The organism is Bacteroides sp. D2 (assembly GCF_025147085.1).
Lineage (GTDB): Bacteria > Bacteroidota > Bacteroidia > Bacteroidales > Bacteroidaceae > Bacteroides.
The window spans coordinates 6,747,295-6,862,637 of sequence record NZ_CP102261.1; the positions used below are offsets into that span (position 1 = coordinate 6,747,295).

Genomic DNA, 115,343 nt, shown 5'->3' on the forward strand with positions numbered 1-115,343 from the left:
GCCGTCCATCTTGACTACCACAGGCTTTTCAAAGCGAACGTGACGGAGATAGTTCGTTTCCTGCACTGCCGGTTGCGCATTGAGGAAATCCTGATTATATACTCCATCATTCATAAAGGCGTTGATCGTGAAATACCCTACCCCGAAAGAAGTCAGATTCTGGAAAAAGTGTGTCCCCTGACTGGGATCTACCCGGTAATTAGTCAGACCGGCTTCCACAATCACACGGGCAGCCGAAATATGAGGCCACTTCACCGGAATACCAAGCCATGTATCACTGCTTCCCCAACGTCCCGGACCAACCAATACATAGTTCTTTCCTTCGTTCAGGAACTGTTGATTGATCTTCTCTATCTCCCAGGCAATCGTCTGATTATTGGAAGCACTATAATTGTCGGTTTTTACATAAACCACATCATATACCTCATTCATAATGCCGTGTCCCAACGAATTATACGAACGGAGAATCACATCTTCATCAGGAATCTCGTTCAAATCCTCGTCCAGCATTTCTTTACTGTCTACGATAGGACGGATCTGCAACAGATAGAAAGTTCCGGATTTATCATGTTCGCGACTTAACGTTGCTGCAAATTCAATTTCAACCGGACGGCGCATCTCCTGTTCACCATATTTCAATACTAACTGCAAAATACGAGCTAACGGGAAAACATCATGTTGCAGGATATTAGCAAAAGTAATCACCTTACGTCCTCCCGGATATAAACCATCACGAATGATCTGATCGTACGGATCGTAGGTAGAAGCAATATAACGCAAAGCACCGTCACTTTCTGCCTCTTTAACATGAAGTTTCAGCAAATTAAAACCATCGTCGATAGAAAAATCATGCCCGGCATTTTTCAAATCCAATGCATAGAAACGGGTTTGAGTCTCCTTGAGAGCAATTTCCATTTCGCTGGTCTGTAACACCTGATTAGGATGATAAGGAGAAAAACGAAGGGTCATGCCACCGTCAACAATATATTTTCCTAATCCCAAAGCCAGATTCACCGTTCCCTCTTCTGCCTTTTCATTCCCCAACGGATAATAATTGAGCGAGCGTGCCACACCGGACATGGAAGGATAATAACGGTCACCATACTGATTGCCAACTACTTCCTGCAAGATAACAGCCATTTTCTCCTGATCGATTACATTCGACGTAGCTTGCATATACGCTTTGCTGTCACGGAAATAAACCGAAGCATACACCCCTTTGATGGCATCGGAAAGCATCCGCAACATTTCATAGCGGTCGTCCAGATAAGGAATCATGTAGGTGTTGTAAATTCCTGCAAACGGCTGATAATGTGAGTCTTCCAACAAGGAAGAAGACCGAATGGCAATCGGAGACTTCACTACATCGAAGAAAGTGAAAAAGTCCTCTACCAACCGGTCCGGCAATTTAGCCTTCAGGAAGTATTTCAAAATCGTATCATCATCCGCATCCGACAACGCAATCTGATACAGATTGTTGGTGTCCATGAACTCATCAAAGACATCCGTGCAAAGCACCACTGTTTTCGGAATAGCAATACGTGCATTTTCAAACTCGTCAAACTCCGGATGACGCTTCACCATATTATCAATAAATGCCAGTCCACGTCCTTTTCCTCCGAGAGAGCCGTCCCCGATACGGGCAAAGTTAGAATAACGGTCGAAGCGGTCGCGCTTAAAGACCGCCACGACTCCCTGATTCTTCATCTTACGATACTTCACAATCGCCTCAAAGATGATTTTACGGTGAGCATCGACATCCTGAAGACTATTCCAGGTTATCGGTTTCAAAAATTCAGCCACCGGGAACATGGCACGCGAATAAAACCAACGCGACACGTGATTCCGGCTGATATGATATAAGAAGGACTCCGCAGGTACGGCAAAAAGAATGTTTTGCAGCTCCTTCAAATTCCGGACGCGGGCAATCTCCTCCCCGGTATCCGGATTGCGGAAAATAAAATCACCAAAACCAAAATTATCGGAGACGATACGGCGCAAATCAACGTCCATCTTCTTGGAGTTCTTGTCGATAAAGCTAGCACCATACTTGGCTGCATAAGACGAATTTTCAGATTCGGAAGACTGGATAATCAAAGGAACAAACGGATCATTCTTACGTATCTCCGCACACAGCTTGATACCTGCCAGACCGTCTTTCTCTCCCCGTTCCACTTTCGGGAAACGGACGTCAGTGATTACCCCCAATATATTATTCTGATACTTATGATAGATCTCCATCGCCTCCTGATACGTACGTGCCAACACTATTTTAGGACGTCCGCGCATACGAAGCGTACGCTGGTGTGCATTCAAGGCTTCGGTAGAGAATTCCTGACTCTGCTTCAACACGAACTTATACAGATTCGGCAAAATGGAAGAATAGAAACGAATGCCATCTTCCACCAAAAGAATCAGCTGTACACCGACCTCCTGTACATCGTGTTCCAGATTCATCTTGTCCTCTATCAACTTAATGATAGACACCAACAGGTCGGTATTACCCAACCAGCAGAACACATATTCGAACGCACTTAAATCTTCATTGATAATCCGTTTGGTAATACCATGGCTAAAAGGAGTCAGTATGACGATAGGAATATGCTCGTATTTCTCTTTGATGTGACGGCCGATATCGAAACTGTCATTATCCCCCGTGCTCGGCATACAAATCACCAGGTCGAACGACATATTTTCCAACTGTGACAGTGCTTCCTCCTCCGTAGATACCTGCGAGAAACGAGGTGGATAGCGCAGAGACAAAGAAGTGTATTCATTGAAAATCTTCTCATCAATGCGCCCGTCATCTTCCAACATGAAAGCATCGTAAGGATTAGCGATTAATAACACGTTAAAAATCCGCCTTGTCATCAAGTTAGCGAATTGTGTATCTTTGAAGTAAAGCTGGTTTAATTTATATTTACTAAGCATAAAGTCATTCTCCTTTCTTATTTCAAATCGTCTATCTGCAGAATCACATTTTGCAAAGTTAATTCTTTAAATCTCATTTTCCACCATCTTCTTTATAAAGTTTACTTGTTTATCTCTTATTATTTTGTAGATTTGTAACTTTAAGTTTATTCAAAAAGACTTTTTATTCACATGAAAAAAGTAACTTTATTAATGAGTGGAATCATGGTGATGTCATGCGCTCCCCAACAGAAAAAGCTAGTCTACCCCGAGACGGCAAAGGTAGACACCGTAGACGTGTACTTCGGTACACAAGTTCCCGACCCTTACAGATGGCTGGAAAATGACACCAGTGCAGCTACTACTGCCTGGGTAGAAGCACAAAACAAAGTAACGAATGAGTATCTAAGTCAGATTCCATTCCGGGAAAACTTGTTGAAACGATTGACCACACTGGCCGATTACGAGAAAATCAGTGCGCCAATCAAGAAACATGGCAAATATTACTTCAGTAAAAATGACGGCCTGCAAAACCAGAGTGTATTCTATGTACAGGATTCACTGGACGGCGAGCCTCGCGTTTTCCTCGACCCGAACAAGCTCTCGGACGATGGCACAGTGGCACTGACCGGTCTTTACTTCTCAAACGATGGCAAATATACCGCTTACAGTATCTCACGCAGCGGATCGGATTGGTCTGAAATATTTGTCATGGACACTGAAAGTGGCAAGTTATTGGAAGACCACATCGAATGGGCCAAATTTACCGGTGCCGCCTGGCAAGGAGACGGATTCTACTACAGCGCCTACGATGCTCCCGCCAAAGGAAAAGAATTCTCCAACGTAAACGAAAAGCACAAAATCTATTATCACAAAATAGGTGAACCGCAATCGAAAGATAAACTGATTTATCAGAATCCGGCTTATCCGAAACGTTTCTATACAGCCAGCACCAGCGAAGACGAACGTATTCTCTTCCTCACAGAATCCGGTGCCGGAAGAGGCAACAACTTATTTATAAGGGACCTGAAAAATCCGAATTCTCCTTTTATCCAACTGACTACCGACCTCGACTACCAATACTACCCGATTGAAGTGATCGGCGACCAGATTTATATTTATACTAACTATGGTGCACCGAAAAACCGGATCATGGTAGCCGACATCAACCGTCCGAAACTGGAAGACTGGAAAGAACTCGTTCCCGAATCGGAAGCCGTTCTTTCAAATGCAGAAGTGATCGGTGGCAAACTGTTCCTTACTTACGACAAAGATGCTTCGAACCATGCATACGTTTACGGCCTCGACGGCAAGCAGATTCAGGAAATCCAACTGCCTTCACTCGGTTCGGTAGGCTTTAGCGGCAACAAAGACGATAAAGAATGTTTCTTCGGATTCACTTCATTCACCATTCCGGGTGCCACTTATAAATATGATATGGACCAGAACACCTACGAACTATACCGTGCACCGAAAGTACAGTTCAACTCGGATGATTTTGTGACGGAACAAGTATTCTTTGCCAGCAAAGACGGTGTAAAAGTTCCGATGTTCCTTACCTATAAGAAAGATCTGAAGAAAGACGGCAAAAATCCTGTATTCCTCTACGGATACGGTGGTTTCGGCATCAGCCTCAACCCGGGTTTCAGTGCAATGCGCATCCCATTCCTCGAAAATGGCGGTATCTACGCACAAGTCAACCTGCGTGGTGGCAGCGAATACGGTGAAGACTGGCACGTAGCCGGAACTAAGATGCAGAAGCAGAATGTATTCGACGACTTCATCTCTGCTGCCGAATATCTTATCAACGAAAAATATACGAATAAAGATAAAATCGCCATTGTAGGTGGCTCCAATGGCGGTCTGCTGGTAGGTGCCTGCATGACACAGCGTCCGGACCTGTTCCGTGTAGCAATTCCGCAGGTAGGCGTGATGGATATGCTTCGCTATCATAAATTTACTATCGGTTGGAACTGGGCAAGCGATTACGGAACAAGCGAAGACAGCAAGGAAATGTTTGAATACCTCAAAGGCTATTCTCCATTGCACAACCTGAAACCGGGCACAAAATATCCGGCAACACTGGTAACCACTGCCGACCATGACGACCGTGTGGTTCCCGCCCATTCATTCAAGTTTGCCGCTACGCTGCAAGCAGACAACGACGGTACAAACCCGACACTGATCCGCATCGACAGCAAAGCAGGTCACGGTGCAGGCAAACCGATGGCAAAAGTACTTGAAGAACAAGCAGACATCTACGGTTTCATCATGTACAATTTGGACATGAAGCCGGATTTTAAGAAGTAAAAAGTACAAAGTATTAAATTCAGGTATCAAGTATTAAGTATTAGCACTGAATACTTGATACCTAATGCTTTTTCTACTATCATTTTATCATTATTTAATCAAAATAATGGCATAAAATCAATCACATCTGAAAAATCTTCCTATATTTGCAGTGAGTTAGTTGACATTTTATCAGAATTAACCTTTTAAAATATAGTATCATGAACATCCAGAAAATCATGTCCTCTTTGGAGGCTAAGCATCCCGGTGAATCTGAATATCTTCAGGCAGTGAAGGAAGTTCTTCTTTCTATCGAAGATATATACAATCAACATCCTGAATTTGAAAAAGCTAAAATCATAGAAAGATTGGTAGAACCTGACCGTATCTTCACTTTCCGTGTGACATGGGTGGACGATAGAGGCGAGGTACAGACCAATCTCGGCTATCGTGTACAATTCAATAATGCGATAGGCCCATATAAAGGTGGTATCCGTTTCCATGCATCCGTTAATCTTTCCATTTTGAAGTTCCTCGGCTTCGAACAAACATTCAAGAATGCACTGACTACCCTGCCTATGGGTGGCGGTAAAGGCGGTTCCGATTTCTCTCCACGCGGCAAGAGTGATGCTGAAATCATGCGTTTCTGCCAGGCATTTATGCTGGAATTGTGGCGTCATCTCGGACCGGACATGGATGTGCCTGCCGGTGACATCGGTGTAGGAGGACGTGAAGTGGGCTATATGTTCGGCATGTACAAAAAACTGACTCGTGAATTTACCGGTACATTCACCGGCAAAGGATTGGAATTCGGCGGTTCATTGATTCGTCCGGAAGCTACTGGTTTCGGAGGACTGTATTTTGTCAACCAGATGCTTCAGGCAAAAGGGATTGATATAAAAGGTAAGACAGTGGCAATCTCCGGTTTCGGCAACGTTGCCTGGGGAGCAGCTACTAAAGCTACCGAACTGGGTGCAAAAGTGATTACGATTTCCGGTCCGGACGGATATATCTACGATCCGGATGGTATCAGTGGTGAAAAAATTGACTATATGCTCGAACTTCGTTCTTCGGGTAACGATATTGTGGCTCCTTATGTCGAACAGTATCCGAACGCAACCTTCGTAGAAGGAAAACGCCCGTGGGAAGTGAAAGCAGACATCGCACTTCCTTGCGCCACCCAGAACGAATTAAATGGAGAAGATGCTCAAAATCTCATAAAAAATGACGTACTTTGCGTCGGAGAAATTTCCAACATGGGATGTACCCCTGAAGCTATCGATCTTTTCATTGAACATGAGACGATGTATGCTCCGGGTAAAGCGGTCAACGCAGGTGGTGTAGCCACTTCCGGTCTGGAAATGTCTCAAAACGCAATGCACCTTAGCTGGAGTGCTGCCGAAGTGGACGAAAAACTCCACGCAATCATGCACGGCATCCATGCACAATGCGTGAAGTACGGCACGGAACCCGACGGATACATTAATTATGTGAAGGGTGCCAACATTGCCGGATTTATGAAAGTAGCTCACGCAATGATGGGACAAGGCGTTGTTTAAATTGAAAATTGAGAATTAAAAATTAAAAAATAAAAGAGTTTGGTAGTGGACTATGTTAGTCAACAAGACATTTATTTTTCAATTCTCAATTTTTAATTCTCAATTTATTTAAGGACTTTGTTTAGTTGTATTTGTATTTGTGGTTTGCGCTGCTCGTCTCCTGTGACAGGACGCGGGTAGCGCTATTTTTTTGAGATTAACATTATTTTCGCTGGAATTAATTATCTTTGTAGCATGATAGGTTAAATAATAGTTTGTGAATTTGTTATATGCGATAAACAACTCACAACTAATAATTTACCATTATTGGTTTTGTAATTAATAATCAAGTAATAAATAAAAAATGCTACAACCCGAATTGAAATTTCGCCGTGACAAGATTCGCAGTCTGATGGTGTCGCAGGGCATTGATGCCGCACTTATCACGTGTAATGCAAATTTAATTTACACGTATGGCTGTGTAGTCAGTGGCTATCTTTACCTCCCCCTTCATTCGCCTGCACTATTATTTTTTAAACGTCCTAATAACATCACAGGAGAGCACTCATTCTCTATCCGCAAACCGGAACAAATTGTTGATCTGCTGAAAGAACAAGGATTACCGATGCCAACCAAACTGATGTTAGAAGGTGACGAACTTCCTTATACGGAATATTGTCGTCTGGCCAGTCTCTTCCCGGAAACGGAAGTGGTAAATGGTACCCCGTTGATTCGCCAGGCACGCAGCGTGAAAACACCTGTAGAAATTGAAATGTTCCGCCGCTCCGGCATTGCTCATGCAAAGGCTTATGAGCAGATTCCTGGTGTTTATCGTCCCGGTATGACGGACATTGAATTTTCCATCGAAATAGAACGCCTGATGCGCCTGCAAGGTTGCCTCGGAATTTTCCGGGTATTCGGACGCAGTATGGAAATATTCATGGGTAGCGTACTGACCGGAGATAATGCCGGTTACCCCTCTCCTTATGATTTTGCCTTAGGCGGTCAGGGACTTGATCCTGCCTTGCCGGGAGGAGCAAATAAAACTCCGTTAAAAGAGGGACAAAGCGTTATGGTGGACTTAGGTGGCAACTTCAACGGCTACATGAACGATATGAGCCGTGTATTCTCTATCGGCAAACTGCCCGAAGAAGCTTACACCGCCCATCAGGTTTGTCTGGATATCCAGGAAAAAATTGCTTCCATTGCCAGACCGGGTATTGCCTGTGAAGTGCTTTACGACACAGCAGTCGAAGTGGTCAAAACAGCCGGATTTGCCGACAAATTTATGGGAACAGGACAACAAGCCAAATTTATCGGTCACGGCATCGGGCTTGAAATTAACGAAGCTCCGGTACTGGCTCCCCGCATAAAACAACAATTAGAACCGGGTATGGTCTTTGCCCTCGAACCGAAAATCGTTATTCCGGGTGTAGGTCCCGTAGGTATCGAGAACTCTTGGGTAGTGACCAACGAAGGAATAGAAAAACTGACGAACTGCAATGAGGAAATCATTGAATTAAGTTAAGCAGACGATGAAAAAGATGTGTCCGGCAAAGAACAGGCACATCTTTTTCTACTAATAATAACACACTTAACCCCCAAAACCAATGAAACAACCTTTCATTCTAACCCTTGTATCCTCTGTTGCCTGTGCTGCAACAGCCGCCAACAAAGCACCGGAAAACACCACACCGACAAAGTCAAAAACACCCAACGTTGTATTTATCTACGCCGACGATCTCGGCTACGGCGATCTGGAATGTTACGGAGCTAAAAACGTACAGACACCCAACGTCAACCAACTGGCAAAATCGGGAATCCTTTTCACCAATGCTCATGCAACAGCCGCCACCAGCACCCCTTCCCGCTACTCCATGCTAACCGGAGAATACGCATGGCGCAAAGAAGGAACGGATGTAGCGGCAGGAAATGCCGGAATGATTATCCGCCCCGAACAATACACCATGGCAGATATGTTCAAAAGTGTCGGTTACACCACTGCCGCAGTAGGCAAATGGCATCTGGGACTCGGAGATCAAACCGCCACTCAAGACTGGAATGCTCCGTTACCGTGCGCACTGGGCGATTTAGGTTTCGACTATCATTACATTATGGCAGCCACAGCCGACCGTGTACCCTGTGTGTACATCGAAAACGGGAAAGTAGCCAACTATGATCCGAGTGCTCCCATCGAAGTCAGTTATCAAAAGAACTTCGAGGGTGAACCAACCGGAAAAAGTAATCCTGAATTACTTTATAACCTCAAGCCAAGTCACGGTCACGACATGTCGATCGTTAATGGAATTTCACGCATCGGTTTTATGAAAGGCGGTGGAAAGGCACTCTGGAAAGACGAAAACATTGCTGATTCACTTACCACACACGCCATTCAATTCATCGAGGAAAACCAAAACAAACCTTTCTTTCTCTACTTTGCCACCAATGACGTACATGTGCCCCGCTTTCCTCACGACCGTTTCAGAGGAAAAAATCCGATGGGATTAAGAGGCGACGCTATCGTACAGTTCGATTATTGTGTCGGTGAAATCCTGAATACACTCGAAAAACTGGGATTAAGAGAAAATACACTCATTATTCTTTCAAGTGACAACGGCCCGGTAGTAGACGACGGATACGATGACAAAGCAGAAGAACTACTCAACGGTCATAGTCCTGCGGGACCGCTACGGGGCAACAAATATAGTGCCTTTGAAGGAGGAACCCGTATTCCTGCCATCGTCAGCTGGCCTGCAGGAGTAAAAAAAGGAATGACTTCAGACTTATTGGTTTCACAAGTGGACTGGCTCGCCTCTCTCGCTTCCCTGACCGGAGCTACGATGCCTAAGAATACCGCACCGGATAGTTACAACTATCTGGGAAGTTGGCTGGGTAAAGAAAAGACAGACCGCCCGTGGGTAATAGAGCAGGCTTCTAATCACACGCTTTCTGTCCGCACCAAAGACTGGAAATACATCGAACCGAATGACGGACCGAAAATGATTCAATGGGGACCGAAGATAGAAACCGGAAACTCTAAAGAACCCCAGCTTTATAAGATGAAAGAAGTGAAAGAGGTAACCAACTATGCAAAGAATATGCCGGAGAAAGTGGCAGAACTGCAAAGTATCCTTCAAAGCGTACGCGAAGGAAAGGACTTAATCGGGAAATAATTCCAGATATGAAACACTGAAACGCTTTTATTTTAATGACAACAATATCATGAATTATCAATCAATCCCGTTGATAGGCAGTGCCCTGCTCCTATCTACCCTATCTGCCAACGGACAGAAAAAAAATACCCAGCCCAATATCCTCTTCATCCTTTGTGACGATATGGGATATGGAGACTTAGGATGCTACGGTCAACCATTTATCCGTACCCCTCATATAGACGCCATGGCCGGTGAAGGAATGCGTTTTACGCAAGCATACGCAGGAAGTCCCGTCAGCGCCCCTTCCAGAGCTTCATTCATGACAGGACAACATTCAGGCCATTGTGAAGTACGAGGTAACAAGGAGTACTGGAAAAATGCACCGATCGTGGAATATGGACAGAATAAAGAATACTCAATAGTGGGGCAACACCCTTATGATCCCGACACGTAATCCTGCCGGAGATAATGAAAGATAACGGCTATACCACAGGTATGTTCGGTAAATGGGCCGGAGGTTACGAAGGTTCCTGTTCCACTCCCGACAAACGGGGGATAGACGAATACTACGGTTATATCTGTCAGTTTCAGGCTCATCTTTATTATCCCAATTTCCTGAACCGTTATAGTAAAGCGTTGGGTGACACCGGAGTGGTACGTGTAGTGATGGATGAAAACATCCAATATCCGATGTATGGTCCCGACTACCTGAAACGTCCGCAATATTCGGCCGACATGATTCACCAGAAAGCATTGGAGTGGCTGGATCAGCAAGACGGCAAACAACCGTTTTTCGGCGTATTGACTTACACCTTACCTCATGCGGAACTCGTTCAGCCGGAAGATTCTATCCTGAATGAATACAAAGCTAAATTCAACCCGGATAAAGAATTTAAGGGAAGCGAAGGCTCACGATACAACGCCATCACGCATACACACGCCCAATTTGCCGGAATGATTACCCGCCTGGACTATTACGTGGGCGAAGTTTTGAAAAAACTGAAAGAAAAAGGACTGGACGAAAACACATTGGTTATTTTCTCCAGTGACAACGGCCCTCACGAGGAAGGCGGAGCTGATCCTACTTTCTTCGGCAGAGACGGAAAACTACGCGGACTGAAACGTCAATGCCACGAAGGAGGAATACGTATTCCATTTATCGCCCGTTGGCCGGGACACATACCTGCAGGCGAAGTAAACGATCACATCTGTGCATTTTATGATTTAATGCCGACGTTCTGCGAAGTTATTGGTATCAAAGACTACGAAAAGAAATACCGCAATAAGGAAAAAGAAGTCGATTATTTCGATGGGATTTCTTTCGCTCCTACACTGCTGGGTAAAAATAAGCAAAAGAAACATGACTTTCTGTATTGGGAGTTTGATGAAACAGACCAGATTGCCGTACGCATGGATGATTGGAAAATGGTAGTGAAAAAAGGAACACCGTTCCTCTATAATCTAAAAACAGATATTCATGAGGATCATGACATAACACTCCAACATCCAGATATCGTGGAAAAGATGAAGGCTATCATCTTTGAACAACACACTCCGAATCCTCATTTTTCGGTGACGTTGCCCAAACGGTAAACACACAGATAAAGAAATAATGAGTAATCAGCAGTTGGAAAGCAAGTTATCATTCATTCCTATACGGTTTTCACCACAGAGGATACGGAGGGTACAGAGGTGAATCTTGTTCATGCCGGTACTGAAATGAACTAATTTCGAGCTTGTGCAGATTTATTTTTGATACCTAATGGGGGTATGGCTAATGATACATGAATTTATTCGTCTGACAGCTGTTTCTTTTTCGTCTGACAATTGTCAGACGAAAGAACAACAATTGTCAGACGAATAAATCTATGTATGATGAATATTAAATCATCGCATATTACCAATTAAATCTTAGAAGAACTAAGATTAGTTCATTCCTGCCTTGTTTTACTCCAATTCAACTACTGATTCGCATAAATCAGTGTCTGAATACTATAGGATTACGATGCCTGATTTTATATCTGTTCCGTCCTTCTATCAGCGAATAGGCGTCATTCCCATCTTCTTTGCCCGTTCCAGCATGAAAGCATGAGCCGCCTCATATTCATTCGGAATCACTCCATCCAAGATTGCATCTTTGATAGCACTCTTCAAGACTCCGACCTCACGACAAGGTTCCAAGCCGAAAATCTCCATAATTTCTTCTCCGCTCACAGGTGGCTGGAAATTACGGACACGGTCTTTCTCTTCCAAATCCTTCAGTTTCTGTCGAACCAACTGGAAGTTATTCAGGAAACGCTGTTTACGTTCCATATTCTTGGAAGTAATATCCGCTTCACAAAGCATCATCAAGTCGTCAATGTCATCACCCGCTTCGAAGAGCAGACGGCGTACAGCCGAGTCTGTCACCACATCATCTGCGATAACGATCGGGCGCATGTGCAGGCTGACCAGCTTTTGTACATACTTCATCTTCTCATTCATCGGCAACTTCATCTTGCGGAAGATATGCGGAATCATCTTTTCACCGATAAAGTTATGATTATGGAACGTCCATCCCGCTTTAGGCTCCCAACGTTTCGTGGCAGGTTTGGCAATGTCGTGCAACAAAGCAGCCCAACGCAGCCAAAGGTTATCAGTCTTCTTGCTGATATTATCCAGCACTTCCAACGTATGATAAAAATTATCCTTATGGGAACGTCCGTTCCGTGTTTCCACACCCTGCAAGGCGGCAAATTCCGGAAAAATCAACGACAGCAAACCGCTACGCTCCAAATCAATAAATCCTTTTGAGGGGATTGGAGAAAGAATAATCTTATTCAATTCGTCCGCAATACGTTCACGGGATATAATTTCAATCCGTTCCTTATTCCGGCAAAGCGATTCGAAAGTATCATCGTCAATGTAAAAACCCAATTGCGTAGCAAAACGGATGCAACGCATCATGCGCAAGGGATCATCGCTGAAAGTAATATCCGGGTCGAGGGGAGTGCGGATTGTCTTTTCCTTCATATCCTCCAAACCTCCAAACGGATCTACCAATTCACCAAAACGTGCTTTATTGAGACATACGGCCAGAGCATTGATCGTGAAATCGCGACGATTCTGATCGTCTTCCAGCGTGCCGTCTTCAACAATAGGTTTACGCGAATCCCGTTGATAAGATTCTTTACGTGCACCAACAAACTCTACTTCCGTGCCTCTATATTTTACTTGTGCTGTTCCGAAATTCTTGAAAACAGAAACATGAGCACCACGTCCCAACTGTTTTCCAAGGGCTTCCGCCATTGCAATTCCACTTCCTACAACTACTACATCTATATCTTTAGAGGGACGTTGCAGAAAAATATCACGAACATAACCACCTACCACATAACACTCCATACCGAGTGTATCAGCCGTTTCGGCTATCTGTCCGAAGATGGGTTCGCTAAAATGCTGCTTCAATTCCTCTTGAGTCAACTCTATCATTCTTTTTAGTTATAAGTTTTGAGGGGACAAAATTACAAAAATAAGGGATATATTTGTATTTTTGCCGCTAATAAAACCAGTAAATAGAATTTGTGATGAAAAAACTGATTATCCTCTTTTGTGGTACGCTGGCATTAGCTGCCTGCGGAAATGGCCTTGAGAAAAAAGCCAATGAAAAACTGATGGTTGCCAAGGCTGCCTACGAACGTGGCGACTATGAAGAAGCTAAGTTACAAATTGACAGTATCAAGATTCTCTATCCCAAAGCGTTCGAAGCACGTAAGGCGGGACAGGCACTGATGCTCGATGTTGAAACAAAAGCACAACAAAAAACGCTTGCTTACCTGGATAGCGCCTTTCAGGCAAAGACAGAAGAATTCAATGCCATCAAGGACAAATTCAAACTAGAAAAAGATGCCGAATATCAACAAGTCGGCAACTACCTCTGGCCTACACAGACCATTGAAAAAAATATGCACCGTTCGTACCTCCGCTTCCAAGTGAACGAGCAAGGTATAATGAGTATGACTTCCATCTACTGTGGTGCCGGCAATATTCACCATACAAAAGTGAAAGTGATTGCTCCTGACGGCAGTTTTGCAGAAACTCCAAGCTCCAAAGACAGCTACGAGACAACGGATATGAACGAGAAAATAGAAAAAGCTGACTACAAACTAGGGGAAGACGGAAATGTGATCGAATTCCTGAATCTCAATAAAGACAAAAATATCCGTGTGGAATATATAGGCGACCGCACTTATAAAACGACAATGAGTCCAACCGACCGCCAGGCCGCAGCAGGTGTTTACGAATTAGCACAAATCCTCTCGGCCATGGAACAGATTAAAAAAGAACAAGAGGAAGCCAACCTGAAAATCGGATTCATCAATAAGAAGAAAGAACGGAAAGCACAGGAAGAAATTACCGATTAGTAAAAGGAAAGCCATCCACCAGAAAAAGCCATTGGTTAATAATAAAATAGACGGGAATAGTTGTTATTTTTCATAAACGACAACTATTCCCGTCAAATGCATAATGAGACTCTTAATCCTCTGCGTGAGAGAAAAGGCGTTTCCTGGTAGGGAGAAAAGGCGTAGTCTGCCATCATCAAACGGCGTAGCCTGATAACCAAAAACGGCGTGGTCTACACGCCTTTATTTTATCCTTCTATTCAACTGATTATTAGCCTTTTCCTGCTTTGATTTTCCGACCCGTTTTCCGGTCGTCTTCTTTTTACCGACTGCAGACTTTGTCTTTCCGGCAAAAGGATTGTTACTTTTTTTGATTGGCATAGACAGCACTTATATAAACAGTACTTATTTCTTATAATTCTTATTCTCCTTCGTAATACTCACCCAAAAACCAGCGAGCCACAAAATCCCAGTTTTCCTGCAATAACTCCTTTCCGTTCTCAAACGGGAACTGTGCTTCCGGCAACAAATCGTGTTCCATTCCATATTTCAGCAGATCGAACGGACACAAACCTTCTTCACAAAACAGCTCGTATGCTTCCTCTTCAGCCAGTTCGGCATTGTAGAGCGGATTACGTTTGTCTGCAAAATATTCGGCTACATCAGGACCGATCAACAACCCTTTCGGATTGGCAAAAACCACAAAGTTACCGAACTCCTTTAAGTCAGGCAACAAAGAATCCTCTTCATCTTCCCACTTCAACGATTGCACAAAGAAATATTTCAGCGCTTCGTAAGAGTCAAAGTATAAAAGCGGTTCACCTTTGCTCGCTTCAAGGAAACGTTCTACGTTCGTAGGCATCTTTTCTCCCGGCAAAGCTACCGGCAGAGGCATCCGCTTCTTTTGCATCAGCTCCGTTTCCATCAGCCAGTCCGTTGCCAGATAATCGCTGATAGGAGCCAATTCGAACGCAGCATCCAAACGGTTGTAAAGCGTATCCGCAAACTCCAGCAAATCCGCATCCATCGGGTTCTCTACTCCATCAAAATCATCGCCAACCGGAGAATTGATGGCCCACAAAAGGAAAACAATATCTTCACGGTTAATTTCGTCCGGCAAATATTCCTCCGTCAGTGCGTAAAAAGGCAAATAACGTCCGTAGCTTTTCCGGTGCCAATGAATAAACTGACGCCAATTTCCTCCGTCTGCTACGCAATCTTCCAAATACAAGGCACACGTCAAAGCCACTCGCTTCTGGTCTTCCTCCCACTCTCTCCCACCGTATATAAAAGAATCTGCCACCAACGGCAATAGCTGGTTAGCGAAATCCAGATACCATTCATCCGTATCCACTGCTTTTGCACGACCATGAGCGTCCAGCCATGCTTTCATATATATCTTCTGTTGCTTCATACTACAAACGTTTCAAAGCCAGTTTGATAACCTTTTCTACCGGAGCATCCGGCTCCTCCTTCAAGATAGCCAACACCACCTTCTGTGAAGGTGCAGCAGCAAAGCCTAGCATCGTCAATGCAGACACCGCCTCTTCCTGCACTTCCGCATTGGCAGGTTGCAACAACAAACCTGCGGAAGCCCCTCCGGCAGCAGACATACCCATTGTTTTTATCTTATCTTTCAGGTCGACAATCACGCGTTGCGCAGTCTTCAGCCCGATGCCTTTCACCGTTTTCAACATGTTCGCATTTTCGGTACTGATTACGTTCACCAGTTCGGCAGGCGAGAGAGCCGAAAGAATCATACGAGCCGTGTTCCCCCCGATTCCGGAAACGGAAATCAATAATAGGAAAATCTCCCGTTCCTGTTTCTCGGCAAATCCGTAGAGCACATACGCATCTTCACGAATCGCCTCGTAAATATATAGCTTACAACTTTTCTTTCCCTGAATAGCCGAATAGGTATTCAAAGATATATTGGCGGCATATCCCACCCCGTTACAGTCGATCACCGCGGTTGCCGGACTTAGTTCGGCAAGTTCGCCTCTAATATATTCTATCATAACAGGGACAAAGATAAAACTTTCTCACCACAGATTACACTGATTTTCACAGATTATTCTTTTGTACATTAGATATGAAGAATATGAAAAAAATAAAAATATTAAAGCAGATGAACCAAAGTTAGTAGTAATTTGTTTACTTTTGCAAGCAAAAGAAAGAAATTTGTTCATTAAAACCAAGAAAAGAATGAAAAAAGTAAGAGCTGCCATCGTTGGTTATGGCAACATTGGACATTATGTACTTGAAGCGCTTCAGGCGACACCTGATTTCGAAATAGCCGGAGTCGTTCGTCGTGCAGGAGCAGAGAACAAACCGGAAGAGTTAGCAAACTACGCAGTAGTGAAGGACATAAAAGAGCTGGGAGAAGTAGACGTAGCTATTCTTTGCACGCCGACCCGCAGCGTAGAAAAATATGCAAAAGAATATCTGGCGATGGGTATTAACACGGTAGACAGTTTCGATATCCACACCGGTATCGTAGACCTGCGCCGTACCTTGAATGCTACCGCCAAAGAACATAAAGCCGTATCGATCATCTCTGCCGGATGGGATCCGGGAAGCGATTCCATCGTACGCACCATGCTGGAAGCAATTGCTCCGAAAGGCATCACCTACACCAACTTCGGTCCCGGTATGAGCATGGGACACACAGTAGCCGTAAAAGCGATTGACGGAGTGAAAGCTGCCCTTTCCATGACCATTCCGACCGGCACGGGAATCCACCGCCGCATGGTATACATCGAACTGAAAGACGGATATAAATTCGAAGAAGTAGCCGCTGCCATCAAAGCAGATCCTTACTTCGTGAACGATGAAACACACGTAAAACTCGTTCCGAGTGTAGACGCCCTGCTGGACATGGGTCATGGTGTAAATCTGACTCGCAAAGGTGTATCCGGCAAAACACAGAACCAGTTGTTCGAATTTAATATGCGTATCAACAACCCCGCACTGACCGCACAAGTACTGGTATGCGTGGCACGCGCTTCCATGAAGCAACAACCGGGATGCTACACGATGGTAGAAGTTCCCGTTATCGACCTTCTCCCCGGCGACCGCGAGGAATGGATCGGACATTTGGTATAATATATTTTATATATAAAACAAAATTAAAATAGAGAAAGGTGATACACCTTTCTCTATTTTTTTTATCTTTGTGAACATACTACAAAAACACAATTATGAGAAAACTATTTATTCTCTGCGCATTTCTGTTACAATTTCTGTCGCCTGTCCACTCGCAACAAGCCACAACAGCCACCATAGAGCCCAATCTAAAGTACGGAAAACCTTCCAAAGAAGAACTATCTCTCACCTCCTATGCCCCCGACACCACCGCCACGGCTATTTATCTTTTCCATCAGGGACAAAGTGACTTCGTCTACCACGACGGTTTTCAACTGACTACCGAGCATTGGGTACGCATCAAAATCCTGAAACCGCAAGGAGTGTCATACGCCGACGTGTCCGTTCCCTACTACTCTCCCACCGATAGGGACGAAGGGCAGGAAAGAGCCAGCGACATAGAAGGCTGCTCCTACAATATGGAAAACGGGAAATGTATAAAAACGTCCATGAAGCGGGAATCCATCTCTTTCGAGCGGATCAACAACCTGTATAAAATGCTAAAATTCTCTCTGCCCGCTGTCAAAGAAGGCACTGTCATCGAATATCACTACAAACTCTACTCCGACTATTTTTCACACATCGACAACTGGATGATGCAGGAAGAACTCCCGATGCTCTACAACCAGTATAAGATCACCATCCCGCATGTGTTTATCTATAACATCGAATTGCGGGGAAAGGACTACATACAAGTGAAACAAAGAGACTCCTCCATCCATGCCACGGAACGTGAGGGAGGCAGTGTAGGCGGAGTCAGCAAAGACTTCACCGTTTCGGCACAGGAAACCACCTTTACCTCACGCAACCTTCCGGCTATCCGTCAGGACGAACCCTACTGCTGGTGCCCGGAAGACTACAAGGTGCAAGTAAGTTTCGACCTGCAAGGTACGCAATTTACCCCCAACGAATACAAGCCATACAGCCAGAAATGGGAAGATGTAGACAATCAACTGTTGAAACCGGAAAATACACAGTTCGGCAAATACCTTTCCTTCACCAACCCATTCCGCCCGGAAACGAAACAGGCATACAACAGCGAAATGAGTTTCGAAGAGAAAATTATCTGCGCCTTTCAGATACTCAAAAAGAAAATGGCATGGAACGGACGCTATCAGCTCTACAGCAAGGAACTCGAAAAGGTGATTCCCAAAGGAAACGGCAGCAACGCCGACCTGAATTTCATCCTTATCAGCATTCTGAAAGACTTCGGGCTGGAAGCCTATCCGGTAGTTTTGAGCCGACGTTCGTCGGGCATGCTGCCTTACAACTTCCCTTCCCTGCAAAAACTGAATACGTTCATTGTCGCCATCTACGACATAAACAAACAGAAATACGTCTTTTTAGACGGCTCCATGGACGTGCCCGCTCTCAATATACTTCCACTCGAACTGTCTGTAAACAAAGCGCGTATCCTCTCCCCGAAAGTGAAAGAAGAAAAGAAATGGGTGAACGTAATGGCTCTTGCCGACAACAAAAGTTTTATGAAGATTGAGGCCCGCATGGAAGGAAACCAAGTGAAAGGACATCGCAGCACCATTCTCTACGGACAGGAAGCCGTAGAATATCAGGCAAACGAGAAGCACAAACAAGACAGTATCGTTTCGACCCCCGAAAGCAATGCCAGCCAGAAAAACAAACTCACCGTCACCAACCTGAAAGTGAAAAAGCAGGAAAATGACTGGGCACTGATAGAAGAAGAATTCGACTTCGTCCTGCAAACCGACCAGACGGACAGCCACCTCTATATTAACCCGATGCTCTTTCCGCAACTAAAAAGCAATCCTTTTATCCAGACGGAACGAGTGCTTCCCATTGAATTTCCTTATCCGTACAAGTTTACAATGCTGACTACACTGACTCTCCCCGAAGGATACGAAGTGGAAGAAACGCCCCAGCCACAAGTCATCCGGACACAAGGAGACGGCTTGCAGTGCAAATATATGATTCAGAGACAGAGAAATACAATCTCACTTAATTATATTTTCTACTTGAAAGAACCTATATTCCTCACCGAACAATACAAACAACTGCAGGAACCATGGACCAAAGTGATCGAGAAAAACAACGCACTCATCGTGCTCAAGAAACTATAGAATCATCACAACTTAAAAACTCCAAAATCATGATGAAAACACTGTTAACCTTCGTTTTCTTACTACTGGGGTGGCAAAGCTCTGCCCAGCAAACAGACACAAACACCATCACCCCCAGCCTAAAATACGGCAAACCATCGGAGGAAGAGCTGAACATGACTGCGTATGCCCCGGACACAGCCGCCACAGCCGTAGTGCTCTATTCAAAGAATACCGCCCGCTACGACCTGATTAACAACGAATTCCGGCTTGTGTACACATACGAAACAAAAATCAAGATACTCAAATCCGAAGGTACGTCTTATGCCGACATCAACATTCCATTTTACTCCAACGCGAACAGTGGAATCATGAAGGAGAATGTCGGTCAGATTGACGCCTCGGCCTACAATATGGAAAATGGGAAAATAGTGCGTACCAAAATGAAACGTGACCTGATTTTCAATGAGCGACTCAACAAAACTTATGAACAGGTCAAATTTTCGATACCTGCCGTCCGCGAAGGAACCGTATTCGAATACAAATATCAGATCAATTCCGACTTTTATTACAGCATCAACCATTGGGAAGCTCAAAGAGATATCCCCGTACTCCTGGCACAATACGACATCACGATTCCGGAATATTTCGAATTCAACCTCGACATGAGAGGATCACATACCTTAAATCCGAAAGATCAGTCGGAAAGCATATCTTTCCACCTGCAATATCAGAATGGGCAGATCGAAAAAATCGATTGTACGGGACGCCATCTAAGTTTCACCGGCAAACAATTACCCGCTCTCCGCCCGGACAGCTACGTATGGTGTGCAGACGATTACAGGAGCGGCGTCAACTTCGAACTGCGGGGGATCAGCTTCCCCGGAGCACTCTACAAATCATTTACGCACACCTGGACGGAAATTGACAAAATGCTGATGGAGGACGAAGATTTCGGTTCGCCACTCAAAATGCGCAACCCGTACCGGGACGAAATGGCGACACTGGCTCTCGACAAGCTCTCCGACCGACAGGACAAGATTGCGGCCATCTACACGTTCCTCAAAAGCAAAATTTCGTGGAACGGGCAATACGCCCTCTACGGCAGCGAAGTGAAAAAGGCTGTCAAAAACGGCACAGGAAGCAATGCGGATATCAACTTTGCGTTAATGAGTATGTTGCGTGACGCTCAAATTCCCTGTTATCCGGTAGTCATGAGTCGTAAAAACCTGGGAATCCTTCCCCTTAGCCATCCTTCTATCCAGAAGCTCAATACCTTTATTGTCGGCATAGCCGACACCGACAGCACTTTTGTGTTCCTCGACGGTTCCGTGACCAACGGATTCATGAATATCCTGCCACCGGTATTGATGGTAAACCGCGCACGCCTCATCAATGGCATAGGCCAAGACAACTGGATAGACTTGAGCAAGCTCGGGAAAAACCAGATACGTTCATCCGTCAAAGCTCAAATTCATCCTGACGGAAAGATCACCGGCAACCGCCAATCGGGCTACGTCGGACAATACGCCTCCGGTTTCCGCAGCCGTTACCATGCAGCCAAAGACAGCACGGAGTTTATCAACAAACTGGAAACGGAAGAAAACATCAAGATAACCAAGTTCACTACGGAAGGAGTGAACATCTTCTCACCCAAAGTGACGGAAAGTTTCGAGTTTGAGAAACAGGCAACCGTAAACGATCATCTGATTTACGTCAACCCATTGATTTTCATGCATGTCAGCAAGTGTCCGTTTATCCAGGTAGAACGACGACTGCCACTGGAAATGCCTTACACCGAACAGCTCATGCTGGTGGTCAACCTGACACTTCCCGAAGGATATGCCGTAGACGAACTGCCACAGTCGATGAATCTGCAAACGGAAGACAGGCAAGGATTCTGCCGATACAACATCCAGCAAAAAAATAACACAATCACCGTCACTTACTCATTCGCTTTCAACAAACTACTTCATCTCATCGACGAATACAAAGGAGTGAAAGCGTTCTGGGAAATGATTGCCGAGAAAAACAACGAGATTTTAGTACTCAAGAAAATATAAACTTTACCTATTTATAAAATGATTCGTTCCAGCCACCCCATCCTGAAACAAAGGATATGCCGGGCATTCGGTCTGTCCTGTGCCATTCTTTACCTAAGTCTGCACATACAGCCGGCATGTGCACAGGATATTCTCAAGGATGCCAATTCCATCATCGTGGAAGCACGCACAGAGGTTCTCTGCAAATCCATGACTCAATCCATAGAAAAAGAAAGCCTGACAATCAGCGTCCTCAACCGTAAAGGATTGGAGGCAGCCCGTTTCTTCTGCGGATGTGACATGTTCCGTTCTTTGCAGAAATTCTCCGGAGAAATCCTTAATGCCACCGGACAAAGTGTACGTAAGATAAAGAAATCCGAACTACAGAAAAGTGAATACAGCTCTTCGCTTACCACGGACGATTATTTTTATTATTACGAATGTAATTATCCTTCTTTCCCTTTCACAGTGAAATACGAATGGGAAATGAAATGCAACAACGGACTGATCGGTTATCTCCCTTTTGTCCCGCAGGCAGAATTTAACCAGGGAGTGGAGAAAGCGACTTACCGGATCGAGCTGCCCGCAGGACAAGGATGCAGATACCGCGAACTGAACACGCAGGGAAAAGGAATCGAAGTGAAGGAGTCCACCGGAGCCGACGGGCAGCAAGTGATCGAAGCCACCGCTTCCAAGCTCTCTCCCATCATCAAAGAACCTTTCGGTCCGGATTTCGCCAAGCTATTTCCACGTGTCTACTTTGCTCCCTCCGCTTTCAAGTACGACAAGTCGGAAGGCGATATGAGCAGCTGGCAAAAGTACGGAGAATGGCAATACCAACTGCTCGACGGACGCGACCTGCTCACCGAACCTTTCCGCGCCAAGCTGCACGAACTGACAGCCAGCTGCACTACCGACCGGGACAAGGTGAAAGCAATCTACGATTATCTGGCCAAAACCACCCGTTACGTGAGCATCCAACTAGGCATCGGAGGTTTACAGCCCATTGCCGCCGCCGATGTTTGTCGCACGGGATTCGGCGACTGTAAAGGATTGTCCAATTACACCCGCGCCATGCTGAAAGAGTTGGGAATTGCTTCCACTTATACAGTCATCAGCACCACCAACGAGCGTTTGCTACCAGACTTCTCCAGTGCCAACCAGATGAATCACGTCATCCTGCAAGTTCCGCTTCCCCAAGATACGCTCTGGCTGGAATGTACAAATCCATCGCTTCCCTTCGGCTATGTCCACCAAGACATTGCGGGACACGATGCCTTACTCATCGAACCGACCGGCGGCCAGATGTATCGCCTGCCCACCTATCCCGACTCGCTGCACACACAGCACATCGTTGCCAACATCACCCTCTCCCCCACAGCCGAGGCACGGATAGAGGTGAACGAAATCTCCCGGATTTTCCAATATGAGAATGAAGCAGGCATCGTCTATCTGGAGCCCAACAAACAAAAAGACCGCATCCGTTCAAGCATCAACTTATCCCAAGCCGATATTCAGAACCTGCAAATCAGCGAGTGCAAGGAGGCCAATCCGTCTATCACCTTCGACTACACTGCCACCAGCAATCAATACGGGCATAAAACGGGCAACCGTCTGTTTATCCCCACCAATGTGTTCCGAAAAGAATTCAGTGTTCCTCCTGTGACGAAGCGCACCTATCCCATTTACATCAACTACGGATACACAGATGCCGACAGCATCCGCATCCAACTGCCGGAAGGATATGTAATCGAAGGACTTCCGAAACCGCTTGACGTGAAAAGCAAGTTCGGCAGTTTCCATTCCGGTATTCAGGTGAAAGATAAGGAAATCTACATCACTCACCGATTGTTTATGTGCAAAGGGGTTTACAGTCCGGATGAATATGCGGCATTCATTGATTTCCGCAAGCAAGTGGCAGGACAATATGGAGGAAAAATCATTTTAAAAAAAGAATAAGGAGGGAAACGCTTTACGGAAAATAAAGTATCTTTGCGACTCAACATTTTTTGTGACTTAACCATTCAAAAAAAGGAACATTGAAGAACAAACGATACAATAATATAGAAGAATGGGCAAATACCCTTAGTCACGGAGCAGGTATCCTGCTTGGAATCGTGGCCGGATATTTCCTATTGGAAAAGGCTTCCGAGAATATGGAACCGCAGTGGGCAGTTGCTTGTGTATCCGTCTATCTGGCGGGGATGCTTTCCTCTTATATCAGTTCTACGTGGTATCACGGCAGCCGTCCGGGAAAACTGAAAGAGTTGCTCCGCAAATTCGATCATGGAGCTATCTACCTGCACATCGCGGGCACCTACACTCCTTTCACGCTACTTGTCCTGCGGCATGCCGGAGGATGGGGATGGGGAATCTTCGCTTTCGTCTGGCTGTCGGCTATTGCCGGTTTCATTCTTAGCTTCAAAAAGCTGAAAGAACACAGCAACCTCGAAACGGCCTGTTATGTGGGTATGGGTGCGTGCATATTAGTGGCCATGAAACCTTTGCTGGATCATCTGGGAGAACTGGGAGCCACTACTGCTTTCTGGTGGCTGATCGGCGGTGGAGTCTCATACATCGTGGGAGCTGTCTTTTATTCATTGCGCAAACCGTATATGCATGCCACTTTCCATTTGTTTTGCCTGGGAGGCAGCATCGGACATATCATTGCAATCTGGCTGATTCTGTAAGGAATGGTAGGGACAAAAAAAAGGCTATCTATCCCAGACAGCCAATCTTTGTTAACCTTAAATCTAATACTATGAAAAACACAGTACAAAGATACGGACTTTTCGGTCATCTCCAAATTTTCAGGCCAAAGCAGCCCAACTTATAACACGGTTTAATAAAAAGCAGAGGTTCGTTAACGTTTAACGCAACAAAGTTAAAAATTAACGAATCGTTTATTAACTATTTAAACAATCAGATCACCTGAATTTGAAACGAACAAACAAACAGATTCACAAATTCGTTATATAGAAAAGAGGAACTTAAAACGAAAACGATTTAGAACGCAAATTTATGGATTGGAAAAATCACCTGATAAAACACCTGCAATGGTCGGACTCCATCATCAACCGGGAGGCAAAAGAACACGTAGCCCGTGAAATTGCCGCCACGGCAAAAGACGGAGATGTGATAGGAGCCGGCTCCGGCTCTACAGTCTACCTGACTCTGTTCGAACTCTCACGACGAATTCGTGAAGAGCACTTGCATATCGAAGTGATTCCCGCCTCACAAGAAATCTCGATGACCTGCATACAGCTAGGCATCCCCCAAACTACCCTCTGGAACCAACGGCCCGACTGGACATTCGACGGAGCAGACGAAGTAGATCCGCAACAGAACTTGATTAAGGGACGTGGCGGAGCGATGTTCAAAGAGAAACTACTGATTAGAAGCAGCCGCAAAACGTTCATCATCATCGACCCCAGCAAGCGTGTAAATCAGTTGGGAAGCAAATTTCCCATCCCTGTAGAGGTCTTTCCGGACTCACTGACTTATGTAGAGCATGAGTTGCAGCGACTGGGTGCCTCGGAGATTGTTCTTCGTCCCGCTCGTGGCAAAGACGGACCTATCTTTACAGAAAACGGCAACTTTATCCTCGACACCCGTTTCAACGACATCGATTCTTCGCTCGAAGAACGACTGAAGGCAATCACTGGTGTTATAGAGAGCGGACTTTTCATAGGTTATGACATCAAAGTGATCGTGGCGGAATAAAATAACACAAGCTGAAAATCCCATTTTGTAGAGACGTAAATTTGATTTGTTCTAATGCAAATTAAATAGTATGGCTTTACCTTTATTTTAGTTAGTAGAACTAGGTTATCTGACACCCGGGTGTCAGACAACTTATACTTGCAGTCTTTTGCATTCTTCTTTACTATCACTCATAATTTCAATCACTATTAGATTGTAACATTTAACTCATACCTCCAAAACACGAATATTAAAAACGCCTAGATAAAGAAAAACACCGGGAAATTTATTAAAAATTTGGGTAGAATATTAATCCCTTCTCAAAAATCAATGAGAAGCAAAGACTACTAAATTGATAAGAATTGATAAAGGAAGTTTCAATAAAAGAAACCGGAAGAATAGGTTAATTTTTAAAATCCGAAACAAAAACATTGAAAAACAACAAGATAGGAGAAAAAAAGCAGAAGGAAAGGAGGAAAGAAAAATCAATAAGTCTTAGCAGAACTTGGTACATTCGTGATTGTAAACTTACCGTCAATATCAGTGATAGTACCAAGGGTAGTGCCATTCACCAATATTGAAGCACCTACGACAGGTTGCCCATCTTCTTCAGAGGTAACCAAACCGGTAACTCTGGATGTTTGCGCTGTCACTAGACCTATACCTATAAAAAGGAAGGTCATTAAGAACATCAATTTTCTTTTCATAAATTCTCTCTTAAATTTAACCTATAAACAGATTTTTTGTCTCTAACAGGTTGCAAAGATAACACTAATTATGACAAACCGAAAAAAGTGTTACGTATTTAACTAAAAAGTATCGTTTTGAAAGCAAGAAGTATTCAAAAACTGATAGGTTAAAATAACACCTTTCCAATTTAGCATATTTTAAAAGATAATTTCTATCATAAAGATAGCACCAAAATCAGGCTTTTCAAGGAAAAGTGAACATTATTGCCTCCAAAACGGTATCTTTTTATCATTTTGCACCTTCAAAAGGGTTAAAGAACTATTAACAATGATAAAGGCAGAAACTTCTACATACCAAGTTCTGCTAAAACTTTGCGCGTTTCTTATGTAGGAATGATTTCGCAGGACGTTTCCATCAAACCGGGAGTGATAAAAGTTGTTTTGAAAAGCGACGCGAAAGCACTGGATGAGGTTGTGGTGACAGCCATGGGTATCTCACGCGAGAAAAAAGCACTGGGTTACGCCGTTCAGGACGTAAAATCGGATCAACTGACGCAAGCTGCCAACTCTAATCTGGCGGGAGCGTTGCAAGGTAAGGTGTCCGGTTTGGACGTGAAGCCTTCAAGTGGTATGCCGGGAGCTTCTTCACAGATCACTATCCGTGGTGCACGTTCTTTCTCGGGTGACAACACTCCGCTTTACGTTATTGACGGAATGCCGGTGACCAGTACGCCGGATGTTAGCACAGACATTCAGAACAATGGTAGTGTGAGCGGAGCGGACTTCGCCAACCGTGCGGTAGATATCGACCCTAATGATATTGAAAGTATCAACATTTTGAAAGGACAGGCTGCTTCTGCACTTTATGGTATCCGTGCTTCCAATGGTGTGATTATCATCACAACCAAGAGTGGTAAAGGACTGGAAAAAGGCAAACCGCAGGTTAGCTTCTCTTCTAATGTCAGCTTCGATGTAGTCGGTCGTCTGCCGGAGTTCCAGAAAACATACGCACAAGGTTCGGGTGGGGTATTCAGTGCCACTTCGGGAACTTCTTGGGGACCTAAGATTTCGGAACTTCCCAACGATGCAACGTATGGAGGTAACACGGATAACGAATACACGCAGAAGTTCGGTAAGCAACAGGGAAAATATTATGTTCCCCAGCGTGCAGCAGCCGGTCTTGACCCGTGGGCTACTCCACAGGCATATGACAATGCAAAAGACTTCTTCGACACAGGAATCACCTGGAGCAATTCATTGAATGTAGCGCAGATGCTCGACAAAAGCTCCTACTCTATCTCATTGGGAAATACACATCAGGACGGTATTATCTCAAGCACTGGTATGGACAGATATAATGTAAAGGTTAGTGCTGACACGAAACTGACTAACAACTGGAGTTCCGGATTTACAGCTAACTATATCACTACTTCTATCGACAAGGCAGTGACTTCCGGTAACGGTCTGTTGAGAACGGTTTACGCAGCTCCTCCCAGCTATGATCTGGCCGGTATTCCAAGTCACGTAGACGGTAACCCGTACACACAGAATTCTTTCCGTGGTAGCTTTGACAACGCTTACTGGGCGATGGAAAACAACAAATTTACGGAAGATACCAACCGCTTCTTCGGAAATGTGTATGCAAGCTATCAGACTGATTTCGGCACAACGAACCACAAGTTGAACGCGAAATACATGGTTGGTGTGGATGCTTACACCACTCACTATGTAGACAGCTACGGATATGGTAGCAACACCGGTGGCGGTCGCGGACAGATCGAGAACTACGGCTGGACAAATGCTACATACAACTCATTGCTGACCATCAACTACGACTGGCATATCAATGAAGACTGGGGACTGAACGCGGTAGTGGGTAACGAAATTATCCAAAGCAACAGAAAGAAGTATTATGAATATGGTACGAACTACAACTTCCCGGGATGGAACCACATCAACAACGCCACTACTCAACAGACAGAGGAAGAGACATGGAAAAACCGTACGGTGGGATTCTTCGGTAACGTATCGGCTTCTTACAGAAATATGCTTTATCTGACCCTCACCGGACGTCAGGACTATGTATCCAATATGCCACGTAACAACCGCTCTTTCTTCTATCCTTCTATTTCGGCTGGTTTTATCCTGACGGAATTAGATGCATTGAAAAACAATATAGTTAATCACGCCAAATTGAGAGTATCGTATGCGGAAGTAGGACAAGCAGGTGATTTCCTTGAAAACTACTACTCTACTCCTACGTATGGAGGTGGATTCTATACGTTAACTCCAATCATGTACCCGATGAAAGGTACTACCGCCTATACTCCGTACTACACGATTTTCGACCCGAAACTGAAACCGCAGAATACACGTTCGTATGAAGTGGGCGCTGACGTGAACTTCCTCGATAACTTAATCACATTCAGTTATACGTACTCACGCCAGAACGTTAAAGACCAGATTTTTGAAGTGCCTTTGGCTTCTTCTACCGGTGCTAGCAAACTGCTCACCAACGGTGGTAAGATTCATACCAACACGCATGAATTCACTCTTGGCTTCAATCCAATCCGGACGAAGAATATCAACTGGGATTTTGCATTCAACTGGACGAAGATCGACAACTACGTAGATGAACTGGCACCGGGTGTGGAGAATATCTCTCTGGGAGGATACGTTACTCCGCAGGTACGCGCTTCAGCAGGTGAGAAATTCCCTGTCATCTACGGTGTAGGCTTCAAGAGAGATGCGAATGGTAATCGTCTGGTAGACGAAAACGGTTTACCTATCGCTGGTGAAGCACAGGTTATCGGTAAGGTTTCTCCGGACTTCCTGATGGGCTTCAACACCACATTACGCTTATGGAAGTGTACAATCAGCGCAGTGCTCGATTGGAAACAGGGTGGTCAGATGTATAGTAGGACAACCGGACTGGCAGACTACTATGGTGTCAGCAAGAGAACGGAAAACCGTGATGGTACTATCATCTTTGACGGCTACAAAACTGATGGAACTAAAAACGATATCGCCATCACAGGTGCAAACGCACAACAGGTATATTACAGCCGTTTGAACGACATCGACGAATCTTCTGTATATGACAACTCTTTCATCAAACTGCGTGAAGTGGCTGTCAACTACAAAATTCTTCAAAAACGTTCGATTGAACTTTCTGTAAACGCATTTGCCAGAAACATTCTGATCTGGGCACAATTGCCTGACCTCGATCCGGAAGCCAGTCAGGGTAACAACAACATGGCAGGAGCATTTGAAGATTATTCAATGCCGCAAACAGCTAGTTTCGGCTTTGGTTTCAACATTAAATTTTAATCTGCAAGACAATGAAAAAATATAAATCAATAGGAAAATTGCTGGCAGTTTCTTTCTTGACTGCTACCATTGCTTCTGCTTGTACGGAAGACGCAATGGATAAAATCAATGAAAACCCTAACAATCCGTTGGATGCGCCCGCTAAGTTCTTAATTACGGACTTAGGCGTAAGTACTGCATTCAGCACTGTAGGAGGGGATTTCTCGCTCTATTCTTCTGTTTACATAGAACATGAAACGGGTATATCCAACCAGCTTTACCGCGCGGAAGTACGCAGCGGAGAGCCCACAACGGCTACTACCTACAACAATGCATGGATCAACGTGTACTCAAATATCAAGAATGCTAAAATCGTTATCAAGAAATGCGAAGAAGATCCTTCGGAAAAAGGAAACGTAGTGACGGAAGCGATTGCTAAAATCCTGCTCGCCTACAATGGAGCTGTGGCAGCCGATGTGTTTGGAAACACACCGTATAGCCAGACAGGTATCCTCAATCCGGACGGTACACCGATGTATATGCAACCTAAAATGGATACACAGGAAAGTATCTATCAGGAAGTAATGCAGAACCTGGATGATGCCATCACTCTACTGAATAACGGTACTGCCAAAGATACAGGCTTATCCGGTGCAGTCGGTTCTAAAGACTTGATCTATGGTTCAAACACCAGTACACAGGCAAGTATGTGGCTTAAAACGGCCTATGCGTTAAAAGCACGTTATACAATGCGTCTGCTCAATAAAAGTGCCAACAAGACTACAGATCTTCAGAATATTCTTACTTATGTGAGCAAATCATTTGCCAACGCAAGTGAAGAATGTAAGTTGGCCGTTTACGATGCTGATTCGCAATTGAATCCGCTTTGGTCCTTCAGCTACAGCCGCAACAGTTTAGCAGCTAGTGCAAGTCTGATTGAAAAGTTCGTTGAGCGCAATGACCCCAGAGCACCGCAAGCGTTCCTGGAACCTGATCCTACCGGATATATCACTTATGGATACGGAGCTACGCAAGCTACGGACATCGCAGGCATCAAAGCGGCTCCTAACGGAACTCCGCAAGAGTTGCAGAATAATTATGGTATGTCGATGATATCATGGGCTATGTCGGCTCCTACTCTTTTAATCAGCTATCACGAAGTGAAATTCCTTGAAGCAGAAGCATTGTGCCGTTTGGGAGGCAGACTGGGCGAAGCTAAGACTGCTTTGAAAGATGCAGTCACTGCCGGATTCGAGAATCTGGGAAATTCAATTATAGATGCTGCAGACACTTGGATATATGATGGTGACAGCGATTTGGGTGCAGATGTGGCAGAAGCCTATTTCACGGATGAAGTGGAACGGTTATTCGATGCCAACCCTCTGCAAGAGACAATGATACAGAAGTATCTTGCTTTCTTCGGCGCATCCGGCGAATCACTGGAAGCCTATAATGACTACCGCCGTCTGAAAGGTGCAGGAGAAAACTTCATTGTACTGAAAAACCCGCAGAACAGCAGTAAATTCCCATTGCGCTTCGGTTATGGAGCAGACGATGTATTGGCAAATCCTGAAGTGAAAGCTGCTTTCGGTGATGGACAGTACGTATATAGCGAGGCCGTATGGTGGGCTGGCGGAAACAAATAATGAACTTAAAATCTCTCAAAGGAGAGACTTTACATAGAGTCGTTTCTGTACTCTAACAAATTAACAGAGACGAACAAAAATAGGCCAACCGTGAGGTTCGCCTATTTTATTTTATCCAAATGCATTAGATGAAGTTAGAGTAATACCATTTTTCTACCCAATCATACTTCTTTTCCATGCTTTTACGTTTTTAACGCTTAAGCACTTTTTTAATAGACTAAAAAAATCTCGTAAGAATCAATCTTACCACTGCAAATCGGGTAAATATTTACTCAACGTAGTGCGGAGAATACCCAAGGTGATAGGTTTCACTAATACTTCAGTTGCTCCTGCATTCATTGCATTTTCCTTATCCGAGCTAAAAGCATAAGCCGTCTGCATGATAATAGGAATTTCTGTGTTAGATTCACGAATTATCTTCGTTGCTTCCAATCCGTTCATCACCGGCATCTTAATATCCATTAGCATTGCTTTGGCTCTTTGCTGGTGTTGCTGAAACAACTCCACCATTTCCTGGCCATTTTTAGCCCACTCGATATCACACTTTTTGCCTATGATAGCCTTGATTAATTTAAAGTTGCTGTCATCGTCTTCAGCTACCAAAATTAAAGGTCTGAATTCATTCATTTGTTCGCTTTCCATATCGCTTATATATTGTTTTTTTTATCTGTTTTTTTAGAGCTATCTTCCTTTTCAGCCCGCAAGGTATAAAAAATATTCATATATTTCGCTATCTTTGCGCCTCAATTTAAAAGAATAGTATGATTTCTGTTGACGGACTAGCCGTAGAGTTTGGCGGCACTGCTTTATTTAGTGATATTTCTTTCGTAATTAATGAAAAAGACCGCATCGCTCTGATGGGCAAAAACGGGGCTGGAAAAAGTACGCTGCTGAAGATTTTGGCAGGCGCACGGCAACCGACACGTGGAAAAGTTTCCGCACCCAAAGATTGCGTAGTAGCATACCTGCCTCAACATCTGATGACGGAAGACGGAAGAACAGTGTTTGGCGAAACGGCACAGGCTTTTTCACATCTTCATGAGATGGAAGCGCAGATCGAAAAGTTGAACAAGGAGCTTGAAACACGGACGGACTACGAGAGCGACAGTTACATGGCGCTGATCGAGGAAGTGTCCAGCTTGAGCGAGAAGTTTTATTCAATCGATGCTACTAATTATGAAGAGGATGTGGAAAAGGCATTGCTTGGATTAGGATTCACCCGAGGAGATTTCCAACGCCAGACGAGTGATTTCAGCGGTGGATGGCGAATGCGTATCGAACTCGCCAAATTGCTGTTGCAGAAACCGGATGTGCTCTTGCTCGATGAGCCGACGAATCATCTGGATATCGAATCTATTCAATGGCTGGAGGATTTTCTTATTAATAATGGGAAAGCGGTCATTGTAATTAGTCACGACCGTAAATTCGTGGATAATATTACAACACGCACCATCGAAGTAACGATGGGACGTATCTATGATTACAAGGTAAATTACTCGCAATATTTGCAGCTGCGCAAGGACCGCCGCGAACAGCAACAGAAGGCTTATGACGAGCAGCAGAAGTTTATTGCTGAAACGAAGGAGTTTATCGAACGGTTCAAGGGGACTTATTCAAAGACGTTGCAGGTGCAGAGCCGTGTCAAAATGCTGGAGAAGCTGGAATTACTCGAAGTGGACGAGGAGGATACTTCTGCATTGCGACTGAAATTCCCGCCTTCACCCCGTTCGGGCAGTTACCCGGTCATCATGGAGGGTGTTGGAAAGACATACGGAGACAAAGTGGTATTCCGCAATGCTAATCTGACGATTGAGCGTGGTGATAAGGTAGCTTTCGTTGGTAAGAACGGTGAGGGTAAGTCTACGCTCGTGAAGTGTATCATGAAGGAGATTGAGCATGACGGTACATTGACTCTCGGACATAATGTGCAAATTGGATATTTCGCTCAAAATCAGGCTTCGCTGATGGATGAAAACCTGACGGTTTTCCAAACGATTGACGATGTAGCCAAAGGGGATATCCGGAACAAGATTCGTGATTTGCTGGGGGCGTTTATGTTTGGCGGTCCCGAGGAATCGATGAAAAAGGTCAAAGTGCTTTCGGGTGGAGAGCGTACCCGTCTGGCTATGATTAAATTATTGCTGGAACCTGTCAACCTCCTGATTTTAGATGAGCCGACGAATCATCTGGACATGAAAACGAAAGATATTCTGAAACAGGCATTGCTGGATTTTGATGGTACGCTGATCGTCGTTTCACACGACCGTGACTTCCTCGACGGGCTGGTTACCAAGGTGTATGAGTTCGGTAATCAAAAGGTGACGGAACATCTTTGCGGTATCTATGAGTTCCTCGAAAAGAAGAAAATGGATTCGTTGCAAGAACTGGAAAAGAAATAATAAATAATAAAAAGAGGGTATCGGCTACAGGCGAAATAAAAGTATTTGTATATTTGCACTTTGAAGCTCTGAAAAGCGGATAACCTCTAAAAGAAAGGATGAAAGGGAAGAAACGAATTATAGTAACTCTGCTGTTTTTTATCAACATTATTATGTTGGTGGCAGCGGTTATTCCCCATCATCATCACCCCAACGGAATGATTTGCATGAAGCAGGACTTGCCTGTAGAACAGCAATGTCCCACGCATCATCATCACCCGGGAAACGACTCATGTTGCAGCAGCGAATGTATGACTCGTTTCTACTCTCCCACTCCATCCATACATACGGATAGCGGACCGGATTACGTATTCATCGCTACCTTATTCACGGATGTAATCATCGAACATTTATTACGACCGCAAGAGAAACGGATTAAAAACTATTGCGTTTACCGAGACTCTCTGCATGGTACGGACACTCATCGTACCACTTCTCTTCGTGCCCCTCCCTACTCTGTTTTTGCGTAAAAGCGTAAATGCAAATCAGTTGCATCTACGCTACCTTATCTTTGTAGCGTAAAAAGAAAACAGTAAAATTTAGTAGGAAAATATCATTATGAAAAAACTTATTTTCGTGGGAATCCTGGGCTTATTCGTGCTGGGATCCTGTAATAATAGTACCGTCACACACACACACGATGAACACGATCATGCCGCGGAAGGACATAATCACGAGGCAGAAGGACCCGATCATTCCCATGAAAGCGAATGTAGCGGAGAACACAATCATGAAGCAGCCGATGAACACAACGAAGCTGCCGAAGCCCACAGTGATGAAATCATTCTTCCGAAAGCGAAAGCTGAAGCAGCCGGTGTAAAGGTGAGCGTTATTGAACCTGCACCTTTCCAGCAAGTGATTAAAACCAGCGGACAGGTGCTGGCTGCTCAAGGGGATGAATCGGTTGCCGTAGCTACAGTAGCCGGCGTGGTATCTTTCCGTGGAAAAGTAACGGAAGGAATGAGCGTCGGCAGCGGCACTCCGCTAGTCACTATTTCTTCAAAGAATATCGCCGATGGTGATCCGGTGCAACGTGCCCGCATTGCCTACGAGGTATCCAAGAAGGAATACGAACGTATGAAGGAGCTTGTTAAAAACAAGATCGTATCCGACAAGGATTTTGCACAAGCGGAGCAAAGTTACGAAAACGCCCGTCTTAGTTACGAAGCTCTTTCCAAGAATCATTCGGCTATCGGCCAAAGCATTACGGCTCCTATTGCCGGATATGTGAAAAGTATTCTCGTGAAAGAAGGTGACTATGTGACAATCGGACAACCGCTGGTAAGCGTGACGCAGAACCGTCGTCTTTTCCTCCGTGCCGAAGTGTCGGAAAAGTATTACCCGTATCTCCGCACCATCAGTTCCGCCAATTTCCAGACTCCTTATAATAATCAGGTGTACGAGTTGAAAGCATTGAACGGTAAACTTCTCTCTTTCGGAAAAGCTGCCGGAGACAATTCTTTTTATGTGCCTGTCACTTTTGAGTTCGACAACAAAGGGGAAGTGATTCCCGGCTCATTTGTGGAGGTATTCCTGCTTTCTTCAGCAATGGAAAACGTGATTTCTCTTCCGCGCACCGCGCTGACAGAGGAACAAGGCATATTCTTCATATATCTGCAACTGGACGAAGAGGGTTATAAAAAACAGGAAGTAACGATAGGAGCCGACAACGGCAAAAGCGTTCAAATCCTGACTGGTGTAAAGGCTGGCGACCGTGTAGTGACCGAGGGTGCTTATCAGGTTCGACTGGCAAGCGCAAGCAATGCAATCCCGGCACACAGCCACGAACACTAAAGAGACTAGGCGTCGCAACCGTTTTTTTGTGCGGCGCATCTATCAAGTTATTTATAACTCTCAATTAATGAAATATCATGCTTAATAAAATTATACATTACTCCCTACACAACCGGTTGGTTGTAGTTTGCGCGGCCATCCTCCTGCTTATTGCGGGAACGTACACCGCCATGCATACGGAAGTAGACGTATTCCCCGACCTAAATGCACCTACGGTAGTAATCATGACCGAGGCGAACGGTATGGCTGCGGAAGAAGTTGAACAGCTCGTTACTTTTCCTGTTGAAACTGCCGTAAACGGAGCTACGGGTGTGCGTCGTGTCCGCTCTTCCTCTACTAACGGATTTTCCGTTGTTTGGGTAGAATTTGATTGGGGAACGGATATTTATCTCGCTCGTCAGATTGTTAGTGAGAAATTAGCGGTGGTCAGCGAATCGCTGCCGGTCAATGTCGGCAAACCGACTCTTGGACCACAGTCTTCTATCTTAGGCGAAATGCTCATCGTCGGTCTGACTGCCGACTCCACTTCCATGCTCGATCTTCGCACGATTGCGGACTGGACCATCCGTCCACGCCTGCTGTCTACCGGAGGAGTGGCACAAGTGGCTGTGCTCGGAGGAGATATCAAAGAATATCAGATTCAGCTAGATCCCGAACGGATGCGTCATTACGGCATCTCGATGGGAGAAGTGATGGCTGTAACACAGGATATGAACCTAAATGCCAATGGAGGTGTGCTCTATGAATTCGGAAATGAATATATTGTACGTGGTGTACTCTCCACTTCGAAAACAGAGCAACTTGGCAAAGCGGTAGTAAAGACAGTGAATAACTTCCCTGTCACGCTGGAAGATATTGCAAACGTAACCATCGGCCCGAAGGCTCCGAAACTGGGTACTGCTTCAGAACGCGGCAAATCTGCCGTCCTGATGACTGTTACCAAGCAACCGGCTACCAGCACACTGGAACTGACGGACAAACTGGAAGCATCTCTGAAAGACCTCCAGAAAAATCTGCCGCCGGACGTAAAAGTTTCAACGGACATATTCCGTCAAAGCCGCTTCATCGAAAGCTCCATCGGCAATGTGAAGAAATCACTCTTTGAAGGAGGTATTTTCGTTGTCATCGTGCTTTTCCTGTTCCTGGCAAATGTACGTACTACGCTGATCTCATTGGTGACACTGCCTCTTTCCCTGCTCGTTTCGATCCTGACTTTACACTACATGGGGCTGACAATCAACACCATGAGTCTTGGAGGTATGGCGATAGCTATCGGCTCATTGGTAGACGACGCCATTGTCGATGTGGAAAACGTATATAAACGACTGCGGGAGAACCGCCTGAAAGTGGAAGCAGAAAGACTAAGTACGCTCGAAGTGGTATTCAATGCGTCGAAAGAGGTGCGCATGCCTATCCTTAATTCAACGTTGATTATCGTAGTCAGCTTTGTTCCGTTATTTTTCTTGAGCGGCATGGAAGGCAGAATGTTGGTTCCACTAGGTGTTGCTTTTATCGTGGCCCTGTTTGCGTCTACGATAGTTGCCCTGACACTGACTCCGGTGCTCTGCTCTTATCTATTAGGAAGCAATAAGACGAACAAGAAACTGAAAGAAGCTCCTGTTGCCCGCTGGATGAAAGGGATTTATGAAAAAGCACTGACTTGGGTACTGGCACATAAACGTGTGACTCTCGGAAGTACAATCGGACTTTTTGTAGTTGCCCTCGGAGTGTTTTTCACACTTGGACGCAGCTTCCTTCCTTCGTTCAATGAAGGATCGTTCACTATCAATATCAGTTCTCTGCCAGGTATTTCGCTGGAAGAAAGCAACAAAATGGGACATCGTGCCGAAGAGTTATTGATGACAATTCCCGAAATACAAACGGTAGCCCGGAAAACGGGACGTGCCGAATTGGATGAACATGCGTTAGGAGTCAATGTTTCTGAAATAGAAGCTCCGTTCGAATTGAAAGATCGCTCGCGTAGTGAACTGGTAGCTGATGTACGTGAAAAATTAGGTACGATCACCGGAGCAAACATAGAAATCGGACAACCGATCAGCCACCGTATCGACGCAATGCTGTCGGGTACGAAAGCGAATATCGCTATCAAGTTATTCGGTGACGATCTAAATAAGATGTTTTCACTCGGCAATCAAATCAAAGGAGCGATCAGTGACATTCCCGGTGTTGCCGACCTGAACGTGGAACAACAGATTGAACGTCCGCAGCTGAAAATACAGCCTAAACGGGAAATGCTGGCTAAGTTCGGTATTACCCTGCCGGAATTTTCGGAATATGTGAATGTAGCTTTGGCTGGAAAAGTGATCTCACAAGTGTATGAACAGGGCAAGAGTTTTGACCTGATCGTAAAAGTGAAGGATGATGCCCGAGATGAAATAGAGAAAATCCGTAACCTGATGGTAGACACGAACGACGGCCGCAAAGTTCCTTTGAGCTATGTAGCGGAAGTGGTATCGGCCATGGGTCCGAATACGATCAACCGCGAGAATGTGAAACGTAAAATTGTCATTTCCGCCAATGTGGCCGATCGTGATTTGCGCAGTGTTGTGAATGATATTCAGAAACGTATCGACACATCGGTACAATTACCCGAAGGTTATCATATCGAGTATGGTGGACAGTTTGAAAGCGAGCAGGCTGCCAGCCGGACATTAGCGTTGACTTCATTTATCAGTATCGTGGTTATCTTCCTGTTGCTGTACAATGAGTTCCGCAGTGTGAAAGAATCCGGGGTTATTTTGCTGAATCTTCCGCTGGCATTGATCGGTGGTGTCTTTGCCTTGGTGATTACAACAGGGGAAGTCAGCATTCCGGCTATCATCGGTTTCATTTCCTTATTCGGTATTGCGACCCGTAACGGTATGTTGCTCATCAGCCACTACAATCATTTGCAAAAGGAAGAAGGTTTGAATGTATATGATAGTGTGATTCAAGGTTCTCTCGACCGTCTGAATCCGATTTTAATGACGGCATTATCTTCTGCACTGGCACTGATTCCATTGGCACTTGCCGGTGATTTGCCCGGTAACGAAATCCAGAGTCCGATGGCAAAAGTGATTCTAGGAGGATTATTAACGTCTACTTTTTTGAACGGTTTTATCGTTCCGATTGTTTATCTGATGATGCATCGGAAAGAGGCCCAGAAAAGCCTGTAGAGAGGGATATTTTTCCTCGGTGAGAAAACCATCGTTCCCCAGTGAGGAAACAAGTGTTTCTCGGTGAGGAACGGGTCGTTCCCCGGTGTCAAACAAATAGATGCCTTATCATAAAGTATCTATCAACAATAGCTTGTAATAAATAAAGAAATTAGAAATGAAACAAATCATGACCATAAGCGCTGCACTTCTTTTCTTAACCATAGGTGAAGTGCAAGCCCAAAACGGAATTGAACAGGTATTGAAGAATATCGAAACGAACAATAAGGAGTTGCAGGCAAACGAGCAACTGATTACCTCGCAGAAGCTGGAAGCCAAAATGGATAATAACTTGCCTGATCCTACTCTCTCTTACGCGCATCTATGGGGAGCAAAAGATAAAAGCGAAACAATCGGTGAGCTGGTTGTTTCACAAAGCTTTGATTTCCCTAGTTTATACGCCACACGTAACAAGTTAAACCGTCTGAAAGCCGGAACTCTTGACAGTCAGTCGGATGTTTTTCGTCAGGAGAATCTGTTACAGGCAAAAGAACTTTGCCTGGACATTATCATGCTTCGTCAGCAAAAGCATATTTTGGAGGAACGTCTCCGCAATGCGGAAGAACTTGCTAAAATGTACGCCAAACGTCTCCAAACAGGGGATGCAAATGCTCTCGAGACCAATAAAATCAACTTGGAACTGTTGAATGTCAAAACGGAAGCGTCTCTGAACGAAACGGCACTTCGCAATAAGCAGCAGGAACTGAATACGCTGAATGGTAATATTCCGGTGGTTTTCGAAGAAAATCAATATCCGGCTATACCGTTCCCAAGCGATTACCAAATGTTGAAATCGGAAGTCATGGCTACAGACCGTACCTTAATGGCACTAGGCAACGAGAGCCTCGTTGCCCGTAAACAGATTGCTGTCAATAAATCCCAGTGGCTGCCGAAGCTGGAACTCGGCTACCGTCGGAATACAGAGACGGGTGTGCCTTTCAACGGTGTAGTGGTGGGCTTTTCCTTCCCGCTTTTCGAAAATCGGAATAAGGTGAAAATTGCTAAAGCGCAGGCACTCAACATCGACTTGCAAAAGGATAATGCTACACTGCAAGTGGAATCTGAATTGGCACAACTTTACCGGGAAGCGAAAACGCTGCATGCTTCAATGGAAGAATATAGCAAGACTTTCCAGTCTCAACAAGATTTGGCATTGCTGAAACAAGCTTTGACAGGTGGACAAATTAGTATGATCGAGTACTTCGTTGAAGTATCGGTGATCTATCAAAGTCATCAAAATTATCTGCAATTGGAAAATCAGTACCAAAAGGCAATGGCACGGATTTACAAAAGCAAGCTATAAATAGTACATAAAACCCTTTAGGTATGGGTTACGCTGAACATACTAATTTCTATTTTTAAGTTATATAAGTATGTTTATATAATAAATTAGGCACGGATTACACAGAATTCACGGTCTTTAGTATTGTCATAACTATAAAGCAACAGTGTTAATCCGTGTAATTCGTGCCTAAATATACCTCCTCTCTTTTTCTTCAAATTCCGACTGGATATTTCAAAACAATACATTACATTTGCAACGAACATAAAATCTGAATTATGAGACCTAAACATTTCTATTTATTCATGTTATGCTGCATCCTTACGCTACTAAGTGGCTGTAAAGATGATGACGACAATCCACTGCGTTTTTACAACAGTGAATACGAAGTACCTATGGGTGGCAGACGTTACCTCGGCCTGGAAAGCGGAAATGGTGACTACTCACTTGCAGTGAAAGACACACGCATCGCAAGTGCCGGAACTGAAACTGGCTGGAGCGGAGTACCTGCCGGACGTATGATTTATGTAACCGGTATCCTCACCGGAACGACTTATCTGACAGTAACGGACAATACCACACAAGAAACCTGTACTTTACCAATCAAAGTGGTCGATAATTACGAAAATATAAAGTTGCTCCGCAGCTACTTGTCTAACTTACCCAACGGAGATGCGAATCTTCTACCCGGTATTTCCGACATTTTTCTGATTAACAACCACGCACGGGATGCTTATTTTTTCAAACAGGGAGAACAGACCGCCTTTTCATCCGGACTTGAATTAATAACCCAAGGAAGTTACAAACTGGAAAAAGAAGAAGGAGACGATGAGAAAGTGACACTAACCCTCACTTTTTCGGAAGATATGGCAACACCTGTTTCCAATCATAAATTCATTATATGGGGAAACTCATACTTATTTCACCGGTTGGATAAAAGCCTAAATCTGAACTGGAACACTCCGCCCATTGGAGAAACGCGGACATCACCTGCACCTCCTCCTTCCTACACGCTGGAAGAAATAGCTGAAGGCACAGAAATCGGAAAAGGCAGACAGCTTAGCTTTAGTCTTTCCCAACAGGAAATGCCTGCGGGAATACTGCCTTAATCAGTAACGTCTTCTGACAAGATGCGTATATTTTCTGGTAAGTATCCACTACGGATGCGCCATTCTTGCGGATAAAGATTATTGGCACGATTACCGATATTCTTCACAAATCCGAGAGGGATATGCCGATAAGTGAGCAAAACATACCCACGAGGGGCTGTTGCCGGTAAGGTAATGGCCTCTTTTCGTAAATAAGTGATAGCCTGTTCATAACTTATTTCTTCCATAGCGAATGCTTCCCGACACAAAAGGGAGGTACACATTGCCAATGCATGGTTAGGGATCAAATCCTTTCCTTTCACCTCGCCTATCTCAATCCCTGCCGACACGATTTTCAGGCTTTGCTTCATCATCGTCAATTCATTAGTGTAGTACTGCGAAAAAGCCCGGATATTTGTTCCTTCCGCCAATAAAAGATACTTGTCCGAATTTTCATCATTCAACCAGCTTTTAGCCATATTCAGATGTTCTTTCGATACAGGAGAAGATGCTGCTGTTCCTTTCTTATCCTTCTTCTTGAAAACTTTCTCTTTCGCGAAAGAAGATACCGGGATCTCTTCTTCCGTCTCCGGCTTACGAAAAGCCACCAGAAAAAAGCCTTCACCTTTCGTCTTATGAGGGAAAAAATGATAAACGGGAATAGAAGATTTAGAATGATCCCCTTTATCTGACAAAAGATCTCCTGTTATATTCCAATTCTCCTGCACCTGCACAGTTAATGGTTCGCCCCCATACTCTTGTTGAATCCAACGTGCATTCTCTTCATCCTCTTTTGTATTAAATGTACACGTACTATATATAAGAATACCTCCGGGCTTCAACGCATCCCAGATATCTGCAATAATCCGTCGCTGGCGCTGCCAACAGATTTCCACATTCTCGGGGCTCCACTCTTCCACAGCTACCGGGTCTTTACGGAACATACCTTCACCGGAACAGGGAACATCTGTAAGAATCACATCAAAGAAAGAGAGTAAAGCCGAAAAATCTGCCGGATCATTATTGGTCACTACCACATCCGGATGTCCCCACTTCGTCAGGTTTTCAGCAAGAATCTGCGAACGATTCCGGATTACCTCATTGGCTACCAACAGGCTCCCTTCGGGAAGTACACTACGGGCATGAGTCGATTTTCCACCGGGAGCCGCACAAAGATCCAACATCTTCACCGGTCCCGTGATATATTGCCGGAGTACCTGCTCCACAAACATGGAAGAAGCTTCCTGAACATAATAACAGCCTGCATGGAATAAGGGATCGAACGTGAAAGTGAGACGCTCCTCCAAATAGAATCCTTCGGAAGACCAAGGTACTTTATCCGATAAAGAATGATTGATTTTCAATTGATTCAACCGGATGCTAACCGGTGGTTCCTGTTGGAGGGCAACAGCCAGTTTGTCGTATTCTTCATCGCCCAATAGAGCGCGGGTGTAGTCTATAAAAGAAGCAGGTAATTCCATCTTTCGTTTATTAATTTCCGCAAATATCAAAAATATTTCGTCTCTTTGCAACTTTCTATGATATTAACTACGTCTAACAGATAAAGAAATAAATTAAAAAACTATTGATATGAAAAATTTTCTATTAGCATTGATGGTTGTACTGACCACTTGCACACTGGCTGTTGCCCAGACCACCGTTGTTCGTGATTCCATCGGGAAAGTAAAAGTAACTGTGACCAAAGACAATAAAGCAAATACGAACAATACTGCTGTCACAGTGATTGGTGTAGACACAGCAGATGCTGATTCTGCAGACGTAAATGCAAACTCAAGTAATGTTAGCACCACTCATGGCAAAGCCAGCTTCACATTCGATTCGGATGACAGCGATTTCCCCTTCCACAATGTTAGTGCCGGCGGAGGTATTCTGGTAGCAATCATTGCAATCATTGCTGTATTCGGATTTCCGGTATTCATTCTATTTGTAATCTTCTTCTTCCGTTATAAAAACCGGAAAGCACGTTATCGCCTTGCCGAACAGGCACTTGCTGCCGGCCAACCGCTTCCGGCAGAGTTTATCCGTGAAAACAAAACAGTCGATTCGCGTTCACAAGGCATCAAGAACACCTTTACTGGTATCGGTCTTTTTATCTTCCTCTGGGCAATCACCGGTGAATTTGGAATTGGAGCTATCGGCTTACTCGTTACATTCATGGGCATCGGACAATGGATTATCGGTAGTAAACAACAGACTCAAGACGCAAATGCTACCAGGATATATACAGGCAATAAGGATGAAAAAAAGAACCCGAATAACGTTAAAACCGATAGTTTTGAAATCATCCCTTCCGAATCCGAAGAGAAAGACAATGGAGTAAACGAAGAAAAGAACGACGAGAATAAATGAGCCAACTCAATGATATATCGTTAGTCGCACAGGTCGTGGTGTTCAAAAACACCAGGGCCTTCGACCAGTTGGTGAAGGAGTATCAGGCGCCCATCCGGCGATTCTTCCTGAACCTGACTTGCGGCGACAGCGAATTGAGTGACGACCTTGCGCAAGATACATTTATCAAAGCGTATACGAACATTGCCTCTTTCCAGAACTTGTCAAGTTTCTCTACGTGGCTATATCGTATTGCTTATAATGTTTTTTATGATTATATTCGCAGCCGGAAAGAGACAGCCGACTTGGATACAAGAGAAATAGACGCCATCAACAGCACCGAACAGGAGAATATCGGGCAAAAAATGGATGTCTACCAGTCACTCAAAATGCTTAAAGAAGTGGAAAGGACCTGCATCACGTTGTTCTACATGGAGGACATTAGTATCGACAAAATTGCAGGGATTGTAGGAGTACCGTCAGGGACAGTGAAAAGCCATCTGTCACGCGGGAAAGAAAAATTAGCAACGTATTTAAAACAAAACGGTTATGACAGAAATAGACAATGATAAGCTCTTGCGCGATTTCTTCGCAGAAAACAAGCAGGAAATAGCAGATAACGGATTCAGTCGCCGTGTCATGCACCACTTACCCGATCGTAGTAATCGCCTGGCTCGTATCTGGAGCGCTTTCGTGATGACTGTGGCGGCCGCACTTTTTGTATGGTTAGGCGGATTGGAAGCAGCTTGGGGAACCATAAGAGAAGTATTTATCGGTATGATTAATCATGGCACTTCCAGCCTTGATCCGAAGTCAATTATTATCGCAGCTGTTGTACTATTATTCATGGCTACACGAAAGGTTGCTTCGATGGCATAATTAGCTCCTGGAAAGAAGTTATTTCGTTAAAGAATGATAAATTTGCCCTTGTTAGCAAAGGAGCCCAAACTTAGATATCGTATCTTTGTTCTTCTGTAAACTAAAAGAGTGAGAAGAGTTTTGAAATTACGTATATTTATTTTATTTCTGTTCCTGCCTATATTGAGTGTTCAGGCAGGTATCATCGACAGTCTGATGATACATCCCAGGGACTCAATCGGATTAACCAGCGATTCCCTTGTGCTACGCTATTTACAAGAATCGGGAATCCCTATATCTGATAATAATAAGGTAAAACTGCTAAAAAGCGGACGGGAGAAGTTTATCGATTTGTTTGAAGCCATCCGGGAAGCTAAACACCACGTCCATCTGGAATATTTCAACTTCCGAAATGACTCCATCGCCAATGCTTTATTTGCCCTGCTGGCCGAAAAAGTGAAAGAAGGGGTCAAAGTACGAGCTATGTTCGATGCATTCGGAAACTGGTCGAACAACAAACCACTTAAAAAGAAACATCTCAAGAAAATACGTGAACAAGGAATCGAGATTGTCAAGTTCGATCCGTTCACTTTCCCTTATATCAATCACGCCGCCCATCGCGATCACCGGAAAATAGCTGTCATCGATGGAAAAGTGGCTTATACCGGTGGTATGAATATCGCCGACTACTACATTAACGGACTACCCAAAATCGGAACCTGGCGTGATATGCACACACGCATTGAAGGGGATGCCGTCAATGATCTGCAGGAGATATTCCTAACGATCTGGAACAAGGAAACCAAGCAGAATGTAGGTGGAGCCGCTTATTTCCCCCAACATGAGGAACAAACGGACAGTACGAATATTGTGGTAGCAATCGTAGACCGTACCCCGAAAAAGAATAGCCGTATGTTAAGCCACGCTTATGCCATGAGCATCTATTCGGCCCAAAAGGATGTTCATATCGTCAATCCTTATTTTGTACCGACTTCTTCTATCAAAAAGGCGTTGAACCGGACAATCGACCGAGGCGTAAATGTTACAATCATGGTTTCTTCTGCCTCCGATATCCCGTTTACTCCGGATGCCGCACTTTATAAGTTGCACAAACTGATGAAAAGAGGAGCTACTGTCTATATGTATAACGGTGGATTTCATCACTCTAAAATAATGATGGTGGATGATTTGTTCTGTACAGTTGGCACTGCCAACCTGAACAGCCGCAGCTTGCGCTATGATTACGAAACAAATGCCTTTATCTTTGATACCAAAATAACGGGTGAATTAAATACAATGTTCCGGAACGATATCGAGCATTGCACTCAACTAACGCCTGAATTCTGGAAAAAGCGCTCCCCGTGGAAGAAGTTCGTCGGTTGGTTTGCTAATTTATTCACTCCATTTTTGTAATTTTGTGCGGAGAATCATTTTCACCACAACTTATTCATTATGAAACAATACCTGGATTTACTCAATCGTGTACTAACCGAAGGTACAGAAAAAAGTGACCGTACCGGAACCGGAACCATCAGCGTTTTCGGTCATCAAATGCGTTTTAATCTTGATGACGGTTTCCCGTGCCTGACAACCAAGAAACTACATCTGAAATCAATCATATACGAATTGCTTTGGTTTCTGCAAGGTGATACTAATGTGAAATATCTTCAGGAACATGGAGTGCGTATCTGGAACGAATGGGCGGATGAGAACGGCGACTTAGGACATGTTTATGGTTATCAATGGCGTTCATGGCCTGACTATAACGGTGGATTTATCGACCAGATCAGTGAAGTGGTGGAAACAATCAAACATAATCCGGATTCACGCCGTATCATTGTAAGCGCCTGGAACGTAGCAGATTTGAATAATATGAATTTGCCTCCCTGCCATGCTTTCTTTCAGTTTTATGTAGCAGACGGACGGTTGAGCCTGCAACTGTATCAACGCAGTGCTGATATTTTTCTGGGTGTTCCTTTTAATATTGCATCATACGCATTATTGCTGCAAATGATGGCACAAGTGACGGGACTGAAAGCCGGAGATTTTGTTCATACCTTCGGTGATGCACATATCTACCTGAACCACTTGGAACAAGTGAAGCTCCAATTATCACGTGAACCTCGTCCATTGCCACAAATGAAGATCAATCCGGATGTGAAAAGTATCTTCGACTTCAAATTTGAGGACTTTGAATTAGTGAACTATGACCCGCATCCGCATATTGCGGGAGCAGTAGCCGTGTAACTTTATGAGTAAAATATCTATCATTGCTGCCGTAGACCGCCGTATGGCTATCGGCTTCGAGAACAAACTTCTTTTCTGGTTACCCAATGATTTGAAACGTTTCAAAGCATTAACTACCGGAAACACCATACTGATGGGACGCAAAACTTTCGAGTCACTACCGAAAGGCGCATTACCCAATCGCAGAAACATCGTTTTATCTTCCAACCCGGCTACAGAATGTCCCGGTGCGGAAGTTTTCCCTTCACTCGAAGCAGCTTTGCAAAGTTGTAAAGAGGAGGAACACATTTATATTATAGGAGGAGCAAGTATTTATCAGCAGGCCCTTTCTTTCGCTGACGAACTTTGCCTGACAGAAATAGATGATATGGCTCCCGAAGCCGACGCCTATTTTCCGGAAGTATCGCCAGAGATGTGGCAAGAAAAAAGCAGAGAAGCTCATCCTGCGGATGAGAAACATCTCTGCTCCTATGCTTTTGTTGATTACGTGAGAAAATAACGATTAATCTTCATCTTCTATGTCGACCATGATTGGCATCTGCCGCTTAATGGCTTCATGGAAGGAGATTAATGTCTCGGTACGCGCCAAACCCAATGGTTGCAACTTATCGTGAATAATACTCAATAAGTGATGGTTATTCTTTGCGTAAATTTTGATAAACATATCGTATTTTCCGGTAGTGAAATGACATTCCACCACTTCGGGGATAGCTTCTAAAGCTTTTGTTACCGAATCAAAGGATTCGGGATCTTTCAGATATATACCAATATAAGCGCAAGTCTCATATCCGATTTTCTCGGGGTCGATGACATATTCCGAACCTTTTAATATACCTAAATTAGTAAGCTTCTGAATACGCTGATGGATTGCAGCGCCGGAAACATTACATGCTCGTGCTACTTCCAAAAAAGGAATACGCGCATTCCCTGCAATCAGTTTCAGAATTTGCTCATCTAAAGCATCTAATTGATGATGTCCCATTTTTGAATCAAATTGTTTTTATCAATGAATCTTTTATGCAAAGTTAGCGATTTTTCGACAACAAATACTATAATCTATTACTTTTATTTGCAGAAAGCGGATAAGTCAACAATAGTTCGTACCTTTGCGAAAAACATAAATATACCATTAATATGAAACATATTTGCTGTATTATTCTGTGTTTCTGTACTTCTATAGGAAGTTATGCACAGAATTTTGCTGATTATTTTCAGAACAAAACATTGCGAGTGGATTATATCTTTACCGGGGATGCTACACAACAGGCTATTTATCTGGATGAGCTATCACAACTTCCTACCTGGGCAGGACGTCAACATCATCTTTCGGAACTTCCATTGGAAGGCAACGGACAAATTATAGTGAAAGACCTTGCCAGCAAACAGTGTATCTACAAAACGTCATTCTCTTCTTTGTTTCAAGAGTGGCTGTCCACAGACGAAGCTAAAGAAACAGCCAAAGGATTTGAGAATACTTTCCTTCTTCCTTATCCTAAACAGCCTGTGGAGGTAGAAGTCACTTTATATTCTCCGCGAAAGAAAATAATGGCTACCTACAAACATATCGTGCGTCCGGATGATATATTGGTTCATAAACGGGGAGGATCACATGTCACTCCGCATCGGTATATACTTCAAAGTGGTAATGAAAAAGACTGCATAGATGTTGCCATCCTTGCAGAAGGATACACAGAAAAAGAAATGGATATTTTCTACCAGGATGCCCAACGTACCTGCGAAAGTTTGTTTTCGTATGAGCCGTTCCGCTCCATGAAGGGTAAATTTAATATTGTTGCCGTAGCCAGTCCTTCTACGGACAGTGGTGTCAGTGTTCCCCGCGAAAATCAGTGGAAACAAACGGCGGTTCACTCCCATTTCGATACTTTTTACTCGGACCGTTATCTGACTACCAGCCGGGTAAAGTCTATCCATAATGCATTGGCAGGCATCCCCTACGAACATATCATTATCCTGGCTAACACGGATGTATATGGTGGTGGTGGAATATACAATTCGTATACGCTGACCACGGCCCATCACCCGATGTTCAAGCCGGTAGTCGTGCACGAATTCGGACACAGTTTCGGTGGACTGGCTGACGAATATTTCTATGATGATGATGTGATGACAGATACTTATCCGCTGGATGTCGAACCATGGGAACAGAATATTTCAACACGTGTGAACTTCGCTTCCAAATGGAAAGATATGCTTCCGTCAGGTACCCCGATCCCGACCCCTATTGCTGAAAAAAAGAAATATCCCGTAGGAGTATATGAAGGAGGTGGCTACTCTGCCAAAGGCATTTATCGTCCGGCTTATGACTGTCGCATGAAAACAAACGAATATCCGGAGTTTTGTCCGGTTTGTCAACGTGCCATCCGTCGAATGATTGAATTTTATGTTCCTTAATGGAATACAATTATATTATTGTCAAACTTAAAACCCAAACCTCATGATTAGACTTCAACCAATTAGTACGTCGGATCTGCAACATTACAAATTCATGGAAGAGCTTCTAATTGATTCGTTTCCACCGGAAGAGTACCGTCAGTTGGAACAACTGCGCGAGTACACTGATCGCACGGGCAACTTTCATAATAACATCATCTTTGATGATGACCTGCCAGTCGGCTTCATTACCTATTGGGATTTTGACAGTTTCTACTATGTAGAACACTTTGCAACCAATCCCGCCCTGCGAAATGGAGGCTATGGAAAACGCACGCTGGAATACTTGTGCAATTATTTGAAACGCCCGATCGTATTGGAAGTAGAACGTCCGGTAGAAGAAATGGCAAAACGACGTATCAGCTTTTATCAACGTCAAGGCTTTACGCTGTGGGAAAAAGACTATAGCCAACCTCCTTACAAGCCCGGAGATGATTTTCTGCCCATGTATTTAATGGTACACGGAGAATTGGATTGTGAAAAGGATTTTGAAACAATCAAGAATAAAATTCATACGGAAGTATACGGAGTAAAAAATAACTAAAAAAAGAATCCCGATAGTTGTTGAACTATCGGGATTTTTTATATCTCACTACACAGTGCTGTTATTAAGTCCAGCCATTACTGTATCTGAAACGATAACGAATATCAAAGACTTTTCCACTCATCTGATAATATCTCTCCAACTCTTCTTTCTTAGGATCTCCTAAAATCTCCCCTAAATTTGCAGTTTTTAAGGAGAGAACAAAGAATTTCCCGTTGGCCAATCCGACTCCCAGTTGGTTACCTTGTGAGGTTTCCGCATTCAAAGCTGTTACATCTTCATCAAATGTTTTCAACAGTATCAGAGCATCTTTATCTATCGTTGTCCGATCGACATAATAAAGATCATGTCCTTTACCTACCAATAAATAGGTTCTATTATTAATATAAGGTGCTGTATAAATAACAGCTCCCTCCAATTGGCTGCCAAAGTTTATTGGCTTGTTCACTGATGGGATAGCTGTTACTTGATTACTTGTTGAAGCCTTATTCACAGAATATTCCTGATATAAATACTCACTTCCTCTCTTCAAAATCAAGGTCATAACATATGTACCATCCGTCAGCCCTGTAGTCTTCGGCCGGGCATAACCTAGATACACAACCTCATAATCTAACAAATCGTCCAACTTCGGTGCATCATAAAAACCATTCTTATCATAGTCTTCTTGCTTTACTGTAAATTGAAGCACTTTACCTGCAGACTGCTTGTCATAATCCATTAGAGCCAAAATACGTTGGTGCTGTCCCTTTTCACCTTCTACAAACGCCATATTCAAAGCACGCATTTCCGGTATAATCAGAAATCTATCCACTTTTACCTCTTTATTTTCGAAAGTCAATGGTGTTGACAGGAATTTGCCTGTATGAAAAGCTTTCTCCGATAACTTTTTACGCGTGTATGCTTTTCCATTCTGATCTACTACGACAGTCAACCACTTTAATTCCGCAATCTGTTTTACTGTCAGATTACTTGTAAAACTAGGTTCCAGAAAAGCATCCGGCAGAACAAGGTCTTTAGTAAAAGCAGCACCTTCCAAATCCACACACTTATCAGCTTTCGGATTCACAATCCAGACAGAAGAAGGATTGCTGCCTGAACCTCCCGAGCGGAAGTGTTCCAGCAACCCCACTGTTTCTTTAGGCAGAGTTTCTCTATTTTGTTCTTGATAAACTTTTAGATGCTCCTCATAAATCTGCGCGTCAGTACCCGTTGCAGTCATAAAGTTCAGATAAGAGGCTTGTTCATCTTTCGATAACACCAACCAACCATATAAGTTGTATTTCTGTGTAAAGTCCATCGCTGTACGACCGATGTATGTAAGACCGGTCCTCGGGTTAGTTACACGCAACTGACATTCCACCTGGCTTGCTATTTTCTCTACGGTAAACTCCAATACCCGTTTGTCAGAGATAAACTCACCATTCAATGTCCAGTTATATTCTAATTCTGATTCTGCAATTTCGCGTGTAGCAAAAGTAAGAGTCGGTTCCAATTTGGCTACATTTCCTACAACATAGGTATATTTAGCCCCTCCTAAATCAACTGTTATCTCATTTACATCCTCATAATCATAGTTTCCTTTGTCGCTATAGCAGCTTCCCAAAACCATTATCAGAGACAATAACAGCAGAACATAAATATTCTTTCTCATATTCAAATTCATTTTACTCATTAATAAACCGGAATATCAATATCTAATCCGTTTTCTTCAATATATTCCTTGAAGTCTAATGCATATTTTCTAATCAAGGTTTCATCTACACCTGTCAGGTCGTTGACTCCCGTACATTTGATAAACTCATCAAGTTTATAAGCATCATACGCACCCAAGTAACTTTCAACAGTACTATCCCACCACAAAGGTTTGCTAGCTATATCATTAAAGTTTATTGTGATACTTCGCTGGCCAACAAAGCCCGGCTGGAAGTTCTCATTTTCCTTAATGCCAAACACTAAGGTTACTTCTTTATCCTTCAATATATCATTCGGATTCTTTAAAGTCACTGTTATCTGATCCGTAGCAGTTCCCTGATGAAAAACCGGATGAAGATTCAATTCATACATATCCGGAGTAGCAGTTGTCTTTTCCGTATCAATATATAATTCAAAAGTTTTATCCTCTGTCAACAAGTCTCCCATCAGATTCACCTCAAATTCCAATGAATGAGTGGTAAGTCCGGGATAGTAAGAAAAAGAAAAGCTCTGTGATGCGGTTTCTTTCTGTGTAAAATAGACATACGATCCCAAATCGTATCTGCCTATCTGGTCTTTCTCACATGCAGTCAGCACCAAGACCATTGCAGTCAAAAATAAATATATCTTTTTCATCTTCTATTTATCTATAAAATTAGTAAACCATCTCATTATCCGGCAATGGGAATATAAAATTGGTCTTTGAGTTAGGAAGTATATTGTATCTCTTATAAAAATAGTACAACTGACCTTCACCAAGAAATTCTTTACGGGCATCTTTCAGAACCGCTATCTTATATTCCGCCAAAGTAGAAATATAAGAGAAAATTCCGGCTGTGCATCCACGCGCCTGTGCTACCGTTTCCAGTTCTGCTGTTCCGGCTACCGGATCTGTTTCTGCTAAATATTCACCACGTATATAGTGCATTTCGCTCAAACGGATGACAGGAATAATACGTTTATCAAGATCTGTGTAAGATGCATCATCCATATATTTCTTAGAGATCACACAATACCAGTCATAGTCGCTATGAATTTCCATCATACCACCAGTCTCATTCCAGCGTCTGTCATTAGCATTTTCATCGAGAATCTCTGTATAATCGTCATAGTCAATAGAAACCATTCCACCATCTTCATCCCTATTATCCCATGCTTTGAAGAGTTCTACTTCCTTTGAATTTGAAAGAGCAAAAATTAAATCGTCCTTCATTTTAGGATTCGTATTAAAGCTGGCATTGGCAGTAAAGGTGAACATCTTTTCTCCATTATCATCTGTGTAATTTATCACTTCCGATGCTGCATCATAAGCTTTCTTCGACTCTCCTGCATAAGAGAATACGCGAGCCTGCAAAGCAGTGATAGCAATATAACTCATACGAAAACCACGACTGGCATAAAACATGTCAGTTACCAAATCACCGCCTTCAAAGCGATAAGCTTTGGTCATCAACAACTTATAACCTTCCTGGTTGTCATAGGTCTGCACTAAATCACGTGCCTCTTCCAAATCTTTTTCTATTTTAGCCAGTACTTCTTTCACTGTCAGGTAGGGCTCTGACACAGAAGGGAAAGTCGCATAATAAGGAACATATTTCTTTCCATCATCTGCTGCGACACTGGGAGCAAACAAACGAAGAACCTCAAAGTGTAACATCGCTCTTAACGCCAATGCTTCTCCGTGAATCAGATCCTGTTCGAGCGTTTTACCCTGAAAAATAGCAGGATCGGCAGCTTCGATGTTTTTAATCAACTCATTACAGTTGGCTATCGCATTGTAAGCGGTAGACCAGATGCTCTGAATAACCGGTTCCAGTGTTTTATCCGTATACTTATACTGGCAGGCCTGCCAATACTTGGAGTCCGTGCTTCCCAAATTAGATTTGGTATATTGCTGTCCCAATACGTCAGCCATTCCCCATGTCAGTTCTTCTCCCCAAAGATTCTGGCTGGACATCTGCTTGTAAATACCATTCAAAGCAATGCGGTAGCCACTTCCAGAGTTAAACAGATCTTCTCCATCAACCTGATTATTAGGACTTACATCCAACCAATCGGAACAGGAACAAAACGTCAATGACGTACATAAAACTAATATAATATTCTTAATTTTCATATACTTCCTTTTATTTAATAATTGTCACGACCCACTTAGAAACTTGCATTCACTGTAAAATTGACACTTCGAGAGTAAGGATAACTCAAGCCGCGTTCTTGTTTCACTGTGCAGAAACGGGCAAGGTCATTAGCACCTATTTCCAGACGAAGCATACTCAATCCCAATTTCTTGATTTGTTCTGCACCGAAAGTATAACCTAATGTGATTGAATTCAATGACAACAAGTTGTAGTCTTCAATGAAACGAGTCGATGATTTAGTTATCTCAATACTGTTCTTGCCATTATATAATGCTTTAAAACGAGCATTGTCTCCCGGCTCTTTCCAACGGTCGGAAAGGACACGTTTATCTACGTTAGAGTTGTAGATATCAGCATTTTCAACCTTGGATACCAATGTTGAATTATATCGTTGACCGCCATATTCGTACATGAATGTAGTGTACAAGCTGAATTTCTTCCAAGAGAAGTTAAAACCAAATGTTCCCTGAATATCCGGCTCGGTATCACCACAACTAATCATATCAGCTGAATCCCACTTAGTAGTCAATGTTCCGTCGCGCTTCTCAAAAATTTCTTTTCCTGTAGCCGGATCAATACCATGAGATTTCACAGCGGAGATAGCCGTAGTAGAAACACCTTCTTCGTATTTACGGAAAGGTTTCGCTGCATCAGCATCGTAGTTACCGAGTTCTGCATATTTCTGATCGACCAGATCGTTATAAGCTTTCAGACTATTAGAAATCTTCACTAATTTATTCTCATTATGGCCCAAGTTGGCAAATAATGAAAGTTGCATATCACGTCTACGAATGATATTACTGCGTACATTAAATTCATATCCACGGTTCTGCATCTCTCCGACATTGTCTTTATAGGAAGTGAAACCGGTAGAACTGGGAATAGTCACATCATTCACCAAGTCTACAGTGCGTTTGTTATAGTAAGCAAACGAAATATAGAACAAGCGTTTTAACAGACCCAACTCAAATCCAAAATCTGTCTGGTAAGTAGTTTCCCAACCCAGATTCACATTACCCATCGCTATCATATTGGCACCCATTCCGGTTTCATACCATTCATCACCATTAATCTCATAAACAGTTTTTGCCGCAAAAGGCTCAAAGTTTACTTTACCGGAAGAACCATAAGTTCCACGAATTTTAAATTCATCAATGAAGCTCAACTTCTTTATAAACTCATAGTTATGCAAAGCAAGTCCCAGACCAAACGACCAGAACAAGGCTGTTTTATTATCTGAACCAAATTCAGAAGAGCCATCGCTACGAACCGAAGCATCAAGCAAATAAATGTTCTGATAGCTATAGTTTAAAGTAGCCAACGCACCGAACAGCCGTGATTTGGTATCGCTCCAATCCGGTTTTTCGTAGATCTTTTGTGCATAGTTAGGAGAATCGAAGTCGCCGGAGGGGAAACCCATATAACGTGCCGAAGTACTTGTGCCACTCGAAGAGGTGGCATTAATACCTACCGACAGATTGATATTGTGTTCCTTAATAGTCCGGTTATACGCAAGAAAAGCATTCATATCCCAAGACAAGGAATTACCACTACTGGTAGTCAATTCACCGGATATTTTATTCGTACTGCTCAATGCATCTGTATTCTTTGCAGACAACGGATCTAGGAAACGACGAGATTCTGAATAACTTTTAGTTAATGCAAACTGTCCTTTAATTTGCCAGTGATCATTAATATACCAGTTGGCAGACAAGTTATCAATGAATTCATCCGCATTAGAACGATCATAACTTTTCAATGTAGCCTCATACAAAGGATTGGCCAGATTGTCCATACCCAAATTGTGCCATTCGGTTGTTTTTGTCACATAATCACCATCATCATCACGGAAAGTATCATACGGCAGTTTAGTTGTATAATCCGAGAAACTTCCATAAGGTGATTCTTTAGAACGTGTTGACGAATAAGAAACATAGTTACGCACCTGCAAACGACCGATACGGTAATCTAAAGCCAAACCTCCACCTGTACGGTCACGGTAAGAGCCTCTCATCACACCATCAGATTTGTTATAACTCAAATCCACAGAGAAACGCAGGTTTTCCGTACCTCCGGTCAAAGACAAACTATGCTTATGATTGAATACAGAATGAACCGGTTGTGAAATCCAGTCCGTATCGACACCTCGTTTCACATTTTGCAATTTACCGTAGTATTCTCTGTCGAGCGTATATTGCTCACCGGCATCCTTACCAATATAGAAACCGGCTAACCGTTCTGTTTCCAGTTTTTCAGAAGCATTCATCAGATTATAATCAGATAAGTCCGGCATTTGCAAAGTTCCGGTCATGCTATAATCGATCTGCAACTTACCCGGTTTGGGAGGAACGGTAGTGATAACGACGATACCGTTTGCTGCACGTGAACCATACATGGCTGTTGCAGCCGCATCTTTTAAAATAGTGATATTCTCGATACGGTTAGGGTCAAGGTCATACAATTTAGTAGCTGAAACTTCAAAACCATCCATGATGAACAACGGGAGGTTCGGATTATTCTGCAAGTTGGATTTAGAAACAGTTTCCGAATCCAACTCTTTGATGCCTATACCTGAACGACCACGGATATAAAGTTCCGGAATAGCATTCGGGTCTGATCCCCACTGGCTATTTTCCTGAATACGGAAAGATGGATCGAATGCCTGCAAAGCAGAGAATACATTCGTCTTAGAAACTTTCAACAAATCTTCTTTCTTGATCTGTACACTGTTACCTGTAAAACTCTTCTTATTAATGTTAGAGTAACCGGTAATTACCACCTCATCAGTCATCACAGCATCTTCCTTCAGCTTAATAACACGCGCCTTATCTTTAGACGCATCGTCTCCCAAACTGATTTCCTCTGTCACCATTCCTATATAGGAAACAATAATCACCGGATGCTTACGAACGGGATAAAAAAGTTTAAACTCTCCGTTAACATCCGTAGTAGTACCAAAATCGGTACCCTTCAAGCGAATAGTCACTCCAATCAGTTGGAGTCCTTCCTGATCGACCACTTTTCCAAAAACCGCGCGGTACCCTGATGGTACTTCACTGTTTTCAACCTTTGTTTTTTGTACTTGCTGCTTGTTATCTTTCTGTTGAGCTACCACCGTAACCACCGACAAAAGATATAACAAGGAAAAAAGAAATACTTTTTTCATAATTCGTGTTGTATATTCTATTTATGCAAAATAATATATGTGATTTATTTAAATTTTAGGAGTATCTTTCCAGGAACGCGTCATCAAGAACAACAGATATTTATAGTGGGCACGCGTCTGTTCATCCCCAGTCATTTGTTGTTTCTTGACTAACTCCGCCAATTTCTGATAAGTGCCATACCATAAATGATTCTGATTATCCGTTGCTATATTATACATGACAGCACGAGAGCCGTAACCCTGCTCCTCTATTGCGCTTTCAGCATCTCCATCTTCCTCTTCGTCCAAAGCTCCTACTTTGTCTGTGTTGTCATCCGACAAATAGTATTGTCCGAACCATCTCTTCTGACCATTTATATCTACACTGTTGCGCACATTCGATAAGAATTCAGCCTGCATAATACGTTCAGGTTCCGTCAACGAACGTCCCTCCATTGTCGGACGCCATACTAATTCATATAAATCGTCGATATATTCTTTCGGGCTATAAGAAGACGGATCACGATAGTACGTCAACGAAACACGCTTAGTCTGATATAAGTCTGTAATCACATTCTTTTCCTTTACTACATAATTCTTCAGAATCTTACGGGCCTGTGAACCGGAGAATGAAAGTTTCTTGATGACGTCTTCATCATCAATCCATTCCAAATCCTTCAGTTGAGTAAACAGAAAATCTAAAGAAGCTCTTTGCAAATCCTTGGGTACTGCGGTAAGAGTTGCGTTAGCGTCACCAACAAAGTGCTCATTCAAATAGAATGAACCGATATTGCGATATACATTAAACAAGTATCCTCTCAATTGCTGTACGATAAACGGAAATACCATATTACGATAATCATAGTTCTTATCTTCCGCATCCATCCATTCATGCATATGAGCTACAATGTAACGCAAATTATTAATACCGTATGTACTGGCTTTAATCGCATCGTTTCCTAAATCAAAAGAAAGAGCCGATGGGTCGAATGTAGTCAGCAAATACTGTTTGGTTCCAAAACGATACATCGGATCACCGCTTTTCTCACTAATCCACTGGCGTACCACCTTATTCTCTTCCTGTGCAGTTTGTGCTTCTAAAATAGGTTTGTAGGCTACTTTAATAGCATAGTAGTCATACACTCCCAATTTAGGAGAAAGCATCACTCCTTTATCACCCGGTTGAGCCACATAGTTGAAACCTACTTCATCCATCACAGAGGCAGTTATTCCATATTTCTGCGTATAAGAAGCCGACCGTAAAGAATCTGTCGGTATAGCAAAAGAACCTGCCATATTCTCTATCAATCCTAAAGCAAAACCCACTTCCCGGCGAACGGCACAACGAAGCGTTTCACTCATCAAATCATCCGGCAAACGAAGATGACGTGCATCCGGATCCACTTGAGAAGTCTGTACAAAACGCTGAATATTATTCCACTTCAGCAAATCATGATAAAGGTATAGGGAAGCATTCATGATTTCCCCCGTACGAGGATCAGCAAACGATGCATCTTTCATAGTCGTTACCACTCCGGTAGGAACATAACGAATCGTACTGTACTTTAAATTGTCAGGATCAAAATCCGGATCATCTTTCGGGAAATCCTTCACCTGAATAGCATCTTTGAAACCGATAGCCTCAAAAGCCTTATTCCAGTCATTTACTCCTGCTTTTACAGCTGCTCTCCAACTTACCGGGAAGTTAGGATCCATATAAAAAACAATCGGCTTTTTCGGTTCTGTCAGTTCACCACGTTTGTACTTATCAACGTCCGAAACCTCCAGATTCCAACGCTTCATCCGGTGTTCCATTCTGGAGCCATCAACCTCCGTACCCATATTTTCCATTTCCACAGTACCTATTCCAATTCGGGGGTCGGCTAAGCGCGGACGCATCTGCGGTTTTTCAGGCAGCAACAATAAGGTACGGTTTACTGTCATGCTGACAGGTTCATCCACACTGGCAAGTTGTCCGCCTACGCTCAGATTCATTAAGTAAGTCAATTTAGAAAGAATAGAAACATTGTCTCCAAAAGCCTTCACTCCTGTCAGGTAAGATAAATCATCCCTGAATTTTACAGCTTGTCTACCCGAACCATATTCCATGGTACGTTTACCGCTCGAAAAAGGATTCATATCTTCCGTGTGAGATACAAAATAGGAAGTCATATCTACCACCACGGCCGAAGAGTCTTTATTAAAGGCAGCAATAGTGAAAGCATCCACAATGGTTGACAATGAATTCTTCTTCAGTCCTTCCTGCATATTCTGATTTGCCGAACTGGAGAATATCATGTTCTGTCCCGTTCTGCTGACTTCCTTCATATACAGCGTACTATCTACCACTGAAAATTTGATATGACGGGGAGTATACGACATCGTTCCTGCCGGTCCATTTCCCATATCAGAGGTTTCTACTACTTTAGAACCTAAAAGAAATTCTCGTCCCATGAGTGAAACGGGGAACTCTACGAGCAGCTTTTTCTTGTCTACAAAGTGTAAAGTGAGCAGACCTTTAGAAGTTTCTACCTTCTTGTCTTTAAACAGCTTTTCGTACTTGCTGAGTTTTTTCTCTTTCTTTTCCGTTTTGTCTTTTTTCTTTTTCCAGAAAATCGTATTTGCGTCTGCAGCAGGCAACGTAAATACCGCAGCCAGACAAATTATCAAAAATCGTCTCATATCGTGTTTTCTTATTATTTTACCAATTACGTATATCTTCTATCTTCTCAAGCAACTGCCCATAGTGCATCCTTGTTTCATAAGAACCGGAATTCAAACGCGATTCCATTAACTTCTGAACACGGATCAACAGCCCATGATACAAATGCAGCTGATTATCATTAGATAAATTGGTGATATATCCCAAAGGTCCGAATCCTCCAACTGTATTTACTTCGGGCTGAGTAGACTGTAACAGCGTTTCAACCTTCTTCTTCTTTTCACGACCTGTAGTTTCCATGTGATTAGGCAACTGCAACTTTCTCAAAATAGCGGCAACCACTTCATATTGAAGTAACATTTCTGCACGGTTCAATGATTTTCCTTTCAAGGTCGATGCCCATATACCATTATAAACGTCATTCAGATATTCTTCAGGAGAATAGCTGTTCTTATCTTTGTAATAAGCTAATGACACTCGTTTGGTAGACACCAAAACACTTGCAAAATCCTTCATCATCTTTTGATAAACCGGAGTCTGCACCGGCATGTTACGAAGTATGGAAGAGTCATCCAACCAAGTCATATTGCACAACTCGTTCATTACAAAACGAGCTGCTTCACGCTGCTGTATTTTAGATACAACAGATAGAGCCTGATTACGGTCGCCCACTATATGCTCGGACAGATAGAATCCTCCTACATTTTGAAAAGCATACATCAAATATTGGTTATACTGATTAACTATCTCCGGATAAATATGAATGCGGAAACGATAATCCGAATCCTGTTGTTCCACCCATTGTTCGATGTTTCCCAAGATATATTTCAGATTACTGATTCCATATTTTCCCGCTTTAACAGCATCGTTACTCAAATCACCTCCCAATGCGCTCGGATCATATTCTGCCTCCTGATATTGAGCTTTGCCGTAACGATAAACCGGATCTCCCGACTTCATGGTTACCCATCTCATTATCTTTTCACGGATTTCTTCGGGTGTCTTTGTATCCGGAATGAGCATATATCCCATCTGGATCGCATATAAGTCATAAGCTCCCAACTTATTCTGAACGAACTGAACCTTATCATCCTGTGGTTGAGCAATATAATTGTAAGGAAGTTCATCCATCACTGAAGAAGCAATACCGTTTTGTTCGGTAAATGCAGCTGATCTCAATGATTCTACAGAAAATGCAGCTGAAGCCGAAGCGTTATCAGCCAAACCTAAACAATGACCTACTTCACGAGCTACATAAAGCCGGATACTCTCTAATAAAATCTCTTCCGACAACTGTAAACCACGCATACGTTTATCAGCTTGAGCTGTTTGGATAAAACGTTGATTAGCTATCGTCTTTGCTATATCATGTCCAACAAAAATAGTTCCATTAATAATTTCTCCACTGCGAGGATCCACCCAAACTTTGCTTTGAGTCTTTGAGAGATTTACAGGCACATAACGGATGCAAGAATACTTCAAATTTCCGGCATAGAATGTTGTATCATTTGCAGGAAAATCCGCAGTTTGTACAGCCTCCTTAAATCCAGCCATCTTGAACGCTTCATTCCACCAGTTGACACCTTCTTTTATTGCTTTTTTCCAAGCCTCCGGAAAATCGTTGTCGATATAGAACACCACCGGTTTCCGTGGAGCAACCAAATCTCCCCGACGATATGCTTCCTCGTCAGCTGGCAGTAGATTCCATTTATGTTGCAAATATGAAAAGGCCGTACCGTCTTTCTCTGTTGATATCTTCTGCTTTTTGGTAAATGTATACCCTAACCGGGGATCGCCCAATCGCCAGGCCATTGTCTCTTCCGGCAATAAAAGCATTGAATAAACAGCCTTCACCCGCACATTTCCTCCTCTGACTTCCTTTTTATTGGCAAGCAGAGATTGATAAAAGCTCATATCCAGATTGATCTCCAGATTATCATCAAAGACATAAAAGTTTCTGATGGAAGAAAGATTCTTTTTCAACACCGCTTTCAACTCCAATTGGCCATATTTCTCATCCTCCAAAGAGGAGCTATTCTGGTCAAACAGAGGAAGACGTTTATTGTCAGCAAGAAAGAACTTAGTCACCTCGAACACCACTGCTGTGCTATCCATATTATAAGCCGCAATCTTGAATGACTCCATGTCCGGCGTTATATTACTTTTCGCTACTGCCTTACTGATATCAGACTGATTACTATATACATCCATCCGGGAAACGGGAGTTACATTCTGCATATACACCTGATCCTCTTGTATGGCAAAACGGATATGCAACGGAGTAGTCATAGTCTGTCCGACAAGACCACTGGTATTATCACTAGTTGCCGAGATCGAAGAACCCATCAAAAAATCACGTCCTAGCAAACTTTTAGGAAATTCAAAATAAAGTTTATCATCAATCTTATGGATCGTTATAAGCCCTTTCTTCGTCACCACTCTTTTGTTCTTAAACAAACGTGGGTATTGAGTATTCCTCTTTTTAGAAGCAGTCTGAACCGTATCCGATTTTGCTTCCGTTTGCACTTTCTCCTTTTTCTTGGCAAAAACATCAGAAGTTCCGGTAGCTAACATAAAAGCCCCGGTCAATAACACTATAAATAACTTCATCACTCAACAATTTTTATTTTGCCTTTTCAAAGTCATTAATGATAGACAATAAATATTCATAGTGAGAGCGGGTTGCATAGGAACCTGAATTCTTACGCTTTTCCACTATATTCTTTATACGCGTCAATAAATCAAAATACAGATGATTCTGATTATTATTGGAAGTATTAAGCACATAATAGATATAGTCAAAGCCTGCATATTCATTTATCTTTTTCATTGCGTTAGCAGTCTGGTAATAATGTCCTGCATCTACACAACAATCTGCATCTCCCTGCTCTGTCAAATGTTTATATACTTCAAACAGCTGAAACAGAGGCAAATCCGTATTAGCCGGCAACTGTAAAGCACCTGTCTGGGCAGCTTGTTTCAAATCCGCGAACAAGACTTCATCAATCTCGTCTTTCTTTGTCAGCGGGTCAGCATTACGAATAATACCCATCAATACTTCTGTCTGCAAAATACGTTCGGATTCGGTTGGTTCCACATTTTTAATAGTCGATTCCCATAAAATGGTATAAATATCATCCAAATACTCCTGTGGAGAATATGCGGAAGAATCACGGTAAGCAGCCAATGAAACACGTTTTGTATTCAGAATTTTCTTACTCATCGATTTCAGGATGGAACGGGACATTGAACCGTCAAAAGTCAGATTCTTTACTACATCAGGATTATCTATCCAGTCAATGTTCTTTAATTCATTCAAAACAAACTGAACAGCACGCTTCTGCATATCGTGAGGAATCACTTCTGATGTATTATACGGATCGCCGACATAATGTTCATTGATAAAGAAACCACCCACATTTGCCCAGGCATTATTCAGATAACGCACATACTGCGAAACCAATGCGTCATAAAGATGATCTCGATAGGTAAAATCGGGATCCTTATCATTCAGCCATGTATTGAAATTGCCTAATATATATTTCAGGTTCTTGATGCCATAAGCACCTGCCTTCATAGCATCATTACTGATATCTTCCGATAAAGAAGTTGGGTCAAAAACACCATAACCTAACTGTTGTTTCCCATATCTATATTCCAAATCCCCTATTTTACTCTTAATAATACTTTCTAAATAAGGAACCTCTTCTTCAGTAGTTTTTGCTTCCGGAAATACTGTATATCCCCACTTAATGGCATAATAATCATAAGTACCTAATACCGGAGGAGTAAGACATACATCTTTATCTTCGGGTTGTGCAATATAATTAAAACGGGCATAGTCCATAATAGATGGAGTAGTGCCATGCTCTTTCATAAACACAGGATCACGATACGATTCTGTTGCATAAGCAAAAGAAGATCCCATATTGTGCATCAATCCCAAACAGTGACCTACCTCATGAGATATGATATAGCGTAAACTCTCGTCCAATACATCCTGAGGAAGTTTGGGAGTCCGCACTCTTGGATCAACTTGTGCCGTTTGCACAAATCGCATATCATTCACCAACTGAATAACATCATGATATACAAATACAGAAGCATTAATAATCTGACTGTTTCTGGGATCAATCCATGATGGTCCCATCGCATTCGCGATTCCGATCGGAGCATAATTAATGCAGTTATACTTAATATTAGCCGGATCAAATTCAGGATCATCTTTCGGGAAGTCTTTCACCTGCATTACATTCTTAAAGCCAATACGTTCAAAAGCTTTATTCCATACCAACACCCCTTCATGAATACCCTTTTTCCATTCTTCAGGGAAAGCATCGTCAACATAAAAAAGAATAGGTTGCGTAGGTTCAACAAGCTCTCCTCGCTTGTAAGCTTCTACATCTTTAGGATATACATTCCACTTATTAGCATAAGTATTCATTTTCACTCCGTCATAATCATCAGCAATCTCTTCCTTATTTGAAGTAAAATAACCAATGCGCGGATCAGCCATACGCGGCATCATTTCGGGAGTCTCCGGCAGCAAAACAAATGACCGGTTTACTTTTACCGTAACAGGTTCCTGATAGGCAATTGCAACAATGCCCATATAAAGTAAATCCTGCAAATAGCTTAAACTGGATGTTACCGATATGTTATCATCAAATGATTTTATCTGATCGACATAAGAGAGCTCTTTTTTGAAAGTTGCCCGGCGCACACAAGCACCAAACATTGTCTTCTTACCATAAGGGTCAAAAATAGCCATGCGCTTATTATCGCTCACCAGAAAATCCGTCATGTCGAATACTACAGCTGTACTATCTGCATTATACGCCATCACTTTGAATCCTTCCATTACAGGCTCTCCGATTCCTTTCTTCATTGCCTGTTTTATGGACTCATCCTTACTCGTAGAAAAGATCGGGCGACGTGCAAAGTTACTCACTTCGCGCATCTCCATCACACTATCGCGTAATGCGAACTTAATGTGCAGGGGCTTTTTAATTTTTTGCCCAACCAATGCATTTCCATTGTCACTAATCTCTGAAACTGTCGATCCTAGAAGCATCTCGCGATTCTGAAGGGTAAGAGGGAACTCAAATAAGATTTTTCCTTCAATCTTATGAAGAGTTATCACTCCTTTTTTCACTTCATCTTTCTTCCCTTTAAAAATTTTCTCGTAGGGAGACTCTTTCTTCGTAGTTTTCGTGTTTTTTTTCTTCTTTGCGTAAATCGGTTCTACCGTCACTAACATTGCGCACGCTAGTACCAGCAAAAGAAACGCCTTCTTTGCAACTAACTTATTCACAATCAAAATTATTTTAATTATATTATAAATAATAAAAACAGCTGCAAAATTATATATAATTCTTATTGAAAGTGAATTTTATCATACCAAATTACAATTATTTTATTCTTTTTTATCTTAAAGGCTTCTATTTAAGAACATATAAAGTGGCTATATTCCAATACAGTGCAACATTTGCATATAAAAAGAAAGGGTATCCAAACAGATTGGACACCCTTTCTTTTTATATATTAAATTAACTAATTACTTCTCACCACGTTTCGTAGCCGAATAGTTAATCTTCAAAGCATAAGATTTTCTAAGAGCATTTTTTACGTCAGTAATAATACCCATCTTTGTCTTTTGATCTACTTTCAGAGACACAGTCATTTTAGCTGCATCACCTTCATTCATACTTGCACGTTCCTGGAAAATGAAGTCTTGTACTTCACCAACTTCAGCATAGCTGTCGTTGAGCTGAATACGACTTTCAGTACCCATTTTCGCGCGATATTCTTGTGTAGGTTCCCCTACATAGATGAATGTTACCAGCGATTTCTTCTCCAGTTTTTCGAGTTCAGTACCTTGCGGAAGTGTAAACTGCACCTTTAATGTTACCTCACGCATCGTTGTTACAATCATAAAGAAGAACAACAAAGTAAAGATAAGGTCAGGCAACGAAGAAGTATTCAATGCCGGCATTTCACGTTTACCAGTCTTATTAAATTTTCCCATTACTTACTTCTTTTTATCTCCGTACTTTTTAGGTTCTGCCTCAGAAATTCTCTGCGGATAAATTTCACGAATCGCCTTTTGTTGATCGTCATTCAATTCCGCATATGTCTTTTGCCATTTTTCCTGAGCCAACTCGTCTCTCAATTCATTGTATGCAGCCACCAATTCGTTCTGCACACTGATATATGCCTGATAAGAAGATCCACGGTCATTCTGCAAAGAAATTACGTGCTTGTCATTAACCAGATATGTGCCGAAGAATTCTACATTCTTCTGTGTTTTTTCAGGCATGTGTTCTGCATTAGCAACATTAGCAATAAATTCTTTAGCTCTTTCTCTTAGCTCATCAACACCGATATAATCATTTCCGCACATCAAGGCATCATCCTTATTCAGGTATACCTGTAAGACGTTACGTTCTTTGATCTTATCTGTGTTCTGTTGGTCTTGATCTTCGGGTGGTGGAGGCAAAAGTCTTGCCAAACCACGGTCCGTATCCATTGATGTTGTAATCAAGAAGAAGATCAGCAACAAGAAAGCAATATCCGCCGTAGAACTTGAGTTAATATCAGGAACTTTTCTTTTTCCTCTTGCCATTGTAATTACTTATTTAATTGAGTATTCTCAATTGGTTATGATAATTTTTTCTTTATACCACTCACGATGATTGCAACAACTGTCACAAACAACAAGATGTAAATAGCATAAAGGAACATATCAGTTACTTTTAGCCAGAAAGGAACGTTGTCTGTACCATCATAGCCCTGGATCTGCATCGGTGTTCCATCACCCATAGCCCAAGCTACAATTAAAACAACAACTAAAAGAACCAAACCAAGTAAAGACTTGATAGCGCTTGCCGGATTATCTTTCAAAGCTGCACCAAATTGGAATACAGCAGCAATAACTGTGGCTGCAATGGCTATACCAAACAAAACGTACATCAGATAGAGTAAGGCGTCTGTTTGAGCCGGTTGCCACATCTCGGGATCTACCCCCGGAATCAAGGCATCGCCAGTGGCATCTCCCCCTAAGAAGAACACGCCCATAACGATTAGAATGATGGCAAACATCGCATACAGTACGTAATACGATATTCTATATGTTAACTTACTCATTTCAGATTATTTTTTGTATTTCAAGTTATATTTGATTACCATATCAAGCAAAGAGATAGAAGAATCTTCCATTTCACTTGTAAGAGCCTCAATTTTAGAAAGTACGTAGTTATAGAATACCTGAAGGATCAATGCTACGATCAAACCGAAGATAGTTGTAATCAAGGCAACTTTCATACCACCTGCAACAACCGTCGGAGAGATATCACCTACCTGCTGGATTTTATCAAATGCCTGCACCATACCGATTACAGTACCCAAGAATCCGAGTGACGGAGCCATTGCGATAAACAGTGTGATCCAAGAACATCCTTTTTCAAGGTAACCTGCCTGTACACCACCATAAGATACAACAGACTTCTCAACTACGTCAATACCTTGATCGATTCTCATCAAACCTTGGTAGTAGATAGAAGCAACCGGGCCTCTGGTGTTACGAGCAATGTCTTTAGCAGCTTCAACATCACCTTTTTCCAAAGCAGCTTCGATGGATGCCATGAATTTTTTTGTGTTGATTTCAGCCAAACTCAAATAAATGATACGTTCAATACAGAAAGCCAAACCGATCACCAAAGCGATAGCTACCAAACTCATGAAAGATGCAGTACCTTCGATGAATTTAACTTTGATTTCCTTGTGAATACCACCCTCTTCTGCAGCAGGAGCAGCAGCTGTAGTAGCTTCAGCGGCAGGAGCAGCTTGTTGTTCAGTTTGTTCTGCTGCAGGAGCGTCTTGAGCCTGAGCAAGTTGAATTGAGCCAAAAGTGAAGGCCCCAATCACAGCAACAATTGCAAATAACTTTTTCATTGTGTGTCTAATTTTTAAGATTAATTAATTGATTATTATTGTATTTACTTCTCATCTCTCTTTCATTTCTGCGGAGAGACGGGGATTCGAACCCCGGATACGCTTTTGGCGTATACACGCTTTCCAGGCGTGCCTCTTCAACCACTCGAGCATCTCTCCCTCTGAGTTTTCAGCATTTTCAGCTACAAATGTATTCTTTTTTTTCTTTTCAAGAAGCATTCTCCCTCTTTTATCTCGAATAAATACGGCAAATTAATATAATTTAAAACCTTTCGAACCTTATTTGCGGATTCCGAACACTTTTAGCGCATTCACAGAAGTGACCTGTGCCACGTACTCCAGATCCCTCTGATAAATACCAGCCACCTTCATGAGTGTGTCTCTCACATTAGCACTTTCATTCCTCTTTCCCCGGTTCGGCACGGGAGCCAAATAGGGAGAATCGGTTTCGAGCACAATGCGCTCTAAAGGAACAGTCGTCAATGCCTCCGGCAAAGTCGATTTCTTGAAAGTTACAACTCCATTGATACCTAACATAAATCCTTCAAATTCCAACAATTTCGCCGCTTCTTCCGATGTCCCGGTAAAACTATGAAAAATGCCGGTCAATGGGGTATTTTTATAGGGTTCCATTACCTTATATATATATTCAAATGCTTCTCTTGAATGGATTACAATGGGAAGACCATATTCCAGCGCCCACTCTATTTGCTTTTCAAAAACCAAGATTTGCTCTTTCAGAAAAGTCTTATCCCAATAAAGATCAAGACCTATTTCTCCGATAGCCACAAACTCACGGGAAGTCGACAAGTATTTGTGAACAATCGCTAATTCCTGTTCATACGATTCATTGACAGAAGTGGGGTGCAATCCGATCATCGGATAGCAAAATCCCGGATAATCCCTACAAACCGACAACATAGCATCAATGGTCGTGCTGTCTATATTGGGCATAAATATATAGGAAACTCCTGCTTTCCTGGCACGTTCCATCACCAGAGGCAAATCTTCGGTAAATTCTTCAACAAAAAGATGAGAATGAGTATCGATCAACATGATATTTCTTTTTCTTCTTTTATTTTTTCGCTGGAGCGATAATAATATATCAGCCCATAATCACGACATTTTTCTAATCGGGTATCATTGGGAGTGACATCCTGGTATTTGGCTTCTACCTGATTCCAGATATCCAAAATCAATTCATCCGCACGGTCACGCATGGACGCCAGTTCATCAAGACTACGATTGGTTAATGCCTGATAGTTCTTCTGCCGTTCATAGCTATCCAGGAAAATATCATAATGCACTTTCACACGTGCAATAGTCGGATTATAAATAGGTATGCCACCTTGAGTGGTCCTTAGTTGTTCGCCTTCGATTATTTTCTTCCCCCACTCTACCAGTGAGGCTTCACTCAACAGGTCTGGTACGGTATTGGAAGCAGGCAAGCCATATAACTCTTTATGTGTTACCTTGATTTCATCACGAAGCACTGCCAAATTGAGCACCTGAATAAAATGAGAGATATAGAGCCGGGCAGTCTTCACATTCATCTGATGTTTACGGCTGGCACGCGACTGATTATCGTAGCACTGTGTATAATAAATTTGCGCTGCCTCAAACCGATGCAAGAAGTTGCGCGCCTCAAATAATGTCTTCAATGTAATAGCCAAGTCACGCACATTATACATCTCTCCCTTTTCGACAGCCGCTTTCAGCGCCCGAACTCTTGCTTGATCTGTATTTGGTAGTCGTCTATAAGGCATATCTCCGATACTTAACTACATTTCACGATACATTAATAATTTCACCAGATTCTTCAGTTCTTTTTTTCTGTCTTCCGCAACAGCTACCGCCGCCAGACTTTCCATAGCGAACGTATAATATTCACGCATTTTGCTTTCACAGATATTGCGGATATTCAACTGATTATAGATTTCAGTTACCGCTTCGATTTTTTCAGTTGGTTGAAAAGCTTCTGCATTCAACCAACGATTCAATTCAGCATGCTGCTTTTCATCTGCACGGTTCAGTGCTTTGATAAGCATATATGTTTTTTTATTGCAGAGGATGTCTCCACCTATCTTCTTCCCGAACACTTCCGGATCACCATATACATCCAACAAATCATCCTGCAACTGGAATGCTACTCCGATATGCATTCCAAAATTATATAGATTCTCTGCATCTTCAGCAGTCGCTCCTGCCAGAATTGCACCTATTTTAAGACTACCCGCAAGCAACACAGCTGTTTTCAAACGAATCATTTCAATGTATTCGTCTTCTGTGACGTCACAGCGAGATTCAAATTCCATATCCAGTTGCTGTCCTTCACAGATTTCGAGTGTAGTCAGACTGAATAAATCCATCACTTCTTTCAGGTGTTCCGGTGGACAACCCGTCATATACCGAAATGCCAGAATCAGCATAGCATCTCCCGAAAGTACAGCAGTATTATCATTCCAGACCTTGTGCACGGTAGGTTTCCCTCTGCGCACATCCGAACGATCCATCAAATCATCATGCAACAAGGTGTGATTGTGATAAACTTCAATTGCAGTGGCAGGATCGTATATAGACGCAACATCCTCCCGATACAAGTTATATCCCATCAACATTAATACAGGACGTATCCGCTTCCCACCCAGAGAAAGGATATATTCAATCGGTTCATAAAGCCCTTTCGGCGTCCGGGTAAACTGGATTTCAGAGATATGATTATTTATCTTATCGAGTAATTGAGAAGCTGTAAACATGATGAATAAAAAAATTAATGAATAAAAAGAGGCTGCCGAAAGCAGCCTCCCAATTTATAGTGTTACAAATTACTGCAATCTAAACATCACAGGAACCGTAAATTTAACACGTACCGGTTTTCCGCGCTGCATACCTGGTTTCCACTTCGGCATGGTATTAATCACACGGAGGGCTTCCTTATCCAGATACGGGTCGACGCTACGTACAACCTTCGCATCTACGATACTACCGTCTCTGTTAACAACGAACTGTACGATAACACGTCCTTGAGTTCCGTTTTCCTGTGCAATAGTCGGATATTTAATATTTTTTGCCAGATACTGCATCAAAGCTGCTTGTCCGCCCGGGAAGTCCGGCATGTTTTCTACAACCTCGAAAATCGTCTGTTCTTCCGGCTCCTCTTCAACAACCTGTACAGGCACGTATTTTACTTCTACGCGAGCTTGATTATCTTCATTGATAATAGTTGTTGTTTCCTCAATCTGAGCTTTATCATCTACAATCTCCAGCAACTCGGCTACTTTCGGAGCTTCGGGTGGTGGCGGAGCTTGTTGTTCAGGGGTTTCGGTAATAGGAATGATTTCCTCTTCAAACACGACATCAGCTACTGCTTGGCTTGTATCTATCTTCACGTCACGCTGGGTCCATTCGAACGCCACGAACATGAAAGCTAGAACTACCACGTAACCAATGAGCAGCCATGTTGACTTCTTGCCTTCCAGGTCTGCCTTGGGTGATTTTTTAACTTCCATAAATTTATTAATATAATGATTAAAAAAAAATGTCTTCCATGTGTCTCTGGGCAAATATAGTACATTTTCATAGATTCATTCCCCTCTTCACCTCTTTTTATCTGGCTTTTTAACTTTTTTAATTCTTTCGTACTTGTCTTGCTCCTTTTAACGGCAAAGCTATGGTTGATTTTCAAATTTACCGTATCTTTGGCGGACAAATCAGATGAACTGAATATGAAAAAGATAACAATTGCAATCGATGGCTTTTCCTCTTGTGGAAAAAGCACAATGGCCAAAGATCTTGCCCGCGAAGTGGGTTACATTTACATTGACAGCGGAGCCATGTATCGTGCGGTCACTTTATATAGTATAGAGAACGGGATTTTCAACGGAGACGTGATCGATACGGAGAAACTGAAAAAAGAAATCAAGAACATTCGTATATCTTTCCAGCTGAATAAGGAAACCGGACGTCCCGACACGTATCTGAACGGCGTGAATGTGGAGAATAAAATCCGTTCAATGGAGGTTTCTTCCAAAGTGAGCCCTATCAGTACACTTGACTTCGTACGTGAAGAAATGGTGGCGCAGCAACAGGCAATGGGAAAGGAAAAGGGCATTGTCATGGATGGCCGGGATATAGGAACTACCGTTTTCCCGGATGCGGAACTGAAAATATTTGTAACCGCTACTCCCGAAATCCGTGCTCAACGTCGTTATGACGAGCTGAAAGCAAAAGGACAGGAAGCCAGCTTCGACGAAATTCTGGAAAACGTGAAACAACGGGATTATATCGACCAGAATCGGGAAGTAAGTCCACTTCGCAAAGCTGAAGATGCTTTGCTTCTGGATAACACCCACTTATCGATTGAAGAGCAAAAGAAATGGCTTTTCGGACAATTTAATAAGGTAAGTAAATAGTTTGCTTTATGATCAAGGTAGAGATAGACGAAGGTTCCGGCTTCTGCTTTGGTGTGGTGACAGCCATTCATAAGGCAGAAGAGGAGTTGGCAAAGGGAGAAACTCTCTATTGTCTCGGAGATATTGTACACAATAGCCGGGAAGTGGAAAGACTTAAAACGATGGGATTAATCACGATCAACCGGGAAGAATTCAAGCAACTGAAGAATGCCAAAGTATTGCTTCGCGCACACGGAGAGCCACCGGAAACTTACATGATTGCCCGTGAAAATAATATAGAAATTATCGATGCGACCTGTCCGGTAGTATTACGTTTGCAAAAACGCATCAGACAAGGGTATCTGGCAGACAGTGACAAAGAAAAACAAATTGTCATATACGGCAAAAGCGGTCATGCTGAAGTGCTGGGATTGGTGGGTCAAACAGATGGAAAAGCAATTGTCATCGAAAAGGCAGAAGAAGCCAAAAAGTTGGATTTAAACAAAAGCATCCGTCTTTTCTCACAGACTACCAAGTCACTGGACGAGTTTCAGGAAATCGTGGAATACTTCAAGCAACATATTTCACCGGAGGCGACTTTCGAATATTACGATACTATCTGTCGTCAGGTTGCCAACCGGATGCCTAAGCTCCGGGAATTTGCGGCTACACACGATTTGATATTTTTCGTCAGCGGCAAAAAGAGTTCAAACGGAAAAATGCTATTCGAAGAATGTTTGAAGGTGAATACCAATTCACATTTGATAGATAACGAGAAAGAAATAGATCCTTCTCTCCTTCAAAACGTAAATTCAATTGGCGTATGTGGTGCAACTTCTACTCCTAAATGGTTGATGGAGAAGATTTACAATCACATTCGAACGCTCATCAAAGAATAACAGCTTTATTCTGACAAAGAATAATAGCAAAGCAACATAAGGAAACGGCAAAGTAACATGAACGAATAAAAGGAAAGCGGAAAAAGGTCATTTGAACATTTTTAATGTTTTCTTCTTACGAAAAAAAACTTCATAACCACTGCTTTCAACTTTTTGTTGTACATTTGCCGCGTCAAACTAATTAATGAGAGATTGTTATATGGGAACAGTTAAGTGTATCGGAATTTTGACCTCCGGAGGTGATGCTCCGGGAATGAACGCTGCTATACGTGCAGTGACACGTGCAGCAATCTACAATGGATTGCAAGTTAAAGGTATATACAGAGGATATAAAGGTCTGGTTACAGGTGAAATCAAAGAATTCAAGAGTCAGAATGTGAGTAATATCATCCAGTTGGGTGGTACTATCCTGAAAACAGCACGTTGTAAGGAGTTCACGACTCCGGAAGGTCGTCAGTTGGCTTATGACAACATGAAAAAAGAAGGCATCGATGCTTTGGTTATCATTGGTGGAGATGGCTCACTGACAGGTGCGCGTATCTTTGCACAGGAATTTGATGTTCCATGTATCGGACTGCCGGGAACTATTGACAACGACCTTTATGGTACAGATACGACCATCGGATATGATACTGCATTGAATACCATATTGGATGCCGTAGATAAGATTCGCGACACAGCCACTTCACATGAACGTTTGTTCTTCGTTGAAGTTATGGGACGTGATGCCGGTTTCCTTGCGTTGAACGGAGCTATCGCTTCGGGTGCGGAAGCTGCCATTATTCCGGAATTCAGTACGGAAGTCGACCAACTGGAAGAGTTTATCAAAAACGGATTCCGCAAATCAAAAAACAGTAGCATTGTATTGGTAGCCGAAAGCGAACTGACAGGAGGAGCCATGCATTATGCCGAACGTGTGAAAAACGAATATCCGCAATATGATGTACGTGTGACGATTTTAGGTCACCTGCAACGTGGTGGTAGCCCTACCGCTCACGACCGTATCCTGGCAAGCCGCCTTGGTGCTGCTGCTATCGATGCTATTATGGAAGATCAACGTAATGTTATGATCGGAATCGAACACGACGAAATCGTCTACGTACCATTCAGCAAGGCTATTAAGAATGACAAACCTATCAAGAGAGATCTTGTTACTGTATTGAAAGAGCTTTCGATCTAATTTTTTTATTCTAAAGAGTTTATTTTTACTGATATACGACGATAAAGAGCTGTGAATGATGGAGTAACCCATTTATTCATGGCTCTTTTATTTATATAATATGATAGAGATGAACGACAACTACAACACCAAGTGCGTTCATATATATGAATCCCATCCTCCAGTGCTACTTACCTTTCGTGACAAATATCCATTAAACTACCGTTATACAACTGCAATACTTCCATCATACAGTAACTATTGTTCGATTAGGATGCCGATATAGCTAATTCACCACGGCCGTGGTAGCTTCTTCCCACAGCCGTGAAGAGTTCCTACCACGGCCGTGGGAAGATCTTGTCACGGCCGTGGGAAATTAATGATACCGATACTTTACAGGGAAAACGCATTATAAATCATGTAAAATAAGTTCCCATAAGAATTCATTATCCCACCCTGCTATTAATCTTTTTCTATTGATTGGTATCTCTCTTTTGTTGTTTCTTAATGTAGCCAATGCAATTTTCGCCAGTACGGAGAAGTTTAATGCTGATATATTTCTTCTTCTGGTATTATCTTCATGGAAATTGACATCTAGCTGCCAATGTAGATTATTCTCAATTTCCCAGTGTTCTCTACTATTTTTAAGTATCTTCTGCGCATCAGGTTCCAAGGAAGATATAAAACATCTTTTTTCCACTGTAGTGCCTTTGTTTGTATTTCTGGTATTCTCTATATATCCGAAAGACTGTATATTTTTCCACTTCTTTCTAATATCTGCTCCCAGAAAACCAGGATCGTTGCAGCAATAGCAGATTCTCGACTCATTCCTGCCATGTCCTTCTTCATGCGTCTCATATTTGTCAAATCGTACTGTTGTACCTTTTGATACAATACTTTCTGTTACTGACAGTACTATTTCCTTTAATTTCGGTTGATTATCTTTCACTATAAAAATGTAGTCACCTTCTCCCTTTATGACTTTCTCTGCAATTGTACGCTGGCATCCTAAAGCGTCAATTGTAATAATACAATCTTTTATACACAACATATCTAATAATTCAGGAATGACAACTATCTCATTTTCCTTTTCTTGTGTACATAACTGTCCAAGGGAGATTCCCAGTTCTGTTGCAAATGCACTGATGACATGCAATTTGTACTTTCCCGTATTCGAATCAGGAAGCACTCCTTGTTTACGATGACGCTTGTCCTGTTCGGATTCATAGGCTCCTCGTATGGTTTTACCATCAATGGCTATATGCCCCGAATAACATTTGAGAATGCTTTGGACCCATTGCCTATAAGATTCTTCAAATTTTAAAGGATCTAATGCCGAGAAAAAGCGATTAAATGTATCATGGGAAGGGATACCATTAAAATTGGAAAGCTTGGCTGCAAAAAAAGATTCTTTACTTTTACCAAAGTCTTCTATTGAATTCCAAGTATCAGCGCCACATATAACAGCAGAAATTGCAATAAGAACAATGGTACTGGCCTGATGTTTTTTACAACGGTCTATCCGGTTATCTATCAATATTAATGAATCAGCAAATTCATGTAGGTTGCTGATCTCAATCTTTCTTTTAGTTTCTTGCTTCATTTTAATTGTGATTTATAATCACGTAAATGTACTCAAATAATATTGTAAATGAAAGATAAATATCTTATTAATAAGATGAAAAGACAATATTGGTGTAAGATAAATGTATAAAAGATTAAGGAAAGAGTATAATGCGTTTTCCCTGCGATACTTTAATAGAACAATACCGGTATCCCAACGTAACTATACCAGTTTCTTTTCCTATCCCCCCCACTTTATCAGCCTGCAAACAAGCTACCTGATAAGGAGTCAGCGCTGACAATAAAAGTATATATGTTTTATTGTCAGCCTATTATCAACATCTATTGTCAGGCTATATAGAAGTGATATTCAACCACTTGAGTGTTACTCTGACAGATTGACGATAAAAAGAGTACAAATCACAATGTATTCTAAACAAAATCGTATGATTTTGCTCAAAATCGGAATAGAAATAAAGATGCCATTATTGACAATGGCCTACCATTATACAGCCTTTATTTCTTCGTACCTATTAATTGCCTGATGAATTTCCTTATCCATAAATAATAGCCGGTCAGTGGTAATGCAGCCCCAATCAAAGCAGCAATAAAAGCAAGTATACGGGTAAACATCCCTCCCCAATTGCCGACATGTACTGAATAAATCCAACCGCGAATTTTTCCCGACTTGTCTTGATGTTGATAAAGAGTTGTTTCTGTAAATTCACCAGTATCCGTATTAAAAGAATAACGATCAGACGCACGCTGATTTCCGAAACGGTTCAAAGATACACTTGCCGTACCGGAAGAAACACTGATTTGCTTATATTCCGGATTTTGATACCTTAGTTTATCATACACTTCCTGCCAGTAAGCGAATGGCGAAGCCACAGAATACCGATTACTGTGATCGTTTTCCGGATATTCCTTACTGTCAAACCGCCTTCGTGGATATTCTCCAGCCTCCTGATTTCCGGCATGCTCTCTATCTTTTTTATGATTTCCAAATTGTTCTTTACCATTATGTGGCCTCTCTCCATGTTCTCCATTGTCTTTCCGACCTTTCGGACGCCCAGTTCTTTCACCATTTTGTGTATCATTGCCTTCTCTCTTCTTTTCTTGATGTGCCAGTCTGACATCTCCCTTTTGGAGATTACCCTTCTGTTCATGTCCTTGGGAGGTATGCTCTTGCATTTCTACCCCGAAGACTTTATAAAAAGCTGTCCGATACCACGGAAAGGACCATGTCAATCCCGTCAATGCCATAGCTAACAGAAAAATCAGGGCGTACATTCCTCCCGCCACGTGCAAGTCATACCAAAATCTTTTCCAACCTTTTGTTACTGTTATTTTTAGACTGTTTTTCAAAGACTTACGTGTACGAGGCCACCAAATAACGATTCCCGAGATCAATACAAAAACCAATAACAGTGTACTGACACCTACAATCATCTTGCCCCAAAATATTCCATCATTTCCCGGTTTCATACTATCCAACAGCCAGCGGTGCATCCGGAACATAAACGTAAAAAAACTACTGCGCTCACTTTTTCCTTTTACTTCACCCGTGTACTGGTCTACATATAAAGATGCGCGGCGTGGTTTGGAAAGATTGACCTGATAAGTACGCCCGGGATCAGAAGAAATGCTAACACCGGTCACAGATACACTGTCCGGCAATGTCGCTGCCACTTTTTCAAGTAACTTATCGATAGGAATAGGTTCCTCTTTTACTGTTTCTACATAGTAAAGTGCAGGACGGGACAACTCATTTACCTCATTCTCGAATACCAGCATAGCACCGGAGAAACAGATAAGAGTAATTATCAGTCCGAAAGGGACGGAAAGCCACAAATGTATTTGTCTGAAAATTTTCTTCATTGTATTTGGAGTGGTAAAAAGCCAGTCCCTCTAAAAAAGAAGAGAGAGAACCGGCCTTTATCTATTTTTATACTGTTTTATAAACTTGTTTCAGCAGCAGCACCCAGAATCAAATATTGATCTCTAGTTCCGAATGCCGTAAAACGCGGCATGGTAAATTCTGCCGAACGCTTGCCCAATGTACCGTCACTCTTCAGTTCGAAAGAATATGAAACTCCGGCATCACCTTGACGGTATCCCAAACCGTATGCATATTTTTGATTAGGGAAGAGCCAATGAGTTGCAGCATCCGTTTCTGTACTACCACCTTCCACTTTAATAGTTAATACAGCATCCGGATCATTTATTTCCGCTTCTGTTGCCGGAACCAAATAAGAGGCTTCCGAACTCGCAGCAGCAATTACATATTTCTCCAACGTCCCATTATTCATTTTACAAATAGCGGTAATACCTCCGTCAGCCTGAACAGTCGCCCCCTTAGTAGCCTTAGCAGCCGTAGCATCAATAATATAAATGGCGGGTTGTTGAACTGTAGATGAACCCGAAGCAGATTTCTGGAATACGACCGGAATATAGGCTTTACCATTTTCAACATAAACAAATCTTCCCATATCCGCCAATTCTTCAGCAGCCGGGAAATCGGTCACCTTAGTTAAAGTTCCGCTTTGAGAATCAAAAATTGCCATCATTTTTGCATCACTCGTAGAATCGTATTTTCCTTCTGTAGCGTACATTCTCAACAAAAATTTAGTACCTGTGATATGCCATACCTGGAAGAAAGAGAGTTTCTTTCCAAATGTAGCATTTGCCGCATCTTCTATATTAAAATAATAAGACTTGTCAAACTCGTTAGTTGTTGTGTTGACACGAAGCACTCCTGCATCAAGAGTCGTTTTATTTTTTTCATTACTTTGGCTCTTTGCTACACTGTTTGAGAAGACATACAAATAACCGTCATCTGCCGCACAAATAGTTGGGTAGAATTGAGAACGATAACGTGAAGTTGCATAGCTGATACGATTATCAGTGATGATAGTCGGCTTCTTATCAAAATTATTAATTCCGTCATAAATTCCAATCCAAACTTGATTAGGGTGTACAGTTGCACTTATTGACTTCTCTCCGGTTTCTTCATCTTCCGCAATCAGGTCTTCATATCCCTCTGCTGCTCCCGACTCAATTCCATAATCACTGAAACCCAACGGACACAAGGCTGTATACACTTTATCACCTATGGATTCAAAGCCGGATACGGTAAAATATTCTCCGTTTCCAACCAAATCTTCGGTTACCAGAGTGGAAGTTTTATACTTCTGCTGATCCGAATCAATAAGGGTAAAATTGACCCCATATTTGGGAGAGTCACTACCTGTTCCCTCGCCGTCGTCTCTCTGATTTCCCGGCTCATCATCACTACAAGACAAAACTGTCAATCCCATAACCATAGACACTGCAAGCATCCATAAAAAATTCTTTCTTACCATTTTTTGTTCCTATTAAAAATTGACTAATATTTAAAGATTAAGCTCAAAGAGCCTGTTCATTTTTTATCTGTTGAAATAATATCTGATTTTCCCATAAAAAGCACGACCGGCTTTCTGTAGACTAAAGTTGTCATAAAGCTTCTCATCTGTAAAGTTCTTACATTCCAGAGAAAAGTTGTAGCGGGAGTTCTTCAGACTATAAACCAAACTAAGATTATGAGAAAACTGACTTGGTACTCCCTTTTTATTGGAAGCCCCATGATTTTCCCAATGGAGAGGAAATTCATGCACATAATAATTATCATACGTTACTGTCAGTAAATTGCCCTTTCCAAAAAGATGATGCGCATAAAAGGAAGCATCTACGTTAGCAAACAAATAAGGAATATTCGGCATCCTTACTTTATAGGTAGTCGATTCACTCCCATTCAATCCGTACCTCTCGTAATCACGCGTGTTCAAATCGGTGAAATTTCCACCGATAGAAAACCATTTAGAATAATTATAGCGTACTTCCGCATTCCAGCCCATTGTTCTTACACGTCCATGGTTCATGTATGCTGCATATTGTGATGAACCTGCCAAAAACGTTCCGGTCAAACGCCGGATAAAATCCTTCGTATTTCTATACACAAATCCTCCTTCGACATATATAGAATGTTTTCCAAATTCGTGTGAGTAAGACAAGCTCGCATTTACGTTATGACTGTGTTCCGGTTTCAATCCTGCATCTCCCAGTTCCATATCATCATCACCAAACAATTCATCGGCTGTAGGAAGGCGTAACGCCTTTTCATACGAAAACTTTGCCTGAAATCCATCCAAAAACAAATATGTAGCAGCTATCCCATAGCCAAAGGCTCCGGTACTACCGGCAGACTCTTCATAACTGACTCTATTGTTGGAAGAAGTATCATCATTGTTGGTATTTCTCGGCCCACTACTGTACTGGTTATAGTATTTACCAAACACAGAAACATTCCACAAATCCTTATGACTATAACGATAAGAAAGTCCTGTGATATTCTTCCTTGATTTCTTTTCAATTTTGCTATACTGGGCGGCACCCGTAGCATCTGTTATATTAGCAGAAGAAGTAGGTTTACGCTCATACCCCATCAACACATGATTAAGCACGAAAGCATGGCTTTCACCCAAATGATAATTGGCAGTAAAGGTACCGTTCCAGTTATCGGTACTTGATTTATAGTCTTGATAACTCTGCTCGCCCAACTTACCTTTTTTATACCGCATTTGTCCCAGCCAGTTATATTCATAAGTTGCCGTATCAATATTTTGAGTAATATTACGATTATAGTTTGCAGTCAGGTTCACATCCAGACCTTTGAGTAATAAGTTTCTTTTCCGGTATTCCACCGAAGGCATAAATGAATGGCCTTTCCGCCGTTTTTGTCCGTATACAATTTCCTGTACAACACCGTTCTGGATTTCCTTATCATTTTGCGAATAGGTAAAGGTAAGCATCAAACGGTCGGCAAACGGTTTATTCACAAGCCCCACTTTACCCACAACAGCCTCATTATGATAAGTGTCGTGAAAGCGTTTCACCCGTTCTATTTTTTCCGAATCCCAGCCGGATACCCAGCCATCTTCATCTACCACTTCATCATAATGTTCCACCGGAGTATCAATCCAATAATTATTATCCGAATAATTCTGAAAAGCATTGATTTCGAAAGTAAACCCATTATCAGCCGTATGTCCCACATTCACATACGATTTATGGGTGTTGAAAGATCCATAAGAATATGAAGCATCGACAAATGTACGCCGCTTATTTCCGGTGACAATATTTATCACACCGCCCAAAGCATCCGTACCAAAGCCAACGGGTACCACACCACGATATACTTCGATACGCTCTGCAAAATTAATCGGAATATTATTCAGGCTGAACGAGCCTCCTACTCCATCCTGCGGCACTCCATCAATGAATAACTTGATGTTTTTTCCACTCATTCCATCTAAAGAAAGATTCATATCCGAACCCACCCCGCCTGACTCACGCAACTTCACACCAGGCACCTTCGTTAAAGCACTGGCTAAATCCTGCGTACTATTATGAAGTTTGGTTGCATCAATCGCTACAGCATTAAAAGCTGATTTATTCACCCGGTTCACTCCGGAAGTAGAAATCACGACTTCACTAAGCTCTTTCACATCAGGAGTGATGGTAAAGTTCATCTTTATCCGTTCTCCCCTTCTTAAAACCACTTTCTTTTCTATCGTTTTATATCCCATAGCGGAAACGACTAATGTATATTCGCCACCGGGAGCTTTAATATGATAAAGCCCCTCACGGTTAGTAGCAGAGCCGAAACCAGTCCCTTTCAGGTGAACAGTAGCAAAATCAACTATTTCTTTTTCCGTAGATATTATTCGACCCGATATCATGACTCCCTTCCCATGCTGCGAATAAGCTGACAGAGAGAAAATTAACATCAACAGTAGTAGACCTGTTATCCTCTTTATTTTACAACAAACAATCTTTTTCACCCGATTCATATTTTTATTTATTCTAAATAAGAATTATATTTGCGGGTGCAAAAGTATATAACAAGCATTAATTATAAAAATCATAAAAATTTGGTATCACCCAAACTTTTCTAATAAATAAGACAAGATGAGAGCAGACCTGGAGTGGTTCAGAACCTTTAAGGCTATATTTGATACAGGAACGATGAGCGATGCCGCCAAAGAGTTGAATATCTCTCAACCTGGCGTCAGCCTGCATTTAAGTTCACTGGAAAATTATATCGGACATCCGTTATTTGAACGTAACACCCGGAAAATGATTCCCAATGAACGAGCAAGAATGCTATACCGGCAAATATGTTACTCACTCACCAAACTGGAAGAAGTAGAAAACAGCGTCCGCAAGAGAAGTGGAAAAGAGAGAATGACTCTTTGCCTTGGAGTATATTCGGGACTATTTTCTCAACTAATAGCTCCTCATATCGCCGATTTAGATTTTAATCTCATCGTACAATTCGGAGACAACGACAAATTGAGTGAGCTTCTGGAAAGCGGTTCGGTAGACATTATCATCACTTCAACCGAAACGCCCATTCACAATATTTCATATCAAGTTCTCGGAACCTCCGAATTTATCGTCGCTGCAGGAAAAGAAACCGATATCTCTCAATTCCAGCAGCTGGATATTGAGAATAAGGGTCAGGTAAGAAAGTGGTTACAATCTCAACTTTGGTACAGCAATGAAAAAAATATATGGGCGCGTTTTTGGAAACTCAATTTCAAAAAAGAGAGCGATTTCGCACCCAATTATGTGATGCCTGACAAGAATACCATTCTCCGCTGTCTGGAAAAAGGTGTCGGCCTGGCACTTATGCCTCATTCTGTCTGCCGGGATTCTATAGAACGAGGAGATATTATATGCCTGTGGAAAGGATATGTAGAGATGAAAAATACACTCTACATCGGACATCGGAAAAACTCGATATTAAGCGATGAGATCCAACAGATCAAAGAAATAATGACAACTGAATTCGAAAAATGTCATAATGAATCATGTCAGCCACTGCGCTAACGACCGTTCCGTCACCTCCCACAACTGCTCTTTCTGCTCATGATTCGTGTATTTATCAGACAAGTTTTTTCGGTGGTTATTGACATACAGTTGTCCTGTCACGCCTGCTTCCTTTTCATCCAACAATAAACCGACTGCCGTAGAAGCGCCTTTCTTCGGTTTGCGGATAAAAGGACGGAAAAGAATATCCGTCAACGGATCGAACCACTTATGCATCGTAATGATATTAGTAGAAACAATTCCCGGATCAGCGGCATTGACGGTGATTCCTTTCTCACTAAGTTGCCTGGAGAGTTCGAAAGTAAATAGTAACAAAGCCAGTTTGGTGTTACTGTAAACAGGAATTCTCCAAAAACACCCCGTTTTTCCTCTGTGAAAGAAATCGGGAAAATCAAGTTTACCAATTGCGTATGTACAGGAAACCATATTGACGATACGCGCTCCACGCACCATCAGCGGAACCAATTTCCGGGTAAGCAGATAAGGTCCCATATAGTTCACACTTACCGTTCGCTCAAACCCATCTGAAGTAGTATGAAAACCTGTCTCCATCGTTCCGGCGTTATTCATTAACAGAGCAATGGGAAGGTTTCTTTCCAATATCCGGTTGGCAAAAGAAACTACCGATTGCATGGAAGACAAATCAATAGCCATTACTTCCAAATACGGGTTTTCGGTTTCCTTGCTCAAACGTTCGCGAACAAGCTCCGCTTTCTTCGGATTATAACATGCCATTATGATTCGATAACCGGCTTTGGCTACGGCACGTGTTATTTCTGTCCCCATTCCTCCGTCTGCACCGGTGATAATCGCCCATTTCATTTCACTCATTTTTTCTCCAATTTATCAATCTCCTTTTGCAAAGACAAAGGGATTTGTTCTTTCAAATGTTGATGACAAGCCATTTCTATCGTATACATACGACCGATGCAATAATTACTGTGTCCACAGTTGCAGCGTGCCTGTTCCTCCTTTTTCATCCGGTTTACAAATCCCGGTTCGTTGAGCAAAGCTCTCGCCATCTGCACGGCATCAAAACCGGAATTGAGCACTTCATCTATTTTCTGGCGGGAAACAAGACCTCCGACATAAATCAGCGGCGCATTCGGAAGAGCTGCCCGGAATTTTAGTGCATCTTCAAGGAAATATGCTTCTTTAAAAGGCACAGAGGGTATCATCCATTTACCAAACATACGAACCCCATATTTTAACCACCAGCAATTCATATAGTAAGACATCGAACGGATCGGCATGGCACCCCGCATCACATACATCGGTGCACGGCTCACAAAGCCTCCACTCAACACCAATCCATGAACGCCATGTTCCAATAGACGTTTGGCCACTTGTATCGATTCGTCAATCTCCATGCCTCCTTTGAAACCGTCACGCATATTCATTTTCACGAAAACAGCCATATCATTGCCTGCCGCTTTCATCACTTCTTCCATCACCAGGTCCATAAAACGCATCCGGTTTTCGAGCGAACCACCGTATTCATCTTTCCGATGATTGGTATATGGAGAAAGGAACTGACTAATCAGATATCCATGTCCTGCATGTACTTCAACAGCGTCAAATCCTGCTTCTCTCGCCAGATTGACTGCATTTCCATACGCTTGTGCCATTTCCGGCAACTCCTCCTTTTCCATTCCACGCACAAACGTAGGAGAGTAAAGATTAAAACCCGAAGAGGCGGATATAGGAGTGACACCACAAATATTCCGATGGGACATATTTCCACAATGTCCGATTTGTATACCCACTGCTGCACCTTCATCGTGCACAGCTTTTGTCAATTCATGCAAACGGGGAATAATAGAGGGGCGCAACCACAACTGACGGTCGAAAGAAAGTCCGCTTTGCGTCACAGCGGCATAGGCCACTGTTGTCATACCCACTCCTCCCGCAGCTACCGAACGATGGTAATCCAGCAACATCTGCGTAGGAGTATTGTCCGGACACATGCTCTCAAAAGCTGCCGAACGGATTGTCCGGTTCCGCAACGTCAAAGGGCCAAAAGTGACCGGACTAAAAAGTTTAGATTCCATAGTAGTTATATTTATTAAGTCATATTTAAGTCGTGATGAAAAGTGCCTCTAACACCTAATAAAGGAAAGGGAACACTCGTTTCCGTTCTCCCACCGCATCTCCAAATTCTTCGCAATAACGGCACCAGATAGCATTAGCACGGGGAACAAGGTTAGCAATCGTCCACCAAAGGAAAACAAGTCCGGAAAGGGAACAGGTGAGTATCGCCCATCCTGCCCATTCTACTATTTCACCAAAATAGTTGGCGGAAGTGACATAACGGTACATTCCTTTTTGAGGCAGATAATGCCGGGTATCTCCCGGTTTACGCAAGTGCCGGATGATATAATCCGAATGCCAGTTCGTCAGCATACCTGTGAAAAAAAGCAGTGTGCCTATAATAAACCACGGTGAAGTGAACCAACCGGATTGATACATCGTTTCGGGAGCAAGATAAAAGATCCATTTACCTTGCATATAGCCATTCAGCAAATTAAAAAGAACACCCATCGACATGATTGCCAGCGGCATCTTACTTTTCCCCGTCAATAACAGAGGAAAAATGAAAGCACGCTGAAAGTAGTGAATCTGGAAGAACAGGAAAAAAGTGAAGATCACCGGTTCAAACCGACGCTCGGAATATATCCACATTACGGACATCACCAGGAAAACCGGAGCTTCCATCAATATCCAGGCTAGTTTATTGGATATAGCTACGCCCCACGATGCCGTGCGGAAAATGCCATATCCGGCTTTCACAAAGTAAAGGGCGATAAAAACAACCAAGGCAATCAGGCTCATCACGCCCAGAAACAGATTAAAAGCATCTATATTCATGTCGATCTTTTTTTTGTAACACGCAAAAATAACAAAAATGAGATGAATGACGGTACAAAAAAGAGAAAGAATCTGAAATACATTCCTTTACGAACATAAAAACAGCATTCCCGAACGCATACCTGGAATTACCAGGCATACATCCGGGATCACTTATATATTCAATAAAAGGATTTGTTTTTATCAGCGTTTCTTGATTGGAATATAAGCCAAATCATCGAGTACATTCTTATAAGCCGGGCGGATAATTCGTTTGCCTTCGAAGGTCAATTCTTCATTACGATGTGCACACCAGCCTACGATACGCGCCATAGCAAACAGAGGAGTGAAGATTTCCTGCGGTAAGCCGATCATTTCATACACAAAGCCTGAATAGAAGTCAATATTGCTGGATACTGTCTTTCCGTTGTTTTTAACACGTCCGAAAGTAGCGATAGCACGTTCTTCCAACAGTTCGAGGAAAGCAAATTCGCTTTCTCTTCCTTTTTCACGGGCAAGGTCACGAGCCAATTCTTTCAACAGAAGAGCACGGGGATCGGAGATCGTATAAACGGCATGTCCTATTCCGTAGATCAGTCCGCTCTTATTATATACTTCCTTATTCAACATTCGGGTGAAATAAGTGTCTATCTCATCCACACTTGTCCAGTCTTTGATATTTTCTTTCAGATGCTGGAACATGTCGGCAACCTGAATATTTGCACCTCCGTGAAGCGGGCCTTTCAATGAACCGATACCTGCGGCGATGGCCGAATATGTATCCGTTCCGGTAGAAGAAGTAACGCGAACGGTGAAAGTGGAGTTGTTACCACCCCCATGTTCTGCCTGAAGAATCAGCAACAAATCGAGGGTACGAGCATCGAGTTCGGTATAATTTCTTTTCAGCATGTACAGGAAGTTCTCGGCAATAGAGAGTTTTTCCTGCGGATGGCGGATATGCAGAGAACGTCCGAAAGTAGCATGACGAAGCATATTGTACGCATAAGCAATGATAGTGGGGAATTTCGAAATCAGTTCAATACTCTGGCGCATCAGGTTATCCCGGGAAGTATCATCCGCATTCGCATCAAAACGGTACATTTCGAGCACACTGCGTGAAAGAATATTCATAATGTTGTTTCCTTCCAACTCTATGATATTCATTTTTGTCTTCTGCTCCAACGGCATATTGTCGTTAATCAAATCACGGAAAGAAAGCAGTTCTTCTTTATCCGGCAGACGTCCGGAAAGCAACAGGTAAGCCACTTCTTCAAAACCAAAACGTTTCTCTTTGATAATGGCATGCGAAATATCTTCCACATCATAACCACGATAGAATAATTTTCCCGGTATCGGTTTCAGTCCACCACCCGGAATACGTTCATAGCCTACTACATTACCGATTTTGGTTAAACCTACCAATACACCTGTGCCGTCTTCATTACGCAATCCACGTTTCACATCAAACTTTGGGAACAATTCATTATCAATCCGGGTAGCTTCCTTCATCTCCTCGGAAAGTTTGTAAATCAGGTACTCTTTTTTCATCTTTCTTCGTTTTTTATTCGTTACTTTTATTTTTCAATTCTTTCCACGATCTCACGAGTGAAAGCGGAAGTAGAGAGGGAGGTTCCATTCGGCATAAAACGAGCTAAATCGTGTGTAGCACGAGCGTCCAGGAAGCTTTGTTCCAAGGCTTTCTCTATCAGAGCAGCCGCTTCTTTCCAATCAAAATATTCGAGCATCATCACTGCCGAAAGTATAATAGAACAAGGGTTCACCACATCTTTTCCCGCAATATTGGGAGCTGTTCCATGAGTCGCTTCAAAGATGGCATGTCCTGTTTGATAGTTGATGTTTGCTCCCGGAGCAATACCGATACCGCCTACCATAGCTGCGAGTTGATCGGAAACATAGTCTCCATTCAGGTTCAAGGTAGCTATTACGGAATATTCTTCGGGAATCAGGAGTGTATTTTGTAAGAAAGCATCGGCAATGCAATCTTTTATCACCAGTCTGCCGTCTGCCAAAGCATCGGCAAATTCACGTTGTGCCAGTTCGTAGCCCCATTTCTTGAAACCACCTTCTGTGAACTTCATGATATTTCCTTTATGCACCAGGGTTACAGAAGGTAAATGATGGTCGAGTGCATACTGGCAGGCAGCACGTACCAGACGTTCGGTACCCTCACGTGATACAGGTTTCACACCGAAAGAAGAGGTTTCCGGGAAACGGACTTTTGTTACTCCCATTTCGTCTTTCAGGAATTTATAGAACTTTTCAGCTTCCGGAGTACCGGCTTCCCACTCGATACCTGCGTAAATATCTTCCGTATTTTCACGGAACACGCACATGTTCACTTTTTCAGGTGATTTGACAGGCGACTGTACTCCCTGATACCAACGGACCGGACGAAGGCAGACATATAAATCAAGTGTCTGACGCAGCGCTACATTCAACGACCGGATTCCACCTCCGACAGGAGTTGTCAACGGGCCTTTGATCCCTATCAAGTATTCCTGAAAAGTTTCCATTGTTTCATCCGGCAACCAGGAACCAGTTGCATGGAAGGCACGTTCTCCCGCCAACACTTCTTTCCATTCGATCCGACGTTTGCCGCCATAGGCTTTCCGGATAGCTGCATCCACTACGGCTTGCATGGCAGGAGTCACTTCCGCTCCTACTCCATCACCGGTAATATAAGGTACGGTAGGCACATCAGGCACCAGCAACGTACCATCTGTTTGCATGGTTATCTTGCTCATTTTTTATCTTGCATTTAAAGCAGAACCGGCACGGAACCAGGCTATCTGCTGTTCATTATATGTATGTTGTACTTCAAAACTTTCTTTCGTTCCGTCTTCGTGATGAAGAACAATCGTCAAATTACGACCGGGTGCGAAATGGACTAAACCTACGACTGACAGAAGATCATGTTCCTGAATCTTGTCATAATCCGCCTTGTCTACAAAAGTAAGAGCAAGCATTCCCTGTTTCTTCAGATTCGTTTCGTGGATACGGGCAAAACTCTTAGCCAGAATGACACGCACATTGAGAAAGCGCGGTTCCATGGCTGCGTGTTCACGGCTGGAACCTTCTCCATAATTCTCTTCGGCAACAACTATAGACGGAATACCTTCAGACTTATACATTTTTGCCGTACCGGAAACTGTTCCATAAGTATTTGTTGAACGATTCCAAACGCTGTTCGTTTCACCGTTAAAAGCATTGACAGCTCCCATCAGCATATTGTCGGAAATATTCTCCAAATGTCCCCGGAAGCGGAGCCACGGACCTGCCATAGAGATATGGTCGGTAGTACATTTGCCTTGTGCTTTAATCAGTAAAGGCATATTCAGTAAATCCTGTCCGTCCCACGCCGGGAAAGGCGTCAGGAGCTGGAGACGTTGAGAATCAGGCTTCACCTTGATTTCCGTTTTTGCTCCGTGTGGGGCAATATATCCCTCATTTCCGGATGTAAAACCTTTCAAAGGAAGTTCATCTCCTACAGGTTCGGATAGTTTCACCTTTTCTCCGTCATGATTTACCAGTCTGTCTTTCAACGGATTGAAGCAGAGGTCACCAGCAATCGTTAATGCCATCGTCAGTTCCGGAGAAGCTACAAATGCATAGGTATTCGGATTACCGTCAGCACGTTTGGCAAAGTTACGGTTGAAAGAAGTAACGATTGAATTTTTCCGTGTCGGATCGTCCGTCTCGCGTTTCCATTGACCGATACAAGGACCGCAGGCATTTGCCATAATCGTGGCGCCCAACTGTTCAAAAGCTTCAATCATACCATCTCTTTCGGCAGTAGCCCGGATTTGTTCCGAACCCGGATTGACAATCAACGGAGCAGCGACACTCAAGTTCTTTTCAGTGACCTGTTTTGCCAGAGAAGCCGCACGGCTCAAATCCTGATAAGAAGAATTGGTACATGAACCAATCAAGCCCACCTCCATTTTGCGAGGGTAGCCGTTCAATAACACTTTTTCTGCAAATTCGGAAATTGGAGTAGCGGCATCCGGTGTAAACGGTCCGTTTATATAAGGTTCGAGTTCCGACAAGTCTATTTCAATTACACGGTCATAATAGTTGGATGGTTCGTCGGTCACTACATCATCCGCACGAAGATCGGCATCGACAGCTTCAGCCCAATCGACTACACAATCTCTGCCGGTAGCTCTCAAATAGGCAGCCATGCGCCCGTCAAACGGGAACAGAGAGGTAGTAGCCCCTACTTCAGCACCCATATTACAAATGGTAGCTTTCCCGGTAGCAGAAAGGGATTCGGTTCCGGGACCAAAATATTCAATAATAGCATTCGTTCCTCCTTTTACGGTAAGAATGCCGGCCAGTTTCAGGATTACATCTTTCGGAGATGTCCAACCACTTAGTTTTCCGGTCAGACGAACACCGATAATTTTCGGCATTTTCAGTTCCCATTCCATTCCTGTCATCACATCCACTGCATCCGCGCCACCGACACCGATAGCCACCATGCCCAGTCCGCCTGCATTAGGAGTGTGAGAATCCGTTCCTACCATCATACCTCCGGGGAAAGCATAGTTTTCGAGCACTACCTGGTGGATAATACCTGCTCCCGGTTTCCAGAAACCGATGCCGTAACGGGAAGATACATCGCGAAGGAAGTCATATACTTCTTCATTGGTCAATCTTGCCGTAGCAATATCCTCCTTTGCACCTTTGTACGCCTGTATCAAGTGATCGCAATGTACTGTTGAGGGCACAGCCACCTGATCCTTACCTGCATTCATAAATTGAAGCAATGCCATCTGCGCAGTCGCATCCTGCATAGCTACACGGTCGGGACGGAAGTTCACATAATCTTCTCCCCGTTTGTAGTCTTTTAAATCGGCTACATCATACAGATGAGCATACAAAATTTTCTCGGCCAACGTTAAGGGGCGTTTCAATATAGCCCGTACGTGTTCTACCTTTCCTTTATAAGCAGCGTAGAAAGCTTCTAACATAGTCACATCATATACCATATTGTTTTATCTTTTATGAGTCTATCTATAAAAATAACGAACGGCGTTCGAGTAATGTTTAACAAAATGAAATATTTTTTCTACCCGGAACGAAGATTTGTTACCTTTGCGCCTATTATGAGTAATAATCCGAAAAGTCCAATCATCGACCTTCAGCAACAGCAACTCCTCCTGCGGATGGAGTATGAATACGAGAAGGAAGAATTTAAACGGCAGACCGAAACAATGGGCGTTGCCCGTAAAGTGAAACGCGGTCTCTGCTGGTATCCCGTCTCTCTTGGCCGAAGTTACTACAATTCTCTGAATCAGCTTGTAATAGATATTACACGGACCGAAAATAAAGAAATAGAGCATTCCTTCGAGTTCGGCCGTCCTGTCTGCTTTTTCCACCAATCATTCGAAGGAAAAGTGAAGTACATGAATTTCATCGCTACTGTGAGCTTTGCGGATGAGGAGCGAATGGTAGTTGTACTTCCCGGAGCGGGAGCTTTAGCGGAACTGCAAACTGACGGCATACTGGGGGTGCAACTTTATTTTGACGAAACATCCTACCGGGCCATGTTCGAGGCACTGGAAGACACCATACGAGCTAAAGATAATCGTCTGGCAGAACTGCGTGATATTTTGCTTGGCACACAAAAACCGGGATTCCGGGAGTTGTATCCTGTCCGCTTCCCCTGGTTGAACAGCACACAGGAAACAGCTGTCAACAAGGTACTCTGCACGCGTGATGTATCCATCGTTCACGGTCCTCCGGGAACCGGAAAAACAACGACTCTTGTCGAAGCGATTTATGAAACATTGCACCGGGAACCGCAAGTGCTTGTCTGTGCACAAAGTAACACTGCTGTCGACTGGATTTGTGAGAAACTGGTAGACCGGGGAGTACCCGTACTCCGCATCGGAAATCCTACCCGGGTCAACGACAAAATGCTATCATCCACCTATGAACGTAGGTTTGAAAGCCATCCTGCCTATCCGGAACTTTGGGGAATTCGCAAATCTATCCGTGAAATGGGTAGCCGGATGCGCCGGGGTAGTTATTCCGAACGGGAAGGTATGCGTAATCGCATGAGTCATCTCCGCGATCGTGCTACGGAGTTGGAAATACAAATCAATGCCGATCTTTTTGATAGTGCCCGTGTGATTGCTTCTACGCTAGTCAGCAGTAACCATCGTCTGCTCAACGGGCGTCGTTTTCCTACTTTGTTCATTGACGAAGCTGCTCAAGCGCTCGAAGCTGCCTGCTGGATTGCCATCCGCAAAGCAGACCGTGTCATCCTTGCAGGAGATCATTGCCAGCTCCCGCCGACTATCAAATGTATAGAAGCCGCTCGTGGAGGACTGGATCACACGTTAATGGAAAAAGTGGTTCAGCAAAAGCCTTCTGCTGTCTCTTTACTAAAGGTACAGTACAGAATGCACGAGGCCATCATGCAATTTCCCTCCGACTGGTTCTACCACGGAGAACTGGAAGCTGCCCCGGAAGTGCGCTACCGAGGTATTCTTGACTTTGACACTCCTATGAACTGGATTGATACTTCAGAAATGGACTTTCACGAAGATTTTGTAGGCGAGAGCTTCGGACGCATCAACAAGCAGGAAGCCAATCTATTACTACAGGAACTGGAAGCATATATCGAACGTATCGGCAAAGAACGGATACTGGATGAAAGAATTGATTTCGGCCTGATTTCACCCTACAAGGCGCAAGTGCAATATTTGAGGGGAAAGATCAAAGGGAGCAGCTTTTTACGTCCCTTCCGCAGCCTCATCACCGTAAACACGGTAGACGGTTTTCAGGGACAGGAGCGAGATGTTATTTTCATCAGTCTTGTACGTGCCAACGAGGATGGGCAGATTGGATTCCTGAATGATTTGCGAAGAATGAATGTAGCGATTACAAGGGCACGAATGAAGCTTGTTATATTAGGAGATGCCTCCACCCTTACCAAACATCCTTTCTATAAAAGACTGATGTTATTCATTAAAAAGGAGGATTAAATACTTAATCCTCCTTTTAACAAAGTGCACTTTCTCACGAAACCGCACTTCGTTTTAACACAAACAAAACAAACAATATTTTATTTCACATCAGTACTATTCTTTATTTTCAGCTTCAAAGTTAATTGATTATTTCAATCCACTCCAACTATTTCCACCATTTTATTTGCGGATCACGTGTTTTTGCCCATTCTGCAAACTTTGGATATGTTTTATCAATACGTTGTTTCTCTGCTTTAAGATTCAAATTCAAGATAGAAGCATCCAAACGTGCATCCACGTGAATTGCAAATGGGAAACCATCCTTGCAAATAAAATAGGTACCATCTACATCACCACGAGAGATATCAGCTCCTGCTGGGAAATGATTAGTCGCACCGGCAGTTGGTTTATGATTAGTCAGATGGACTTCTGTCGTAGAGTTCAATACCTCTATAAAAGGATTGTATGGAGCTACTACCACTGACTTATCAAGCGTAGGATTATTAAATTCTATCGAAACCGTATATGTCTTCTCCTGAATATTATGATTCATCATATCATCAGCATTTATATTAGATACTCCCAATTCTGCTTTAGCATCCTTGAATAAAGTTATCACATTACCTGAATAGGAAGAAGTTTCACTACCATTAATCGTAATTTTAGAAGCTTTACTCAAATCAAAAGGAACTTCATAAGCAAATGAATTCTTATAATTAGCTCCTGTCCAAACCAATGTGAACTTATCAATAATATTAAGAACTTTATTATCTATATTGTAATCTATATTTGATTGATACTTCATGACCACATCATTCAAATCATAGTCACCTTGTTCCGGCCAATTATCCTCAAACCCAAGTATTCCTGAATATTTCTCTGTTCCTTGTCTGTCACCTGGATTAGGCACATCAGGTACTTCAATAGCCGTAATAGGATTAGAAGATATTACAAAAGCAACGTCATTATAGTCATTTTCTCCACCTTTCCAATCTTCCATCGTGATTACATTAAATCTGTCACCTGCCTTATTTTTGGCAGCAAAGATAGCAGTGTGTGAAATTCCATCACTATTCAAAGATTTAGTTGAATAGAACATATTTCCATTAGATCCTACATTTATCCAACCATTATTCCAAATAAGGAATCCAATCTTTGTCTTTGCTGGAAAACGTTCCGGATCTTCCTGCGGAAAGCTACCAGCCTTATTGATATATTTTAAATTTACTGCAACTCCACTATAATAATCCAGACTGTTTCCGTGCGCATTGGGGAATATAACGCATGCATGCTTGCTGGCTTCCTTTATATCACTAACAGAAGCACCTTCCGGATAGCAATAATAAGCAAATACACTCTGCGCACCTGTATCTCCTCCAAAATAGTTAATAACTACATTAGCATCTTCTTTTATCAGAATATCTGCATCATCAGACACCAAGTTAGTCCCTTCATTATTGACCCCCTCCGGGAAATAACTTGTTATATAGTTCTTGAGTGTTGCGTCCACATCAATCTTCTTAGAAGTATCCAGATAATCAGGTTTACCTGTATTTGTATTCCAAGTTCCCAGCACATTTGGAATCACATTTGTTATAAACTGCACAGAAGAACGTGTTTGTACACTTCTTGTCGATGAATCTAAGGCAGTTATATCAAGAGTATTATCAAAACTAATTTGTGCACTTACATTCGAGCCGGCCACCTGCGTCTTGTACAAAGTCGGAACTCCAAAATCTGGAGAATAAATATATACCTCCGAAACTGCTGCTGGAAAAGAAGCAGTCTTGATATAAAGACCTTGCGCATCCGTAAAACCAGTTGCAATATGTGATATTCCTGTTTTCTTTATGATTTGACCTCCTTCTGCCACATATAAAAGTGGATTCTCTGCATAAATCTCAAAATAAGCTTTAGGACATTCTTTTCCGTAATCGATATTCAATTGAACATCCTTAGTGGTAGCAAAGTTGAAATAGTTATCCAAAGTAACCTCTTCACTTTCTCCTTTATCCGAATTCGGTTCATATACATCTTTCTGCAAACAACTTGTAAAAGCAACAGAAATGACAGCAACTGCACATACAAATTTAGTAATGACAGTCATTTGAGACAAATTAAGTTTCTTCATACTTCTCGTTTATTTTATTTGTTGTTGCAAAGATAAGCATTAACTTGCATTTTTTAATCATATTATTGATATATTTTTCAAAAAAAACTTTATCGACTCCTCACCTACCTATTTCTGAACAACTTTTTAAACGAAAAAGGGGAGAAAGCAAACAGCCCTCTCCCTTTTATAAACTTGTATAATTTATCCAGCTTAATTGTTTTCCGGACGAAGTTTACGAACAGTTACTGCAGTCTGCCACATTTCGCTTTCACGCAGTTGACGGAGCTCTTCATTCAATTTTTCACGATAATCAGGTTGTGAATTACTATCGATAGAAATCTGTGCTTCGTTACCAGTCTTGACGCTATGATACAACTTTTCAACTACCGGCTTGATAGCGTCGTGGAATGGGCCCATCCAATCAAGAGCACCACGTTGAGCAGTAGTAGAACAGTTAGCATACATCCAGTCCATACCGTTCTTTGCAAACAACGGCATCAATGACTGTGTCAGTTCTTCTACTGTTTCATTGAATGCTTCAGAAGGAGTATGCCCGTTTTCACGCAATACTTCGTACTGTGCCAGCAACAAACCTTGGATAGCGCCCATCAATGAACCGCGTTCACCTGTCAAGTCAGAAGTAGCCTCACGTTGGAAAGTTGTTTCAAACAGATAACCGGAACCAATACCGATACCCAGTGCGATGGTTCTGTCCATTGCTTTGCCTGTAGCATCCTGATAGATAGCATAAGAAGAGTTCAAGCCACGTCCTTCGAGGAACATTGTACGCAAAGAGGTACCCGAACCTTTAGGAGCAACCATGATAACGTCGATATCAGTAGGAGGAACTACACCTGTACGGTCGTTCCAAGTGATAGCAAAACCATGTGAGAAATAAAGAGCTTTTCCGGCAGTCAGGTAAGGTTTGATAGTAGGCCATACAGACATTACTGCTGCGTCAGACAACAAGCACATTACGATAGTACCTTTCTCGCAAGCTTCTTCAATGCCGAACAAAGTTTCGCCCGGAACCCATCCGTCTGCTACTGCTTTATCGTATGTTTTTCCTTCACGTTGACCAACGATTACATTGAAACCGTTATCACGCAAGTTCAGTGCCTGTCCAGGTCCCTGTACGCCATAACCGATTACAGCAATTGTTTCATTTTTCAATACTTCACGAGCTTTTTCCAATGGAAATTCGTCACGGATTACTACAGTTTCAGTAGTACCTCCAAAATTCAACTGTGCCATTTTCTTTTTGTTTTTAGTTTTTGATGACTTACGTCATCCGTTATTAATTAATTTTGTATTCTCACATTTATTCAAATATCACTTTCGAACGGCAAACAACTTCGCTGCCATTCTTCTTTACTTCTACGTGAAACTCGTTTGCATTCACTTCATCGCAGAAGAAAGAGAGCTCATCACCAAAGTAACTTTCGGCTACGTACGCCATCTCGAAACGGCGGATACGTTTGGTCTTGTACAGCTCTATCGGGAACAAATCAAGGATATGCTCGATGTAACGGATGCTGTTCACGTGACCGTTAATATCAATATCACTGTATTTTGCCGTCAGGGTAGCCATTGACTGATCGCTTGTCACTTTAATACGTGAAGGCTTTTCAATAGGACAAGGTTCGTCACAGACATAATCTACGATACTTCCTCCGTGCAAGGTCAATAGATCGGCCGGTTTGCGGGTATTGAGATTAATCATCGCCCATACGGAACGCGCATAACCAATCTTTTTCCCATCCTTATCAATAATAGCAAAGTTACGGTCAGTAAACAAGCGGTAGACATTTTCCACCCATGTTTGAACTGAAAAGTTCTCATATTGATAAGGCATTTCATCCAACTCAATGGCCAGACGTGAAAGTACCCAGGTGTAATTATCCTCGTTCAGTGTTGCAATACCAAAGCCACGGTCACTTGCGTGAAAACCTGCACAATTCAACAGATGATTTCCTAGTACGCCCATAGTCAGACGTCCATTAAAGTCAACATGGAACGGTTCTGCCACAAACTGATAAGTTCCTATTTTATTTTCTTCACTCATTATTCTTGTTGGTTTTTACTCTGGTTATACATGGCTTCCCGTCCATCGAGAAACTCGTTCACCCGTTCAAAGCAACTGGTAGTAATCGCTACGCGTCCCGACCGAACAAACTGCAAAACACAATTTAAAGCCTTCAGTTCACCGTAGAGTGAGGTTATATCTTCGCTCATACCATTTTTCTCGACAATAGAAAATACCGGATTAACTTCCACTACACGGGCATTGTATCTGCGGATCAACTTGGATGCTTCCGGAGTTTCCTGAAAAGCAGGAGTAGATACCTTATATAGTGCAATCTCATGGAAGTATATTTCATCCTCGGTGAAATAATGTGCCTGAATCACATCAATCTTCTTTTCGATCTGTTTCACTACCTTCTCAATGGTGTCCTTATCCGTCAAAGCTGTAATCGTATACTTGTGTACACCTTTAATAGAAGAAGCAGATACATTCAGACTCTCGATGTTGATTTGCCGACGAGTAAATACAGCAGTTACCTGATTCAGCAATCCGGCTATATTTTCGGAATGAACTATTATCGTATATAATGTCTTGTCACTCATAATCCTAAATTTTAATTGCGAACTTTCAATCTTCCATTCTCAATATTCAACTTCTCCTAGCATTCCAACAGCATCTGATTGACCGAACCACCCGGAGGAGTCATCGGCAAAACATTGCCTTCTTCCACTACGCACGCTTCGAGCAGGAACGGACCATCTGTCGCCAGCATTTCTGCAATAGCTTCTTTCAGTTCTTCACGGGTGAAAGCACGTTTGGAAGGAATATCATAAGCCGAAGCAACCTTCATATAATCCGGATTCAACATCGGAGTAAACGAATAGCGGCGATTGAAGAACATAGCTTGCCACTGGCGTACGTTTCCGAGGTAATTATTATTCAGGCAGATAATTTTCACCGGAGCTTTTTGCTCCATAATCGTACCCAACTCCTGAATATTCATTTGCAGTCCACCATCTCCCATAAATACGCATATGGTACGTTCCGGTGCTCCAAAAGTTGCCCCGATAGCTGCGGGAAGACCGAAGCCCATAGTTCCAAGTCCTCCGGAAGTGATGATACTGCGTTCTTTCGTATATTTGAAGTAACGTGCAGACATCATTTGATTTTGACCTACATCTGTTACCAAAACTGCTTCATGATGAGTAGCATTGCTTACCGCACGTACCACTTCTCCCATACTCAAAGAGTTTGTTGCAGGGTGAAGTTCAGGGCGGATTACTTTTTCTTCCTCTACTTTCTCATATTCTTTGAAGCTATCAATCCATTCGGTATGAGTTTTCTTTTTCAGGAGTTTAGTCACAGAAGCCAATGTCTCCTTGCAATCTCCCAAAACAGCTACATCTACCTTTACATTCTTATTGACTTCTGCAGGATCGATATCAAAATGAATCACCTTCGCCTGTTTGGCGTAAGTAGCCAGATTGCCAGTCACACGGTCGTCAAAGCGCATACCGACAGCAATCAGTACATCGCATTTATTGGTATTGATATTCGGTCCCAAATTACCGTGCATACCCAACATACCTTTATTCAACGGATGTTCTGTCGGTAAAGCTGACAGTCCGAGCAGCGTACAGCCTGCAGGCATATCTGCCTTTTCGATAAATTCACGCAATTCGTTCTGTGCATTTCCCAATTCAACACCCTGTCCAACCAATACAAGCGGACGTTCGGCGTTATTAATCAGTTCGGCAGCTGCCTGTACAGACTCCTCGTCCGTATCGGGAACGGGAACATAACTGCGAATAAAATCGACTTTCGTCGGTTCATATTTCGTTTTTTCTACTTGCGCATTCTTGGCAAAGTCCAGTACCACCGGACCGGGACGACCACTACGGGCAATATAAAACGCACGTGCTACCGCCCAGGCTACATCTTCCGCACGACGGATCTGATAGCTCCATTTAGCGATTGGTTGCGTAATACCTACCAAGTCAACTTCCTGAAAAGCATCCGTTCCGAGAAAACCTGTTCCTACCTGTCCGGCAATCACTACGATAGGTGTACTATCGATCATCGCATCTGCAATACCTGTTACCGTATTGGTTGCTCCGGGACCGCTCGTCACCAGGCAAACACCTACTTCTCCTGATACACGAGCATAACCTTGTGCCGCGTGGGCAGCTCCCTGCTCGTGACGAACCAAAATATGGTTCAATATATTTTGATGATCGTACAAGGCATCGAACACCGGCATTATGGAACCACCGGGGTAACCGAAGATGGTAGTCACTCCCTGATGTTCCAAGGAGCGCATCATAGCCTCTGCACCTGTTATTAAATCTTTCATATTAGTTGATAGTTGATAAATGAACTATATCAGATTAATCTCACTGCTCCCTTATCGGCAGAGCTTACCATGCTGGCATACGCCTTCAGACTCTTCGGTACATAACGGTCACGAGTGACAGGAGTCATCGGACGAGCCGCCAGTTCTTCATCCGTCAGTCGCACGTTAATCTTCCGGGCCGGAATATCGATTTCGATAATATCTCCATCCACAATTTTTCCGATATTGCCTCCAGCTGCCGCTTCGGGAGAAACATGTCCGATACTCAATCCGGAAGTTCCACCACTGAAACGTCCGTCGGTAATCAAAGCACATTCTTTTCCGAGATGACGAGATTTGATATAAGAGGTAGGATAAAGCATTTCCTGCATACCGGGACCACCCTTCGGACCTTCGTGCGTAATGACGACGACATCACCACTGACGACTCGGCCTCCGAGGATGCCTTCACAGGCTGCTTCTTGCGAATCAAAGACTTTGGCAGGTCCGGTAAACTTCCAGATACTTTCGTCTACACCTGCTGTTTTTACCACACAACCGTCTTGGGCAATGTTACCTTTCAATACGGCCAATCCACCGTCTTTGCTATAAGCATGTTCCAAATCGCGGATACATCCGTTTGCACGGTCTTTATCCAGTTCCTTATAGTACATGCCCTGTGAACCAAGTACGAGATTGAATCTATTTCCGGCTGCACTCGAATATTTTTTAATTGCCTTTTCGCTTACATTCGGGCTGGTGATTGAATATTCATTAATAGCTTCCGCCAATGACATTCCGTCTACCCGTCGAACAGATGTATCTATCAGACCACCTTTTGCCAGTTCATCCATGATAGCAATAATACCACCGGCACGGTTTACATCCTGAATATGATATTTCTGTGTATTGGGAGCCACCTTGCAGAGACAAGGAGCCTTGCGGGAAAGCATATCGATATCATCCATCTTGAAATCTACCTCTGCTTCATGAGCAATAGCCAACAGGTGAAGAACTGTATTAGTAGAACCACCCATTGCTATATCCAGCGTCATGGCATTCAAGAAAGCCTGACGGGTAGCAATGCTACGAGGAAGCACACTTTCGTCTCCTTCTTCATAATATAACTTTGCATTTTTCACGATCAGTTCTGCTGCATCTTTGAAAAGCTGCGTACGATTCTCGTGTGTAGCTACGATGGTTCCGTTTCCGGGAAGAGCCAGTCCGATTGCTTCATTCAGACAGTTCATTGAGTTGGCGGTAAACATACCGGAACAACATCCGCAAGTAGGACAAGCATTTTGCTCGATATTCGCTACTTCCTGATCGCTGACACTTTCATCAGCCGATTTAATCATCGCGTCGATCAAATCCAGGTGCTGACCATTCCATTCTCCGGCTTCCATCGGACCGCCCGATACAAATACGGCAGGAATATTCAGACGCATAGCCGCCATCAACATTCCGGGAGTAATCTTATCGCAATTGCTGATACATACCATTGCATCTGCCTTGTGCGCATTAACCATATACTCTACACTGTCTGCAATGATGTCACGTGAAGGAAGCGAGTAAAGCATACCATCATGTCCCATTGCTATACCGTCATCGATAGCTATTGTATTGAATTCCGCAGCGAAGCATCCCAGCTTCTCAATCTCTGCCTTCACCAGCTGACCGATTTCATGCAGATGCACATGTCCCGGAACAAACTGGGTGAACGAATTGACGATAGCGATAATGGGTTTACCCATCTGATTCTTCTTCATGCCGTTGGCTGCCCATAACGCACGGGCTCCCGCCATCCGACGGCCTTGTGTACTAAACGAACTGCGTAATTGCTTTTTCATTTCAATCTATCTTTTAATTAAAGAGCCTTCCTCACACAAGTGAGAAAGGCTCTAAATTCTATCTTTTATGGTACGAACACATACAACACAAAAACCTTTCTCACGCTCTTGATGGGACCACCACGACGCGAATAATATGCAGGACTGCTAGGTTAATAGATGTATGTAACATATTCATATCTTCTTTTCTTTATTTTCGTGCTGCAAAGGTAAGGGCTTTTTTATTATATCCAAACAAATCGAAGAAAAAAATCACTTAAAAGCGAATAATTGTAAGAAAAGAGAGGTATTATTTCTCTATTTTATCACTTAAAGGTTGAATTTACAACTATTATCTAAGTGCACACTCCACCTTCTTTTTCTGACAAAAGCACTTAATAATCTGAAATTTACCCTCCCTATACCGGAGGACAAGCAAATAATTCGTATCTTTGTCGACCCGGATTACCGGGAATTATTAATCAGAAACAAAAAATATCAGATGGAAACAGTAGAAAACAAGTACATTACCGTTGCATACAAACTATATACAATGGAAGATGGTGAAAAAGAGTTGTTCGAAGAAGCAAAAGCAGAACATCCCTTTCAATTCATTTCAGGATTAGGAACAACACTCGAAGATTTCGAAAATCAAATAACTGCTCTTTCTAAAGGTGATAAATTTGACTTTACCATTCCGGCAGATAAGGCTTACGGACAATATGACGAACAACACGTCATTGACCTCCCCAAAAATATATTTGAAATAGATGGCAAATTTGACAGCGAACGTATTAAAGAAGGTAACATCGTACCTTTGATGACTGGTGACGGTCAACGCGTAAATGCCAGCGTAGTAGAAATCAAACCGGATATTGTAGTAGTTGACCTCAACCACCCGTTGGCTGGTGCCGACCTGATCTTTGAAGGTGAAATACTGGAAAGCCGTCCTGCTACGAACGAAGAAATTCAGGAACTTGTGAAAATGATGAGTGGCGAAGGTGGCTGCAGTTGCGGATGCGACAGCTGCGGTGATGGCTGTGGCGACGACTGCGGTTGCGAAGGCGGACACTGTCACTAAATAAAGTATTAAATTATAAAGTATTAAGTATTAATTCCGTGCGGACACAGCCGGGCTTTAATACTTAATACTTTTTTTATGCCGTTATTTGAGCTAATACTTAATACCTGATACTTAATACTTGAAATCAGCATCCTTTATGCGTCATGATGTCAAGCACCATTTTATCCGTTTCGTTCATGGCTTGCGAGCCGATTCTTGTCAGGTTGCGGATACTTTGATCTACATCTTCGTCGATAATTCCCTCTACGGAAGTCACACAACGGTCTTCCATTGCCATCATTGCAGATAATACGGCTGTCGAAACTCCGGTAGTTACTTTCAATGCACAACTCGGTTTTGCACCGTCACAAATCATTCCTGTCAGATTAGCAATCATGTTTTGAACGGCGAAGGCAACCTGATTGTAGTTTCCTCCCATCAACCAAGTGATTCCACAACTGGATCCGGTAGCAGCTACCACGCAGCCACACAAAGCTGACAGACGTCCTAAACTTTGTTTGATATATATAACAGTGAGATGGCTTAACATTAAAGCACGGATAAGTTCTTCTTCGCTCTTTCCGTTCTCTTCGGCAAAGACAACGACAGGGAGTGTAGCGGATATCCCCTGATTACCACTGCCGGAATTACTCATGACAGGAATCATTGCACCCGCCATCCGGGCGTCGCAAGCAGCTGATGTATAAGAGAGAATATGAGAAAATACGCTGTCACCCATCACTTTATGTTCGTAAGTTCCCCGAAGCATTTTACCTAAAGAATGTCCGTAGTTACCTTTAAAGGCTTGCTCGGCAGCAGCTTTATTCAAACGGGCTGTATCAAGAATGAAGCGAATCTCATCCAGCGGAGCAGTCAGTGCAAAGTCATAGACTTTACGCAAGTTTAATTCGAGCGAAGCATCTTCCTCTTCCTCGCTGACTGTATGTTGCTTGTCGAGCAATGTCTGTTCATCTTTGGCTATATATATAAAGGTAGTATGTCCACCGGCAATGATAGCTTTAGCTATTTTATCTCCCGCTTTACAGATCACTTCGATATAAAGCTTCTCCGTAATATCTTCTTTCAGAGAAATACAAATCCGTTTTTCTGCAATGAACAGTTTCCCCTGCTCCACTGCTTCCGGCGTACAGTCCCTCAACACCTCCAACTGATAGTCTGATTTGCCAATCAACACACCTAAAGCCACAGCTATGGGAAGGCCTACCATACCCGTTCCCGGGATTCCGACTCCCATGGCATTCTTTAGTATATTAGCACTTAACAAGACGTCTATCTTTTCCGGTTTCACTCCCAACGTTTCAGCAGCTTTAGCTACACAAAGCGCTACTGCAATAGGTTCCGTACATCCAATAGCCGGAATGACTTCTTTCTTAATCAACTCTATAATTTGCCTTCTTTCTGATTCAGTCATGGACTTATAAGTTTTGGTTCCACAAAAATAGGAAATTCTTTCTTTTCCAACATTCTATAATGAACAAATAAAATCTCATATTGTTATAAAACCTCCCATACACCAAACTTTAACAGAAAGAATTGATAGAAAAATGAAAGCAAAACACGTGATTCTTTATTTGCTACTGGTTATTGTTTCCTCTTCCTGTATCGGCGAAGAAGCTCTCAATGCAGAAGCAGACATAATAAGTTGCACACTACCGGGAGTAGCCATGACAACCAGTCCTATTATTAACAATAATTCCATCACTATCTTCGTCGGTCCGGGAACTGATATTTCAGAACTTACACCTGAATTTACATTGACTCCGGGAGCCACAATTAATCCTCTTAGCGGTACGGAACGAAATTTCAATACTCCACAAGAATATACTGTTACAGCTGCCGATGGTGTTTGGAAGAAAACGTATATCATATCCGTTATCGACACGGAACTTGCCACGAACTATAATTTCGAAGATACGCTTGGCGGAAAGAAGTACTACATATTTATAGAACGCGAAGGAGGTAAAGTCGTTATGGAATGGGCCAGCGGAAATGCGGGATATGCCATGACCGGCGTAGCCAAAACTGCTGATGACTATCCCACTTTCCAAATAACAGACGGAAAAGCCGGCAAATGCCTTTCTTTAGTGACACGCAGTACCGGATTCTTTGGACAAATAGCAGGAATGCCTATCGCGGCAGGAAATCTATTTATCGGTTCCTTTGATGTAAGCAATGCGATGAGTAATCCGCTTAAAGCAACTAAATTCGGTCTTCCTTTCCGGCATGTACCTACTTATCTGGCTGGCTATTATAAGTACAAAGCGGGAGATCAATTTACAGAAGGAGGCAAACCTGTAAATGAGAAACGGGATATCTGTGACATATATGCCATCATGTACGAAACCAGCGAATCTGTTCCAACCCTTGACGGAACGAACGCATTTACCAGCCCAAACCTGATTTCAACAGCACGGATTAATAACGCCAAAGAAACGAACGAATGGACTTACTTTAAGCTTCCTTTCACCACTCTCCCCGGCAAATTCATAGATAAGGAAAAGCTAATGGATGGAAAATACAATATAGCCATAGTGTTCACCTCAAGTCTGGAAGGAGATCATTTTAACGGAGCAATCGGAAGCACGTTGCTCATTGACGAGGCCGAGTTAATCTATCACTCGGAAGATTAGTGGAACTAAATAACTTTATAACAACAAGAACAATGAAAATCTATCTGTATATATTCAGTTTACTAACCTGTATAGGAATAGCCCTCCCCGGCTATGCACAGGTTGATCGAAATGAAACACTGATCCGTTCCGCCCTTCACGGACTGGAATATGAGATAAAAGCAGGTTTCAGCATTGGCGGCACAGCCCCGCTTCCTCTTCCGGTGGAAATCCGTTCCATTGACGGATATAACCCGACATTAGCTATCAGTATAGGAGGTGAAGTGACCAAATGGATTGCCGTTCAGAACAAGCTCGGAATTATAGTCGGATTGCGGCTTGAAAACAAAGCAATGACTACCGAAGCCACCGTAAAGAATTACAATATGGAGATTCTCGGACAGGGAGGTGAAAGAATCAGCGGAGTATGGACAGGCGGAGTAAAAACCAAAGTACATACTGCCGGACTGACAATACCTCTGATGGCTACCTACAAACTAACCAACCGGTGGAATATCAAAGCCGGACCTTATTTCTCCTATCTACTTTCAAGAGAATTTTCAGGTCACGTATACGAAGGATATTTGCGGGAAGATAATCCCACCGGTCCGAAGGTTGAGTTTACCGATGGCAAAATTGCAACATACGATTTCTCGGACGACTTGAGACATTTCCAGTGGGGATTACAGGTAGGAGCCGGATGGCGAGCCTTCAAGCACCTCAATGTGTATGCCGATCTTACCTGGGGATTGAATGATATATTTAAAAACGATTTTAATACAGTCACTTTTGCTATGTACCCCATCTACTTGAATATAGGTTTCGGGTATGCTTTTTAAGTCCCACTAGGCTCTGCCACCTGCTTCACTCCGGAGTAGGTTACTTTCACCGTCTGTTGCAATGCAGGCACTTTCACATTAATAGTCATATCTGCATTTCCACCTTCTACAGTTCCCGTAACTGTTACAGGACAAGTACCCAAAGAGGCAGCATCTCCTTCAAATGTAAGATCTTGCTGTCCGGTGAATGTAGACACACCTTCCCCCTTTTTCACTTCACATTTATCAATGACAATATCTCCAAATTTTAATATCTGCTGGTTGATGAACAATTCAAAATCCTTCAGTTCAATCTTCACTTCCGTATTGCTGACCTGCGAAAGCGTGATAAACTTCTCTATTCCGTCGCCAATGACAATTTCCTGATCCGAGCCATCCGGTATCATGGATATATCCAGATTTCCCCAATACGTTCCGATTACATCCGGAGCCGTTATCACAGCTTCCTCTTCGGGAGGATTCTCATTATTCTTGTTATCACTATCGTCGTCATCACTGCTACAAGCAGCAAAGAGAGTAAGAGAGCATACCAATGCCAATAAATACAATAGATTCTTTTTCATACGTCTTTGGTTTAGTTATTACAATAAATTCGTCCTTTATAAACTAAAAAGAAGAAAAAAGGTTCAATATGCTTCCTTTTTCGAAGTTATTTCGAGTTCGCAACTTTCTTACCGAAAACTTTGTTATATTTGCATATAGTAATTTTAAAAAAGCCACAACTATGTTTAATTCATTTGGCAATATCTTTCGACTCACAAGTTTCGGTGAGTCTCATGGAAAAGGAATTGGAGGAGTGATTGACGGATTCCCATCAGGAATTACCATCGACGAAGAATTTGTACAACAAGAACTAAATCGCCGTCGTCCGGGACAATCAATCCTTACCACCCCACGCAAAGAAGCTGATAAAGTAGAGTTTCTTTCAGGTATTTTTGAGGGGAAATCAACCGGGTGTCCTATCGGTTTTATCGTTTGGAATGAAAACCAACACCCCAATGACTACAACAATCTGAAAAATGTATATCGTCCTTCACACGCTGATTACACATACACGGTGAAGTATGGAATCCGTGACCATCGCGGCGGCGGACGTTCCTCTGCACGCGAAACGATTTCGCGCGTTGTAGCCGGTGCATTGGCTAAGCTGGCACTCCGCCAACTGGGAGTCAATATCACTGCCTATACCTCACAGGTAGGTCCTATCAAGCTTGAGGGTACTTACTCGGACTATAATTTCGACCTGATAGAAACCAACGATGTACGTTGTCCGGACCCTGAAAAAGCAAAAGAAATGGCAGACCTTATCTATAAGGTAAAAGGTGAAGGCGATACCATCGGAGGTACACTGACCTGTGTCATTAAGGGATGCCCCATCGGATTGGGACAACCTGTTTTCGGTAAACTTCATGCTGCCCTGGGTAACGCCATGTTAAGCATCAACGCTGCCAAAGCATTCGAATACGGTGAAGGATTCAAGGGTTTGAAAATGAAAGGTTCCGAACAGAACGATGTTTTCTATAACAATAACGGACGGATCGAGACGCACACCAATCACTCCGGAGGTATTCAGGGAGGATTGAGTAATGGTCAGGATATTTATTTCCGTGTAGTGTTCAAACCGATTGCCACACTGCTGATGGAACAGGAAACTGTCAACATTGATGGCGTCGACACCACTCTGAAAGCACGCGGACGTCATGACGCTTGTGTATTACCTCGTGCCGTACCTATCGTAGAAGCAATGGCCGCCATGACTATACTCGATTATTATTTACTGGATAAAACGACGCAACTCTAATGAACGAGATTCAGAAATACATAGCGGCACACGAACCAAAGATGATGGATGACTTGTTCAGCCTTATTCGCATTCCCAGTATCAGTGCTCTGCCGGAGCACCACGACGACATGCTGGCTTGTGCGGAACGCTGGGCACAGCTGTTATTGGAAGCAGGTGTGGACGAAGCACTGGTAATACCCTCACAAGGTAATCCGGTTGTTTTCGCTCAAAAGATCGTGGACCCGGATGCAAAGACTGTATTAATCTACGCTCATTACGATGTGATGCCGGCCGAACCATTGGAACTCTGGAAAAGCGAACCGTTTGAACCGGAAATACGTGACGGACATATCTGGGCACGTGGAGCGGATGATGACAAAGGACAATCGTTCATTCAGGTGAAAGCATTTGAATATCTCGTCAAAAACGGATTACTGAAGAATAATGTGAAGTTCATCTTCGAGGGTGAAGAAGAAATAGGTTCGCCCAGTCTGGAAGCTTTCTGCGAAGAACATAAAGAATTGCTGAAAGCAGACGTTATTCTTGTGTCGGATACGAGTATGCTAGGAGCTGAACTGCCCTCATTGACCACTGGTCTGCGCGGGTTGGCTTATTGGGAAATAGAAGTGACGGGACCGAATCGTGACTTGCATTCCGGACATTTCGGGGGTGCGGTAGCCAATCCGATCAACGTGCTTTGCCAGATTATCAGCAAAGTAACGGATGCCGACGGACGTATCACTGTTCCCGGATTCTACGATGACGTGGAAGAAGTGCCGCAAGCCGAACGGGAAATGATAGCCCATATTCCTTTTGACGAAAAGAAATACAAAGAAGCAATCGGTGTAAAAGAGCTTTTCGGAGAAAAAGGATATAGCACATTGGAACGTAACAGTTGCCGTCCGTCTTTTGACGTATGTGGTATTTGGGGCGGATATACAGGAGAAGGTTCTAAAACCGTACTGCCTTCAAAGGCTTATGCTAAAGTATCTTGCCGGTTAGTACCGCATCAGGATCACCATAAGATTTCGCAAATGTTCGCAGATTATATTCTTAGTATCGCTCCTGATACAGTACAGGTGAAAGTGACTCCCATGCACGGAGGACAAGGATATGTGTGCCCGATTTCACTTCCTGCCTATCAGGCAGCAGAGAAAGGTTTCGAGATCGCTTTCGGGAAAAAGCCGTTGGCGGTACGCCGTGGCGGAAGTATCCCCATCATCTCTACTTTCGAACAGGTATTGGGAATCAAAACCGTATTGATGGGATTTGGACTCGAATCGAATGCGATCCATTCTCCGAACGAGAACTGCTCATTGGATATCTTCCGGAAAGGGATAGAGGCGGTCATAGAGTTTCATCAGGAATATGCCAGACGATAAACCGGATAAATAACAATCAAGTTATAAACGATACATATAAAAGAGTGGTGGACAAGCTTGATTACAAGCATTTGTCCACCACTCTTTTATATATCTATCACACTGACAAATTACATGACCGGAGTCTCGAAAAGGAAGGTAAATGATTGGCTGTCTTTCAAATCCTTCACTGCATCACCTGCATAAATTTCGCCCTTTGTCAGAGACAGTTTCTTAATGCCGGCTTTCGGACTAAAATCAATTTTCTTCAAATCCAGCCAAAACAAATTCGGAGTCAGGGTAGATTCGAAATAATATACCTTATTCTTCTGATCGGATACGGAACGCCAACGGGTAGAAGATATATAAGGCTTCTCCGGTGTATTAATACCAAATGGCACGGAAACATTACGCATCACACTCAACACGCTGGGAACTGCAATCTTTGCATCCGCAATTTGTGGAATAGCATGAATGTAGAATGAAGCCCGTACAAAACGGTCGCTTGCCCGATTGGTTCCCGGTAACATCTGCAAGCCACCGATTTCTTTCCAGTAATCATTAATGGCCAACTGCTGTTCATATCGAGGAGAATTTGTCATCACCCGGTATTCTTTTCCTTCGTGAATACTTAATTTCCCATCCAGATATTCCAATACAGCCGTATTGCCTGTTTCATCGGTTATGGCCAGATGCAAGGTAGACTCCGGTCCTCCATTCGGCATACGGGGAGCATCAATGCGGAAAGTCTCCTTTTTCAATTCATCCACCGCTTCGCGTACCGTGGCAAAGTTATCAAGCACATACTGTGTCCAAATGCTGATGCCCATTGCCGGACGGGTATCGCCGGGAAGAGAGTAAATGGATTCCGGCAAGAAAAGCAGGCTAGCCACTAATCCTTTCTCGTTCATTCCGTCACAAGTACCTATATCATATCCTGTAGCAATCACACTTCCATATTTGGAAGTCCAGTTCACAGTTTTCTCCTTGTTATGTCCCATACGTTGGATGCCACGCGGAAATACATAGATATTCGTCATGATATCTTCCTTCCAGTCCATTGTACGTCCTGTTATCACCATCTGGTCAGGGCCTATATACACTGCACGCGTACATGCTTCTACAGGCTGTATACTCATCAAAGAGACGGCAGCCAACACCAATGCAACTCCTGCTAATTTTTTCTTCATGTTCATTCTATTTAAATAATTGATCTTCTTATTTATAAATAACAAACGCGCCACGATTATTGCCTAAAAGAAAGAGGATTTTAATGAAAAAAAGGCATTTATCCAATGCAGGAAGAAATTTTGGGTTTTCAACGTATGAGGGTTACCATCACAGAGATCATTTCTTAGCGAAAAATATTAAATAAATTTAAGTGTTACTATTGCAGTCATTGCTACTTTAGTTCGTCCAATAAATAAACATACAATTATCATGATAAAAGAGTACACCAAACAAACTATAATCATTTGCTTTCTATTACAAGGAATCGCATTATCAAGCAGAGCGCAAGAACAACAAGTGTGGCAACGATACCACGATAAATGTCGAAGAGAAGCAAGTATTATTGACACTCTCCCCTCCAAATTAGAAAAAGCCTTGCACTGGTCGCCGACAATAAATAAAGAACAAAAAGAGGTTATACGCTATATACTATGGAATATGGTTTACGTGGAAGGTGGTACAGCCAATCTCGGAAACAACAATAACTATCCCGTGGATGTAGCCTCTTTTTTCATCAACCGATATGAAGTTAGTCAGGATGAATGGTATGTCATTATGGGAGAAAATCCTTCTAACCAACACAGACGTAACTATCCGGTAGACCAAGTCAATTGGTTCAACGCTCAACGATTTACCAAAAAAATTTCTCAATTAAGCGGCCTACCCTTTCGCCTCCCCTTCGAAGCAGAATGGGAATATGCAGCACGTGGGGGACTAAAAACCAAGAATTTCATCTATGCCGGCAGCAATAATGCAGAACAGGTTGCCTGGTTTAGAGAAAAATATTATAATACTTACGTATCCAAAGAAACAGGAACGAAGAAGCCCAACGAACTGGGACTTTATGACATGAGTGGAAACGTATATGAATGGTGTATGGACTGGTATGACAGAAAGGTTCCTTTTACCGGAAACATCGCTCCGATTATAAGCGAAAAAGATACGCATAAAGTGTTGCGTGGAGGTAGTTATTATACCTTCGAGAAATATTGTAAAGTCACCAGCCGCTACGGAGTGAATCCGCAACGATGGGATATTGATTACGGATTACGGTTGGTAGTGTCACTACCAAATTAAAAGAGGAGCATATTATTCACTGTATTATTTTAGCTCCTCATTGTTCTAAATACTGTTATTATATACAAATGTCAAGTCGACTTATTGATCGGCCAGTTTATAAAGTTCATATCCTCCCAATGCCAGTACATAAGGCAGATTAAGAATAACGTCGGCATCCTTCTCCACCTCTTCGGGGTACTTTTGCAGCAATTCGTTGAAAGGCATAATGAGAGGATGTTGCAAGAAAACCTTATCTTTCACCTCGGCACGTCTCCAACCAGCTACCGTACGTTCGGCATTCCATCGGTATTTCTCCATGCGCACCAGTAGATACAAAACTTGAGACGGTAGATTCTCATTGAACATAGATCCGGATATGCGTGCCGGCGAACGGTCGCTCCGCTTAATACCGTAGCCTAGCGTACGACAAAATACACTATAGGCATCCAGTTGATAGCGGTTAGCCCAACGTAACGGCTCGCTCAATTTGTTCCACAGAAACTGTGCCTGATGATTCATCAAAATGAAGTCGGCAGAGTGGTTGCCATAAGATTCATACATCTTCTTCAACACCTCTTTCTGTTTGAGGCTTTCATCCGTATAGCAACAATCGTAGAGGTAATTCACATACAAAGCCAGTTTATCCTGCAAGATATTTTTCTTCATCCCCCTATCTACCATACCAAACACCTTGACATAACGATAACGCCCTTGCTCATCGTCCACTATCGACGACAAATCGTTATTGAAATCCTGACGGATAAGTACACGACATTGATGCTGATAAACCTCATGCGGCAAGTTGAGTCCTAATGAGAGACTCAAATCAGGATCATGCACACAAATAGCCACTGTAAGCATACAGTGTTTATTTTGTGCCCATTGTTGTAGACGGGTGCGCATAGCAGTACTACAAATGTCGTCATGGCAATATTCTACCTCAATATCGTCTATCTGACTCTCTATATAAGGAAATTGAGCTTTGAAGTAGTCTTTCTGTGACTCCATCTCTCGATCTACTAAAGTGATGTGGGTACGTATGCGCTCATCTGTCGGCAGACGGTCATCGTAATTGGCATAATGGCAGATACGTAGTGCTTCAAGCAGCAACGAGCGTCCCATCCGATTGAATCCCACAATAACCAGATGCACATAGTCTTGACTAGTAGCAGTCCAGTTTCCATCAGGTTGTTGCGTTATGCTTATGGGGCGATAGTCTAGCGGATCATAATATCTTTCACTATCGGCAGCATAGAGACTCCATAGTTGCCGGGCCAAATTCTCGTGGAGGTTAAAGGGACGGAAAAAAATATTAGGTTTCCCCTCAATGCAAAACACCTCCGGCGGCAGATTCATTTTCTGTATGTTAGAGTACGAAGGGATACTGTCGAACTGCACATATACAGGCATCACCTTGCCATCGGAACATTTGCCACGCAGAGCACTCACCAAATGCACAATCGCTATATTTTTAGCATCGCGTCCGCAACGTTCTTCATCACCCAGTACATACACTTCACTCGCGCTCGCTATGTTCAACCGCTGAAGTTCTTCGATCGACTCAATGTTGCCAAAGTAAACAAGCACTTGCCGCTCTATTTCGACGGGCAAGGCAGACTGTATGCGATGGCGTACCGTTGCCGCCTCTATACCGCTCATCAGCAAGATACGTGCCGAAGGACATTCGTTATATAGTTCGCGTATCATATTGATAGTTAGTTCATTGAAGCCTATCAATACATAGTGTTGAGTTATGTTGCGGTAAGTCATTCGCCCCGTGTTTACCACATCCACACGCCGCTCTATTATGTTGGAAATGGTAGAGATGAGCACACCACCCAATAAAATGGATCCCGAAAAGCTAACAATTCCCAGCAATAGCCTGCTGGACCAAGCTGTCTCGTTCATTTGGTTACCAGGATCCACAAAGTTGTTGTACACCACCCAGAGCCTTTCGCCCCATTCCTCATGTCCATACAGTTGGATAGAAAAGAACATCACGATGATAAAAAAGATAGCCAGCACCGTAGCAATAGTAACGAGTAGCAGGGTGAGCTGAGACTTGATACCCCCCGAAATGGTGCGATCCATATACTCTTGTGAGAATATCTTCTTGTAGTAGTTTATAAAACGGTTCATGCTTATAACTTATTGATGGCAAAACATACAAGTCCTGCCCATATTGTGTATATTTCGAGCTATTTGTTCTGATAATTGTACCATATCATGCACCAATACCATATAATCCGTATCAATGGGATTTGGTTGACAGTCGTGTTTCATAAATAGAATATTTAAAGTTGTGTACAAATATAGTATTTTTCAACAAACCAAATAGTTTTTCACTTAACTATTTTCAGCAGTGTACTTTACCTTGTTATCGTATGGCAGTATATAAAATGAAATTCACCAGTACAAGAAGACATTAATTGCAAGATAACAGCTATGGAACGAAGTAAAATTCGTATAAAAATGGAGTAAGATATTCTACTTCCATCAAATAATATCTCCATAACCTTTATTGTATCTAAGATTATTCAGTGCATAGATTTAAGATTTTCTATGCAGAAACTTAGAATCTTTTATGCACTCGAGTAGTCGTCACGTTATAACGGGACAATGGTCACCTTATAGAATGACTAACGTCACTTTATAAGGTGATATTAATCATTCTATAAGGTGACCATCTATCTCTGAAAGGATGAAAATCACTAAAGATACAAAATAAATCAGTAAAAAGCAATAGTAAGATAGGAAATTTGCCTGGAATGCAAACGCACTTAATTTATCTCAATACAACATAATAAAGAGACCGCATTCATATAATGCAGATTAAATCTAACCTGCTAATTGCAGCACCTCCATCTCTCACTCTCTTCGTGATATGACGGACTTTTTACTTCCAATTATCTTATCCCTTTTCTATTAGAAATTTTTCCGGAAAGTACATCCATTTCTCCATTCCGAACATCCGTAAGCGGTTTTTCCTTTAATAATAATTCCCTTACCACAAAGCGGACATGGCTGACCTACAAACGTATCTACATCACCTGTAGCAGAAGGAGTTGAAGCAGGAGTAGTAACCGGAGCCGGAGAAGGTGCCGAATTAGAACTCACTCCACTTGCCGCTTTTTCTGTTTTCGGTTTCTTTTCTTTCGGTGCACTCGGTTTACGTTCTCGCTTTTTAGTTTCTTTCTTTTCTTTCTCTTCAGCCTTTGCAGCTACTGCATCCTGAATAGTAATGCGTCGGTTTGTATTATCAGAAAGTACACTCATCACTATTTCCGAAACCATCTGTTTCAGTTCTTCGAGAAACTGGCGGGCATCGTATGTCTTCTTTTCAATTTCGCGAAGCTTCTTTTCCCAAATACCTGTCAGTTCCGCCGATTTCAATAATTCTTCATGAATGAGCTGCACCAACTCCACTCCTGTCGGGGTGGCAATCAGGTTCTTTCTCTCCTTACGGATATAATTTCGTTTGAACAGTGTTTCAATGATGGCAGCACGGGTAGACGGACGACCGATACCATTCTCTTTCAAGGCATCACGAAGTTCATCATTATCCACCAGTTTTCCGGCTGTTTCCATTGCACGGAGCAGTGTTGCTTCGGTATAAGGTCTGGGCGGCTGTGTCCATTTCTCGTTCAAGTCGGGAATGTGAGGACCACTTTCACCCTTCACAAAGGTAGGGAGTACATTTTCATCCTCTTCCTCTTTTTCTTCAGTAGGATCTTTTACGTCCTTTGCAAACACGACACGCCATCCCGGTTCCAGAATTTGTTTTCCGGTTACCCGGAATTCTATCTTATCCACTTCTCCCATGACGGTAGTAGTAGAAATCTTACAGTCCGGATAGAATACGGCTATAAAACGACGGGCTATCAAGTCATAGACACGACGTTCCATATCCGTCAGGTTTTGAGCATAGACTCCGGTGGGGATAATGGCGTGGTGATCCGTTACTTTCGAGTTGTCAAATACCTTTTTCGATTTAGGAAGTGTAGTGCCGGCTAACGGAGCTGTCAAGACTTCGTAATCACGGAGTCCTTTCAGGATAGCAGGACATTTCGGGTAAATATCGTCACTCAAGAAAGTAGTATCAACACGCGGATAGGTAGCTACCTTCTTCTCATAAAGAGACTGAATCAGTTTCAGCGTTTCATCAGCCGAATAAGCGAATTTCTTATTACATTCTACCTGAAGAGAAGTCAAGTCGAACAAACGTGGGGCGAACTCTCTTCCATCTTTCTTGCCAACACTAGTGACTACAAACGGAAGATCCTTTATGCGTTCTACCAATGCCTCGCCTTCTTCCCGGTTAGCGATAGGGTCGATACCCGGATTATCTATTTTCTTTTTTCCACCGTTCTTTTCTTCTTCCGCAGCTATTTCTTCATCACTTTTGCGGATAAGTGCGGAAAAAGTGGTATCCCGATAGTTGGTTTTCAGTTCCCAGTATTGCTTGGGTTCGAAATTGGCTATTTCCAACTGACGGTTGACAATCAGTGCCAGAGTCGGTGTCTGTACACGACCGATAGAGAGTACCTGTTTATTTTGACCGTATTTAATGGTGTAAAGACGGGTGGCGTTCATTCCTAATAGCCAGTCACCCATTGCACGAGAAAGTCCAGCTTCATAGAGTGACTGAAAATCTGTCTGATCTTTCAGCTTCGCAAACCCTTCCCGGATAGCTTCTTCTGTCAATGAAGAAATCCACAGACGTTTCACCGGACAGCGTGCACCTGCTTTCTGCATCACCCAACGCTGAATCAATTCTCCCTCTTGCCCGGCATCACCGCAGTTGATGATTTCATCTGCGTTCTGCATCAGTCCCTCGATAATGTGGAATTGTTTTTCGTAGGTAGGATTCTCTATCAACTTGATGCCGAAACGTGGAGGAATCATTGGCAGGCTACCTAAATTCCATGATTTCCAGTTAGGCGTGTATTCATGCGGCTCTTTCAGGGTACAAAGATGCCCGAATGTCCAGGTCACCTGGTATCCGTTTCCTTCTATATATCCTTCTTTTCTGGTATGAGCGCCGAGTACTTCGGCTATATCGCGTGCTACTGATGGCTTTTCGGCTATGCAAACTATCATTTTTTTCTCTTCTTGTTTTTACACTAACAGTTTACAAAGTTACACGATTATTTCTCATTGACCGCATGAAGAGAGAAAAAAGTCCATAAAGGCATAAATCGAATAAGTTCCACTGAATGAAATAAACCGCATCATATTCATATATTCGTCTACTATGAAATCTTCTATTGAAAGCTGGACAAATGACAAAATTAGGAGAAGAAAAGGAATATAAACAAAAAAACATCCCACCTTTTAAACCTAAACTGGTCTAAAAGGTGGGAGTATAAATATGATTCAAATAATTTCAGAAGTTATTCTTCATCCATCAAAATTTCCAGAATCTGGCAAGCAGCTTTCGCTACCGGAGTACCCGGACCGAAGATAGCAGCTACACCCGCCTTATACAAGAAATCGTAATCTTGTGCAGGAATAACACCACCGGCAATCACTACAATGTCTTCACGAC

The 115,343-nt window shown here is 42.7% G+C and carries 83 protein-coding genes, 1 tRNA gene and 1 pseudogene (2 of these 85 only partly in view); 39 read left to right on the top strand and 46 right to left on the bottom strand.

Translation table 11 applies throughout. The features are described from left to right. Window positions 1–2,931 carry the 5' portion of a PEP/pyruvate-binding domain-containing protein gene (locus tag NQ505_RS25460; protein WP_008998774.1) on the bottom strand. 45 nt of this gene lie to the left of the window's left edge, so only the first 2,931 of its 2,976 coding nucleotides appear in the window; it begins with the start codon at window positions 2,929–2,931; its stop codon lies beyond the left edge, outside the window. Window positions 2,932–3,102: 171 nt separating this feature from the next. Here NQ505_RS25460 and NQ505_RS25465 point away from each other — a divergent pair, with 171 nt between their 5' ends. The 5 genes and pseudogenes from NQ505_RS25465 (at window position 3,103) to NQ505_RS25485 (ending at window position 11,485) form a co-directional block, all read left to right on the top strand. Next, the gene (locus tag NQ505_RS25465) at window positions 3,103–5,220 is read left to right on the top strand and encodes a prolyl oligopeptidase family serine peptidase (RefSeq protein WP_008998775.1); all 2,118 of its coding nucleotides are present in this window, start codon (window positions 3,103–3,105) and stop codon (window positions 5,218–5,220) included. Window positions 5,221–5,420: 200 nt separating this feature from the next. Next, window positions 5,421–6,758, top strand: coding sequence for an NADP-specific glutamate dehydrogenase (gene gdhA / locus NQ505_RS25470; RefSeq protein WP_008998776.1), 1,338 nt, complete (start codon window positions 5,421–5,423; stop codon window positions 6,756–6,758). A 343-nt stretch (window positions 6,759–7,101) separates the two neighbouring features. Further along, window positions 7,102–8,265: a M24 family metallopeptidase gene (locus NQ505_RS25475; protein ID WP_008998777.1), complete on the top strand. Its 1,164-nt coding sequence runs from the start codon at window positions 7,102–7,104 to the stop codon at window positions 8,263–8,265. 82 nt (window positions 8,266–8,347) lie between these two features. Then, entirely contained in the window at window positions 8,348–9,910 is a 1,563-nt protein-coding gene (locus NQ505_RS25480; RefSeq protein ID WP_008998778.1) for a sulfatase family protein, read from the top strand. A 49-nt stretch (window positions 9,911–9,959) separates the two neighbouring features. Then, window positions 9,960–11,485 (top strand): annotated as a pseudogene (locus NQ505_RS25485) (arylsulfatase). 444 nt (window positions 11,486–11,929) lie between these two features. Here the strand turns inward: NQ505_RS25485 and NQ505_RS25490 are convergent. Continuing rightward, window positions 11,930–13,363, bottom strand: coding sequence for a CCA tRNA nucleotidyltransferase (locus NQ505_RS25490; protein ID WP_004321787.1), 1,434 nt, complete (start codon window positions 13,361–13,363; stop codon window positions 11,930–11,932). 95 nt (window positions 13,364–13,458) lie between these two features. Between NQ505_RS25490 and NQ505_RS25495 the strand changes: the two genes are divergently transcribed. Next, window positions 13,459–14,295 carry a hypothetical protein gene (locus NQ505_RS25495; protein ID WP_004297988.1) on the top strand — a complete coding sequence of 279 codons (837 nt, stop codon included), beginning with the start codon at window positions 13,459–13,461 and terminating at the stop codon, window positions 14,293–14,295. A 400-nt stretch (window positions 14,296–14,695) separates the two neighbouring features. On the opposite strand, the gene NQ505_RS25500 is transcribed toward NQ505_RS25495, so the two are convergent. Together NQ505_RS25500 and ruvA are read right to left on the bottom strand one after the other, a co-directional pair. Beyond that, the gene (locus tag NQ505_RS25500) at window positions 14,696–15,688 is read right to left on the bottom strand and encodes a DUF3843 family protein (protein WP_008998782.1); all 993 of its coding nucleotides are present in this window, start codon (window positions 15,686–15,688) and stop codon (window positions 14,696–14,698) included. Between the two features lies 1 nt (window position 15,689). Then, on the bottom strand, window positions 15,690–16,292 hold the full coding sequence (ruvA, locus tag NQ505_RS25505; protein WP_004306823.1) for a Holliday junction branch migration protein RuvA: 603 nt from the start codon (window positions 16,290–16,292) through the stop codon (window positions 15,690–15,692). A gap of 187 nt (window positions 16,293–16,479) precedes the next feature. Between ruvA and NQ505_RS25510 the strand changes: the two genes are divergently transcribed. The 6 genes from NQ505_RS25510 to rpiA all read left to right on the top strand — a co-directional run bounded on the left by NQ505_RS25510 (window position 16,480) and on the right by rpiA (window position 25,258). Continuing rightward, the gene (locus tag NQ505_RS25510; RefSeq protein WP_008998783.1) at window positions 16,480–17,379 is read left to right on the top strand and encodes a diaminopimelate dehydrogenase; all 900 of its coding nucleotides are present in this window, start codon (window positions 16,480–16,482) and stop codon (window positions 17,377–17,379) included. Window positions 17,380–17,474: 95 nt separating this feature from the next. Then, window positions 17,475–19,514, top strand: a complete 2,040-nt coding sequence (locus NQ505_RS25515; RefSeq protein ID WP_008998784.1) for a DUF3857 domain-containing protein — start codon at window positions 17,475–17,477, stop codon at window positions 19,512–19,514. A 29-nt stretch (window positions 19,515–19,543) separates the two neighbouring features. Then, on the top strand, window positions 19,544–21,556 hold the full coding sequence (locus NQ505_RS25520; RefSeq protein ID WP_008998785.1) for a DUF3857 domain-containing protein: 2,013 nt from the start codon (window positions 19,544–19,546) through the stop codon (window positions 21,554–21,556). An 18-nt stretch (window positions 21,557–21,574) separates the two neighbouring features. Beyond that, complete coding sequence (locus NQ505_RS25525; protein WP_008998786.1) at window positions 21,575–23,494, top strand: transglutaminase domain-containing protein; 1,920 nt, start codon at window positions 21,575–21,577, stop codon at window positions 23,492–23,494. An 80-nt stretch (window positions 23,495–23,574) separates the two neighbouring features. Next, entirely contained in the window at window positions 23,575–24,225 is a 651-nt protein-coding gene (gene trhA / locus NQ505_RS25530) for a PAQR family membrane homeostasis protein TrhA (RefSeq protein ID WP_008998787.1), read from the top strand. A 331-nt stretch (window positions 24,226–24,556) separates the two neighbouring features. Then, a complete protein-coding gene (gene rpiA / locus NQ505_RS25535) occupies window positions 24,557–25,258 on the top strand; it encodes a ribose 5-phosphate isomerase A (protein WP_008998788.1) in 702 nt (233 codons plus the stop codon). A gap of 464 nt (window positions 25,259–25,722) precedes the next feature. Here the strand turns inward: rpiA and NQ505_RS25540 are convergent, their stop codons facing one another. Further along, window positions 25,723–25,944, bottom strand: a complete 222-nt coding sequence (locus NQ505_RS25540) for a carboxypeptidase-like regulatory domain-containing protein (protein ID WP_004297975.1) — start codon at window positions 25,942–25,944, stop codon at window positions 25,723–25,725. A gap of 333 nt (window positions 25,945–26,277) precedes the next feature. Between NQ505_RS25540 and NQ505_RS25545 the strand changes: the two genes are divergently transcribed. Continuing rightward, window positions 26,278–29,256: a SusC/RagA family TonB-linked outer membrane protein gene (locus NQ505_RS25545; RefSeq protein ID WP_255344630.1), complete on the top strand. Its 2,979-nt coding sequence runs from the start codon at window positions 26,278–26,280 to the stop codon at window positions 29,254–29,256. Between the two features lie 11 nt (window positions 29,257–29,267). Further along, a complete protein-coding gene (locus NQ505_RS25550; protein WP_008998789.1) occupies window positions 29,268–30,881 on the top strand; it encodes a SusD/RagB family nutrient-binding outer membrane lipoprotein in 1,614 nt (537 codons plus the stop codon). A gap of 243 nt (window positions 30,882–31,124) precedes the next feature. Here NQ505_RS25550 and NQ505_RS25555 read toward each other — a convergent pair whose 3' ends face one another. Continuing rightward, entirely contained in the window at window positions 31,125–31,523 is a 399-nt protein-coding gene (locus NQ505_RS25555; protein WP_004297972.1) for a response regulator, read from the bottom strand. 119 nt (window positions 31,524–31,642) lie between these two features. Here NQ505_RS25555 and NQ505_RS25560 point away from each other — a divergent pair, with 119 nt between their 5' ends. From NQ505_RS25560 to NQ505_RS25585, 6 genes are all read left to right on the top strand, one after another. Continuing rightward, window positions 31,643–33,280 (top strand): ABC-F family ATP-binding cassette domain-containing protein, encoded by a 1,638-nt coding sequence (locus tag NQ505_RS25560; protein WP_004311684.1) that lies wholly within the window; start codon window positions 31,643–31,645, stop codon window positions 33,278–33,280. Between the two features lie 98 nt (window positions 33,281–33,378). After that, complete coding sequence (locus tag NQ505_RS25565; RefSeq protein WP_008998790.1) at window positions 33,379–33,789, top strand: DUF6769 family protein; 411 nt, start codon at window positions 33,379–33,381, stop codon at window positions 33,787–33,789. An 88-nt stretch (window positions 33,790–33,877) separates the two neighbouring features. Continuing rightward, window positions 33,878–35,113, top strand: a complete 1,236-nt coding sequence (locus NQ505_RS25570) for an efflux RND transporter periplasmic adaptor subunit (protein WP_008998791.1) — start codon at window positions 33,878–33,880, stop codon at window positions 35,111–35,113. Window positions 35,114–35,190: 77 nt separating this feature from the next. Then, entirely contained in the window at window positions 35,191–38,289 is a 3,099-nt protein-coding gene (locus tag NQ505_RS25575) for an efflux RND transporter permease subunit (protein ID WP_008998792.1), read from the top strand. A gap of 157 nt (window positions 38,290–38,446) precedes the next feature. Beyond that, window positions 38,447–39,631 (top strand): TolC family protein, encoded by a 1,185-nt coding sequence (locus tag NQ505_RS25580; protein ID WP_008998793.1) that lies wholly within the window; start codon window positions 38,447–38,449, stop codon window positions 39,629–39,631. Between the two features lie 257 nt (window positions 39,632–39,888). Then, entirely contained in the window at window positions 39,889–40,719 is an 831-nt protein-coding gene (locus tag NQ505_RS25585; RefSeq protein WP_032853479.1) for a hypothetical protein, read from the top strand. On the opposite strand, the gene NQ505_RS25590 is transcribed toward NQ505_RS25585, so the two are convergent. Further along, the gene (locus tag NQ505_RS25590) at window positions 40,716–42,179 is read right to left on the bottom strand and encodes a methyltransferase RsmF C-terminal domain-like protein (protein WP_008998796.1); all 1,464 of its coding nucleotides are present in this window, start codon (window positions 42,177–42,179) and stop codon (window positions 40,716–40,718) included. The genes NQ505_RS25585 and NQ505_RS25590 overlap by 4 nt on opposite strands. A 109-nt stretch (window positions 42,180–42,288) precedes the next feature. On the opposite strand from NQ505_RS25590, the gene NQ505_RS25595 reads away from it, so the two are divergent. The 6 genes from NQ505_RS25595 to NQ505_RS25620 all read left to right on the top strand — a co-directional run bounded on the left by NQ505_RS25595 (window position 42,289) and on the right by NQ505_RS25620 (window position 46,651). Continuing rightward, complete coding sequence (locus NQ505_RS25595) at window positions 42,289–43,068, top strand: DUF6249 domain-containing protein (RefSeq protein WP_008998797.1); 780 nt, start codon at window positions 42,289–42,291, stop codon at window positions 43,066–43,068. Continuing rightward, window positions 43,065–43,616 carry an RNA polymerase sigma factor gene (locus NQ505_RS25600; protein WP_008998798.1) on the top strand — a complete coding sequence of 184 codons (552 nt, stop codon included), beginning with the start codon at window positions 43,065–43,067 and terminating at the stop codon, window positions 43,614–43,616. Before NQ505_RS25595 ends, NQ505_RS25600 begins: the two co-directional genes overlap by 4 nt. Next, window positions 43,597–43,926, top strand: a complete 330-nt coding sequence (locus tag NQ505_RS25605) for a DUF5056 domain-containing protein (protein ID WP_008998799.1) — start codon at window positions 43,597–43,599, stop codon at window positions 43,924–43,926. The genes NQ505_RS25600 and NQ505_RS25605 overlap by 20 nt, the downstream gene beginning before the upstream one ends. A gap of 120 nt (window positions 43,927–44,046) precedes the next feature. Then, window positions 44,047–45,318 carry a cardiolipin synthase gene (gene cls / locus NQ505_RS25610; protein WP_008998800.1) on the top strand — a complete coding sequence of 424 codons (1,272 nt, stop codon included), beginning with the start codon at window positions 44,047–44,049 and terminating at the stop codon, window positions 45,316–45,318. Between the two features lie 39 nt (window positions 45,319–45,357). Next, on the top strand, window positions 45,358–46,152 hold the full coding sequence (locus tag NQ505_RS25615) for a thymidylate synthase (RefSeq protein WP_004311691.1): 795 nt from the start codon (window positions 45,358–45,360) through the stop codon (window positions 46,150–46,152). A 4-nt stretch (window positions 46,153–46,156) separates the two neighbouring features. Beyond that, window positions 46,157–46,651: a dihydrofolate reductase gene (locus NQ505_RS25620; protein WP_008998801.1), complete on the top strand. Its 495-nt coding sequence runs from the start codon at window positions 46,157–46,159 to the stop codon at window positions 46,649–46,651. A gap of 3 nt (window positions 46,652–46,654) precedes the next feature. On the opposite strand, the gene NQ505_RS25625 is transcribed toward NQ505_RS25620, so the two are convergent. Next, window positions 46,655–47,134, bottom strand: coding sequence for an Lrp/AsnC family transcriptional regulator (locus NQ505_RS25625; protein WP_004297952.1), 480 nt, complete (start codon window positions 47,132–47,134; stop codon window positions 46,655–46,657). Between the two features lie 152 nt (window positions 47,135–47,286). On the opposite strand from NQ505_RS25625, the gene NQ505_RS25630 reads away from it, so the two are divergent. Together NQ505_RS25630 and NQ505_RS25635 are read left to right on the top strand one after the other, a co-directional pair. Then, complete coding sequence (locus NQ505_RS25630) at window positions 47,287–48,564, top strand: IgA Peptidase M64 (protein WP_008998802.1); 1,278 nt, start codon at window positions 47,287–47,289, stop codon at window positions 48,562–48,564. 43 nt (window positions 48,565–48,607) lie between these two features. Then, window positions 48,608–49,147 carry a GNAT family N-acetyltransferase gene (locus NQ505_RS25635; RefSeq protein ID WP_008998803.1) on the top strand — a complete coding sequence of 180 codons (540 nt, stop codon included), beginning with the start codon at window positions 48,608–48,610 and terminating at the stop codon, window positions 49,145–49,147. A gap of 64 nt (window positions 49,148–49,211) precedes the next feature. On the opposite strand, the gene NQ505_RS25640 is transcribed toward NQ505_RS25635, so the two are convergent. The 16 genes from NQ505_RS25640 to NQ505_RS25715 all read right to left on the bottom strand — a co-directional run bounded on the left by NQ505_RS25640 (window position 49,212) and on the right by NQ505_RS25715 (window position 70,249). Then, window positions 49,212–50,801, bottom strand: a complete 1,590-nt coding sequence (locus NQ505_RS25640; protein WP_008998804.1) for a PKD-like family lipoprotein — start codon at window positions 50,799–50,801, stop codon at window positions 49,212–49,214. A 20-nt stretch (window positions 50,802–50,821) separates the two neighbouring features. Further along, window positions 50,822–51,478: a DUF4843 domain-containing protein gene (locus NQ505_RS25645; RefSeq protein ID WP_004306801.1), complete on the bottom strand. Its 657-nt coding sequence runs from the start codon at window positions 51,476–51,478 to the stop codon at window positions 50,822–50,824. Between the two features lie 19 nt (window positions 51,479–51,497). Continuing rightward, complete coding sequence (locus NQ505_RS25650) at window positions 51,498–52,958, bottom strand: RagB/SusD family nutrient uptake outer membrane protein (RefSeq protein ID WP_008998805.1); 1,461 nt, start codon at window positions 52,956–52,958, stop codon at window positions 51,498–51,500. 35 nt (window positions 52,959–52,993) lie between these two features. Continuing rightward, window positions 52,994–56,146, bottom strand: a complete 3,153-nt coding sequence (locus tag NQ505_RS25655) for a SusC/RagA family TonB-linked outer membrane protein (RefSeq protein WP_008998806.1) — start codon at window positions 56,144–56,146, stop codon at window positions 52,994–52,996. Window positions 56,147–56,194: 48 nt separating this feature from the next. Next, a complete protein-coding gene (locus NQ505_RS25660) occupies window positions 56,195–58,807 on the bottom strand; it encodes a zinc-dependent metalloprotease (RefSeq protein ID WP_008998807.1) in 2,613 nt (870 codons plus the stop codon). A 19-nt stretch (window positions 58,808–58,826) separates the two neighbouring features. Beyond that, entirely contained in the window at window positions 58,827–61,397 is a 2,571-nt protein-coding gene (locus NQ505_RS25665; RefSeq protein WP_008998808.1) for a zinc-dependent metalloprotease, read from the bottom strand. 13 nt (window positions 61,398–61,410) lie between these two features. Beyond that, the gene (locus NQ505_RS25670; protein ID WP_008998809.1) at window positions 61,411–64,101 is read right to left on the bottom strand and encodes a zinc-dependent metalloprotease; all 2,691 of its coding nucleotides are present in this window, start codon (window positions 64,099–64,101) and stop codon (window positions 61,411–61,413) included. 243 nt (window positions 64,102–64,344) lie between these two features. Further along, window positions 64,345–64,815: an ExbD/TolR family protein gene (locus tag NQ505_RS25675; protein WP_004315772.1), complete on the bottom strand. Its 471-nt coding sequence runs from the start codon at window positions 64,813–64,815 to the stop codon at window positions 64,345–64,347. Window positions 64,816–64,818: 3 nt separating this feature from the next. After that, the gene (locus NQ505_RS25680) at window positions 64,819–65,412 is read right to left on the bottom strand and encodes an ExbD/TolR family protein (protein ID WP_008998810.1); all 594 of its coding nucleotides are present in this window, start codon (window positions 65,410–65,412) and stop codon (window positions 64,819–64,821) included. A 35-nt stretch (window positions 65,413–65,447) separates the two neighbouring features. Then, on the bottom strand, window positions 65,448–65,933 hold the full coding sequence (locus tag NQ505_RS25685) for a hypothetical protein (protein ID WP_008998811.1): 486 nt from the start codon (window positions 65,931–65,933) through the stop codon (window positions 65,448–65,450). A gap of 6 nt (window positions 65,934–65,939) precedes the next feature. After that, window positions 65,940–66,740: a MotA/TolQ/ExbB proton channel family protein gene (locus NQ505_RS25690; protein WP_004312432.1), complete on the bottom strand. Its 801-nt coding sequence runs from the start codon at window positions 66,738–66,740 to the stop codon at window positions 65,940–65,942. A gap of 71 nt (window positions 66,741–66,811) precedes the next feature. Continuing rightward, window positions 66,812–66,899 (bottom strand) — tRNA-Ser (locus tag NQ505_RS25695). A gap of 120 nt (window positions 66,900–67,019) precedes the next feature. Continuing rightward, complete coding sequence (locus NQ505_RS25700) at window positions 67,020–67,796, bottom strand: TatD family hydrolase (RefSeq protein WP_008998812.1); 777 nt, start codon at window positions 67,794–67,796, stop codon at window positions 67,020–67,022. Beyond that, window positions 67,790–68,506 carry a hypothetical protein gene (locus tag NQ505_RS25705; RefSeq protein ID WP_008998813.1) on the bottom strand — a complete coding sequence of 239 codons (717 nt, stop codon included), beginning with the start codon at window positions 68,504–68,506 and terminating at the stop codon, window positions 67,790–67,792. The genes NQ505_RS25700 and NQ505_RS25705 overlap by 7 nt, the downstream gene beginning before the upstream one ends. Window positions 68,507–68,521: 15 nt before the next feature. Further along, window positions 68,522–69,496, bottom strand: coding sequence for a polyprenyl synthetase family protein (locus NQ505_RS25710; RefSeq protein WP_008998814.1), 975 nt, complete (start codon window positions 69,494–69,496; stop codon window positions 68,522–68,524). Between the two features lie 69 nt (window positions 69,497–69,565). Further along, a complete protein-coding gene (locus NQ505_RS25715; RefSeq protein WP_008998815.1) occupies window positions 69,566–70,249 on the bottom strand; it encodes an energy transducer TonB in 684 nt (227 codons plus the stop codon). A 216-nt stretch (window positions 70,250–70,465) separates the two neighbouring features. Between NQ505_RS25715 and cmk the strand changes: the two genes are divergently transcribed. The 3 genes from cmk (at window position 70,466) to pfkA (ending at window position 73,210) form a co-directional block, all read left to right on the top strand. Beyond that, window positions 70,466–71,152, top strand: coding sequence for a (d)CMP kinase (cmk, locus tag NQ505_RS25720; RefSeq protein WP_085938542.1), 687 nt, complete (start codon window positions 70,466–70,468; stop codon window positions 71,150–71,152). 8 nt (window positions 71,153–71,160) lie between these two features. Next, window positions 71,161–72,030, top strand: coding sequence for a 4-hydroxy-3-methylbut-2-enyl diphosphate reductase (locus NQ505_RS25725; protein WP_008998817.1), 870 nt, complete (start codon window positions 71,161–71,163; stop codon window positions 72,028–72,030). Between the two features lie 199 nt (window positions 72,031–72,229). Beyond that, complete coding sequence (gene pfkA / locus NQ505_RS25730; RefSeq protein ID WP_004297914.1) at window positions 72,230–73,210, top strand: 6-phosphofructokinase; 981 nt, start codon at window positions 72,230–72,232, stop codon at window positions 73,208–73,210. A gap of 388 nt (window positions 73,211–73,598) precedes the next feature. Here pfkA and NQ505_RS25735 read toward each other — a convergent pair whose 3' ends face one another. The 4 genes from NQ505_RS25735 to NQ505_RS25750 all read right to left on the bottom strand — a co-directional run bounded on the left by NQ505_RS25735 (window position 73,599) and on the right by NQ505_RS25750 (window position 80,643). Continuing rightward, window positions 73,599–74,792, bottom strand: coding sequence for an ISAs1-like element ISBaov2 family transposase (locus NQ505_RS25735; RefSeq protein ID WP_004296414.1), 1,194 nt, complete (start codon window positions 74,790–74,792; stop codon window positions 73,599–73,601). Between the two features lie 476 nt (window positions 74,793–75,268). Continuing rightward, a complete protein-coding gene (locus tag NQ505_RS25740) occupies window positions 75,269–76,633 on the bottom strand; it encodes a PepSY-associated TM helix domain-containing protein (RefSeq protein WP_008998821.1) in 1,365 nt (454 codons plus the stop codon). Window positions 76,634–76,710: 77 nt separating this feature from the next. Next, window positions 76,711–78,117 carry a DUF4374 domain-containing protein gene (locus tag NQ505_RS25745; protein ID WP_008998822.1) on the bottom strand — a complete coding sequence of 469 codons (1,407 nt, stop codon included), beginning with the start codon at window positions 78,115–78,117 and terminating at the stop codon, window positions 76,711–76,713. 63 nt (window positions 78,118–78,180) lie between these two features. Next, complete coding sequence (locus NQ505_RS25750) at window positions 78,181–80,643, bottom strand: TonB-dependent receptor (RefSeq protein WP_008998823.1); 2,463 nt, start codon at window positions 80,641–80,643, stop codon at window positions 78,181–78,183. A gap of 118 nt (window positions 80,644–80,761) precedes the next feature. Here NQ505_RS25750 and NQ505_RS25755 point away from each other — a divergent pair, with 118 nt between their 5' ends. Next, complete coding sequence (locus tag NQ505_RS25755) at window positions 80,762–81,685, top strand: LysR family transcriptional regulator (protein ID WP_008998824.1); 924 nt, start codon at window positions 80,762–80,764, stop codon at window positions 81,683–81,685. Here NQ505_RS25755 and NQ505_RS25760 read toward each other — a convergent pair. The 6 genes from NQ505_RS25760 to NQ505_RS25785 all read right to left on the bottom strand — a co-directional run bounded on the left by NQ505_RS25760 (window position 81,665) and on the right by NQ505_RS25785 (window position 89,544). Next, window positions 81,665–82,516 carry an SDR family oxidoreductase gene (locus NQ505_RS25760; protein ID WP_008998825.1) on the bottom strand — a complete coding sequence of 284 codons (852 nt, stop codon included), beginning with the start codon at window positions 82,514–82,516 and terminating at the stop codon, window positions 81,665–81,667. The two genes, NQ505_RS25755 and NQ505_RS25760, sit on opposite strands and share 21 nt — an antisense overlap. Beyond that, on the bottom strand, window positions 82,513–83,736 hold the full coding sequence (locus NQ505_RS25765) for an NADH:flavin oxidoreductase (protein ID WP_008998826.1): 1,224 nt from the start codon (window positions 83,734–83,736) through the stop codon (window positions 82,513–82,515). The genes NQ505_RS25760 and NQ505_RS25765 overlap by 4 nt, the downstream gene beginning before the upstream one ends. 55 nt (window positions 83,737–83,791) lie before the next feature. After that, entirely contained in the window at window positions 83,792–84,553 is a 762-nt protein-coding gene (locus NQ505_RS25770; RefSeq protein ID WP_008998827.1) for a DUF1295 domain-containing protein, read from the bottom strand. A gap of 183 nt (window positions 84,554–84,736) precedes the next feature. After that, window positions 84,737–86,080, bottom strand: a complete 1,344-nt coding sequence (locus NQ505_RS25775; RefSeq protein ID WP_008998828.1) for a citrate/2-methylcitrate synthase — start codon at window positions 86,078–86,080, stop codon at window positions 84,737–84,739. A 26-nt stretch (window positions 86,081–86,106) separates the two neighbouring features. Beyond that, on the bottom strand, window positions 86,107–87,297 hold the full coding sequence (icd, locus tag NQ505_RS25780; protein ID WP_032853484.1) for an NADP-dependent isocitrate dehydrogenase: 1,191 nt from the start codon (window positions 87,295–87,297) through the stop codon (window positions 86,107–86,109). 3 nt (window positions 87,298–87,300) lie between these two features. Continuing rightward, entirely contained in the window at window positions 87,301–89,544 is a 2,244-nt protein-coding gene (locus NQ505_RS25785) for an aconitate hydratase (RefSeq protein ID WP_008998830.1), read from the bottom strand. Between the two features lie 66 nt (window positions 89,545–89,610). Between NQ505_RS25785 and NQ505_RS25790 the strand changes: the two genes are divergently transcribed. Continuing rightward, a complete protein-coding gene (locus tag NQ505_RS25790; RefSeq protein WP_008998831.1) occupies window positions 89,611–91,548 on the top strand; it encodes an AAA domain-containing protein in 1,938 nt (645 codons plus the stop codon). Window positions 91,549–91,696: 148 nt separating this feature from the next. Here the strand turns inward: NQ505_RS25790 and NQ505_RS25795 are convergent, their stop codons facing one another. From NQ505_RS25795 to ilvD, 6 genes are all read right to left on the bottom strand, one after another. Further along, window positions 91,697–93,661: an LruC domain-containing protein gene (locus NQ505_RS25795; RefSeq protein WP_008998832.1), complete on the bottom strand. Its 1,965-nt coding sequence runs from the start codon at window positions 93,659–93,661 to the stop codon at window positions 91,697–91,699. Window positions 93,662–93,853: 192 nt separating this feature from the next. After that, on the bottom strand, window positions 93,854–94,897 hold the full coding sequence (ilvC, locus tag NQ505_RS25800; protein WP_008650279.1) for a ketol-acid reductoisomerase: 1,044 nt from the start codon (window positions 94,895–94,897) through the stop codon (window positions 93,854–93,856). Window positions 94,898–94,964: 67 nt separating this feature from the next. Next, the gene (locus NQ505_RS25805; protein ID WP_008998833.1) at window positions 94,965–95,708 is read right to left on the bottom strand and encodes an acyl-[acyl-carrier-protein] thioesterase; all 744 of its coding nucleotides are present in this window, start codon (window positions 95,706–95,708) and stop codon (window positions 94,965–94,967) included. Then, the gene (gene ilvN, locus NQ505_RS25810; RefSeq protein ID WP_008650275.1) at window positions 95,708–96,271 is read right to left on the bottom strand and encodes an acetolactate synthase small subunit; all 564 of its coding nucleotides are present in this window, start codon (window positions 96,269–96,271) and stop codon (window positions 95,708–95,710) included. Before ilvN ends, NQ505_RS25805 begins: the two co-directional genes overlap by 1 nt. Window positions 96,272–96,327: 56 nt before the next feature. Beyond that, window positions 96,328–98,022, bottom strand: a complete 1,695-nt coding sequence (gene ilvB, locus NQ505_RS25815) for a biosynthetic-type acetolactate synthase large subunit (RefSeq protein WP_032853488.1) — start codon at window positions 98,020–98,022, stop codon at window positions 96,328–96,330. Between the two features lie 29 nt (window positions 98,023–98,051). Next, window positions 98,052–99,851, bottom strand: coding sequence for a dihydroxy-acid dehydratase (gene ilvD / locus NQ505_RS25820; protein ID WP_008998835.1), 1,800 nt, complete (start codon window positions 99,849–99,851; stop codon window positions 98,052–98,054). Between the two features lie 481 nt (window positions 99,852–100,332). Here ilvD and NQ505_RS25825 point away from each other — a divergent pair, with 481 nt between their 5' ends. Beyond that, window positions 100,333–100,911 carry a peptidylprolyl isomerase gene (locus NQ505_RS25825; RefSeq protein ID WP_008998836.1) on the top strand — a complete coding sequence of 193 codons (579 nt, stop codon included), beginning with the start codon at window positions 100,333–100,335 and terminating at the stop codon, window positions 100,909–100,911. 127 nt (window positions 100,912–101,038) lie between these two features. On the opposite strand, the gene NQ505_RS25830 is transcribed toward NQ505_RS25825, so the two are convergent. Beyond that, complete coding sequence (locus NQ505_RS25830) at window positions 101,039–102,325, bottom strand: serine dehydratase subunit alpha family protein (RefSeq protein ID WP_008998837.1); 1,287 nt, start codon at window positions 102,323–102,325, stop codon at window positions 101,039–101,041. 133 nt (window positions 102,326–102,458) lie between these two features. Here NQ505_RS25830 and NQ505_RS25835 point away from each other — a divergent pair, with 133 nt between their 5' ends. Continuing rightward, entirely contained in the window at window positions 102,459–103,544 is a 1,086-nt protein-coding gene (locus NQ505_RS25835; protein WP_008998838.1) for a PCMD domain-containing protein, read from the top strand. A 32-nt stretch (window positions 103,545–103,576) separates the two neighbouring features. Beyond that, window positions 103,577–104,362 (top strand): porin family protein, encoded by a 786-nt coding sequence (locus NQ505_RS25840; RefSeq protein WP_008998839.1) that lies wholly within the window; start codon window positions 103,577–103,579, stop codon window positions 104,360–104,362. On the opposite strand, the gene NQ505_RS25845 is transcribed toward NQ505_RS25840, so the two are convergent. Beyond that, window positions 104,359–104,925, bottom strand: coding sequence for a calycin-like domain-containing protein (locus NQ505_RS25845; protein WP_008998840.1), 567 nt, complete (start codon window positions 104,923–104,925; stop codon window positions 104,359–104,361). The genes NQ505_RS25840 and NQ505_RS25845 overlap by 4 nt on opposite strands. Before the next feature lie 161 nt (window positions 104,926–105,086). Here NQ505_RS25845 and aroC point away from each other — a divergent pair, with 161 nt between their 5' ends. Both aroC and NQ505_RS25855 read left to right on the top strand, forming a co-directional pair. Further along, window positions 105,087–106,163 carry a chorismate synthase gene (aroC, locus tag NQ505_RS25850; protein ID WP_004306728.1) on the top strand — a complete coding sequence of 359 codons (1,077 nt, stop codon included), beginning with the start codon at window positions 105,087–105,089 and terminating at the stop codon, window positions 106,161–106,163. After that, a complete protein-coding gene (locus tag NQ505_RS25855) occupies window positions 106,163–107,527 on the top strand; it encodes a dipeptidase (RefSeq protein ID WP_008998841.1) in 1,365 nt (454 codons plus the stop codon). Before aroC ends, NQ505_RS25855 begins: the two co-directional genes overlap by 1 nt. A 110-nt stretch (window positions 107,528–107,637) precedes the next feature. Here the strand turns inward: NQ505_RS25855 and NQ505_RS25860 are convergent, their stop codons facing one another. After that, the gene (locus NQ505_RS25860) at window positions 107,638–108,696 is read right to left on the bottom strand and encodes a linear amide C-N hydrolase (protein WP_004326146.1); all 1,059 of its coding nucleotides are present in this window, start codon (window positions 108,694–108,696) and stop codon (window positions 107,638–107,640) included. A gap of 250 nt (window positions 108,697–108,946) precedes the next feature. On the opposite strand from NQ505_RS25860, the gene NQ505_RS25865 reads away from it, so the two are divergent. Then, window positions 108,947–109,813: a formylglycine-generating enzyme family protein gene (locus NQ505_RS25865; RefSeq protein WP_259826508.1), complete on the top strand. Its 867-nt coding sequence runs from the start codon at window positions 108,947–108,949 to the stop codon at window positions 109,811–109,813. A gap of 81 nt (window positions 109,814–109,894) precedes the next feature. On the opposite strand, the gene NQ505_RS25870 is transcribed toward NQ505_RS25865, so the two are convergent. The 3 genes from NQ505_RS25870 to scpA all read right to left on the bottom strand — a co-directional run. After that, on the bottom strand, window positions 109,895–111,934 hold the full coding sequence (locus NQ505_RS25870; RefSeq protein WP_259826511.1) for a hypothetical protein: 2,040 nt from the start codon (window positions 111,932–111,934) through the stop codon (window positions 109,895–109,897). Window positions 111,935–112,720: 786 nt separating this feature from the next. Then, window positions 112,721–114,895 (bottom strand): DNA topoisomerase 3, encoded by a 2,175-nt coding sequence (locus tag NQ505_RS25875; RefSeq protein ID WP_004306716.1) that lies wholly within the window; start codon window positions 114,893–114,895, stop codon window positions 112,721–112,723. A 293-nt stretch (window positions 114,896–115,188) separates the two neighbouring features. Then, window positions 115,189–115,343, bottom strand: partial view of a methylmalonyl-CoA mutase gene (scpA, locus tag NQ505_RS25880; RefSeq protein WP_008998843.1) — the 3' end only. The gene runs 1,993 nt beyond the window's last position; 155 of the gene's 2,148 nt are visible here — the last part of the coding sequence; its start codon lies beyond the right edge, outside the window; the stop codon is at window positions 115,189–115,191.

What these genes read in the sequence shown, in the direction of transcription:
- NQ505_RS25550 (WP_008998789.1), top strand. Translation starts at nt 29,268, where the DNA reads ATGAAAAAATATAAATCAATAGGAAAATTGCTGGCAGTTTCTTTCTTG.
- NQ505_RS25525 (WP_008998786.1), top strand. Translation starts at nt 21,575, where the DNA reads ATGATTCGTTCCAGCCACCCCATCCTGAAACAAAGGATATGCCGGGCA.
- NQ505_RS25835 (WP_008998838.1), top strand. Translation starts at nt 102,459, where the DNA reads ATGAAAGCAAAACACGTGATTCTTTATTTGCTACTGGTTATTGTTTCC.
- NQ505_RS25680 (WP_008998810.1), bottom strand. Translation starts at nt 65,412, where the DNA reads ATGGCAAGAGGAAAAAGAAAAGTTCCTGATATTAACTCAAGTTCTACG.
- gdhA (WP_008998776.1), top strand. Translation starts at nt 5,421, where the DNA reads ATGAACATCCAGAAAATCATGTCCTCTTTGGAGGCTAAGCATCCCGGT.
- NQ505_RS25510 (WP_008998783.1), top strand. Translation starts at nt 16,480, where the DNA reads ATGAAAAAAGTAAGAGCTGCCATCGTTGGTTATGGCAACATTGGACAT.
- NQ505_RS25725 (WP_008998817.1), top strand. Translation starts at nt 71,161, where the DNA reads ATGATCAAGGTAGAGATAGACGAAGGTTCCGGCTTCTGCTTTGGTGTG.
- NQ505_RS25775 (WP_008998828.1), bottom strand. Translation starts at nt 86,080, where the DNA reads ATGAAAAAAGAGTACCTGATTTACAAACTTTCCGAGGAGATGAAGGAA.
- NQ505_RS25705 (WP_008998813.1), bottom strand. Translation starts at nt 68,506, where the DNA reads ATGCCTTATAGACGACTACCAAATACAGATCAAGCAAGAGTTCGGGCG.
- NQ505_RS25630 (WP_008998802.1), top strand. Translation starts at nt 47,287, where the DNA reads ATGAAACATATTTGCTGTATTATTCTGTGTTTCTGTACTTCTATAGGA.
- NQ505_RS25600 (WP_008998798.1), top strand. Translation starts at nt 43,065, where the DNA reads ATGAGCCAACTCAATGATATATCGTTAGTCGCACAGGTCGTGGTGTTC.
- cmk (WP_085938542.1), top strand. Translation starts at nt 70,466, where the DNA reads ATGAAAAAGATAACAATTGCAATCGATGGCTTTTCCTCTTGTGGAAAA.
- ruvA (WP_004306823.1), bottom strand. Translation starts at nt 16,292, where the DNA reads ATGATAGAATATATTAGAGGCGAACTTGCCGAACTAAGTCCGGCAACC.
- NQ505_RS25585 (WP_032853479.1), top strand. Translation starts at nt 39,889, where the DNA reads ATGAGACCTAAACATTTCTATTTATTCATGTTATGCTGCATCCTTACG.
- aroC (WP_004306728.1), top strand. Translation starts at nt 105,087, where the DNA reads ATGTTTAATTCATTTGGCAATATCTTTCGACTCACAAGTTTCGGTGAG.
- NQ505_RS25790 (WP_008998831.1), top strand. Translation starts at nt 89,611, where the DNA reads ATGAAATATTTTTTCTACCCGGAACGAAGATTTGTTACCTTTGCGCCT.
- NQ505_RS25555 (WP_004297972.1), bottom strand. Translation starts at nt 31,523, where the DNA reads ATGGAAAGCGAACAAATGAATGAATTCAGACCTTTAATTTTGGTAGCT.
- NQ505_RS25650 (WP_008998805.1), bottom strand. Translation starts at nt 52,958, where the DNA reads ATGAAAATTAAGAATATTATATTAGTTTTATGTACGTCATTGACGTTT.
- NQ505_RS25735 (WP_004296414.1), bottom strand. Translation starts at nt 74,792, where the DNA reads ATGAAGCAAGAAACTAAAAGAAAGATTGAGATCAGCAACCTACATGAA.
- NQ505_RS25750 (WP_008998823.1), bottom strand. Translation starts at nt 80,643, where the DNA reads ATGAATCGGGTGAAAAAGATTGTTTGTTGTAAAATAAAGAGGATAACA.
- NQ505_RS25665 (WP_008998808.1), bottom strand. Translation starts at nt 61,397, where the DNA reads ATGAAGTTATTTATAGTGTTATTGACCGGGGCTTTTATGTTAGCTACC.
- NQ505_RS25570 (WP_008998791.1), top strand. Translation starts at nt 33,878, where the DNA reads ATGAAAAAACTTATTTTCGTGGGAATCCTGGGCTTATTCGTGCTGGGA.
- NQ505_RS25655 (WP_008998806.1), bottom strand. Translation starts at nt 56,146, where the DNA reads ATGAAAAAAGTATTTCTTTTTTCCTTGTTATATCTTTTGTCGGTGGTT.
- NQ505_RS25865 (WP_259826508.1), top strand. Translation starts at nt 108,947, where the DNA reads ATGATAAAAGAGTACACCAAACAAACTATAATCATTTGCTTTCTATTA.
- NQ505_RS25465 (WP_008998775.1), top strand. Translation starts at nt 3,103, where the DNA reads ATGAAAAAAGTAACTTTATTAATGAGTGGAATCATGGTGATGTCATGC.
- NQ505_RS25575 (WP_008998792.1), top strand. Translation starts at nt 35,191, where the DNA reads ATGCTTAATAAAATTATACATTACTCCCTACACAACCGGTTGGTTGTA.
- NQ505_RS25515 (WP_008998784.1), top strand. Translation starts at nt 17,475, where the DNA reads ATGAGAAAACTATTTATTCTCTGCGCATTTCTGTTACAATTTCTGTCG.
- NQ505_RS25715 (WP_008998815.1), bottom strand. Translation starts at nt 70,249, where the DNA reads ATGGAAGTTAAAAAATCACCCAAGGCAGACCTGGAAGGCAAGAAGTCA.
- ilvB (WP_032853488.1), bottom strand. Translation starts at nt 98,022, where the DNA reads ATGAAAGATTTAATAACAGGTGCAGAGGCTATGATGCGCTCCTTGGAA.
- NQ505_RS25495 (WP_004297988.1), top strand. Translation starts at nt 13,459, where the DNA reads ATGAAAAAACTGATTATCCTCTTTTGTGGTACGCTGGCATTAGCTGCC.
- NQ505_RS25805 (WP_008998833.1), bottom strand. Translation starts at nt 95,708, where the DNA reads ATGAGTGAAGAAAATAAAATAGGAACTTATCAGTTTGTGGCAGAACCG.
- NQ505_RS25755 (WP_008998824.1), top strand. Translation starts at nt 80,762, where the DNA reads ATGAGAGCAGACCTGGAGTGGTTCAGAACCTTTAAGGCTATATTTGAT.
- NQ505_RS25795 (WP_008998832.1), bottom strand. Translation starts at nt 93,661, where the DNA reads ATGAAGAAACTTAATTTGTCTCAAATGACTGTCATTACTAAATTTGTA.
- NQ505_RS25620 (WP_008998801.1), top strand. Translation starts at nt 46,157, where the DNA reads ATGAGTAAAATATCTATCATTGCTGCCGTAGACCGCCGTATGGCTATC.
- NQ505_RS25580 (WP_008998793.1), top strand. Translation starts at nt 38,447, where the DNA reads ATGAAACAAATCATGACCATAAGCGCTGCACTTCTTTTCTTAACCATA.
- ilvN (WP_008650275.1), bottom strand. Translation starts at nt 96,271, where the DNA reads ATGAGTGACAAGACATTATATACGATAATAGTTCATTCCGAAAATATA.
- NQ505_RS25565 (WP_008998790.1), top strand. Translation starts at nt 33,379, where the DNA reads ATGAAAGGGAAGAAACGAATTATAGTAACTCTGCTGTTTTTTATCAAC.
- NQ505_RS25875 (WP_004306716.1), bottom strand. Translation starts at nt 114,895, where the DNA reads ATGATAGTTTGCATAGCCGAAAAGCCATCAGTAGCACGCGATATAGCC.
- NQ505_RS25615 (WP_004311691.1), top strand. Translation starts at nt 45,358, where the DNA reads ATGAAACAATACCTGGATTTACTCAATCGTGTACTAACCGAAGGTACA.
- NQ505_RS25635 (WP_008998803.1), top strand. Translation starts at nt 48,608, where the DNA reads ATGATTAGACTTCAACCAATTAGTACGTCGGATCTGCAACATTACAAA.
- NQ505_RS25500 (WP_008998782.1), bottom strand. Translation starts at nt 15,688, where the DNA reads ATGAAGCAACAGAAGATATATATGAAAGCATGGCTGGACGCTCATGGT.
- NQ505_RS25640 (WP_008998804.1), bottom strand. Translation starts at nt 50,801, where the DNA reads ATGAGAAAGAATATTTATGTTCTGCTGTTATTGTCTCTGATAATGGTT.
- NQ505_RS25560 (WP_004311684.1), top strand. Translation starts at nt 31,643, where the DNA reads ATGATTTCTGTTGACGGACTAGCCGTAGAGTTTGGCGGCACTGCTTTA.
- NQ505_RS25520 (WP_008998785.1), top strand. Translation starts at nt 19,544, where the DNA reads ATGATGAAAACACTGTTAACCTTCGTTTTCTTACTACTGGGGTGGCAA.
- NQ505_RS25765 (WP_008998826.1), bottom strand. Translation starts at nt 83,736, where the DNA reads ATGGAATCTAAACTTTTTAGTCCGGTCACTTTTGGCCCTTTGACGTTG.
- icd (WP_032853484.1), bottom strand. Translation starts at nt 87,297, where the DNA reads ATGAGCAAGATAACCATGCAAACAGATGGTACGTTGCTGGTGCCTGAT.
- NQ505_RS25740 (WP_008998821.1), bottom strand. Translation starts at nt 76,633, where the DNA reads ATGAAGAAAATTTTCAGACAAATACATTTGTGGCTTTCCGTCCCTTTC.
- NQ505_RS25845 (WP_008998840.1), bottom strand. Translation starts at nt 104,925, where the DNA reads ATGAAAAAGAATCTATTGTATTTATTGGCATTGGTATGCTCTCTTACT.
- NQ505_RS25830 (WP_008998837.1), bottom strand. Translation starts at nt 102,325, where the DNA reads ATGACTGAATCAGAAAGAAGGCAAATTATAGAGTTGATTAAGAAAGAA.
- NQ505_RS25590 (WP_008998796.1), bottom strand. Translation starts at nt 42,179, where the DNA reads ATGGAATTACCTGCTTCTTTTATAGACTACACCCGCGCTCTATTGGGC.
- NQ505_RS25595 (WP_008998797.1), top strand. Translation starts at nt 42,289, where the DNA reads ATGAAAAATTTTCTATTAGCATTGATGGTTGTACTGACCACTTGCACA.
- NQ505_RS25645 (WP_004306801.1), bottom strand. Translation starts at nt 51,478, where the DNA reads ATGAAAAAGATATATTTATTTTTGACTGCAATGGTCTTGGTGCTGACT.
- NQ505_RS25675 (WP_004315772.1), bottom strand. Translation starts at nt 64,815, where the DNA reads ATGGGAAAATTTAATAAGACTGGTAAACGTGAAATGCCGGCATTGAAT.
- NQ505_RS25745 (WP_008998822.1), bottom strand. Translation starts at nt 78,117, where the DNA reads ATGGTAAGAAAGAATTTTTTATGGATGCTTGCAGTGTCTATGGTTATG.
- NQ505_RS25540 (WP_004297975.1), bottom strand. Translation starts at nt 25,944, where the DNA reads ATGAAAAGAAAATTGATGTTCTTAATGACCTTCCTTTTTATAGGTATA.
- NQ505_RS25690 (WP_004312432.1), bottom strand. Translation starts at nt 66,740, where the DNA reads ATGAAAAAGTTATTTGCAATTGTTGCTGTGATTGGGGCCTTCACTTTT.
- NQ505_RS25660 (WP_008998807.1), bottom strand. Translation starts at nt 58,807, where the DNA reads ATGAGACGATTTTTGATAATTTGTCTGGCTGCGGTATTTACGTTGCCT.
- ilvD (WP_008998835.1), bottom strand. Translation starts at nt 99,851, where the DNA reads ATGAAAAAGCAATTACGCAGTTCGTTTAGTACACAAGGCCGTCGGATG.
- NQ505_RS25480 (WP_008998778.1), top strand. Translation starts at nt 8,348, where the DNA reads ATGAAACAACCTTTCATTCTAACCCTTGTATCCTCTGTTGCCTGTGCT.
- NQ505_RS25825 (WP_008998836.1), top strand. Translation starts at nt 100,333, where the DNA reads ATGGAAACAGTAGAAAACAAGTACATTACCGTTGCATACAAACTATAT.
- NQ505_RS25785 (WP_008998830.1), bottom strand. Translation starts at nt 89,544, where the DNA reads ATGGTATATGATGTGACTATGTTAGAAGCTTTCTACGCTGCTTATAAA.
- pfkA (WP_004297914.1), top strand. Translation starts at nt 72,230, where the DNA reads ATGGGAACAGTTAAGTGTATCGGAATTTTGACCTCCGGAGGTGATGCT.
- NQ505_RS25475 (WP_008998777.1), top strand. Translation starts at nt 7,102, where the DNA reads ATGCTACAACCCGAATTGAAATTTCGCCGTGACAAGATTCGCAGTCTG.
- NQ505_RS25490 (WP_004321787.1), bottom strand. Translation starts at nt 13,363, where the DNA reads ATGATAGAGTTGACTCAAGAGGAATTGAAGCAGCATTTTAGCGAACCC.
- NQ505_RS25605 (WP_008998799.1), top strand. Translation starts at nt 43,597, where the DNA reads ATGACAGAAATAGACAATGATAAGCTCTTGCGCGATTTCTTCGCAGAA.
- NQ505_RS25860 (WP_004326146.1), bottom strand. Translation starts at nt 108,696, where the DNA reads ATGAAGAAAAAATTAGCAGGAGTTGCATTGGTGTTGGCTGCCGTCTCT.
- rpiA (WP_008998788.1), top strand. Translation starts at nt 24,557, where the DNA reads ATGGATTGGAAAAATCACCTGATAAAACACCTGCAATGGTCGGACTCC.
- NQ505_RS25685 (WP_008998811.1), bottom strand. Translation starts at nt 65,933, where the DNA reads ATGAGTAAGTTAACATATAGAATATCGTATTACGTACTGTATGCGATG.
- NQ505_RS25625 (WP_004297952.1), bottom strand. Translation starts at nt 47,134, where the DNA reads ATGGGACATCATCAATTAGATGCTTTAGATGAGCAAATTCTGAAACTG.
- NQ505_RS25770 (WP_008998827.1), bottom strand. Translation starts at nt 84,553, where the DNA reads ATGAATATAGATGCTTTTAATCTGTTTCTGGGCGTGATGAGCCTGATT.
- NQ505_RS25855 (WP_008998841.1), top strand. Translation starts at nt 106,163, where the DNA reads ATGAACGAGATTCAGAAATACATAGCGGCACACGAACCAAAGATGATG.
- NQ505_RS25870 (WP_259826511.1), bottom strand. Translation starts at nt 111,934, where the DNA reads ATGAACCGTTTTATAAACTACTACAAGAAGATATTCTCACAAGAGTAT.
- NQ505_RS25710 (WP_008998814.1), bottom strand. Translation starts at nt 69,496, where the DNA reads ATGTTTACAGCTTCTCAATTACTCGATAAGATAAATAATCATATCTCT.
- NQ505_RS25840 (WP_008998839.1), top strand. Translation starts at nt 103,577, where the DNA reads ATGAAAATCTATCTGTATATATTCAGTTTACTAACCTGTATAGGAATA.
- NQ505_RS25760 (WP_008998825.1), bottom strand. Translation starts at nt 82,516, where the DNA reads ATGAGTGAAATGAAATGGGCGATTATCACCGGTGCAGACGGAGGAATG.
- ilvC (WP_008650279.1), bottom strand. Translation starts at nt 94,897, where the DNA reads ATGGCACAGTTGAATTTTGGAGGTACTACTGAAACTGTAGTAATCCGT.
- NQ505_RS25700 (WP_008998812.1), bottom strand. Translation starts at nt 67,796, where the DNA reads ATGTTGATCGATACTCATTCTCATCTTTTTGTTGAAGAATTTACCGAA.